Annotated in this window: 97 protein-coding genes and 1 pseudogene; 38 read left to right on the top strand and 60 right to left on the bottom strand. The window is 67.7% G+C overall.

The window, feature by feature from the left end; all coding sequences use genetic code 11:
* Positions 1-885, top strand: a pseudogene (locus tag DL991_RS18670) (hypothetical protein); the annotation flags it as partial.
* Between the two features lie 87 nt (positions 886-972).
* On the opposite strand, the gene DL991_RS18665 reads toward DL991_RS18670, so the two are convergent.
* Positions 973-1536 carry a hypothetical protein gene (locus tag DL991_RS18665; RefSeq protein WP_125785610.1) on the bottom strand — a complete coding sequence of 188 codons (564 nt, stop codon included), beginning with the start codon at positions 1534-1536 and terminating at the stop codon, positions 973-975.
* A 279-nt stretch (positions 1537-1815) separates the two neighbouring features.
* Between DL991_RS18665 and DL991_RS18660 the strand changes: the two genes are divergently transcribed.
* On the top strand, positions 1816-3963 hold the full coding sequence (locus DL991_RS18660; RefSeq protein ID WP_125785609.1) for a tetratricopeptide repeat protein: 2148 nt from the start codon (positions 1816-1818) through the stop codon (positions 3961-3963).
* Positions 3964-4040: 77 nt separating this feature from the next.
* On the opposite strand, the gene DL991_RS18655 is transcribed toward DL991_RS18660, so the two are convergent.
* Both DL991_RS18655 and DL991_RS18650 read right to left on the bottom strand, forming a co-directional pair.
* Positions 4041-5156, bottom strand: a complete 1116-nt coding sequence (locus DL991_RS18655) for a ThiF family adenylyltransferase (RefSeq protein WP_233598894.1) — start codon at positions 5154-5156, stop codon at positions 4041-4043.
* Positions 5157-5932: 776 nt separating this feature from the next.
* On the bottom strand, positions 5933-6439 hold the full coding sequence (locus DL991_RS18650; RefSeq protein ID WP_233598897.1) for a hypothetical protein: 507 nt from the start codon (positions 6437-6439) through the stop codon (positions 5933-5935).
* 389 nt (positions 6440-6828) lie between these two features.
* Between DL991_RS18650 and DL991_RS18645 the strand changes: the two genes are divergently transcribed.
* On the top strand, positions 6829-7170 hold the full coding sequence (locus DL991_RS18645; RefSeq protein ID WP_125785607.1) for a hypothetical protein: 342 nt from the start codon (positions 6829-6831) through the stop codon (positions 7168-7170).
* Between the two features lie 120 nt (positions 7171-7290).
* On the opposite strand, the gene DL991_RS18640 is transcribed toward DL991_RS18645, so the two are convergent.
* From DL991_RS18640 to DL991_RS18630, 3 genes are all read right to left on the bottom strand, one after another.
* Positions 7291-9546, bottom strand: coding sequence for a restriction endonuclease (locus DL991_RS18640; protein ID WP_125785606.1), 2256 nt, complete (start codon positions 9544-9546; stop codon positions 7291-7293).
* 117 nt (positions 9547-9663) lie between these two features.
* Positions 9664-10905, bottom strand: coding sequence for a pentapeptide repeat-containing protein (locus tag DL991_RS18635; RefSeq protein ID WP_158634432.1), 1242 nt, complete (start codon positions 10903-10905; stop codon positions 9664-9666).
* Positions 10906-11326: 421 nt separating this feature from the next.
* A complete protein-coding gene (locus DL991_RS18630; protein WP_233598893.1) occupies positions 11327-11713 on the bottom strand; it encodes a hypothetical protein in 387 nt (128 codons plus the stop codon).
* A gap of 478 nt (positions 11714-12191) precedes the next feature.
* Here DL991_RS18630 and DL991_RS18625 point away from each other — a divergent pair, with 478 nt between their 5' ends.
* Positions 12192-12650, top strand: a complete 459-nt coding sequence (locus tag DL991_RS18625) for a hypothetical protein (protein WP_125785603.1) — start codon at positions 12192-12194, stop codon at positions 12648-12650.
* A gap of 119 nt (positions 12651-12769) precedes the next feature.
* On the opposite strand, the gene DL991_RS18620 is transcribed toward DL991_RS18625, so the two are convergent.
* Positions 12770-13633: a LysR family transcriptional regulator gene (locus tag DL991_RS18620; RefSeq protein WP_125785602.1), complete on the bottom strand. Its 864-nt coding sequence runs from the start codon at positions 13631-13633 to the stop codon at positions 12770-12772.
* Between the two features lie 70 nt (positions 13634-13703).
* Here DL991_RS18620 and DL991_RS18615 point away from each other — a divergent pair, with 70 nt between their 5' ends.
* On the top strand, positions 13704-14432 hold the full coding sequence (locus DL991_RS18615) for an SDR family NAD(P)-dependent oxidoreductase (RefSeq protein WP_125785601.1): 729 nt from the start codon (positions 13704-13706) through the stop codon (positions 14430-14432).
* 99 nt (positions 14433-14531) lie between these two features.
* Here DL991_RS18615 and DL991_RS18610 read toward each other — a convergent pair whose 3' ends face one another.
* Entirely contained in the window at positions 14532-15236 is a 705-nt protein-coding gene (locus tag DL991_RS18610) for a MerR family transcriptional regulator (RefSeq protein WP_125785600.1), read from the bottom strand.
* 138 nt (positions 15237-15374) lie between these two features.
* On the opposite strand from DL991_RS18610, the gene DL991_RS18605 reads away from it, so the two are divergent.
* A complete protein-coding gene (locus tag DL991_RS18605; protein ID WP_125785599.1) occupies positions 15375-16826 on the top strand; it encodes an alpha/beta hydrolase in 1452 nt (483 codons plus the stop codon).
* Here DL991_RS18605 and DL991_RS18600 read toward each other — a convergent pair.
* From DL991_RS18600 to DL991_RS18590, 3 genes are all read right to left on the bottom strand, one after another.
* Positions 16759-17694 (bottom strand): AraC family transcriptional regulator, encoded by a 936-nt coding sequence (locus DL991_RS18600; RefSeq protein ID WP_233598892.1) that lies wholly within the window; start codon positions 17692-17694, stop codon positions 16759-16761. The two genes, DL991_RS18605 and DL991_RS18600, sit on opposite strands and share 68 nt — an antisense overlap.
* Positions 17695-17703: 9 nt before the next feature.
* Complete coding sequence (locus DL991_RS18595; RefSeq protein ID WP_233598891.1) at positions 17704-18507, bottom strand: alpha/beta fold hydrolase; 804 nt, start codon at positions 18505-18507, stop codon at positions 17704-17706.
* A 115-nt stretch (positions 18508-18622) separates the two neighbouring features.
* Entirely contained in the window at positions 18623-18766 is a 144-nt protein-coding gene (locus tag DL991_RS18590) for a helix-turn-helix domain-containing protein (RefSeq protein WP_233598890.1), read from the bottom strand.
* A 207-nt stretch (positions 18767-18973) separates the two neighbouring features.
* On the opposite strand from DL991_RS18590, the gene DL991_RS18585 reads away from it, so the two are divergent.
* Together DL991_RS18585 and DL991_RS18580 are read left to right on the top strand one after the other, a co-directional pair.
* Positions 18974-19774 (top strand): SAM-dependent methyltransferase, encoded by an 801-nt coding sequence (locus DL991_RS18585; protein ID WP_125785597.1) that lies wholly within the window; start codon positions 18974-18976, stop codon positions 19772-19774.
* Between the two features lie 142 nt (positions 19775-19916).
* Positions 19917-20459: a hypothetical protein gene (locus DL991_RS18580; protein ID WP_125785596.1), complete on the top strand. Its 543-nt coding sequence runs from the start codon at positions 19917-19919 to the stop codon at positions 20457-20459.
* Positions 20460-20501: 42 nt separating this feature from the next.
* Here the strand turns inward: DL991_RS18580 and DL991_RS18575 are convergent, their stop codons facing one another.
* Positions 20502-20717 (bottom strand): hypothetical protein, encoded by a 216-nt coding sequence (locus tag DL991_RS18575; protein ID WP_125785595.1) that lies wholly within the window; start codon positions 20715-20717, stop codon positions 20502-20504.
* Between the two features lie 278 nt (positions 20718-20995).
* Between DL991_RS18575 and DL991_RS18570 the strand changes: the two genes are divergently transcribed.
* A complete protein-coding gene (locus tag DL991_RS18570) occupies positions 20996-21379 on the top strand; it encodes an HPF/RaiA family ribosome-associated protein (protein ID WP_125785594.1) in 384 nt (127 codons plus the stop codon).
* On the opposite strand, the gene DL991_RS18565 is transcribed toward DL991_RS18570, so the two are convergent.
* The 3 genes from DL991_RS18565 to DL991_RS18555 are packed head-to-tail and all read right to left on the bottom strand — an operon-like array spanning position 21368 to position 23902.
* Positions 21368-22159, bottom strand: coding sequence for a GAF and ANTAR domain-containing protein (locus DL991_RS18565; RefSeq protein ID WP_125785593.1), 792 nt, complete (start codon positions 22157-22159; stop codon positions 21368-21370). The genes DL991_RS18570 and DL991_RS18565 overlap by 12 nt on opposite strands.
* Positions 22160-22163: 4 nt before the next feature.
* Entirely contained in the window at positions 22164-22850 is a 687-nt protein-coding gene (locus DL991_RS18560) for a GAF and ANTAR domain-containing protein (protein WP_125785592.1), read from the bottom strand.
* Positions 22847-23902, bottom strand: coding sequence for an acyl-CoA desaturase (locus DL991_RS18555; protein ID WP_125785591.1), 1056 nt, complete (start codon positions 23900-23902; stop codon positions 22847-22849). The genes DL991_RS18560 and DL991_RS18555 overlap by 4 nt, the downstream gene beginning before the upstream one ends.
* A gap of 604 nt (positions 23903-24506) precedes the next feature.
* Between DL991_RS18555 and DL991_RS18550 the strand changes: the two genes are divergently transcribed.
* The 3 genes from DL991_RS18550 to DL991_RS42515 all read left to right on the top strand — a co-directional run bounded on the left by DL991_RS18550 (position 24507) and on the right by DL991_RS42515 (position 26073).
* Complete coding sequence (locus DL991_RS18550) at positions 24507-24866, top strand: STAS domain-containing protein (RefSeq protein WP_233598896.1); 360 nt, start codon at positions 24507-24509, stop codon at positions 24864-24866.
* Positions 24867-24940: 74 nt separating this feature from the next.
* The gene (locus DL991_RS18545) at positions 24941-25207 is read left to right on the top strand and encodes a DUF1883 domain-containing protein (RefSeq protein WP_125785590.1); all 267 of its coding nucleotides are present in this window, start codon (positions 24941-24943) and stop codon (positions 25205-25207) included.
* Positions 25208-25632: 425 nt separating this feature from the next.
* Complete coding sequence (locus DL991_RS42515) at positions 25633-26073, top strand: hypothetical protein (protein WP_148106364.1); 441 nt, start codon at positions 25633-25635, stop codon at positions 26071-26073.
* A gap of 672 nt (positions 26074-26745) precedes the next feature.
* Here DL991_RS42515 and DL991_RS18540 read toward each other — a convergent pair.
* Complete coding sequence (locus tag DL991_RS18540; RefSeq protein WP_233598888.1) at positions 26746-27801, bottom strand: DUF5925 domain-containing protein; 1056 nt, start codon at positions 27799-27801, stop codon at positions 26746-26748.
* Positions 27802-27971: 170 nt separating this feature from the next.
* Between DL991_RS18540 and DL991_RS18535 the strand changes: the two genes are divergently transcribed.
* The 5 genes from DL991_RS18535 to DL991_RS18515 all read left to right on the top strand — a co-directional run bounded on the left by DL991_RS18535 (position 27972) and on the right by DL991_RS18515 (position 32638).
* Positions 27972-28415, top strand: a complete 444-nt coding sequence (locus tag DL991_RS18535) for a hypothetical protein (RefSeq protein ID WP_125785589.1) — start codon at positions 27972-27974, stop codon at positions 28413-28415.
* On the top strand, positions 28412-29584 hold the full coding sequence (locus DL991_RS18530) for a 26S protease regulatory subunit (RefSeq protein ID WP_125785588.1): 1173 nt from the start codon (positions 28412-28414) through the stop codon (positions 29582-29584). The genes DL991_RS18535 and DL991_RS18530 overlap by 4 nt, the downstream gene beginning before the upstream one ends.
* A complete protein-coding gene (locus DL991_RS18525) occupies positions 29581-30864 on the top strand; it encodes a lipopolysaccharide assembly protein LapB (RefSeq protein WP_233598887.1) in 1284 nt (427 codons plus the stop codon). Before DL991_RS18530 ends, DL991_RS18525 begins: the two co-directional genes overlap by 4 nt.
* 297 nt (positions 30865-31161) lie before the next feature.
* Positions 31162-31392: a hypothetical protein gene (locus DL991_RS18520; protein WP_125785587.1), complete on the top strand. Its 231-nt coding sequence runs from the start codon at positions 31162-31164 to the stop codon at positions 31390-31392.
* 160 nt (positions 31393-31552) lie between these two features.
* Positions 31553-32638 carry an SAVED domain-containing protein gene (locus DL991_RS18515; RefSeq protein WP_233598886.1) on the top strand — a complete coding sequence of 362 codons (1086 nt, stop codon included), beginning with the start codon at positions 31553-31555 and terminating at the stop codon, positions 32636-32638.
* 3 nt (positions 32639-32641) lie between these two features.
* Here the strand turns inward: DL991_RS18515 and DL991_RS18510 are convergent, their stop codons facing one another.
* Positions 32642-33529, bottom strand: coding sequence for a hypothetical protein (locus DL991_RS18510; RefSeq protein ID WP_125785585.1), 888 nt, complete (start codon positions 33527-33529; stop codon positions 32642-32644).
* A 249-nt stretch (positions 33530-33778) separates the two neighbouring features.
* Here DL991_RS18510 and DL991_RS18505 point away from each other — a divergent pair, with 249 nt between their 5' ends.
* Complete coding sequence (locus tag DL991_RS18505; protein ID WP_125785584.1) at positions 33779-34261, top strand: hypothetical protein; 483 nt, start codon at positions 33779-33781, stop codon at positions 34259-34261.
* 183 nt (positions 34262-34444) lie between these two features.
* Here DL991_RS18505 and DL991_RS18500 read toward each other — a convergent pair whose 3' ends face one another.
* The 3 genes from DL991_RS18500 to wecB all read right to left on the bottom strand — a co-directional run bounded on the left by DL991_RS18500 (position 34445) and on the right by wecB (position 37977).
* Complete coding sequence (locus tag DL991_RS18500) at positions 34445-34993, bottom strand: hypothetical protein (RefSeq protein ID WP_125785583.1); 549 nt, start codon at positions 34991-34993, stop codon at positions 34445-34447.
* Positions 34994-35089: 96 nt separating this feature from the next.
* Positions 35090-36811 carry a DUF2334 domain-containing protein gene (locus DL991_RS18495; RefSeq protein WP_125785582.1) on the bottom strand — a complete coding sequence of 574 codons (1722 nt, stop codon included), beginning with the start codon at positions 36809-36811 and terminating at the stop codon, positions 35090-35092.
* A complete protein-coding gene (gene wecB, locus DL991_RS18490) occupies positions 36808-37977 on the bottom strand; it encodes a non-hydrolyzing UDP-N-acetylglucosamine 2-epimerase (protein WP_233598895.1) in 1170 nt (389 codons plus the stop codon). Before wecB ends, DL991_RS18495 begins: the two co-directional genes overlap by 4 nt.
* A gap of 479 nt (positions 37978-38456) precedes the next feature.
* Here wecB and DL991_RS18485 point away from each other — a divergent pair, with 479 nt between their 5' ends.
* Together DL991_RS18485 and DL991_RS18480 are read left to right on the top strand one after the other, a co-directional pair.
* Positions 38457-39947, top strand: a complete 1491-nt coding sequence (locus tag DL991_RS18485; protein ID WP_125785580.1) for a glycosyltransferase family 2 protein — start codon at positions 38457-38459, stop codon at positions 39945-39947.
* On the top strand, positions 39947-40624 hold the full coding sequence (locus tag DL991_RS18480) for a hypothetical protein (RefSeq protein WP_125785579.1): 678 nt from the start codon (positions 39947-39949) through the stop codon (positions 40622-40624). The genes DL991_RS18485 and DL991_RS18480 overlap by 1 nt, the downstream gene beginning before the upstream one ends.
* A 9-nt stretch (positions 40625-40633) precedes the next feature.
* On the opposite strand, the gene DL991_RS18475 is transcribed toward DL991_RS18480, so the two are convergent.
* The 3 genes from DL991_RS18475 to DL991_RS18465 are packed head-to-tail and all read right to left on the bottom strand — an operon-like array spanning position 40634 to position 42626.
* Positions 40634-41722: an MAB_1171c family putative transporter gene (locus DL991_RS18475; RefSeq protein WP_125785578.1), complete on the bottom strand. Its 1089-nt coding sequence runs from the start codon at positions 41720-41722 to the stop codon at positions 40634-40636.
* Positions 41719-42201, bottom strand: coding sequence for an ImmA/IrrE family metallo-endopeptidase (locus tag DL991_RS18470; RefSeq protein ID WP_125785577.1), 483 nt, complete (start codon positions 42199-42201; stop codon positions 41719-41721). The genes DL991_RS18475 and DL991_RS18470 overlap by 4 nt, the downstream gene beginning before the upstream one ends.
* Before the next feature lie 2 nt (positions 42202-42203).
* On the bottom strand, positions 42204-42626 hold the full coding sequence (locus DL991_RS18465) for a helix-turn-helix domain-containing protein (protein WP_125785576.1): 423 nt from the start codon (positions 42624-42626) through the stop codon (positions 42204-42206).
* Positions 42627-42781: 155 nt separating this feature from the next.
* Between DL991_RS18465 and DL991_RS18460 the strand changes: the two genes are divergently transcribed.
* The 3 genes from DL991_RS18460 to DL991_RS18450 all read left to right on the top strand — a co-directional run bounded on the left by DL991_RS18460 (position 42782) and on the right by DL991_RS18450 (position 43869).
* Positions 42782-43048, top strand: a complete 267-nt coding sequence (locus DL991_RS18460) for a hypothetical protein (RefSeq protein ID WP_125785575.1) — start codon at positions 42782-42784, stop codon at positions 43046-43048.
* Positions 43049-43065: 17 nt separating this feature from the next.
* Positions 43066-43356 carry a hypothetical protein gene (locus DL991_RS18455; RefSeq protein ID WP_125785574.1) on the top strand — a complete coding sequence of 97 codons (291 nt, stop codon included), beginning with the start codon at positions 43066-43068 and terminating at the stop codon, positions 43354-43356.
* Between the two features lie 78 nt (positions 43357-43434).
* A complete protein-coding gene (locus DL991_RS18450) occupies positions 43435-43869 on the top strand; it encodes a hypothetical protein (protein WP_125785573.1) in 435 nt (144 codons plus the stop codon).
* A gap of 425 nt (positions 43870-44294) precedes the next feature.
* Here DL991_RS18450 and DL991_RS18445 read toward each other — a convergent pair whose 3' ends face one another.
* From DL991_RS18445 to DL991_RS18435, 3 genes are all read right to left on the bottom strand, one after another.
* Positions 44295-45062, bottom strand: coding sequence for a trans-aconitate 2-methyltransferase (locus DL991_RS18445; protein ID WP_125785572.1), 768 nt, complete (start codon positions 45060-45062; stop codon positions 44295-44297).
* A gap of 128 nt (positions 45063-45190) precedes the next feature.
* Positions 45191-46351 carry an epoxide hydrolase family protein gene (locus DL991_RS18440; RefSeq protein WP_125785571.1) on the bottom strand — a complete coding sequence of 387 codons (1161 nt, stop codon included), beginning with the start codon at positions 46349-46351 and terminating at the stop codon, positions 45191-45193.
* 52 nt (positions 46352-46403) lie between these two features.
* Positions 46404-47588, bottom strand: a complete 1185-nt coding sequence (locus DL991_RS18435; protein WP_199746619.1) for an acyl-CoA dehydrogenase family protein — start codon at positions 47586-47588, stop codon at positions 46404-46406.
* A 215-nt stretch (positions 47589-47803) separates the two neighbouring features.
* Between DL991_RS18435 and DL991_RS18430 the strand changes: the two genes are divergently transcribed.
* Together DL991_RS18430 and DL991_RS18425 are read left to right on the top strand one after the other, a co-directional pair.
* Positions 47804-48382: a dihydrofolate reductase family protein gene (locus tag DL991_RS18430; RefSeq protein ID WP_125785570.1), complete on the top strand. Its 579-nt coding sequence runs from the start codon at positions 47804-47806 to the stop codon at positions 48380-48382.
* Between the two features lie 185 nt (positions 48383-48567).
* A complete protein-coding gene (locus tag DL991_RS18425) occupies positions 48568-50025 on the top strand; it encodes an MFS transporter (RefSeq protein ID WP_125785569.1) in 1458 nt (485 codons plus the stop codon).
* Positions 50026-50533: 508 nt separating this feature from the next.
* Here the strand turns inward: DL991_RS18425 and DL991_RS18420 are convergent.
* From DL991_RS18420 to DL991_RS18400, 5 genes are all read right to left on the bottom strand, one after another.
* Entirely contained in the window at positions 50534-51073 is a 540-nt protein-coding gene (locus DL991_RS18420; RefSeq protein ID WP_125785568.1) for a pyridoxamine 5'-phosphate oxidase family protein, read from the bottom strand.
* A 59-nt stretch (positions 51074-51132) separates the two neighbouring features.
* A complete protein-coding gene (locus tag DL991_RS18415; RefSeq protein WP_158632656.1) occupies positions 51133-51726 on the bottom strand; it encodes a TIGR03086 family metal-binding protein in 594 nt (197 codons plus the stop codon).
* A gap of 5 nt (positions 51727-51731) precedes the next feature.
* Positions 51732-52718, bottom strand: a complete 987-nt coding sequence (locus DL991_RS18410; protein WP_125785566.1) for a sigma-70 family RNA polymerase sigma factor — start codon at positions 52716-52718, stop codon at positions 51732-51734.
* A 148-nt stretch (positions 52719-52866) separates the two neighbouring features.
* Positions 52867-54246, bottom strand: coding sequence for an NAD(P)/FAD-dependent oxidoreductase (locus tag DL991_RS18405; protein ID WP_125785565.1), 1380 nt, complete (start codon positions 54244-54246; stop codon positions 52867-52869).
* 56 nt (positions 54247-54302) lie between these two features.
* Positions 54303-55700, bottom strand: coding sequence for an NAD(P)/FAD-dependent oxidoreductase (locus DL991_RS18400; protein WP_125785564.1), 1398 nt, complete (start codon positions 55698-55700; stop codon positions 54303-54305).
* Between the two features lie 267 nt (positions 55701-55967).
* Here DL991_RS18400 and DL991_RS18395 point away from each other — a divergent pair, with 267 nt between their 5' ends.
* The gene (locus tag DL991_RS18395) at positions 55968-57146 is read left to right on the top strand and encodes an acyl-CoA dehydrogenase family protein (protein WP_199746618.1); all 1179 of its coding nucleotides are present in this window, start codon (positions 55968-55970) and stop codon (positions 57144-57146) included.
* 31 nt (positions 57147-57177) lie between these two features.
* On the top strand, positions 57178-57609 hold the full coding sequence (locus DL991_RS18390) for an SgcJ/EcaC family oxidoreductase (RefSeq protein WP_125785563.1): 432 nt from the start codon (positions 57178-57180) through the stop codon (positions 57607-57609).
* A gap of 348 nt (positions 57610-57957) precedes the next feature.
* Here DL991_RS18390 and DL991_RS18385 read toward each other — a convergent pair whose 3' ends face one another.
* The 11 genes from DL991_RS18385 to DL991_RS18335 form a co-directional block, all read right to left on the bottom strand.
* Complete coding sequence (locus tag DL991_RS18385) at positions 57958-59364, bottom strand: DHA2 family efflux MFS transporter permease subunit (RefSeq protein ID WP_125785562.1); 1407 nt, start codon at positions 59362-59364, stop codon at positions 57958-57960.
* Positions 59354-60373 carry a carboxymuconolactone decarboxylase family protein gene (locus DL991_RS18380; protein ID WP_125785561.1) on the bottom strand — a complete coding sequence of 340 codons (1020 nt, stop codon included), beginning with the start codon at positions 60371-60373 and terminating at the stop codon, positions 59354-59356. Before DL991_RS18380 ends, DL991_RS18385 begins: the two co-directional genes overlap by 11 nt.
* A complete protein-coding gene (locus DL991_RS18375; protein ID WP_125785560.1) occupies positions 60370-61170 on the bottom strand; it encodes a TIGR03084 family metal-binding protein in 801 nt (266 codons plus the stop codon). The genes DL991_RS18380 and DL991_RS18375 overlap by 4 nt, the downstream gene beginning before the upstream one ends.
* A gap of 163 nt (positions 61171-61333) precedes the next feature.
* Positions 61334-62971, bottom strand: a complete 1638-nt coding sequence (locus tag DL991_RS18370; RefSeq protein ID WP_125785559.1) for an FAD-dependent oxidoreductase — start codon at positions 62969-62971, stop codon at positions 61334-61336.
* Complete coding sequence (locus tag DL991_RS18365) at positions 62968-63522, bottom strand: DUF5987 family protein (RefSeq protein WP_199746617.1); 555 nt, start codon at positions 63520-63522, stop codon at positions 62968-62970. The genes DL991_RS18370 and DL991_RS18365 overlap by 4 nt, the downstream gene beginning before the upstream one ends.
* Positions 63523-63565: 43 nt before the next feature.
* Positions 63566-64927, bottom strand: coding sequence for a cytochrome P450 (locus DL991_RS18360; RefSeq protein WP_125785557.1), 1362 nt, complete (start codon positions 64925-64927; stop codon positions 63566-63568).
* Positions 64924-65964, bottom strand: a complete 1041-nt coding sequence (locus DL991_RS18355; RefSeq protein WP_199746616.1) for an enediyne biosynthesis protein — start codon at positions 65962-65964, stop codon at positions 64924-64926. Before DL991_RS18355 ends, DL991_RS18360 begins: the two co-directional genes overlap by 4 nt.
* A 5-nt stretch (positions 65965-65969) precedes the next feature.
* Positions 65970-67916 carry a CRTAC1 family protein gene (locus tag DL991_RS18350; RefSeq protein ID WP_199746615.1) on the bottom strand — a complete coding sequence of 649 codons (1947 nt, stop codon included), beginning with the start codon at positions 67914-67916 and terminating at the stop codon, positions 65970-65972.
* Positions 67913-68929 (bottom strand): DUF1702 family protein, encoded by a 1017-nt coding sequence (locus DL991_RS18345; RefSeq protein ID WP_125785555.1) that lies wholly within the window; start codon positions 68927-68929, stop codon positions 67913-67915. Before DL991_RS18345 ends, DL991_RS18350 begins: the two co-directional genes overlap by 4 nt.
* Before the next feature lie 595 nt (positions 68930-69524).
* Positions 69525-70511: a DUF1702 family protein gene (locus tag DL991_RS18340; RefSeq protein WP_125785554.1), complete on the bottom strand. Its 987-nt coding sequence runs from the start codon at positions 70509-70511 to the stop codon at positions 69525-69527.
* A 10-nt stretch (positions 70512-70521) separates the two neighbouring features.
* Entirely contained in the window at positions 70522-71493 is a 972-nt protein-coding gene (locus DL991_RS18335; RefSeq protein WP_125785553.1) for a hypothetical protein, read from the bottom strand.
* A gap of 75 nt (positions 71494-71568) precedes the next feature.
* Here DL991_RS18335 and DL991_RS18330 point away from each other — a divergent pair, with 75 nt between their 5' ends.
* The 6 genes from DL991_RS18330 (at position 71569) to DL991_RS18305 (ending at position 81462) form a co-directional block, all read left to right on the top strand.
* The gene (locus DL991_RS18330) at positions 71569-71847 is read left to right on the top strand and encodes a hypothetical protein (protein ID WP_125785552.1); all 279 of its coding nucleotides are present in this window, start codon (positions 71569-71571) and stop codon (positions 71845-71847) included.
* 94 nt (positions 71848-71941) lie between these two features.
* Positions 71942-77740 (top strand): type I polyketide synthase, encoded by a 5799-nt coding sequence (locus DL991_RS18325; protein ID WP_125785551.1) that lies wholly within the window; start codon positions 71942-71944, stop codon positions 77738-77740.
* The gene (locus DL991_RS18320; protein ID WP_125785550.1) at positions 77740-78210 is read left to right on the top strand and encodes a thioesterase family protein; all 471 of its coding nucleotides are present in this window, start codon (positions 77740-77742) and stop codon (positions 78208-78210) included. The genes DL991_RS18325 and DL991_RS18320 overlap by 1 nt, the downstream gene beginning before the upstream one ends.
* Positions 78211-78238: 28 nt before the next feature.
* Positions 78239-78751 (top strand): flavin reductase family protein, encoded by a 513-nt coding sequence (locus DL991_RS18315; RefSeq protein ID WP_199746639.1) that lies wholly within the window; start codon positions 78239-78241, stop codon positions 78749-78751.
* A gap of 21 nt (positions 78752-78772) precedes the next feature.
* Positions 78773-79801, top strand: coding sequence for an NAD-dependent epimerase/dehydratase family protein (locus DL991_RS18310; RefSeq protein ID WP_125785548.1), 1029 nt, complete (start codon positions 78773-78775; stop codon positions 79799-79801).
* Positions 79798-81462 (top strand): acyl-CoA carboxylase subunit beta, encoded by a 1665-nt coding sequence (locus DL991_RS18305; protein ID WP_370306718.1) that lies wholly within the window; start codon positions 79798-79800, stop codon positions 81460-81462. Before DL991_RS18310 ends, DL991_RS18305 begins: the two co-directional genes overlap by 4 nt.
* A gap of 31 nt (positions 81463-81493) precedes the next feature.
* On the opposite strand, the gene DL991_RS18300 is transcribed toward DL991_RS18305, so the two are convergent.
* Both DL991_RS18300 and DL991_RS18295 read right to left on the bottom strand, forming a co-directional pair.
* Positions 81494-82222: a TetR/AcrR family transcriptional regulator gene (locus tag DL991_RS18300; protein WP_125785547.1), complete on the bottom strand. Its 729-nt coding sequence runs from the start codon at positions 82220-82222 to the stop codon at positions 81494-81496.
* A 90-nt stretch (positions 82223-82312) separates the two neighbouring features.
* Positions 82313-83086 carry an AraC family transcriptional regulator gene (locus DL991_RS18295; protein WP_125785546.1) on the bottom strand — a complete coding sequence of 258 codons (774 nt, stop codon included), beginning with the start codon at positions 83084-83086 and terminating at the stop codon, positions 82313-82315.
* 693 nt (positions 83087-83779) lie between these two features.
* Here DL991_RS18295 and DL991_RS18290 point away from each other — a divergent pair.
* Positions 83780-84625, top strand: coding sequence for a hypothetical protein (locus tag DL991_RS18290; protein ID WP_125785545.1), 846 nt, complete (start codon positions 83780-83782; stop codon positions 84623-84625).
* Between the two features lie 399 nt (positions 84626-85024).
* Here the strand turns inward: DL991_RS18290 and DL991_RS18285 are convergent, their stop codons facing one another.
* From DL991_RS18285 to DL991_RS18275, 3 genes are all read right to left on the bottom strand, one after another.
* Positions 85025-85435 (bottom strand): hypothetical protein, encoded by a 411-nt coding sequence (locus DL991_RS18285; protein ID WP_125785544.1) that lies wholly within the window; start codon positions 85433-85435, stop codon positions 85025-85027.
* Between the two features lie 75 nt (positions 85436-85510).
* The gene (locus tag DL991_RS18280) at positions 85511-86719 is read right to left on the bottom strand and encodes a peptidoglycan-binding protein (protein WP_125785543.1); all 1209 of its coding nucleotides are present in this window, start codon (positions 86717-86719) and stop codon (positions 85511-85513) included.
* A 33-nt stretch (positions 86720-86752) separates the two neighbouring features.
* Complete coding sequence (locus tag DL991_RS18275; RefSeq protein ID WP_125785542.1) at positions 86753-87067, bottom strand: hypothetical protein; 315 nt, start codon at positions 87065-87067, stop codon at positions 86753-86755.
* Between the two features lie 348 nt (positions 87068-87415).
* On the opposite strand from DL991_RS18275, the gene DL991_RS18270 reads away from it, so the two are divergent.
* Complete coding sequence (locus DL991_RS18270) at positions 87416-88300, top strand: ADP-ribosylglycohydrolase family protein (protein WP_125785541.1); 885 nt, start codon at positions 87416-87418, stop codon at positions 88298-88300.
* Here DL991_RS18270 and DL991_RS18265 read toward each other — a convergent pair.
* Positions 88297-88974 carry a response regulator transcription factor gene (locus DL991_RS18265; RefSeq protein WP_125785540.1) on the bottom strand — a complete coding sequence of 226 codons (678 nt, stop codon included), beginning with the start codon at positions 88972-88974 and terminating at the stop codon, positions 88297-88299. The two genes, DL991_RS18270 and DL991_RS18265, sit on opposite strands and share 4 nt — an antisense overlap.
* An 88-nt stretch (positions 88975-89062) precedes the next feature.
* On the opposite strand from DL991_RS18265, the gene DL991_RS18260 reads away from it, so the two are divergent.
* Positions 89063-89959, top strand: coding sequence for an oxidoreductase (locus DL991_RS18260; protein WP_125785539.1), 897 nt, complete (start codon positions 89063-89065; stop codon positions 89957-89959).
* A gap of 362 nt (positions 89960-90321) precedes the next feature.
* Here the strand turns inward: DL991_RS18260 and DL991_RS18255 are convergent, their stop codons facing one another.
* On the bottom strand, positions 90322-90900 hold the full coding sequence (locus DL991_RS18255) for a hypothetical protein (RefSeq protein ID WP_233598885.1): 579 nt from the start codon (positions 90898-90900) through the stop codon (positions 90322-90324).
* 46 nt (positions 90901-90946) lie between these two features.
* Between DL991_RS18255 and DL991_RS18250 the strand changes: the two genes are divergently transcribed.
* Complete coding sequence (locus tag DL991_RS18250) at positions 90947-91330, top strand: helix-turn-helix domain-containing protein (protein ID WP_217444265.1); 384 nt, start codon at positions 90947-90949, stop codon at positions 91328-91330.
* Here DL991_RS18250 and DL991_RS18245 read toward each other — a convergent pair whose 3' ends face one another.
* The 11 genes from DL991_RS18245 to DL991_RS18195 all read right to left on the bottom strand — a co-directional run bounded on the left by DL991_RS18245 (position 91331) and on the right by DL991_RS18195 (position 103954).
* Entirely contained in the window at positions 91331-92407 is a 1077-nt protein-coding gene (locus DL991_RS18245; RefSeq protein WP_125785538.1) for a 3-deoxy-7-phosphoheptulonate synthase, read from the bottom strand.
* Between the two features lie 161 nt (positions 92408-92568).
* Complete coding sequence (gene dpgD, locus DL991_RS18240; RefSeq protein WP_125785537.1) at positions 92569-93366, bottom strand: enoyl-CoA-hydratase DpgD; 798 nt, start codon at positions 93364-93366, stop codon at positions 92569-92571.
* A complete protein-coding gene (dpgC, locus tag DL991_RS18235) occupies positions 93363-94577 on the bottom strand; it encodes a (3,5-dihydroxyphenyl)acetyl-CoA 1,2-dioxygenase DpgC (protein WP_125785536.1) in 1215 nt (404 codons plus the stop codon). The genes dpgD and dpgC overlap by 4 nt, the downstream gene beginning before the upstream one ends.
* Entirely contained in the window at positions 94574-95236 is a 663-nt protein-coding gene (dpgB, locus tag DL991_RS18230) for an enoyl-CoA-hydratase DpgB (protein ID WP_125785535.1), read from the bottom strand. The genes dpgC and dpgB overlap by 4 nt, the downstream gene beginning before the upstream one ends.
* On the bottom strand, positions 95230-96330 hold the full coding sequence (gene dpgA, locus DL991_RS18225) for a 3,5-dihydroxyphenylacetyl-CoA synthase DpgA (protein WP_125785534.1): 1101 nt from the start codon (positions 96328-96330) through the stop codon (positions 95230-95232). The genes dpgB and dpgA overlap by 7 nt, the downstream gene beginning before the upstream one ends.
* 171 nt (positions 96331-96501) lie before the next feature.
* Positions 96502-97851 (bottom strand): cation:proton antiporter, encoded by a 1350-nt coding sequence (locus DL991_RS18220; RefSeq protein ID WP_125785533.1) that lies wholly within the window; start codon positions 97849-97851, stop codon positions 96502-96504.
* 100 nt (positions 97852-97951) lie between these two features.
* On the bottom strand, positions 97952-99028 hold the full coding sequence (locus DL991_RS18215; protein ID WP_125785532.1) for an alpha-hydroxy acid oxidase: 1077 nt from the start codon (positions 99026-99028) through the stop codon (positions 97952-97954).
* On the bottom strand, positions 99025-100077 hold the full coding sequence (hppD, locus tag DL991_RS18210; RefSeq protein ID WP_125785531.1) for a 4-hydroxyphenylpyruvate dioxygenase: 1053 nt from the start codon (positions 100075-100077) through the stop codon (positions 99025-99027). The genes DL991_RS18215 and hppD overlap by 4 nt, the downstream gene beginning before the upstream one ends.
* A gap of 108 nt (positions 100078-100185) precedes the next feature.
* Positions 100186-101376, bottom strand: a complete 1191-nt coding sequence (locus tag DL991_RS18205; RefSeq protein WP_125785530.1) for a cytochrome P450 — start codon at positions 101374-101376, stop codon at positions 100186-100188.
* Positions 101377-101390: 14 nt separating this feature from the next.
* On the bottom strand, positions 101391-103124 hold the full coding sequence (locus tag DL991_RS18200; protein WP_125785529.1) for an amino acid adenylation domain-containing protein: 1734 nt from the start codon (positions 103122-103124) through the stop codon (positions 101391-101393).
* Positions 103121-103954: an alpha/beta fold hydrolase gene (locus tag DL991_RS18195; protein ID WP_125785528.1), complete on the bottom strand. Its 834-nt coding sequence runs from the start codon at positions 103952-103954 to the stop codon at positions 103121-103123. The genes DL991_RS18200 and DL991_RS18195 overlap by 4 nt, the downstream gene beginning before the upstream one ends.
* 163 nt (positions 103955-104117) lie before the next feature.
* Between DL991_RS18195 and DL991_RS18190 the strand changes: the two genes are divergently transcribed.
* Entirely contained in the window at positions 104118-105404 is a 1287-nt protein-coding gene (locus DL991_RS18190) for a PLP-dependent aminotransferase family protein (protein WP_125785527.1), read from the top strand.
* The last annotated feature ends 216 nt before the right edge of the window (positions 105405-105620 follow it).

Here is a 105620-nt window from a genome sequence, read left to right as displayed (position 1 = left end):
CAACCCATCCAGTCGGTGGCGTTCAGCCCGGACGGGCACACCCTGGCCACCGGAGGCCTTGATGCGTCGGTGCGGTTGTGGGATGTGTCTGACCCCGCTCGACCGGCGCCACGGGGGGAACCCCTGACCGGCCCCATCGGTGTCACCCCATCGGTGGCGTTTAGCCAGGATGGGAACACCCTGGCCATCGGCAGCAACGAGTCGGTGCGGTTGTGGGATGTGTCTGACCCAACGCGCCCCACACTTTTAACCCAGCCCGTGACCGACGCGGTCCTGTCTGTGGCGTCTAGCCCGGACGGGCGGCGACGCATCCTGGCTACCGGTGTCCTCGATGGGTCGGTGCGGTTGTGGGATGTGTCTGACCCAACGCGCCCCACACCCTTAGGCCAACCCTTGACCGGCTACATCGGCGCGATCGTGTCTGTGGCGTTTAGCCCGGACGGGCACACCCTGGCCACCGGAGGCCACGACGGATCGGTGCGGTTGTGGGATGTGTCTGACCCAACGCGCCCCACACCCTTAGGCCAACCCTTGACCGGCTACATCGGCGCGGTCATGTCTGTGGCGTTTAGCCCGGACGGGCACACCCTGGCGACCGGTAGCACCGGCCAGTCGGTGCGGTTGTGGAATGTGTCTGACCCCGCTCGCCCTGCGCCGCTGGGGAAGCCCCTGACCGGCCACACCGGGGCCGTCAGGTCGGTGGCGTTCAGTCCGGATGGACGCATCCTGGCCACTGGCAGCTACGACCAGTCGATCCGGTTGTGGATGATGAATGTGGAGCATGACATCAAGCAAATCTGTGGCGCCACCCGAAATACCCTCACTACCTCAGAATGGCGGCACTACGTCGGCAATGATGTGCCATTTAACCCCCCCTGTGGCTAGGCCGATGGCCTGCCACCGGCGCGACCTTTGGCCTTGCGGCGGGCGATCTGATCAGCGAGTTCAGGAACGGTGGCCCTTGACCCGTCGTTACCGTAACGCTGTGCGGATACCGGGGATGGGCGTGGGCGTCCCGTCTCCCCAGGCAGCAACGGCACGATCCGCATCCACGCCTTGTCCGGCAGCTCCACGACCAACCCATTGTCTGTACGTGATCATGACCAAGGTCCGCAGGGCACGCCCTAGTAACACCCCCGACAGTTGAAACACACGTGACTCACTGTCATGGCTTTTTAACTGCATCGGTGACGCGGGGATGCAAGCAATCCATTTTCCCGACGCACTTGTTAGCGTGATCAGTTGCTGGTATTCGAGGGGGGTGTCGTGGGCTTCGGGTGGAGATCCGCGACGAGCGTGCTCAGACCAGGCCTGGGTCGCCGAGCAGCGCGGCCCTTTGGGCACACTCTGGAACGGGACCTGCGGCTGCGGATCAACGCGGAGCTGGGCCTTGGCCACCACGTGCAGGTTCTGGAAGAAGTCGGCGACCGACACGGCGAAGGCCTGACTCTCGCCAGTCTGGGCGTCGTTTATAAGGAATTGAACAAGATCGAGCAGTCCAGGAAATGTTTTCGGCAGGCGCTGGTTCTGCTCCAAGCCGTCAAAGGTGACTACGCCGCAGCAGAAGCGTTGAGTGGCGTGGGCGACGTAAACGCAGCTCAGAGCAACCGGAGGCTGCGAGATAGGGGTGACGCGAGGCGTTGACCATGCTGGCCTGGTTTGCTGCTACCGATGTCTGCACAGGTTTGCAGATCGAGAGGATGTACGGGTTGCTGGCCAGTCTGGGCGATGCCTGATCGAGCATCGCTTCGGTAGTCCGCCTCGGGTGACAAGGCAGGAGCGGCTCGGTGGGAGTACTCAGACGAGATTGTAACGATGGGTGATGTGGCAGGCGTGCACAACGAGATAAGCGGCCAGATAACGGGAAATGTGGTGCAGGCGGGCACGATCCATCAGGTCGTGCTGTCCCCTCCAGCACCGACGCTGGCACGACCGGTGCCTCGCCAGTTGCCTGCGGGCACCCCGGACTTTGTCGGCCGCAACGACGAGCTGGGCGCTCTCGACGCGCGCATGGCGCAGGTCGCGGATGACACGGCCGGGAACACTGTGATCGCGGTGGTCAGCGGCACCGCCGGGGTCGGGAAGACGGCTTTGGCGCTGAAGTGGGCGCAGAGGGCAGAGCATCGGTTTCCGGACGGCACTCTCTTCTTCAACCTTCGTGGCCATGGTCCCAGCGCACCGTTGGCCCCGGCGTTGGTGCTCGCCTCGTTCTTGGACGTTCTAGGAGTCCCGGCAGAAAGAATCCCTGTGGACACCGACTCCCAGATCGGCATGTACCGATCGTTGCTCGCCAGTCGGCGAGTGTTGGTAGTCCTGGACAACGCCGTGACCGCCGATCAGGTCCGCCCGCTGGTGCCCGGTTCCTCCGGGTGCGTGGTGGTGGTCACCAGCCGATCTACGTTGACCGGGCTGACGGTCACTGATGGCGCTATCCCGGTCGTTCTCGATCTGTTCACGTCGGCCGAGGCCGAGGGTTTGGTCCGTGGCATCATCGGCGACGATCGCATCGCGGCGGAACCTGCCGCGGTGGCCGACCTGATCAAAGTGTGTGCCCGGTTGCCGCTGGCGTTGCGGGTCGCTGCCACTCGTATAGCGGCCCGGCCGCAGGTCCGTGTCGCTGACGTCGTGGACGACATCACCGCGGACCAGCACGGGCCAGGTGGGTTGGTCAGTTCCGATGACGCCGTCAGTACCGTGCAGACCGTCTTCGGCTGGTCCTATGCGCGGCTGTCGCCCGAACAGGCCGGAATGTTCTGCGGAATCGGCCTGCATCCCAGCCCCGAACTCGGCGTTCACGCGGCCGCCGCTGTGACTGGACTCGACCTGGCTGCCGCCTATAGGCATCTTGAGGTGCTCGCTGATATGCATCTGATCGAGCCTGCCGGTCACCGGCGCTACCGATGCCACGACCTGCTCCACGCCTACGCGAGGTCTAAAGCCGAATCCGACGGACACTCGCAGGCAGTGACGGCTCTGGTCATCTGGTACGCCCGGACAGCCGACGAAGCGGATCGGCTTCTCTTTCCAGGTAGCTCCAAGCTTGGGGTTGATCCTGGGTCGGTAAGTGCTCCAGTGCCAGTGGTCGATCGCGACCAAGCAGCGGCATGGCTGAACCTCGAGTACCCGACTCTGCTCGCGGCCCAGCGCGTCGCACAGCAGCACGGCCTGCACTCCGCGACGATGCTGTTGGCCGGTGCATTGCGGTTCCTGACCAATCTGCCACGAACGGTGTGGCCATCGCGGTTGGAGGCCGAAACCCACGGGCTGAACGCCGCACGTACATGCGGAGACCGTGAGTCGGAGACATTCCTGCTGATCCGGCGATCGGATACCTACCAGGAGTCGGAGCAGTGGGCAGAGGCGGCCGCGGACCTCGAGCAGGCTCTCGCCATGGCAAGTGACGTGGGTAATCCGGTTCGGCTTCGCGAAGCGTGGGGAGGGCTGGGCTACAACCACCTGGCCCAGCAACAGTACGACCAGGCGTGGGAGTGCTACCAAAACGTGCTCGGGCTGGCCCGGGTGGCCGGGAATGCCAACGCGGAGGCGATCGCGGAGCGTAATCTCGGCAAGATCTCCCTTCAGCTCGGCCGGTATCACGAGGCGCTGGACCATGCCGGCCGTGAGCTGGTGCTGCGGCGCGAAACCGGAGAGAAGACGGCAGAAGCCGCCGCGCTCCACAGCGCGGCGGTTGCCTGGCAGAAACTGGGCGAGCACACCACTGCGATCGACCTTGGACAACGCGCGGCCGACCTGTACACCGCCCGCGGGTTCTCCGAGCACTACCTCACCCGCACGCTCGAAATGATGGCCGAGTCCCTGGAACACACCGGCCAGTGGGAACGCGCGGCTCAGGCACTGAGGCACGCAATTGAGATCCTCACCGAAGCTGACGACCCCCGAGCCGAAACCTTGCTGCTGCGGCTCCGTCACATCGAAGCCGCAGCAGCCCAGAAGGTCGACTAGAAAACTGGGCATGGAAGAGGGTCCGGAGCCGGGCGGGCTCCTTGACCGGCCGCCGACGACAGCCAGTCAAGGAACGCCTACTTCTCGGTGCCGCAGGTGGGACAGTCGAGGCGCGGGGTGTCGAGGCCCACTGAGTAGTTGTCCTCTGAGGTCACCAAGTTCAGACCTGTCTCGCAGTTGGTACGCATGGCCGGGATTCCGGTGATCAGGCTGACGACGGCGAGCGCCGCATAGTTGCCCGCCATGCCGGCGGTCATGGCGTTCACCGCTTGGGGGCCCGTGTCCGCGACCTCCGGTGTCCTAATCGCCACGACCGGATGCTCGGCACGGTAGGCCAGGCGAGCAGTGCGTCCGCAGTCCCAGCACGGCCCCACACCTGGCCGGTACAGGCCGATGTTGATCTGCGGCCCATGATAGCCGCCGTGCACCCAAGCCGTTCCCGTCGCGTGGCATGCCTGGTTGGCCCACGACCGGATCGCCGCAGGCCGGTCCGCGGCGAGCACCAGCACATCGCAACACGTAGCCAGTCGGCGCAGCGGGTCAGGCCCGGTGATCAGCAGGTGCTCACCCGTGATCGTGACGTCGGAGTTGCGGGCTCTCAGCTCCCGGACCGCCGCGTCGATCTTGGGCTCGCCGACGTCCTGCTCGGTGTAGAGGATCTGGCGGTTGAGGTTGGACAGCTCGACCAGATCGGGTTCAACACAGTGCACGTGACCGACTCCGGATGCCGTCAGCGCAAGCGCGGCTGTGCCGCCGATACCGCCGACGCCGACCACGACAACCCTGGATTGGCGCAGCAGCATCTGGGCGTCCCAGCTAGGACGCCGCGGGGTGAGGTCCATCTGCCGATACAGCGCGCGGCTACGCCCATAACGCTCCCGTTCGGCGGCCGTCAGCTCAGGAGGAGGCGGATCGAAGGCGTCCTCGACATACCCCGCCTTGACGAAATCGTCGAGCGCTTCGCGTACGTCACTCTCTGGGTGTGCCGGGAATCGGCGGACCAGATCGGCGACTACCTGATCCACCATCCGCGTCCCATCGAGGGTTTCCAGCAGCGCCCACACCCACCCGTCCGGGTCCCGGACGTCTGCGGCGATACCGCGCACGATGCCACCGATTCGAATCAGGTTCTCGCCGTAGCGGAAGGGCTGGTGTCCAGATTTGATCTTAGGGCGAAGCATGGAAACCCCCACTGTCAGGAATTCTCTTTGTCGTCGGTCTTGCTGAACGTCATCTCGCGCTCCACTTTCAAGAACTCGATCATCGCGGCACACCTCCTCTCGCCAGTGCTCGGCGGAGGACCCGTGTGGCCGTGATACAGCCCGTACGCGGTCCGTCCGCCTCAGAGGGCTGTGAATGAAAGTTCAGCGGATCCATGCGGTTCCCTCCGCACTATCGGTGAGTGACAGCGCAGAGCATGACCGTTCAAACGGGGCAAAAACCGGGACAAGCGCCGGGGCAGGGAGCGGCCAGAGCGCTCCAGACGGGTGAAATGCGGCAGCGGCGCAGTTGACGGTTGATCCGTGACGCGGCGGAGCCGAACCTCCCCTTGCGTGTAGACATGTCGTCCTAGAGAGCAGAGGACCGCCGCGCTCCCGAAAGACTTGCCAAGAGCCGGCAGGGAAACCTCAAGCCCACGCTGCGGTAACGAGGCGCAACCGACCTCGACATGTCACTCACCACGTATCGAGATACACGTCAGCGAACCTGTCTACGGTCGGGGTCGCGCTCGTGCACCTTTCCTACGCGCTCGGTAGCGCGAGCGGGCACAGCCACAGCGGCAACACGGACGGTTCGGCCGCCCTCACCATCGGACCGCGCTGGCGGGCTCTGTGTCGACGACGATGCCCACCGCATGATGGTCCGGCACACCACGTTCGGATAGGCCAGCGCGATCCAGTGGCCGCAACAAAAGAACGGCTGCCGATAGGTCGCGTGATGACCTGAAAAGCAGGCAATCACCCTCCGCTCAGGATCGTGGCCGCCCATGGGTGTCCCGGGTCTGGACACCACGCTCCCGCAACCTCGTCAAGACGGTGACGTGATCGACCTTCAGGTGTTCACCAATTCGTGCCAGCGACCAGCCGAGACTGTAAAGATGGACAGCTTCATCGACCTGCGAAGGCGATAGCCCCCGTCGACGCATCTTCACACCATTGCGGCGAAGGATATTGCCAACCGTTCGCCGGTTAATGCCGAACCTGGCACCCAGCTCGTAGGTCGTGGCACCCTCCAGATAACCATCGATCAACGCTTGCATCTGGCCCGCGTCGATTTGCCGCGCCCGCCCCGGTTTCGACCGGCCGACAGACGGCGCAGCGAGGTCCGACCGGCCAGGAAGCTGCTGAAGCAACGCCTCCAGGGCTTCTACCTGGGGTTTTGTGTTGTAGTAAGCTCCCCCAAGGTCCACCGATGATTCAACTTTGTTGCTCTGACCTGCGGTTTGTTCGCAGAGTAGCCCTCTTGCTTGCAACACGAGCAAGAGGGCTTACCTGTTCAGGGCCTGTTGTTGTGTTCTAGCCCCGCACGGTGTCGACTCGGGGACCCAAGCTGCAGCTCTCTCATCGCCCACCGTGCTGGAGACCCAACCCGATGTGGGATCTCTGCAGCGCTGGGTATGCGTGCGACCTTCGTCCAATGGCGTGGCGAAAGCGCCGGACTCTGCGTGCGAAACAGATCGATGCGCGCGCTCTCCCGCCCTTCGTAGTTCGCTGACGTCAAGGTCAGCTGACGCTACTTTCAGACACGTCGGGCATCCGCAGCCCACCTGCTGTAACGCCATGGCTGCGGCGGCCGACCGTTGCAGAGGAGATCACCACACGCGCCTGCGAATGATTCTCAACCCAAGTCCGAGACGAGGCCACGATGAGCAACGAGAGTCATGAAGGAAGCAGCGGCGGGAACTACGTGCAGTTGGGGGACGCCCGCAACCCAGTCCACGTCTGGTACAACCAGAACACCGCCTCGATCCACCTGACCTGTAACGACCCACGCCTCACCGACGAACAAGGCCAGAAACCCGGATTCCGCACCGTCTTCAACGCAAATCCGAGATCGGCCGACTACAACCCCGGCAACTACAACCGGCTAGCTCGATTTCTTCGGCAGCAGGGCAAAACCGCACCCGACGAGGCTCCGCTGCACCCGCGCCACTTGGACCGTCGTGCACTGGTGATCGAGGAAGTCACCACCCGCCGCTCCGAGTAACCCCGTGCCTGCCACGCCATCGGTCCGCTGTTCGATGCCGAGTAGGGCTTCGAGGTGGTGTCGGACACCATGACCAGTCGGCGGCCAAGGTCGGGAAGCCAAAGAACGCTGTTGACGCGCTCAGCCCTCCCGCAACGTCGAGAACATCGAATCAGTCCGTTCAGGATGATCCACAAGAGCTGTAGTCAAAGTCAACTGCGCGGGCGGGACGCGTAGGGGTTCCGGGTCCTGGTCGACGTACTTCCGGGCACGGTCGTACTCCTCCACAAGACCGTGATTTTCCATCTCCAGATAGTCCAGGATCTCGTAGAGTGTCTCCTCGTCGACGTCGGCTTCGTGGTCTGGATCGGACCACTTCTCCAGTTCTTCGATAGCCAGTTCGTGCTTCCGGTCCTCGACCTCGCTCTCGGCCGTCTCCATCAGCTCAGGGCTCAATGGTAGGAGGTAGTCCAGGATCGCCAGCAGCCGCTGGAGATCCTCCCACTCGTAGATTTCGGCCATCGCCGTCGAGTAAGTTCTTTCCGCGAGCCTCCTCGCGTGGTGGCGCCATTCCGGCACGGATGACGCCGCAACATCGATCGTCAGCTGATAGAGAGTGCCGACGCTGATGTGCGAGGCGCGCCTAAGCTCCGCGAGGAACACGCCACCGAGCGACGCGAGCTCGACCGACGCACCGGCTTTACCGAGCTCGATGATGAACGCCACTTCGGCCGCCGCGTGATCGCTGCGGTACTCGCCGAGAAGTTCTCCTGGTTCAGAAATCTGGACGATCGCATCATGAAACCGACGGACCCGGTCAACGACCGCTGTGCGTAGAGCAGGCCGGTTCCCCTGAGTGGCTGCCATCCAAACGGTGAGGAGCTGGTCGAGGTACACCGCCGAATCGCACAGTGTCCCGATGAGCTCCGGGTGCCTGGCCACGTAACCGTGGAGAAAGTCGACGACCGAAGGGTTGCTGAACTCGACCCGGCCACCCTGGCCTTCGCTGAACTTCGCGATGACAGGTTCGAGACGGCGCAGTGACCGGCGGAACCGGCGGTCAGCGGCGGAAGTCACGCTCAGTCCAGCATGCGCTCGCCAGGCGTCGCGTAGTCGGTCATGATCTGCGGAGCGGTTGGCCGTGTAGAGCGTGAGCACCAGGGCCAACGCATCCGCGTCAAGTACCTCTTCGATCACCCTTTCCCACAGGTGGGCCGGGTTTTCGAAGTTCTGCAGAATGGCGGTCGCGACATTCCCCGATTCGCCTGGCGATAGCTCGACGACCTCAGCAATCGCGTGTTCCAAGAGCCGCGGGCTGTAGTTACGGTGGCGGATGATCGCCCGGTAGGTGGTCGGCTCCGCCAACTGAGCACGCTGCTTCGGTTCCAGGCCGGAGAAATAAACGTGGTTGTAGAAGATCTCCGCCCGGATGTCGGCAGTCAAGGCCGCCGCGTCGATAGTGCACTCATAGGGGTCGAGGCCGCGGGCGTCCAAGCGCTCGTGGAGTTCCCGTACTTGCTGAACGAGGTAGTTACGGCAGGTGAGGACCAGGCGCTTGGCCGCAGAGCTCTTCACCATACGCAGCAACCGCGGCAGCTCTTGATTCGCCAGCCGGGCTGCGCCTTCATCCAGCGTCGTCTGACCAACGAAGTCATCGACGAAGAAGATCTGCTTCTCCTCGTCGTCCCACATGCGGTGAACCTCGTCTAGCCGGTTCGTGGCTTCGATGATCGTAAAGCCTTCAGCTTGGTGGTCCGCGAGGAGGACGTGAGCCAACGTGGTCTTGCCGGCGCCGGGCGGGCCCACGATCAGACAGCTGTGCTGTTCATCGAGCAGCCGGCGGGCACGGTCCCGGCCAGGATGGGGAGCAAAGCGCCGCAGGCTCTCGTCGATGTCAAGCGCGAGCGCCCGGGACCGGAGCAGGATGTCCCGGTTCAGCAGCGAACCAAGAACGGCGGTGCTGGCGAGCCAGAGCCGAATGTGGCGGCGCACGATCTCCGGATGCTTCCGGAACAGGGCGACGATCTCGTGCGCACCGTAGATATCACCGGGCGATTGCACGAAACCAGAGAAGATCTCGGCGATCTCGTCCTTCGCGCCGACGGTGAGTTCCACCGTCGTGGCAACGACGTATCGACTTGGTGCGAGGCGTTCGACCTTGGGGAGCTCGACCTTTCGGAGGTGCCTGACCAGGGCGTCTCGTCCCGACTTCATCCAGTGCTTGCACTGGATGACGGTCGTGTCTCCCGAGGCCGGAGCGATGTAGCGGAGGTCGATCCCGCCATCACGACCAGGGGCGAAGACTTCGAGCGGGCGGCCAAGGACGACCTCAAAAAGATCCTTGCAGAGCTCCTCGAAGTCGAAGTCCGTCAAGCGGCCGAGGTCGTAACCATCCACCCCCGGACCTTACATGTCCACGAGCGACGGCAACCGTGCTCTTAGGTTCGCCCTCGACTTCGTTTGCGCGGATCTCGACGAAGAGCGTCTGCGCCGCACTCCAGCACTCCATCTCTGCTAGGTGTCTGGGTCTTTAAGTGTGCTGGCGACAAAACTTGGGGCAAGAATCTCGCCATCCAAGGTTGCTTGTTCGAACGAGCTTCTGTCGCAGAAGTTCGTCCCGTTGAATCTAACGGTTCCGGTGAAGGCCGCATCGTTGAAGACTGCATTGCCGGCGAATGATGCTTCGTCGAACGTGGCACCGCCAGTGAAGATCGCCTCGTTGAACATGGCACTGCGTTTGAAGACCGCTTCGTTGAACACAGCGTTTTCGGTGAAGACCGACTTGCGGAACCAGGCGTTGTCGGCGAAGGCCGTCTCGTCGAATACGGTGAAACCGCTGAAGACCGCCTCGTCGAACTGGGCACCGCCGCTGAAGATCGCCTTGTAGAATGTGGTGACGCCGCTGAAGACTGCCCCGTCGAACAGGGCGCCGCCATTGAAGATCGCCCTGTAGAACACTGCTTTGCCAGTGAAGGTGGCTTGGCGAAACGCGCCTGTTCCGATGCGGGTGTTGTTTAGGGTGAAGTCGATGAGTTGAGCGCCGGTGAGGTCAAGGTCAAGCGGCCCCCAGTAGGTAGCGCTGTGTTCGGGCTTGAGGTGGTCGCCGAGTAGGCGTTGGGCTGTGAGGCGGACTTCGCGTTCCTGGGTTCTCCCTCGGTAGATTTCGCATTGCTCCGCGCCGGCACCCTCTTCGCGATCCTGCTCGAGTGGGAGGTCGTAGGGCATGCGCAGGTAGGCGCAGAAGACGTTGACGATGGTCTGGCGTTGGGTCTCGTTGTCCTGGGCGAGGCGTTCGAGCGCATAGAGGCCACCAAGGCGGACCGGGGCCTTGTCGGAACCGAGTTGTTCGACGGCTTTGAGATACAGCTCGGTGATCCGGCGTTCGATCGCGTCGGCACGGGCATCCTCGGCGACGCGCTCTTGGTGCGCTCGGGTGGCCGCAGCATCGGACTGCTGGTGAGCGAGCGTGGCTTCGGTGGAGTATTGACGGCGCCAAGCGAGGTACAGCGCGACCACACCACCACTGCCCACACCGACACTCAGTCCGATCTTCAGCGCGTCCAGCCGAGCCTTCACCAAGTCCGCGTCATTCAGCCCTTTGGTTGCCGCCCACCACAGTGCGACCACCGCCCCCGCGGTGAGGACCGCGATCACGACGGCGGTCGTCCACATCGCGGCCAGCGTCAGCCCTCGCAGCTGTCTCCCCTGCGCGGATACTGAGGGGCTGCTGAGCGCTGGGCGCGCGTCGTCGGTCATGACTTGAACCATCGCGGAAACCGGTCAAGACGTTGCAGGCGCGACACAGTCACGTCAGTGAACCTGCCCACGGTCGTGGTCGTGGTCGCACTCGCGCGCGTTGCGGCGCGCTCGGTGGCGCGGGGTACGGATCTTGTCGTTCGGACTCGGCCGCGGCACGCCGGCTCGATGGACTGTGTGCCCGCGAACACGCGGCGAGCCGACGGAGCCGCGCGACCGAGCACAACCACTGCAGGAACACGAACGATTCGCCCACCCTCACAATCGGGCCGCGCTGGCGGCCTGTTTCGACGGTGATGCCCGCCGTATACCGGTCCGGCGCCTAAACGTTCGGATAGGCCAGCACGATCCAGTGGCCGCCAAGCAAAGACCGGGTGCCGCTAGGTCGAGTGATGACCTGAAGGCAGGCGTCCCCCTCCGCTCAGGATCTTGGCCGCCCATGGGTGTCCCGTGTCCTGACACCACGCTCCCGCAACCTGATCAAGACGGTCACGTGGTCGACGTTCAGGTGTTCACCGACTCGAGCGAGAGACCAGCCGAGCTCGTAAAGGTGGATGGCCTCATCGACCTGCTCAGGCGACAAGCCTCGTCGACGCATCTGTACGCCGTTGCGGCGGAGAATATTGCCGATCGTTCGCCGATTGACGCCGAACCGGGCACCCAGCTCGTAGGTCGTGGCCCCCTTCAGGTAGCCATCGATCAGCGCTTGGGTCTGGACGGCGTCGAGTTGCCGCGCCCGCCTCGTTTTTGGCCGGTCGACGGGCGGCGCTGCGGGCGCGGACGGGTCGGGGAGCTTCTGAAGCAGCATCTTCAGGGCTTCTACCTGGGGTTTTGTGTTGTAGTAAGCTCCCCCAAGGTCCACAGTGACGAAACACCGCCCACCTGGCAAGCTTGCCGAGGTCGGGCGGTTTTTTCGTTGGCCTCACTTTGAGAATTGACCTGGCGAACTCCAGCTACTGTTGATAGCTGGAGCACGCCGTCCCAGCCACGCCAACTGGAGTCGCATCGTCTGCTCCAGCTATGCGACCCGGCCGGGTGGTCTACCCGTGACCCCCGCAGCCGGTGTCGAACTCTGCCGATTTACGCAGGTCAGACAATGCCCGTCCAGGATCGGACGTCGCACTGCGCCAAGCCGTATCAGGCTCTGCTTCGGCAACAAAGCCCGCGAGCGGCAACCTGATTCTCGCTGATCTGTGTCAGATGACGCAGACCACCGGGGACTCGAAGCGGCACCCTGCAGAAGCCCGAAATTCCTGGGCGCAGATTTGACCACGGAGGGGATTTCCTTGTTCTCGATACTGAGTTCCACACCGCGACCCGCGCCGACGACCGCGAGCCGCACCCGACGCCGCCGCCGCCGCACGGCCGCGGCGGCCGGCGTAGCCGCTGTCGGGCTTGTTTTCGCAAGCGCCCCCGCCGCCACGGCAGCGCCGGCGTCCGTCGTCCGGGACTTCTACGTCGACTACGGGGCCAGCTACGCCTCCGGCACCGCCACCTTCACCAACCGGTCGGTGATCCTCGACGGCACCCTGCACGCGGTCGGATGTGGCCGGGTCATCTACGGCGACGCCTATGCGGGACCCAACGATTCCGACTACCTCGGCAGCGGGAGTTCGACTCCGCGCTGCGACGGAAACTGGCCGTTCCACGTCCCTGTCCCGGCGGACAAGCCGGGCGGTGCCGACCGTGTCTTGATCACACTGGCCGCCCCGGACGGCTACGACGCCGTGTGGGTTTTCCGCTGATCGGACTCAGGCGGTAGCGGGCGCGATCGCGTTGGGAGTGTCCGGCGGCGGGTGTTCCCGCGCGGTCGCGTCCGGGATCTCCGACCCGACCGTGTCGTGTCGGCGCTCGACGAACGTTCCTAGTTCGGTCCGTGCTCGGCGGCGATCCTGAGGAATCTCGCTATCGAAGATGACCGGCTCCCTGAGCGCCAGAGTGCCAGGGTCTGGTACGGCGTCGCATCACCGACCGGCAGGTAGACGACGTCCGGGCGGACGTTCACGGCGGCCAGCGAGGCGGGCACCAGTGCCACGGCTTGCCCGAGGGAGACCACCTCCAGCAGCTGGGCGGTGTCGCGCACGACCGGCCCGTCGGACCGGCGATCGGGATGGCCCAGCCAGTGGCCGCGCTCGACGATCCGCGAATCCGCCCATCGCGGAGCGGGCTCGGCGAGCAGATCGGCGACGCTGAGCACTTCGTGCCCGGCGAGCTCGTGATCGGCGGCGAGCGCGGCGACGCGCGGCTCGGTCGTCAGGAGTTCGGTTTCGAGGCCTTCGCCGTCCACACAGGCGGCGATCGCCAGATCGGCGCCTCCGTCGCGGACCAGCCCGGCCTGTTCACCGAACCCGCTCACCATTACACGGATCGCCGGCGCGGCCGGATCCTCCTGGAAGCGTTCGCGGACGCGGTGCAGCAGTCGGGTGGCCACTCCGGGTTTGGCGGTCACCACGAGCGCGTTCCCGTCCCGCCGCGTCCGGCGGACGGCTGTGTCCAGTGCGGCGAGGACCTTGGCCGACTCGGCGAACAGGGTCTCCCCGGCGGGAGTCAGCGCCAGCCGCCGCCCGGTGCGGTCGAACAGTTCCGCGCCGATCCGGCGTTCGAGCCCACGGATGGCCCGTGACAGCGGCGGTTGCGCGATGCCGAGACGACCGGCCGCGCGGGTGATGTTCAGGTCTTCGGCGACGGCGCGGAAATAGCGCAGTTCGCGGATCTCCGGATCCGGCATACCGCCAGGGTAGGGCCCGCACACCGGATCGGTGCTTCTGTTCCGGCGTGCGGTCGGCTGAGGTGGTGGCATGCACCCCCACGAAGTCGCGCTCGTCACCGGCGGCGGCAAAGGCATCGGCAAGGAGATCGTCCGGCGACTGGCCGGCCGCGGACTCACCGTCTACCTCGGCGCGCGGGATCCGGAAGGGGGCGGCGCGGCCGGACCGGGCATCCGGCCCATCCGACTCGACGTCACCGACGAAGCGTCCGTGGCAGCGGCGATCGAAGCTATCGAGGCCGAGACCGGCAGGCTGGACGTCCTGGTCAACAACGCCGGCATCACCAGCGAATGGGGCCTGCGCACCACCGACTTCACGGCCGCGCATTTGCGCGAGGTGTACGAGGTCAACGTTTTCGGTGTCGTCACGATGATCTCGGCCTGTTTGCCCCTGCTGCGCCGCTCCCCCAATCCGCGCGTGGTCAACCTGTCGAGCGGGCTCGCGTCCCTCACCCTGCTGAGCGATCCGGAGATTTCCCTGCCCACCGAAGGATTCCTCGCCTACAGCTCATCCAAGGCCGCGCTCAACGCCTTGACCCTGCTCTACGCCGAAACCCTCCGTGCCGACGGCGTCAAGGTCAACGCCGTCAGCCCCGGCATGGTGCCCACCGACCAGAACGCCGGCGCCCCTTTCCCGCGCGGGCACCGCACCGTGGCCGAGGGTGCGGCCGTTCCGGTCCAGCTTGCGACGATCCCCGCGGACGGCCCGTCCGGCGTCTTCCGCGGCCCGGATTCCCTCGAGGACGTCATCCCCTGGTGAACCGGACTCCGCCGTCAAGGACCACCCTCTCCGACGCCGCGCCGCAGGGATCGGGGTTCCAGCCGGACTTTGGGCCGGGTCGAATCTTTCGCGATGGACTCAGGGCGCGAGGTCGAGGAGGGCGCTCAGCCGCCGCAAGACGTCCAGCTGGGCCGGGTTGTAGAGCTCCACCAAACCACGAAGGACCATCGGTTCGGAAAGAGCCACCCGTGCCGTCGCTTCCGTCAAGGCCGGCTGGGTTTCGAGCTGATGGCGCGCGACCGGCGCGAGAGCCTCGGCCAGTCGCTGTCTCGTGGCCTCGTCGGCGTCGGCGTCGGCGTCGAACTCCGCTTGCGCAAGGGGACGAGGCGCCGAGTGCAACTCCCGCACCGCGTCCATCGCCTTCGTATCCAACACCCGCGAGAAGACCATCAGTATCGAACGTTCGACTTCGGACAGGTCGGCGACGTTACCGTCGAAACCCGGTGGCAGGTCGACAAGGCTGCGGCGGTCCAGGATCAACGCCAGCTCCTTCCGCATCCGCTCCTGCCGTTCGATGCTCGCCTTCAGCTCGGCGTCCAGCGCACGCAACGTCCGCTCCGCGTTCCCGTCCGACTCCTCCATCCCCTCGATGTCGGCCAGCGGCACCCCCAGATCGACGAGCCGCCGGATCCGCAGCAGCCGGATCAAGTGCGTGATGCGGTACCGCTTGTACCCGTTCGCTCCTCGTTCCGGCTCGTCGAGCAGACCGATCCGGTGGTAGTAGCGGACGGTCTTCAGGGTCGTGCCGGCCAGCTCCGCCAGCTCACGTGTACTCCAGGCCATCCCCCGCAGTGCACACCATGCCCCAGGGACACAGTCAAGGAATGTCACCGGCAGGCGGACGTCTTCGTTGACCATGCCCCGAGGACACGGTCTCTACTCGAACCGGACGACGCACGACCGACCACCCGAGGGGAAACCATGCGGAGAGCCTTGACCATCGTCATCGCGGCGGCCTTGCTGGCACCACCAGGACTCGCTCAGGCGGGTGAGCCCGCCCAGGCGTTGCGGTGGGGCGAGTGCCCGGCCGACGTCGCCGAACCCGGCCTTCAGTGCACCACCATCGACGTCGCCCTTGACCACCGGCGCCAGGACGGACAGCAGATCCAGCTCACGGTCTCCCGGCTGGCGAGCAAGAATCCCGAGAAGCGCCGGGGGGTGCTGCTGACCAACCCCGGGGGCCCCGGTGGCAGCGGCCTCGACTTCCCGGGCGGGCTCGTCGATCTCGGGCTGCCGCAAAGCATCCTGGACAGCTACGACATCATCGGCTTCGACCCGCGTGGCGTGGGCCGGAGCACCCCGGTCACCTGCGACCTGACGCCGGAACAGCAGAACAGGGGCAACATCCCGCCCTACGCACGCGACGCCGCCGACGTGCTGACGCAGGCGCAGAACGCGAAGGCCGTCGCCGAGCAGTGCGCCGAGTCCAAGACGGCGAACCTGCTCCCCTACATGTCGACCGCGGCCACCGCGCGCGACATGGACCGGATCCGCGAGGCACTGCACGAGGACAAGCTCTCCTTCCTCGGCTATTCCTACGGCACCCATCTCGGGGCGGTCTACGCCACGCTGTTCCCCGACCGGAGCGACCGGATCGTGCTCGACAGCAACCTCGTCCCGAGCGGCCTGGACCGGGTGGCCAGCCGGTTGTTCGGCCCCGGAATGGAAAAGCGGTTCCCGGACTTCGCCGAGTTCGCCGCCGCGCGTCCTGAATACGACCTCGGCACCACTCCGGAAGAGGTCACCGCGAAGTACTTCGACCTCGCCGCCCGCCTGGACAAGGCACCGGTGCAAGGTTTCGACGGCACCCTGTTCCGGCTGGCGACCTTCGCATCCCTGTACCGGGACAGCCGGATGCCCGAACTGGCCGCGATCTGGCACGCGCTCGACACGAACCAGCCGCCACCACCGGCGGCCGCGGCGAAGGCTCCGCAGAATCTGGAGAACGCGGTGGCGAGCCACCTTTACGTGCTCTGCAACGACTCCCGCTGGCCGAGGTCGGTGGGCAGCTATCTCCACGACGTCTCCGTGGACCGGAAGCGCTATCCGATGTTCGGCGCGGCCGGGGCCAACATCCGCCCTTGCGCCTTCTGGCGGTCCGAGCCCGCCGAACCACCCGTGCGGGTCGGCGACCGGGGCCCGTCGAACGTGCTGCTCGCGCAGAACACCCGCGACCCGGCGACACCACTGGCCGGCGCCGGGCACATGCGGCGCGCCTTCGGTGACCGGGCCCGGATGGTCACCGCGGACCAGGGCGGCCACGGCGTCTACCTGATCGGCGCGAACAAGTGCGCGAACGACACGGTCACCGCGTTCCTGACCACGGGCGAACGGCCGAGGGACGATCGAACCTGCGTGGCGGAACCGGCCTGACCTCCGCCGGTGCCGGGCCGGTCCGCGCCAGGACCGGTGATGATGTGGGCCACGCGACGTCGTCGATGGCGAGCCACGGCGCGGCGGCCACGACCGAGGGGGTGAGCCCCGTGAACGCCTTGACCTCGCGGTGGAGGTGGGATTGGTCGGCGTAGCCGCACTCGGCGGCGACGCCGGCGGCGGGGTGACCGGTCGCGAGGAGGTGGGCGGCGTGGTCGAACCGCACCAGTCGGATGGCGCGTTTGGGGCTGATTCCGAGCTGGGACCGGAAGCGGGACCAGAGGCGCTTGCGGTCCCAGCCGACCTCGCCTGCCAGGCTGTCGACCTGTATCCGCCCTCGGCTCGTGAGCGTCCGCCGCCACGTGTGGGCGACTCCCGGTTCGACCGGTGTGCGGGCGCGCATCCGTTGCCCCACGACCTCTGCCGCGATCCTGAACCGTTCATCCCAGGACTCGGCGGCACGCAACCGGTCTTCGATCCGTTCGGCGTCGCGGCCCCAGACGTCTGCGAGAGGTGCCATCGTCCCGCTGAGATCGGGTGCTGCGTCGAGCACCGCGGCCGCCACGTCCGGCTCGAGCCGGATCTGGAGACATTCGCCGACGCGGCCACCTGCCCGCAGATCGCCGGGCATGAGTCCGATGACGACACTGCCGCGCTCGCGCCGGCCGCGGCTGTCGCAGACGATGCCATCTCCCTCGCTCAGGTCGATGAGAAGGGTGACGGATGGGTGCGCGACCATGGCGATGTCCACGGGGGCGGGGAGACTCTGGCGGAACCCGGCCATGCTGATCCCCGGCAGCCGGTTCGACCGGCGCGGAACCGCGATGTCCACCGTTTCCCAGTCCGGTGGTCTTCCGGTCGACAGCACACGGCCAGTCTAGGGATCGAGGACCACGGGCGGGGTGTCAACGGTCCGTTCCCGCGAGGTCCAGCTCAGCACTAGTTCGCTGATCGCCTCCGGCGCCTCGAACATGGGGAGGTGCCCGACGCCGGGCAGCAGTTCGATCCGAGCGTCGGGCACCACCTCGTACTGGTGCACCGACGCCGGGTCCCAGCGAGGGTCGGCGGTACCGAAGACCGCCAGCACCGGAACGGTGAGGGCGGCGAGACGATCGGGCACGCCACGCTCGGCGATGTACTCGGTGTTGCGGCGCAATATCGTCCTGAACGTGCGGTACGAGATCTGCTTGAGATCGGCGACCGCATCGTCGGGTACGTCCACCGGGCGAGCGGCCGTTGCCCCGATCCCCTTGCGAATCATCGCGTCCGAACGCCTCGGCCAGATCAGCGGGCCGAACGGCGGGCCCAGCAGGATCCGAAGGATCAACGGCTGGGAAAGCAGCGCGCCGGGATGCGGGCCGCAGCTGATCAGCGCGACCGAGCGCACCAGATCGGGGCGCTGTTCGGCGAGGGCGGTGGCGACGTAGCCGCCGCTGGAGTGCCCGACAACGGTGACCGGACCGCGGCCGAGGTCGTCGAGCACCGCCGCCACTCCGCTCGCCTGCGCGGGCACGTCGTAAGACCGTGCCTGCGGGGACTGGCCACAGCCCGGGAGGTCGACCCGGATGACGTGGTGGTGGCAGGCAAGGGCCGGGACCACCGGGCTCCACGAGGCACCCGAAGCCCCCGATCCGTGGACGAGCAACAGCGGCGGCGCCTGCCGCGGACCGTCGTGCCTCACGTGTATCCCCTGCGAATGCTCAACACCGTTCTCGCTCATGCGTGGATGGTGCACGGTCGCCGGCCACCGGTCTTGGACGAATGTCGTCGCGCGATCGACGCCGTGGGAACGGTGCTTAATACCGCTGCGCGTACCACGTCGGTGGCTCACCGAACATGCTCTCGAAGTCACGGATGAAGTGGCCCTGGTCTGCGTAGCCGAGGTCCGCCGCCAGCGCTGCCCAGTCGATCACCCCGCCGGCGGCCATCCGTGCGGTCACCTCGTGCAGGCTCCTCTTCGCTGTGGCACACCCCGCCATGCTTCGCCGCCCGTGGTCCGGCGTCTGGGACAGCGCCGGACCACAGGCGGCACTGTCCTGGTGTACGAGGACTTTCGCCGAACTCGAACTGATCACCGAGCCGGCATCGAAGCCGGTACCGTACCGGTGACAACGATGGCCCACGATCAAGGCGTTGCGAGGTGCGGGATGTCCGTGTCGGACGAACGGGTTCCAGAGGGTGTCGACGTCCAAGTGCCCAGTGCGGCACGGGTCTACGACTGGCTGCTCGGCGGCAACCACAACTTCGACGCCGACCGCGCCGTCGGGGAAAAGGTCATGGCGGTCCTCCCCTCCGGCCGTCAGGTCGCCGCGTCCAACCGTGCGTTCCTTCGCCGCGCCGTTCGGTACATGGTCGGGCAGGGCATCACCCAGTTCCTCGATCTGGGCTCGGGAATACCGACCGTCGGCAATGTGCACGAAATCGCGCAAGACGCGGACCCCGACTGCCAGGTGGTCTACGTCGACTACGACAAGGTCGCCGTCGCGCACAGCCGCCTCATCCTCGACGGCAACCCGAACGCCACCGTCGTCGACGCAGACCTCTGCCGCCCCCAGACGGTCCTGGACTCCGCGGCGGTACGGGCTTCGCTGGACTTCGACCGGCCGATCGGGCTGCTCATGGTGGCCGTGTTCCACTTCATCCCGGACAGCCTGCATCCCGCCGAGATCGTCACCCACTACCGCGACGCCCTGCCGGACGGCAGCCTGGTCGCGCTGTCGCATCTGACCGCCGACCACGCGCCCCGCGAAATGGCAGCGGTCACCGACGCGATGAAGAACAGCCGGGACCCCATGTACTTCCGCCCCTACGACGAAGTCGTCGCCCTCTTCGACGGACTGGACCTGATCGATCCCGGTGTGGTGAGCGCACCACTGTGGCGACCAGAACCGGGCCTTCGCGACATCGAGCCGGACGACGTCTACGCCGGCGTGGGACGCAAAATCTGACGCCACGAAGACCTCGGTCTCCGGCTTCGAGGTTCACGTCCGGGAACGAACCCGATCTGGTCAAGCCGCGCGACCGTGCCGCTCGCGGTCGCGTTGCAGACCGGTCGGCGCCCTTACAGTTCCGAGCGAGCGCGGGCGCTGCGTGTGCTGGCGTTCGCTCTCGACGTGGCGATGCAGACGTTCCGTCAAGGCGCTCGCGGTCCGTGCCGGTATCGGCGCGATCTCCCCTGACGAAGCCGAACGCGCGATCGGCAAACTCGCCACGGCGGGCCCGGGCGCGGCCGCGTTGCTCGTTCTCGCCGACCGCGTCGGCTGGGCGCTCGGCGCGATCGTCACCGGGGTCATGGTCGTGGTGTCGGTGGCCAACGACCTCGACGTCCTCGGTGAGGCGGGCCGGGTCCAGCTCGCGGCGTTACCTCTCGCCTTGGTGCCGTTGACGGCGCTGGTCGGTTCGCTGGGCAACGCGATCCTGATGGGGACGCCCGTCCGGTGGTGGCCGCTCGCCTGCGACGACGGTGCTCGGTGCCCTGGCAGGCTGGGCCGCGCGGAGGGTGAAGTACCGACCGCCGTCGTCACCATCCCCGGGCCGACCGGCGCCGTACTACCCGGACCCGCGATGTACCTGAGCCTGTCACAGATATTCGCGCTACACCGCACCGCGAGCCGTACTCCCGAGCTGAACTGAACGAAGCCGCTTCTCGGTGGCGCCTCACGCGGCAAGACAGCGTCAACCCGTCGCCATCACCCGCCGCGACACGCTGTCCGCGTGCACCGGGGCGACGAACACGCTGCGAGGCGGCGCCGGTCTCTCGTCGTCCGGCAGGTCAAGGGTGGCCAAGCCGTCCTGCCACCGCACCCAGTCCTGGACACACAAACCCAGCCAGAACTCGACATCGTCGCAGTTCCGGCGGCGACAAAGGTTTCTGCTGCTGTCGATCGTCATAGACCCATGGAACCCTCCTCCCCCCATTCACCTCCACACTACTGCGACGCGCCGGCGACACGCTCGCGACATACCCTGGGACGTCGGGAGGCCCTGCCAGATCAGCTCACGGACCGTGACCGCCCAGCCGACGGCGGGAACGCCACCCGCCTCACCCGTTCCGGATTCCAGCACCGAAATCGGCGTACAGTGGGCCCTGTCCCCGCCGGCTGCACGACAATGAACGAGACATCGTCCATTCCGGACAGTCGATCTGGGGCCGACGGGAAGAAGGCGCCATGACCGCCGATCGGAAAGACCTCAGCCTGATCGCCGAACGACTCCGTCTCGGCGCCGGTTTCTCCGCCTCCGAACGCGATTGGGTCGCCGAACGACTGGCCGCGCTCGGTTCCAGGCTGCGTTCCTTCGACGAAGGCCAGGTCGATCTCGAAATCAGTGTCAAGGACCGGCACGGCGCGGGGCAGCAGCTCACTCTCGAATGCCGGCTCCATCGCTTTCCCGGCCTGCACCTGGTGGCCGGTTCTTCGGCGCCGGATCTGCCGGTCGCGCTCAACGAGGTCCGCGGCGACATGATCCGCCAGGTGGACCACGCGAAGACCCGCACCGAACCGCGGCACAACCGCGCGCTGCGACACACTCCGACCACCGCGTCAGGAGCGTGACCGCGAGGCGTGGGCGAGGATCGCGTCGATGTCGGCAGCGCCGTCGGCGACCTCACGGGACAGGTCCGCCAAGCGCAGGTTGTGGCTGCGGGCGTAGCCGCGCAGGGCGGTGAAGGCGTGTTCCATATCCGGATCATGGCTGCGTGCGGACAAGACGCCCTTCGCCTGTTCGATGATCACCCGGCTGTTCAGCGCGGACTGAAGTTGCTCGGTGAGGACCCCACCACGGACGATGGCGCGTTGTTGGAGTAGTCCGATCGTGGCGACGTCGGCGAGCGCCTGGCTGAGCGCGGTGCGATCCGCGTCTTCCCGCACGGGTTCGGTGTGGAGCAGGGTGAGGCTGCCGACGACCATCCCGCGCAGCCGCATCGGGACTGCTTCCGCGGCGCGGAATCCGGCCGCGGCCGCCGCAGTCGCGAACTGGGGCCACCGGGCGGCGTCCTCCCGGAGATCGGTGCTGCGCATCGGGCGGCCGTCGCGGAGGCAGTCGATACACGGCCCGTCTTCGGTCTGTACCGCCAAGGTTTCCAGCAGTCCGGCCCGTTCGGAGGAGGCGGCGGCCATCCGGAGCCTGCCCTGGGCATCGGCCAGTACGACACCGGCGGCGGAGACCTCCATCAGCCGCACGCACTGTTCGACGAGCGTGCGCAAGAAGTCCGCGACGTCGAAGTCGTCCACGAGGGTGTCCGCCAGCTCGACGAAAGTGCGCGCGAGCAGACGTTCCCGTCGCATGGCAGCCGAGGTTTCGCCGACCGCGATTTCTTGCGGTTTTTCTGTCATGTTTTCATTCTCCCGTCTCGAGGACCAGTTCGCGCCGCACGATCCGCCTGCCCACCTCGTCCAGCGACAGGTGATGGACATAGGCGTAGGCGCGAATCCGGATGAGGGCTTCTTGGAGACTCACGTCGAGTTGAACGGCTACGACGCCGGTGGCCTGATGTACCGCGCTGTGCAAGTCGCCTTGTCCCAGCAGTATCGCGCCCCGCGCCGTCTCGGCGTCGTCCAGCAGGGCCACTGTGCCCGCCTCTGCCAGGGCCAGGGCGCCGGAGAGGTGTGGCGCGCTGAGCGGTCCCGGTGTGGTGCGGTACAGGTCCAGCACGCCCATGCGCGCGGCGCCGACTTGGAGCGGGAACGAGAACACCGCCGCCACACCGAGATCCACCGCTCCGGGCGCGTAAGCGGGCCATCGGTCGTGCTCGGCGCCGAGATCCGGTACCAGTACGGCCCCGCCCGAAACGAACGCGTCCACGCTCGGCCCCTCACCCACCGTCAGCTGCAGGTCTTCCAGTCGCTTCCCCGCCTCGCCGGTGGAGTGCGCCAGGATCTGGGTGCCGTCGGCCAAGGAGCTGGCCATCACGCTCATCCCGGCCCCGGAGACGGCCAGTTCGGTGACGCACAGTTCGCAAATGCGCCGGACCACGTCGAGGTCACCGTCGGCGTCACCGAGAAGTGCGAGAAGCCGTTCGGTCATGGCAGAGCGAGACGGAGGATCTTGCGGACGACCGAGCCGAGTTGTTTCGACAGGGAACCGGTGTTGTAGGGCAGGCCGTGCTTCTCGCAGATCTCCCGCACTTCGGCCGCGATCCGCGGATAGCGGCGGGACGGGATGTCCGGGAACAGGTGGTGCTCGATCTGGTGGCTGAGGTTCCCGGACAGCAGGTGGAACAGCGGGCTTCCGGTGATGTTCGCGGACCCGAGCATCTGGCGCAGGTACCACTGTCCCTTGCTCTCGTTCTCGCTCTCCTCTTCGGTGAACACCTCGGCGCCGTCGGGGAAGTGGCCGCAGAAGATGATCGAGAAGGCCCAAAGGTTGCGGACCAGGTTCGCGCTGAGGTTCGCCGCCAGCGTCACGGGGAACAGCGGGCCGGTCAGCGCGGGGAACACCAGGTAGTCCTTGCCCGCTTGCCTGCCCACCTTGCGCAGCATCGGGCCGAGCAACGGGCGGACGTCCGCCCACGAACGGCGGCCTTGCACGATCCGGTCCGCTTCGAGGTCGTGCAGCATGATCCCGTACTCGAAGAACACCGCCTGCGCCGCCGCGTAGAGCGGATTGCCGAGGTAGTACGGATTCCATTTCTGATCTTCGGTGATCCGGATGATGCCGTAGCCGACGTCGCGATCCTTGTCGACGATGTTGGTATAGGTGTGGTGCATGAAATTGTGCGAGCGGCGCCACTGGTCACTCGGGCAGACCATGTCCCATTCGAAGGTCCGCGAATTCAGCGTCGGGTCCTTCATCCAGTCGTACTGACCGTGCAGGACGTTATGCCCGATCTCCATGTTGTCCAAGATCTTCGACAACGACAGCGCGCCGACCCCGGCGATCCACGCCGGCGGGAACCAGCCCGCGAACAGGAGCAGACGGCCCGACAGCTCACTGAGCCGTTGCACCGCGACGACCCGGCGGATGTAGTCGGCGTCGTCCGCGCCGAGATCCGCCACCACCCGCTGCCGCAGCGCATCCAGCTCCTTGCCGATGAGCTCCACCTGGGCCTGGTCGAGTTTTCGGGTGGTCGTGGCCATGGAGCGTCTCCTTGCCGTAGTCGGGTATTCGGTCGAGGCCGGGTGTCGATCAGCACGCCGTTCGCGGGATCGCCGACGGCACCGTCGCAACAGTCCACAAGGACTCCCAGCACGGCGCAGGACACCGAAACCCGTCGCTGCCGGGAGGCCGGCACGATCCAGGCGAGTACGCCCACGGCGGCTCCTGGGCAGAGCATGCAACGCCAGGGTCTGGGGCGAAACCCGATACACCGCGATCCGTTCCGCCGGTTCCAGCCGCTCGATCGGGTGACACCTACCAGCGTAGACCTTGATCTCGGTGCCCGCCCACCGAGGCGAGACCGATACCTCCGGCCGAGAAGCCGATCCGGAAACGCCTCTCTACCTCTCTCCACGAGGTAGGCTGCCAAGACAGCGCCGGAGTGCCCAGACACCGCCCTCACGACGATCACCCGTCAACCGGTCGCATCTGTCCCTTGGCCGTGCGCAAGTCCTCGCGTGCGGCGAGCTTCAGCGGTGGCCGGCCAGTCTGGAGCCCCGGATCGTGAACCTCGTAACGCTCGATCCTCGCCGTTCCCCTCGTCCCCGAACGGACGGCACGGCGCACCGTTCTCCCCCGTTGGCCGTGACCATGGAGCGGCTCGGCCGCACAACGGTGCTCGTCGTGGACGGTGACCTGGACCTGAACACCGCACCCACGGCACGCCAAGCGATCGAGTCGGCGTTGAACCATCGGCCACGACGGTTGATCGTGGACCTGAGTCTCGTCCGGTTCCTGAACTCCACCGGGCTGGAAGTCCTGCTGGCCGCCCACCGGCAAGCCACCCCGCACACCGACCTCCGGCTGGTCGCCTCCACGCGCGCCGTCTGGCGGCCACTGCAGATCACCCGGCTCCACGAACACCTGGTCATCCACGACTCACGTTCGGCGGCCATCGCCGCACCTGCCAGAGCCGGCGACGATGGCGAATCAATTACCCATTGAATATTTCACCAGGCGGGGCCGTGTCAGGAAAAGGCGCAGCGCTCGCGATCTGTTCTCAGGCCACAAGGAGAAGAATGCGGTGGCGATCTTACAACCTAGGAACTGTACGGTACAACGCGGTGGTCACCGTAGCGCTCAAGGCCAAGACGAACGTGCGCTTGATGACCAAGGATCATTTCGCCGCCTACCAGCGACAACAATTCTATCGAATGCTTGGCGGAGTAGCTGTCACGCCACTCTTCAAGGTGACCATTCCACAAAACGGAGATTGGTACGTCGTGCTGGACGTTGACGGCCTGAATTCGCCATTGCTCCCGGCCGCGGTATCGGTCGCGCGTTGACCCTGTCGAGCGGCTCGGCCACCAACCGTGCCGTGGACGCCTGACGCGCCCGCCGGCTACGGGCCTCGGGCAGTTCAGCATCCGACTGTCCCGCGGCAGCGTGACCTGGGGGCAAGACGGTCTCCTGCCGACCGGGCACTCGTCGCTCACACTGGCCACGACGTCGGCCGGTTCGCGTCGGTCACGACCAACTCGAACCAGCTCCCGACCGACTCCGCCCTTTACGAGGGGACAGTTCAGCGATCTGTGATCTCAGCCGCCGTACCGCTGGATATGCCCCGGCGCGCTCGCTGAAACGGGCCGTGGGCACGTTACTTTTCAACTCCTGATTTGTGGTTCGAATGACCCATGCACTCGAAACGAGGCCCGCGTTACCGTCGTGCAGGCAGCAGGTCAAGGAAATACCCGAATCAGAAGGGAACACAATGCCTCGTTTTTCGCACCTTCCCGCGCTGGTCGCGGCGACAACGCTGGTTCTTTTGTCGCAGATGTTCGCCACGGGCGCTGTCGCCGCGGCGTCCGACTACAGGAGCATCGATGTCGGCCCCGTCAGCATGGCCACATCGATGGACTGCTGGGGAGAGCGAAAGTCCGTGGGTGACGCGTGGGTCACTCTCGATGGGGACTACGTCACGGTGCGAGACCACTGCGACGACGGAAATCCGGTCATGGCACGGGTGCAGATGACGGTCGACGGGACCGAACGGCATTGGATGTGCTACAACCATTCAGGCGCTGGAACCACACAGGTATGTGGCCACGATTGGCCTGAAGGATATGTCGGATTCAAGACACTGATCTTCTTCGCGTGGGACGGTATACGCGAATACAAGATGGGGACTCTGCGGCACTGGCGGGATGGATAAGCGTTCAGCGCACAGAGAACCGGCGGCCAGGCGCCCATTTGGTACCCATACGTGTCTCGTGGGGTCGTGAGTGGCAAGGGCGGTTCTAGTGAAGGTAGGGCAAGCCACTCGCGACACCCTCGCGCCAGACCAGGGCCGAGGGCCGGCCTCACCCACGAACACGACACGTTCGACCGTCTTCTCGATAACCCGCTTTATCACTCACGAGATCCCCCTCGGGACCGTACAAAGCGCTCGAACGGGACACTTTGGCGAGTCCGCTCCCGCCGTCAGCTCCGCTGTTCAGAGCACAGAAATCCAGCAGGTGAACCCTCAGCGTCTCCGAGTGTAAGTGTGACGAGGGGCCGTCGTACGCTTCGCGGTCGTACGCTTCGTAGTCGTCGTGGTGCGATGAGTCGTGGTCCGGGTCGTCTCCGGCGTCGTCTGCGTCGGATGCGTCGTGGTGGTCACCGGGGTCTTCGGCAGGAGCGCTGTCGGGGTCGTCACCGTCGTCGAGGGCGCCACCCTGCCGCTCCCCGACCCGCCCCCCGCGCACGCGCCGAGCAGCGCAACCGCGCCCACGACCAGGCCACACCACCACATTCGCATGGCCCGGACCCTAACAGCCCGCCACCCGCGGATCCGGCGAACGACGAATCCGGGCCGGCTCGGTCCGCTACGGCGAGACCGTGATCAGACCGCGGCTCGCAGGCGATACAGCTCGGCCAGTGTGGCGCCCTCCGCGCCGATCTCCGCACCTGTGCCCAACCAGGTGGCCGCCTCGTCGTGCGGCAGCCTGCCGATCTCGATCTCCGCGAGACAGCGACCCGGCCGGACCACCGCGGGGTGCAACCGTGCGACGTTCTCATTCGTGGTCAGGCAAACCAGGACGTCCAGGCCCTGACCGAGCAATCCGTCGGTCAGGTTGAGCAGCCGGGACAGGGCCTGCCCGGAGTCGCGCTTCGCGTCCGCCCCGACCAGTTCATCGCAATCCTCGAGGACGAGCAGCCGCCATTTCCGCCTGTCCGCTCGCTCCTCGCCGAGCACCACCGAGGTCAGATAGCCCGGATCGGCGAACAGGACCTCGGGGTCCAGGACGTTGTCGACCTGGCACCAGTCCCGCCATTCCTGCGCGAGCGCGCGCACGGCGGTCGTCTTGCCGGTACCCGCGGGGCCATGGAGAAGGACCAGCCTGCCCGTGACGTCCCGCGGGCGCACCGCCATGAGCGAGTCGAGCGCGGTCACCGCCGACCGCGGGTAGTTACCGCGGATCGCCCGCCACGGCGGCAAGTCCATGGACCTGGGCGCACGCACGCCCGCGCCACCGCACCCCTGGACGTGCCAGAATCCGACAGGCACGGCCGATTCCCCCGGCGTACCCGTCCGCGCCGTCCGGACGGCGGCCGCGAGCACCTCGTCCGCCAGGTCGCCGGAGGTGGCACATACGCACACCGTCGCGGCACCGGCAAGCCTGCGCATCGCCACGAGTGTCCATCCGGGACCGTGGGCGAGGTGTGAACGCCGCCCGTCCAGCTCATACGTCAGATCCGCGCTGACTCCCGGGGGCAGCAACGTCGCGTCCGGTGAGACCTCGGTGATCTCGGCGGCCCGGGAATGGGGCTTCGCCCCGGTGATGAAATGCTCCATGGCCAGCGAGTTCAGCACACCTTCCATCGGCGCGTTGCCACCGAAGAACATCGCTCGTTCAAGGGTTTCGGCCGGTACGGGCTGGGATGTTTCCGTTGTCATTGCTGTCACGAAGCCACGATCCATCCGGTGAGACCGCCGCACATCAGGGACCGTCCCCCAATCACCCCTGACAGGGATCAAGGACGGCCGCCTGTCCGCCACGATCGACGGGATGGTTTTCTCTGGTTCTGGAAACGGACACAACCGCAGCCCGGACGAGAGAGAACCGAATGACCAGAGACAACAGCCCCGAGATGGTCGCGGAGCTGGATCGCCTCGACCAGGCGGTCAAAGCAGCTCCCGCCGGGGACACGACGGCGCAGATCGCACTGTGGCGCCAGGCGACTTCGCTGGAGCACTGGTTCTTCATCGCGCGCGGCCCGGCCGACCGGCCCCGTCCGTACGCCGTGGCCGCCGGGCAGGGGTCGATGATCTGCCTCTACAGCAGCGCCGCGCGCGCGAACGAAGCCGCCCTCGGCCTCGGCCTCGCCGATCCGGACGGGGGCGCGGTGCCCTTGTTCGGCGTGCCGATGCCTGCCGCGATCGACTACGTCGCCTCGTTCGGCGAGGCCGGCGTCTTCGGTGTGACGCTGGACCATCCGCGGATCGGCCACTACATCCCACTGGCGAATCTGGGGCTGCTCAAAGGCTGGATCGAAGGGACCGCACCGTGAATAGTGACACTCCGGACAACGGCTTCGTCGAGGTGATCGCGCGTGAGGTGGCGGCCGACCCCGGCAATCTGGCGCTGCGCGAGGACTTCGTCACGCTGCTGTTGGAACAGGACCCGGACCGCGCCGCCACCGAGCTGGCCGCGTTCGAGGCACGCGGCGGCGATCCGGCGCGGGCCCGGCTGCTGCGGGCCCGGCTGATGGCGGCGCGGTTGCGAACTTCGACCCCGGCCCCGGCCCCGGCCGACGAGGACCGTCAGGACAGCGGCGCCGCTGTCCCGGCGTCGCTGTGGGACGCCGAGCGCCCGGCGGTGACGCTGGCCGACGTCGCGGGTCTCGCCGAGGTCAAGCAGCACCTGGACACCGCGTTTCTCGCTCCGCTGCGCAACCCTGAATTGGCGGCGGCGTTCGGGCAGAAGCCGGGCGGGTCGCTGCTGATGTACGGCCCACCCGGTTGCGGCAAGACGTTCATCGCCAGGGCGATCGCCGGCGATCTCGGCGCGTCCTTCATCCACGTGACCCTCGCGGACCTGCTCAGCAAGTGGATCGGGGAGAGCGAGAAGGCGATCCAGAGCGTGTTCCGCCATGCCCGCGCGGCGACACCGTGCGTGATCTTCTTCGACGAGTTCGACGCGCTCGGCGGACGACGTACCTCCGGTGGAGGCGGATCGCACGCGATGCGGATGCTCGTCACTCAGCTTCTGGAGGAGCTCGACGGCATGGCCGGAGCGAACGACGGGGTGTACTTCCTCGCCGCGACGAACCGGCCGTGGGACATCGACTCCGCGCTGCGCCGACCTGGCCGGATCGACAAGACCGTGCTGGTGCTGCCACCCGACGCGGTCGCCAGGGCGGCGATCGTCCAGGGCGCCCTTGACGGCAAACCCGCCGACGATGTCGACGTCGTCGCCGTCGCGGCGGCGACCGAGGGGTTCTCCGGTGCCGACCTCGGCCACCTGACGACAACCGTGCTGCAGCAGGCGATGGTCGAGTCGCTGGGCAAGGGTGAGCTGGTGCCGGTCACCACCGACGCGCTGCTGGCCGCGGTCGGCGGCATCACCCCGTCCACGACGTCCTGGTTCGACCAGGTGGCGCCGGTTCTGGAATACGGCGTCGACGACGGAACCTTCGACCAGCTCCGGGCATACCGGGTCAAGCGAGGCATGCGATGAGCGCCGACGTGGAGCGCGACCTCGACCTCGCCTGGGAACTCATCGGAGCACAGCCGACGCATCCCAAGATCGCCGAGCTGGCGCTGCGGGTGCTCGCGAGCCAGCCGCAGCGGAGCAGCGCGTTGATGGTGCTCGGTGATCACCGTGAAGCGTGCGGCGAAGCCGACGAGGCGCGGCGGCTGTTCCTCCAGGTCGCCGCTCTCCGCAACAGCTGGTTCACGATGGCGGCTCGTGCGCTTCGGCATCTGGAATCAGCGGAGAACAACCATGACGAGGCGCTGCGATGGGCGCACACCGTGCTGGGCGAGAACCAGGAGGACTGGGACGACTGGATGCAACTGGGCCACGCCCAGGCACGCTCCGGGGAGTACGAGGCCGGGTGGCGGCAACTCGACGAGGCGGTGGCCCTGTGCGCGAGGACGGCGGCGGACGACCTCCCCAAAGCGCTGCGGAAACGCGCACAGTACCTGCTGGAGAGCCTCGCACCACCCGAACGGTTCGCTCCCGCAGCCGAGGAGGCCATCCGGACCAACGCGGCGGACTCCTGGGTCGCGATGCTGCTCGGCTACGCCTACCTGGCGCAGTACCGGTTCGACGACGCCGAACAACTCGGTCTGCGACTGCTGCGCGAGGATCCGACCGACGACCTGTTGCGGAGCCTGGTGGGGACCGCTCGGGCCATGCTGCAAATCGTCGAGAAAGCGCGCGGCGACGACATCACCCTGACGGACATCCAAGGCACTGGCGCGCTCGAGATGGCGTGGCAGCAGATGCGCGACCATCGGCTCGGCATCGACCTGCCTTCCGCGCTGGCGGCGCTGGACGCGGTGCTGCCCGCAGACCTGCGCGCCACCCTGCGGCCAGGCGCCGAGGATCTGGCCGATAAAAAGGTCGGCTCGATGGTCGCGAAGCGGCTGGTGACCTGGCACGACGGCCAGCAGCCCGGCTCCGGTGCCGCCTGGGGTTCAGCCGAGCCCTTCCGCCTGATGTCGGCGGACGAGATCATCGCCATGGACGCCGAGATCGAGGCCGACCCGGCGGCGCACCCCGACTGGCCCGAGAGCGGACTCTGGGAACAGGTGATGACCGACGACGCCGGGACCTACCTGGTCGTCGTCGCGTTCGGGGCCCTGGTCCGGCGCCGGCCGGGACAGCCCGACGAGCCCGTCGCCGACTCGATGGCCGACTGGATCTGGGACCGGGTGGCCGACTTCGGCGGCCGGGACCCGCGACCGGCACCCCTGAAGACCGAGGAACCGTCGGCCCCGGGACGTCGCTGACCGGCGAGATCACGGTCGACTCCGGCTGCCCTTTCACCTGAGCACAAAGGTGTTGTAGCGGCCGGGATCGCGGTCGCCGCGCTGCCACTCGGCGTGGCGCCGGAGCCTGCCCAGCAGGTCGGGGGCGCCGGGATGAAGTTCTACGACAAGTGAGCCCGGTCTGACGTGCCGCGCCGGTGCCGAGGGGCCCGGCGCGGCACTTTTCGATGTTCACTGTGCCCGTTCCGCGGACAGGCGAGCCCGTTTCATGATTATTTGTGCGCGCACGTGTCACAAGACAGAACTGGGGCTACACAAGTGAAGAAGAAGATCGCGGCAGCCGCTGCCGTCATGGGCGCGCTGGCGTCGATGATCGCGTTCGCGCAACCTGCCAGCGCGGGCGTCGACCCGAGGTACTACTACGAGTCCAGCTGGCCGGAAGAGGGCGACTGCCGGCTCAATGGCTACTTCGGCCAGCAGAACGGCCGATGGTCGGCCTACTTCTGCTCCGCGTCGGCCTGGTCGTGGGACCTCTACATCAAGCCGTAGACGCCCGGTCCGGTCCTCCCCGTGATCGCGTGGGAGGACCGGGTCGCCCGTTCTGCCGCTGACACCCGCCCTCGACCGCGACAGCGAGTTCGCGGGGCCTGCCGAATAGAGTGGTCCGATCCGCTGGTTCGAGCACACCACGAACGCAGGCCCCGAACGGATGGTTGTGGTGACAGATTCAGGACGGCCGGTATCGCCCCGGCTGACGGTCGTCGGCTCCGGTGACACTTCCGGCGGCTCCGCGGGACGGTGGGCGGCCGTCACCGATGGCACGGCCCCGCTCACGGTCGGCGGGATGGCGGCCGGCGGGTTCGGGGTCGAGGCCGCGAAGTCGTTCCTGGCAGGTGAGCCGGCCGGACGGTGGTGGTTCGTGCTGGCCTTCGCCGCCGGGCTCGCCCTGGTCGCGCTCGGCCTGTGGGCGAGGAGCCGTCTCCGCCGTCGAGTGCGGGTCGGCATCGTGGTCACCGCGTCGGACGGCAGGCGCGGGCGGGCCCGCGCCCGGCAACTGGAGCAGCAGGCGGAGAAGTTCAGCCAAGGCACCTGCACGATCACGCTGAAGACCGGCATCGAGTTGCCCGGCGACGGCGCCTGGGACCGCGAGCTGGTCGACGCCCTCGCCGACGGAACGTTGTCCGCCACCGCGATGGCCGAACGCCTGACCCCCGATGCCGTCCGGATCAACCTGATCCCCACCATGCCGCTGCATGTCGCGTTCTGGTTCGGCGCCCGGCTGGGCTACACCCACGCCCGCGAGGTGGTGGTGCACGCCATCCGGCAGGCTGACGGCGCACCGGCGTACTTCCCCGCGACCTCCTTGCGCGCGATCGACTCCGACGTCGAACCGCTGGACGTCGACCGGCTGGAGGCCGTCGACGACGGAGACCCGGACAAGGTCGCCCTCGCGGTGGATCTGCAGGGCCGCGGCGACCAGTTCTTCGACCAGGTGCTGGCATCCTGCCGTCGCCATGGTTTCGGCTACCTCCTGCGGATCCGGACCGGGTCACCGGTGTTGACCGAGGACACCGCCACGTTCACCGGGGCGGTGGAGCAGATCTGCCGCGCCTGGCGCGAAGCGCCGCTGACCGCCGGCGCCCGGACCGGCGGGCACGCGATCTTCCTCAGCGGGCCGGTCGCGATCGCGGTCGCGCTCGGTGCCCGGCTGGCCTCGCCGGAACACGGGCGGTGGACGGCGTTCACCTTCGACGCGACCAGCGGCTCCTACGAGCCGTTTCCCCGTTCGGCCTGACCGTCAGGCCCACATTTTCTCGTTCGAGAGCAGCATCCTGAATCCTCCGTGCATGAACTCGATCCACTGCGGATAGGTCGTGTCGTTGACGAGATCCCACGGCACGAAGGATTCACGCGAGCGTTCGGTCTCGGCGACAGCGCGAAGGTAGGTTCTCACCTTCTTCCGCGTCGCGTTCAGGCTTCGGGCGGAGTAGTGATCGTTCGGGACCCCGTACGCCAGCATTTCCAGCGTCGCCGAGGACACGCCCAGCGACGAGTCCATGGGGACCTTCTGCCCCGGAACGGACGAACGCCTGCTCCCGGCGCCCTGATGCTTCATGCCGACGTGGTTCGCTTTGAGGTGCCGGACGAAGTGCGTGAACATGCCGTCGGTACGCATGTCCTTTTCCTTGACTTTCGCGATGTACTTCCGCGGATGGCTGACCTGGAGTTCACCGTGGCCGTCCCAGAAAATGACCCCCTGGTCCGCCGTGTTCATGGAAATGGGCGGCGCCTCCAGGAACCGTTGGCAGACCAGCAGATCGGCGTTGACGTGGCCAGGGAAGACCGGCGCCACCTTGAGCACCCGCTGGACCTTGCCCCATGCCACCATCGACGCCAGGCCCGGCGACATCGTCTCGAAGTCGTAACTCAGCGCTCGTGCCACGGTTTCCTTGAACCACAGGAATTCCGGAGTGGGCGCCCGGCCTTTCACCCGTTTGCCGAACCGCGTACCGGGGGCCGGTGCGAAGCCGCCTCGCCACTCGGGCACGACCGGGTGACAAAGTTCGACGACGATGTCGACGTCGCCGTACGGATCGACTTGAGTGCCCTTCACGAAGGATCCGTGCGGGTAGACGTCGAAACCGCAGCCAGTGGGCGCCAGCAGCCCGGCGATCCGATCTCGCAAGAAGACAAAAGTGGCCATTCTGACATCGCCGACCGTCATACCGACGATGCTGGCACATCACCGGGCACCCGGCAATGGCACCCGAAGCTCTTCAAAATCCTGTACACGCGCGGGTTTCTCGAGGTTTTCTAGACACTCCAAATAGGACAGTCGAGGCAGGCTGAGTAGTACTACTCGTGCGCAGCGACGGGAACCTGGGCAAGATCGATGAGGTCCGCTCACTGGGGGCGGCGTACACCGAGGAGAATCATGAAACTCCGTCATGCCTTCACCACGTTCGCCGTCACCGCAGGTCTGATCGGCCCGTTCGCCCCCGCCGCGGCGGCCGACGAGCCGATCGCGAGCGTCGAATTCGCCGCCGAGCAGGGTGCTTTCCCCGTCGACGGGAAGAGCGGCCACTGGGTCGACTCTCCCGAGCACGAGGTGATGATCCGCGAGGTCGGCGACGTCCTGCGCGTGGACGCCGACGCCGACAACGGTTTCTACCACTTCAGGCTCGACTTCAGCGCCCCGTCCGGCGCACTCCAGGTCGGCTCGTACGACCACGCGGCGGGAGCTCACATCCTCGCCATCTCCGCCGGTTTGGGCTGCTCGGACGACTACTCGACGTTCACGGTCAGCCGCATCGAACGCGGTGCCGCAGGACTCACCGCCCTCGACGCCACGTTCGAACAGCGCTGTGCCGACCCCACCGCACCGGCGCTGCGTGGCGAGGTCCACTACCGACGTTGAGATCGGGCCGCGTCGGGAACGGGCCCGGTTCCGATGGGAACCACGTCGCCAGAGAGTGATCGCCTTGCCTGGCCGCGAGGTCAGCACTGGCCGCGAATACCGGACAGTGCTGACCGCACAGGCCGATCAAGCGCATGATCGAGCCCGGTCACCGTCGCCGGCCTCAAGCCCCCGAGCGCGGCTTCACATCGATGGGTTCCCGTCGCCGGCACAGCCGGGCACCGGACCCAATTCAGGAACCTTCCACACGCCGTACATCGATTTGACGAGTTCGACGGTCGCAGGCAGTGCTTTCGCGAGATCGCGGAGCCAAGACGTGAACGACAGCCGGCTGTCCGCTATCGGCCGGAACCCGGAGAAGGTGGAGAATGCCGGATCGGTTTCGACAAGGTCGCCTGCTTTGAAGTAGTGGAACTCATATCCCTGGTGAGTCTGGAAAACGAAGGCATCCTCGAATGGTGTGAAGTCCGCCTCGTAGTCGTCGACGACGATCTCCCGGGCGATCTCTTTCGCTTCGAGGAGCCACCCGAAATCCCATTCGCCGTCCTGGCTCAGCCAGTAGGGGTTCTTTCCGCCGAACTTCAAGAACTCGACGTAGCGTGCGGGCAGGGTGTCCACACCTTGGGCCGACATCAACGCCTCGACCTCTTGATCGGAACAGCCGCGCACCGTGTTCACGTCCACGTACCCCTGCGCGATCAGCGGCTCGACGATACCTGTCAAATCGAACATGAGCACCGGGTTCCAGTCAGGGGCAGGACATTCGATCGTCGGCTTCCGGACGACTTCGCGAGTCTACGGCTCACCTGTCACCTGAGTCGCGGGTGCTCAGCCGCGGGCGACCTCGCTGGCGGTGCTGAACTCGTATCCTTGCGCCCGCAAGCCGAGGACGACCGTGTTCAGGTGTTCCAAGGGCAGGAACGGGTGGAAGAAGAAGCTGGCCACGTTGTCGCGGACCACCTTGGACTTCGCGCCGTCGGCGAGCAGGTCCGCGGGCAGCCGGGCCGGATGCTGGTTGAACGGTTCCGGCGCGACGTGGTCGAGGTTCTCGGGTATCACCACCGCGCCGTAGACATCCCGCACCGGGTAAGGAAAGTACTGACCGTATTTGGTCTGGTAGGACACCGTCGAGGTGGAGCCGCAGGCACCGCGCGGGCAGTATCCCGCGAAATAGCTGCCCTGGTCGTAGCGCGCCGCGAAGTGGGAGCTGACTTCCTTGTAGTCCACCGCCGAACCGCCGTAATGCGGGAATTCGAACACTTCCGGTTCGGGTAGCCCGACCCGGCGGAACTCGCCGAGCCCGGTGGCGATCCGCCCGCGGAACCATTCCGCGGAGTCGCCGGGGACCGGGCCGGTCTCGACGACGTGGTTGTTCTTGTCCACGATCGCCGTGTAGAACTCGTAATCCGCGGAGCTCGCCCCACCGTAAGGGTTCGCCATCTCCTCGAACTGGTGGCTGTAGCCGTGCATGATCAACGTCGCGCCACGCCGGATCGCGTGGTGCAGCGCGTCCACCAGGGCAGGGCTGTCGACGAGCCGGGCGAAGGTCGGCCTGCCGCCGTTGGCCACACCGTGCGGGTCCGCGTAGTACGGATAGACCGCGAGCGAGAACGGAATCCCTTGCCCACCCAGCAGATCGGCGATCCGGCGGATCTGGCCCGCGTCGGTGCGCGGGCCGATGTCCTCGATCCGCACCAGCGCCCGGTGCCGCTCCACGGTTTTCGGAGCGAGCGTGCCGAGCAGGATGTCGGCGGCGGCGAGGTACCGGTCTCCCTCGTTGACGTAGGAGAACGGCGCCTCCGCGAGGTAGGTGAAAGTCCCCGAGCGCACCGCCCACGGCGTGTGCTCGCCGGCCGTCACGCTGTCCGCGAGCACTTCGTTGACCGCCGGGTTATCCCGCCGCACCAACGGAACCGAGCCGATCTCGGGATTGCGCTCGAGTGACACGCTCTTGTAGCGGACCTCGGTCGGCGAGGTCGGTGTGCGGCCCACCGGCGTCCAGCCCCAGCGCGCGGTGATGCCCGGGTCGTGTTCGGCCAGGCGATGGATGTTCTCGCCCATCCAGACGACCGGCACCTTCGCGGCGGCCACGTCCGCGAGCAACACGGCCGGTAGCGCGGCTTCGCTGATCGAACCGACGTAGACCAGCGCCTGATATCCGCCGAGTTCGCCCGCGCGGTAGTCGGCCGCGGCGCGCATCGTCCAGGCGCCCGCCCGCGAGACCAGGTTCGCGGTCTGCATCGCGTGCGCCTCGGCCATTCCGGCCTCGTCCGCGCCGGCGGGCGGGTTCGGCGCGTCCCGCTCACCCGCGTCGTAGACCACCAGCGTCCGGTGTGCGCGGTTCCCGCCGGGACCGGGGCTGCCGACCTCGCTGGTCATCTCCAGCCGGTCGCCGAGGGAGACCGGGGCGGCCGCCGGCGAGGCGAGTATCGCGCTCGCCGGACGGGTGTAGACGACCAGCATCACCAATCCGGTCGCGACGACGACGGCCAGCGCCGCGAAGCGCAGCCCGGCGGGTGTGCGCCGGCGCGGGTTTTCCTTGCGGGTCATACCAGCACACCCCCCGCCACCACACGCGAATCCGCGTCGAACTCCTCGACCGGTTCGGCGCTCATGCCGAGCAGCCTGGCCAGCGCGCGCTCGGTCCGCGACGCGGCCCTTCCGTCACCGAACGGGTTGCCGTTGATCATCATGGCCGCCCGGGCCCGCCGGTCGGTCAGCAGTTCCGACGCCGTCCGCACGATCAGCTCGCGATCGGTGCCGACCAACCGGGCACAGCCCGCGTGCACCGCTTCCATCCGTTCGGTGACCTCGCGCAACACCAGCACCGGCACGCCGAAGGTGGGCGCCTCCTCCTGGATCCCGCCGGAGTCGGACAAGACCAGCGTGGCGGCCGCGAGCACACCGGCCAATTCCTCGTAGCGCAGCGGCTCGGTGACCACCACGCGAGGCAGGCCGCCCAGTTCGTCGTCGACCAGCTCGCGGACGGCCGGGTTCGGATGCGCGGGCAGGACGACGTGCATATCCGTGTGCCGGGCGACCAGTTCGGTGACCGCGCGCAGCACCTGACGCAGCGGTTCGCCCCAGGACTCGCGGCGGTGCGCGGTGACCAGTACCAGCCGCTCACCGCGGGTGGCCGCCTCCACGGCCGCGGCGACCCGCTCGTCCTGATAGACCACCGCCCCGCGATCGGCGATCGCGCGGATCGCGTCCACCGACGTGTTGCCGGTGACCACGATCCGCTCGGCGGGAACCTGCTCGCGAAGCAGGTTCCCGGCCGCCGCCGAGGTCGGCGGCAGATGCAGAGAAGCGGCTTGGGTGACCAGCCGCCGGTTCAGCTCTTCCGGGAAGGGCGAGGCCAGATCGAACGAGCGCAGGCCCGCCTCCAGATGCACCACCGGCACCCGCCGCCAGAACGCGGCGAGCGTGCTCGCCAGTGTGGTCGTGGTGTCCCCCTGGACCACTACCACCGCGGGCGGTTCACGATCGGCCAGCGCGTCGAGACCAGTGAGCATCTGGCCGAGCAGTTCGGGCTGGCCGCCGTCGCGGCGGTGCAGCGGCAACGTGGCGTCCGCGCGGACGCCGAACGTCTCCAGTGCCTGGCCGACCATCGTCGGATGCTGTCCGGTGGCGACCAGGTAGGGCTCCATCCGGCCCGCCGCGGCGATCGCCCCGGCGACCGGCGCTAGTTTGATCGCCTCCGGCCGGGTCCCCATCACGAGCCACACCCGAGGCCGGGTCGCTTCGCTTTCCTGTTGATTCCAAACCATTACTCCCCCAAGGTTCGAACATTCTTTTCAGCGATTCGCGCACTTCGCATGATCATTTGTGCGGGGCGCTGTGACCGATGCGACGCAGAGTGGTTCTGTCCGGTTCCCGCCGAATTTCCTCACCCGATCGAGGGAACCAGGGCCCGACTCCTCACGTCGTAGTCCACGGATGCGGGATCGGCCGGGGGGCCCGACGCATCACGCACAATCCTTCACACACAAGGAATTGAGCACGCTGAATCTTGGGGGAGAAATGTCTGTTGTCCGGATCGGGCCGTCCGTCGGCGCGACGGCGACCATGGGGATCGCCGCGGGGGCCGGCGCCTGGCTGCCACTGTCACTCGCCGCATTCGTTCTGTTGCTTTTCGCCACCCGGTCGATTCTCATCCGAATCGCGCCGGAACCGGAAAGGGGGCAGTAGCGAAATGGAAACCAGTCTGTCCGTCGTCGCCACCGTCATGGTCGGCGTGCTGATCTGGTGGCCGCTGCAGAACCTCGTACTGGCGGTGTTCGCCTGGCGGTCCCCGCAACGACCACGCAGTGTGCGCCGGACACCGGAGCCGGTGCCGTTCTGGATCGTCATCCCGGCGCTGAACGAAGAACGCGTCATCGCGAACACGGTGCGCAACGCGCTGGCCACCGGAACCCGGTACACGCCGGTCCGTGTCGTCGTCGTGGACGATGCCTCCGACGACGCGACGCCGCACATCCTCGCCGGCATCAGGGATCCTCGGCTGCACGTCCTGCGCCGTGAGCTGCCCATGGCCCGCCAGGGCAAGGGCGAGGGCCTGAACACCGCGTACCGCTACATCCTCGACATCGCCGGCCGGGAAGGCACGATCGAGCAGACGATCGTCGGGATCGTGGACGGCGACGGCCGCTGCAGCGAAGGGATGCTCGACGAGATCGCCGAACTGATGGCGGAGAAGTCGGTCGGTGCCGTGCAGTGCCGGGTGCGCATCCACAACCGGCACAAAACGCTGGCGCTGCTCCAGGATCTGGAATTCGGCGCCATCGCGGACTCCGCGCAGTCCCTGCGCGACCTGGTCGGCAGCGTCGGTTTGGGCGGCAACGGCCAGTTCACCCGGCTGTCCGTCCTCGCGCGGTTCCACCCTGGCCCGTGGTCGGCCTGCCTTGTCGAGGACCTGGAACTCGGTCTGCGCCTGCACCTGGACGGGATCCGCGTGCGCTACACGAAATCCGCGTGGGTCACCCAGCAGGGACTGACCGACGTGAAACGCTTGCTGCGCCAGCGAACCCGGTGGGCTCAAGGCAACCTGCAGTGCTTCCGGCACCTTCGCAGGCTGACCACGTCGAGGTTCGTCAGCGGCGTCGGCCTCACCGACTTCCTGATCTACCTGCTCTCGCCCTGGCTGACCGTGCCCATGTCGCTGCTGCTGGTCGGACTGGTCGCGGCGTCCGCCGTGGCGCTGGCGACCGGAAGCACGCTGGGCGGGCTGGTGGCCACAGTGGACACTCTGCCGACGTCCGTCGCGATGCTCGTCGGGCTGGCCATGGCACCGAGTCTGCTCTGGGGATTGGTCTACTGGGCCCGGCTCCGCGACGAGAACATCCTGCGCTGCCTGTTCGCCGGGCTGCTCTACCCGTGGTTCCTGGCGCTGGGCATCATCGCGACGTGGCGTGCGCTGTTCCGGCTGCTGTCCGGGCGCAACGGCTGGGCCAAGACCGAACGGCTGTCCGAAGACGGCCAGCCCGCACCGCCGATGCCGATGCCGGTCCCGATGCCCGCATCCGCGCCGCTCCCGCTACCGCGCCCGGCCGCCCCACCGGTGACGATCGATCCCAGTGTCACCCAGCCGATCCCCGCGGCGGTCCTCGCCGCGGCCGAGCGGACCCGGCCGGTCCCGCACCCGCTGGCCGAAACCGAACCGACGCAACGACTGGAGCGGGTGTGATGGCAGGCCAGCACCGGCGCCGCGCGAAACGGAACAAGCTCGTTCTCGTCCTGGCGGCCGCCGGGCTGGCCCTCGCCGCCGCTTCCACCATCGACCGCGATGACTCCGGGAAGGAGGCGTCCACCGGCTGGTACGTGACTGTGTACTACACCGCCGTCGAGTCGCACCACGACGAAGACCCGGTGCCGGTCACCGGCTGCCTGGTGATCGACTGCGAACGCGGCGACGACCCTCTCGGCAGCTACCCGGAAGACTTCGTGAAGGCCGTCGAGGACGAAGGCACCGGCCGGATCGTCAGCGGCCGTCACGCCGGCCGCTACCTGAACTGGTCCCACGACATCGGTTTCTGGCTGGACAACGCACCCCGCGACAGCCACGGCCGCCCGCTGGAACCGTTCGTCTCCGCCGCCGCTGATCCGGCCGTCCTCGGCGACGGCCGCCAACTGCGGATCACCGGCTGCGGCACCGCGGAGGACGGCACGGCGATCGACGCGGGAGTCTGCGAAAGGCTGCGTTCCGCCTCCTGGCGGATCATGGACGAGTTCACTCCCGGACTCGGCGGAGACCGGCACATCGACGTCTACCTCGGCGAGGAGACCGGGCCGGACTTCACTTCCGACCCGCTGTACTCGTCGCTGCACAACGCCACGCTGGAGCTCGGCAAGACCACTCCGTGACGACGCCCGTCAGGAGAGGCGCCCGGCCTCCGCCATCGCGCGTCGCCGAACCTCCCGCACGACACAGGAATCCGTGAACGCCGACGACACGGCGCTCAGCCAGGCGCTTTCGTCCCGCATGCTGGGGTGCGCTTCATCCTGCCCGGACGGCGGATGCGGCCAGCTTCGACCGGCCTCGCGCATCACCAGCGCCGCCGCGAGTTCGGCGGCGGCGCGCGTGGGTTCGTCGACCGGGGCACGCAGCCAGTCCCCGAGATGCGGCGGAACGTGGGCCCGCAACGCCAATAGACCGTCACGGATCTCGATCACCCTGCGGTACAGCTTGAATTCGAGGTCGTGGCGTACGGGCAGGGCGATCTGCGGGTGCGCGGCGACGAGTTCCTTCCACAGCGGGGTCACCGCCCGGATCCGTTGCCACGAGCGCACCAGCCGGAGCGCGCCGTCCCAGGTGGTGAACAGCCCGCCGAGGACCCACAGCACCATCGCGAGAAGTCCGGCAATGCGGGCGCGTGGCATGAAATCGAGGTCCGCGAGGTCGGTGATCTCCAGCCACAGCGAGGGAAGCCCGGAGAACAGCGCCCACGCGATGGTCGCGACGGCGGCGCAGACGAGGATCCGCAGACCGGTCCGGAAAGTCCCTTGTGGACGGTCCGCGGCGCTGCGGACCAGCGTCCGGGTGAACATCACCAGGCAGGTGACCCCGTACGTCGTGAGGACCACCTGGTAGGCGACGACGCTCAGACGCCATTGGAACGCGGGCGTGCCCAACTCGTGCCGGTGCGGGAGGATGTCCAGACAACACAGGATCATCACCGCCCAGCACAGCACGATGGGCCAGAACGGCGTCGGCTTCTCCGGGGTCCGGGTGCCGCGGACCAACTGGACCAGCGCGCGCATCGCGAGCAGTTGCAGCGCGTTGGTGACCAGTCGCGGGAGCAGGACGTCGCCGAGCAACCGGACCGTGGCGTCGGCGGAGACGGCGAGGCCTGCCGCCATGCTGAGGAAGAACGTGGCCAGATGCTTCGGCCCGGCGCGGACCGTCATCAGCCGGGCGAAGCCGAGCAACGCCAGCAGCCCGGCGGACAGATAGCTGATCACGAACCGAGGGCGTGACGCAGCCGATCGGATCCCGGCCCGGTGCCCACGGCGCGGCGCATGAGCAACGACGCGACGAGTTCGGCCTCCTTCTCCTGCTCGTGCGCGTACGTCGTGCGGCCGAGGACCCGGCGGACCAGGTCCACCGAAAGCGAGGGCGCGACCATCGCGGCGATCGTCTCCGGCCGCACCTCGCCTTCGACGTGCCCGCACAGCAGATGACCGAGTTCGTGCAGCAGGATGTGCCGCTGGTGCAACGGAGACGTGTCCCGCGTGTAGAAGACGTAGTCGGCCCGATCGGTGGCCGCGAGCACCCCGCACGGCGCCCCCGGCCGCGCCTCGAGCGGCACCAGTTCGATGGGCCGCCCCCGCATCGCCGCGACCTCGGCGAACAACGTGGTGACCTCGAACGGATCCGGTAGTCGCACGGCGGACGCGATGCGCTCACATCTGCGCCAAAGCGCACTCTTCCTGCCCAGCATGGCTACTCCCCCTGGTCACGCTTGGACTCGCGCCGCTTGATCGCCTCGACGATGTCGGTCACGGTTCCGAGCCCCTCCTCGGACAGCGTCACCGCACGCAACGCCAGATTGCGCACCGCGCTGTTGCGCAACGCTCCCAGCAACTCGACCTCTTCGGCAAGCGCCCTCCCCTGTTCGTCGTCGAAGAAGTACGCGGGCGGAACCTGGAAGAACGCCGCGAGCGCCTCCAGATGCCGTTTGGTCGGGTTGTCCCGGCGGCCCGTCCGCAGTTGCCAGAGGTAGGCGGCGGAAAACGACTCGCCGGTGTTCTCCCGGCAGGCTCGCGCCACCTCCTCGTGGCTGTACTGCTCGCCGTTGGGCCGCCGGACCACCTGGAAGAGGCGGTCGATCCGGTCGGTGAGCGTGGTCGCCCGTGGCTCGGTCATCGTCACCTCCGTAAGCTGAAATGAATGAACCTGGGTCGAGCATTCATCGTAGTTGACAACCTCGAAGGTTCTCGCTTACGGTTTCCACGTTAGCTGAGATGAATGACTGAGGGGAGTCGGTCGATTCTGGCTGACGAACCGGAGGGGGAGTTCCCATGAAGAAGTTGCTGACCGCGGCGGCCCTGGCGGTGGCCGCGGTGACCCTGTCGGCACCGCCGGCGCTGGCCGTGGAGACCGGAGAGTTCCACGCCAGCGGCATCGGCCCCGGCCCGGGGGCCGCCATCACGTCGGCGGAGAAGGTCGCCCGCACCTTCGCCCGCAACACGGGCTGGCTGGACTCGCAGTGCTACGTCCGCGCTTCCGACGTCCGGTCACACACGAGCTACTACAGCGCGACCGTCTGGCTCTACTGCCAGCGCTGACACCAGGAGGGGAAACCATGAACAAAACGATCGCCCGCGCCACGGGGGCCGCGGTCCTCGCGGGACTGATGACACTCGCGCCGACGGTGGCGAGTGCCGCGACGACCGCGCAGGAGACCCGCGCGTTCCTCGGGACGACCGTCGAAAAGACCTCGGCGTCGGCGAAGCGGACGGCGTTGCAGCAGGCCTACGACCAAGCCGCCTTTTACGGGTACACGCCCGACCAGTGCGTGACCATCCACCTGTACTCGGTGAAGATCAGCTTCGTGATGTACCGGGGTGAAGCCGGGATCCACTGCACGAAGTAGGCGGTCCGTGAAGGCCCCCTTGAGGGACCCTGGGTCCCCGAAGGGGGCCTTCACGGAATTCCAAGCTAGTTTGACCGGATGAGTCTTCTCGACGACGTGGCCGAACGCGACGGCTGGCGATGCTGGGTCTGCGACGAACCGGTCGATCCGGAGATGTCGGTGAACGACCCGCGGGGTCCCAGTGTCGACAGCCGGACCGCCGACCGGAAGGCCAAGCTCACCGAGCGGCTCGCGCACCGCGGCTGCAACACCCGCAAGGGCGCGGTCAAGGTGGTCATCGCCTGGCCGGATCGCCTGCACGTGGTCGAACCCGCGCCGCTGATCACCGTCGCCGGACGGCTGGAACGCAAGGGCGGCCGTGAACTGGTGGCCCGCAGCCCGACCGAACAGGACGCCCGGGAGGCGGCGGATTGGCTGGTCGACCGGTTTTCCCGGCTGCTACCGGGAGTGCCGGTGACCGCGGGTGTCGAGCCCGGCGGCGGCCAGTTCCTCGTCATCCTGAAGCGCGGCTAGGCCGTCTAACGGCCTAGAGGTCCGCCTTCAGCAGGGTCCCGGAAAGTCGCATATCCACTGGTCGGTGTCGGTTCGGTCGCGGAGATTCGCTCGCGGCCGTGAGGCGACCGTGTCGCGAAAGCCACTTTCGGGACATCAGGCGTCGCGAAAGTGGCTTTCGCAACGCATCTCGACCCTGAGTTCAGCGACAGCACCGGCGTAGCGAAGGCCCCTCTCCGCCACCATCCTGCCCCCGACGTTGCGAAAGCCACTTTCGCAACGTTGAAGGTTACGAAAGTGGCTTTCGCAACCCGCCACTTTTGACGTACCCCTAAAGTGTCCTCTATGGACAGTCGGGGTACGTGCCCGGCCACGGTAAGGAGCCCCGTCCCCTCAACCTCACTTGACCAGCAGTTATGCGACGTTGCCGTCATCCTGAAGCGCGGCTAGAGGTCCGCCTTCAGTTTCGCGTTGGCGTCCTTGACCAGCACCATCACATCCTGGTGGAGATCCCACGCCGCCTCGTCGTACCCGGCGAGGCGCAGGTCCGGCGTCTCCAGCGCGCGCTGCACCGCCCAGCCGGGCGAGCTGAGCGAAATGCCGTACCCGTCGTTGCCCGCGTAGTCGTTGTAGCCGAAACCGCAGGCCTTGTACGCGGCGAGCATGCGGTCGGTGGCACGCGCGTCCAGCCCGTAGTCCTTACCCGCCTCGGCCCGCATCGCCATCCGGCGGCCATGCGTGGTGACCACCGCGACCCCGCCGGGAGCCAGCGCGCGTGAGAAGTAACGCAGCAGCGGGCCCCAGTTCGGGGCATCGAGATGGGTCAGCACCGAACCGCACCACAGCAGATCCACATCGGTGACCTGCTCGATGTCGTCCACATCCGGCGCACCGAGCACCGCCCGCGCACCGAACGCCTCGGCGCAACCGGCCAGCGCCGCCGGGTCCATGTCGCACGCGATCAGCTCGGCCGCCGGGAAAGCGGCACGCAAGGACCGCATCACCCGGCCGTAACCGCACCCGAAATCCAAGAGCCGCTTGGGTTCCGGCCGTCCGGTGATCTGAAGGGCGGCGAGCACCGCACGCAACGCGTCCCTGGACACGCTCAGATAGTGCTCGATGTTGTTGCTCGCGAACATGCTGTCGCCGTCGGCGATCGTCGTGCTCACGCCCGTCATGATCCGCGCGACGGTCTCGTCCAGCGTTTCGCTCATCCGGCAACCGTATCGACCGTCCGGCGATCCCTGCCGGTCCGGTTCCCGATGTCGCATCGGAGACGCTCAGTGTCTCCAATGCGACATCGGGAACACGGCCGGCAATCGAACCGTCGCTCAAACCGGGTTCACTGGGCGTCGAGAGCCCGCCGGAACGCCCTCAGATCGCCGACGAACAGGTCGGGCTCTTCCAAGGCGGCGAAGTTCCCGCCGCGGTCGTACTCCGCCCAGTGCACCACGTTGGGGAAGTCGCGATCCACGAACTTCCGGATGGACATGAACGGCGCCTTCGGGAACACCGCGACGCCGAGCGGCGCCGAAATCGGCGGGTACGTACCGGTGGTCGCGGCGATGGGCAGCTGGTCGACGATTTCGTAGTACAGCTGCGCGGAAGAACCGCCGGTGCCGGTCAGCCAGTAGAACATCACGTTGGTCAGGATGCGGTCGAGACTCGCGGCGTCCTCCGGCTTGGTCTCCGCGTCCGCCCAGTCCTTGAACTTCTCGATGATCCAGGCCAGCTGGCCGACCGGGGAATCGACCAGCGGGTACGCGATCGTGTTCGGCCGGGTCGCCTGGAGCTTCATGGAACCGGAGAGGACGTCCACGAAACGGGCGGTCCGATCCAGCCGAGCCTGCTCGGACGCGCTCAGGCCGACGAGATCGTCCGGGTTCCCACTGGGTTTCGTGACCAGGGTGTTCAGGTGGAGACCCGCCACGTGGTCCGGATCCTTCAACGCCACGAAAAGGGAGACCCCGGACCCGAAGTCCCCGCCTTGCGGCACATAGTGATCGTAGCCGAGGCGCTCCATCAGCACCGCCCACGCCGAAGCGATCCGTTCGATCGTCCAGCCGGGTTCCGAGGGAGGGCCGGAGAAACCGAATCCCGGCATGGCGGGAATCACCAGATCGAACGCGTCGCGCGAATCGCCGCCGTGCGCACGCGGATTCGTCAGCGGACCCACCACGTCGAGGAACTCGACCACCGACCCTGGCCATCCGTGCGTTATCAGCAGCGGAAGCGCGTCGGGTTCGGGCGAACGAACGTGGATGAAGTGGATGTTCGCGCCGTCGATCTCGGTGACGTACTGCGGCAACGTGTTCAGTTCCGCCTCGGCCGAACGCCAGTCGTAGGAGTTCCGCCAGTAGTCGACGACCTCCTTGAGATAGGCGGTCGGCACGCCGCGATCCCAGCCGACGTCGGGAAGATCTCGCGGCCAGCGCGTCTGGTCGAGGCGACGATCGAGATCGTCCAGCTGCGATTGCGGTATTTCGATGCGAAAGGGTTTCAATGGACTTCCTCGCGTGTAGTGCCGACGTGGTGACCAGTCGGGACGGACGGCCTCAGAGATACGTCGTGTTCGGCTCTAGCCCGCACAGATGCCTGCCGAGCAGTTCGATGTTCGTGTTCGGGCTCGTCAAGGCGTGCAACGCGATCGTTTCGATATCCCGATGTATCCGCTGGATCGGCACATCGTTGTAGATCGAGCTACCGCCGCTCGCGGTCGAGACGATCCGGATGGACTCCTGTGCCAATTGTGCCACCCGCCCCATTTCGACCCGGGAGCGAATTCGTTCGGCTTGCGTCCACGGCTCGTTGCGCGCCGCCTTCGCGTCCACCAGGTCGGCGAACGTCTGCGCCCGAAGCCGCGCTTCCTCGGCGAGCAGAGTGGCCTCGCCGACCTGGAGATGCGTGAGCGGCGCGGTCAGCTGCGATTCGTAATCCGTGTACGTGATCTTCCGCCCGGGAAGCCGGTCCAGGAAATGCTCGATGGCGGCCTCTGCCGCGCCGACACATTGACCAGCCGTGGCGATGGTGGAGGTGACCAGCATGGGCACCTGATAGATCGCCTGGGTGGAGTTCGTCTCCGATTTGCATTGCTCGTCGAAGAATTCCATCACCGGGCGAACTCGCGCTCGGGGGACGAACACGTCGTGCGCGCGAACGCTCACACTGCCCGAACCGCGCAGGCCGTGAGTGTGCCAGTCGTCGATGACCTCGAAGCTCGACGCCGGCAGGATCGCCATGATCGGACCTTCACCGGCGCCCGCTTCATCGGGTTCGGCGACCACCAGTTTCCAGTGACTGTGGAGTACCCCGCTGTTGAACCTCCATTCGCCACTGATGACATAGCCGCCGTTCGTCCGCGACGCTTTCCCGCTCGCCGCCAACGTTCCGCAGACCCGCGAGTTCGGAGTCGCGAACACCTCGTCCTGCACCTCGTCCGGATACAACCCGGCGATCCAGTTGATGAGCGACCAGACCGAAACGCAGAAAGCGGCGGAACTGTCACCGCGAGCGATTTCCGCGTGGACGTCGATGAGCGTTCTCGCGTCGCTCTGATACCCACCGTATCGCGTGGGAACGCGCATTTTGAGCAGGCCGGAACGTTCGATCCCCTCGATCACGTCCGCGGGGAGCCGCCGGTTCTCGTCGATCCATTGAGCACGTCCCCTGATGAGAGGGACCAGCTCGGATGCGCGCGCGACCAACTCCTCTCGTGAAGGGGATTGGATATCCAGCACCATCTTGACCTCCGGCGATTCGTTCGCTTGGAGCGCGGTATGACTGGATCCTGTCCGCCGCGAACCCGGGCTGCATCTCCGAGTGTGCCGTCCGGCGCCGCCACAAGATCATCTCGGCCTGCCGCACTACGATCCGTGATCACGGGAAGAATCTCCGCGCCGGGCGATGAGTTTTCCGGCGCCGGCGAGTCTGTATTGACGAGACGAAGGGAGACATCGTGCGGAAAGTGATCGTGCAACAGTTCGTGTCCTTGGACGGCGTGGTCCAGGGGCCGGGAACGCCGGACGAAGACCGCGAAGGCGGTTTCGAAGGTGGCGGCTGGACCGCGAAACACGCGGGCAGCCTGCTCAGCGACACCTTTTTCACGTGGACGGCCGACGAGGACGCGCTGTTGCTCGGCCGGAAGACCTACGACATCTTCTACGCGTACTGGCCGACGACCGGCGATCACCCGATCAACAAACGCCTCGAGGCGATGGACAAATACGTCGCGTCACGCAGTGTCAAGTCCGCTGACTGGGTGAACACCACCATGATCGATGGCGACGTGGCCTCCGCCGTGAAAGAGCTCAAGGACGGAACGGGCGGACCGATCTGGGTGTCGGGCTCCGGCAACCTGACCCATACGCTCATGCGGAACGGCCTGGTCGACGAGTACCGGCTGCTCTTCTTCCCGGTGGTCGTGGGATCCGGGAAGCGTCTCTTCGTGGACGGCGCGATCCCCGCCGACTTCGATCTGGCCTCGTCACGCACGGTCGGCGACGTCATCGTCGCCACCTACGAACGCCGCGACTGACGCCGCCCGTCCGGCGATCGCGACCGGTCACCGCCTGATTCCCGGCACAGCGATCAGTTTGGGCACTCCCGCCTGGTCTGTACTTCTGTCGCCTGCACGCGACTACCGACCATCACGAGCATCGAACAGGAGTGTCTGGCAATGACGAGAACTACAGCTTCGATGGGCGCAAAGGGGATGCGGCCTTGAATACCTCAACCGTCACCCCGTCCCGTCTCCGGCCGGGATGGGCGCTCGTCGCAGTGGGCATCGGCGTCTTCCTGACGTCACTCGACGTCGTCGTGGTCGCGACCGCGTTGCCGAGTTTGCAGGCCGAACTGGGCGCCAGTCTCTCCGAGCTGGAATGGACCATCAACGGCTACAACCTGGTCTTCGCCTGCCTCGTCCTCACCGGGGCCGCGCTCGGGGATCGCTTCGGGCGCAGGCGGATGTACGTACTCGGGCTCGGCTTGTTCGCGCTCGCGTCCGTGCTGGCCGCGATGTCGACCTCCATCGACACCCTGATCCTGGCGCGGTTCGCGCAGGGTGCGGCCGCCGCGGTGGCGATGCCGCTGAGCATGAGCCTCCTGGCGGACAACTTCCCGCCGGAGAAGCGCGGCGCCGCCATGGGCATCTGGGGAGCCATCGCCGGTGTCGGCATCGCCGGCGGCCCGGTCGTCGGCGGCTTCATCACCGAGGGGCTGTCCTGGGAATGGATCTTCTGGCTGAACGTTCCCTTCGCGATCATCGCGATGGCTCTCGCCTACGGCGTCCTTCGTGAATCGTACGGCGGGCGACCGAAGCTCGATTTGGGTGGTCTGGCACTGGCAGGTGTCGGCCTCTTCGCGCTGACTTGGGCCGGTGTGCAGGCGCCCACCGTGGGCTGGGGCAGCTGGGAGGTCATCGGCGCGCTGATCCTCGGCGCCGTGCTCATGGCCGCGTTCGTCAAATGGGAGACCCGGACCAGTCACCCGATGATCCCGTTGGCGTACTTCCGGAATCGTGGTTTCGCCACCGCGAACGTAGTCGGTTTCTGTCAGCAGATCTCGGTGATCGGCACGCTGTTCATCCTCGCGCAGCTCATGCAGACCGGACTCGGCCTCGACCCGCTCCAGACAGGTCTGCGTCTCCTCGTGTGGACCGGTATGCCGTTCCTCGTCGCACCCATCGCGGGCAGCCTGGCCGACAAGTTCGGCACCCGGCCGTTCATGGTCGCCGGCATGCTGCTCCAGACCGCCGGGCTGGCGTGGATGGGAGCCGTCACGGCGCCCGGCATCGGCTACGGGCAACTGATCGGCCCGCTCATCGTGTCCGGCGTCGGTATCTCCATGTGCTTCCCGACGATGACGACGCTCGCGTTGAGTTCGGTTCCCCCTGGCGACACGGGGACCGCGGCCGGGGCCAACAACGCCGTCAAGGAACTGGGCAGCGTCTTCGGTGTCGCCATCCTCGGCGCCGTCTTCGCGATGTACGGCAGTTACGCCAGCCCGGCTTCGGCGATCGACGGCTTCCAAGCGGCACTCTACGTCGGTGCGATCGGCTCGGTCTTCGGTGCCATCGTCGCGGCGTTCTCCCCCGGGAAGAGGGCCGCCGGTCTGTCCGCGCCCGCCGGCGACACCGGAACCCCAGATCCGGCTCCCGCCGAAGGCGCGACAGGACGGTAGGTACCCCTCGAAGCCAGGGCCGTGCCGGGAGACCGGCACGGCCCTGGTTTCTGTCGTGAGCGGGGTGGGTCGTGAGTGTTTTGGGCCGTTTTGGCGAGCCTCCTCTTAGGTACCTACTGCGTGACCTGCGGCGCTTCTTGCGTGATGCCTGGTTTGAAGTACATGAAGGTCCCCTTCCTGTACTTAGGCGCAAGGATGGGGTCCTTCACGCACTGTCGCTGTGGCGCCGAGGCTCACGGGGGCGTTCCTGCCCGGCCCCGGTGTGTCGTGAAGGGCCCCTTTGAGACCTTCAACGTCTCAAAGGGGCCCTTCACGACATCCCCACGGACCGGTGACCACTCACGTGGTACCTAAGACACCTTGGCTCCAACGACCCAAAACACTCACGACCCCCTCGCGCCTGGCCAGGGCCGAAGGCTCCCTGAGTTGCTCAGGTTCCGGCTTTGATCAAGTCGGTCGAGAGGGCCGGAACCGGAGCAGGTAGGAAAAGCCGGTCCGTGCCCAACGCTCAAGGGCCGAGTTCCGCCGTCGGCGGGAACCGGGAAACGAAGTCGCAGACCGAGATATGGGTCGGGGTGAGTGAGATGATCGCCCAGTCGTTGTCCCGTTCGACGTGCCCGTCGGCCCAGTCTTTCAGTTTCCTGTCGTCGCCGATCATCCGGCGGGCCATCTCCAGATGTATTTGCGGGATCCCCGAACAGATCTCGATCGAAGTGGTCCCGCGTCCGGTCACGGCGATCGGCGCGTAGTCGACGACCGGCAGGCCGAGCGACGACGAGATCTTCACCCGCGCCTCGGCCGCGGTCGGGCCGGGACCGACGTCGAGGGAGAACGCGGCCTCCGGGCGCGCCGCGATGGACTTCACTTTGTACGCCGAGGCCGGCGACGCGAAGATGAAGGCCGCGCCGTCCCAGAGATAGACGACCGGGATGACGCGGGGGCTGCCGTCCAGGCCCGTGTATCCGAGCCGTAGCGCGATGGGCATCTCCAGCAGCGTCCGCACGACCGGATCGGTCTCCACGAGTCGCACGATGTCGGAGTATTTCATCTAGTACTTCCTCACGGAGTCACGACGCCGGAACGAGGCGCCGATCTCGTCGTTCGGTCTCACCCTGGCATTCGCCCGAGGAACGCGACGAACTTGTCCGTCTCACTCGCCGAAGGCCCCACTTTGACCGGGGGCGCGAAGAAGGGCGACCGATGCGACTCTGGAATGACAGAGTGGCTCAATTCGAGCAGGTCACGAGCCAACTGTTTCGGAACGTCGAGATTGTGGCCGCAGGCATGCGAAATGTCCCACGCGTGCGCGGCGACCTCGATCGCCCCCACGCTCGCGGCGACGCCACCGTCCAGCGGACGGTCGCCGATGGACAGTGACGGCGAGGATTCCCGCATGCTCACGACGCTCAGCAGACGGCTGGCCAGCACCTGTGCCGTGATCGTCGGTCCCGGCTTCGGCATCGGCGCCGAAGCCATCGCCCCCTGCCCTACTTTGAAGAGTTCGACTCCCCCGGTCACGATCCCCTCGTGCAGGTCCGCCATCGACTCGTTGACGTGCCAGAGAAGTTCGCGCAGGGTCCATTCGCTGCACGGCGTGGCCCGCTCGAGATCGACCTCCGCGATATCGGTGAAGACCACGAGCGCATAGACGATCGAGCCCTCCAGCAGCCTCGACCCGTCCGCGAACCCCACTCCAGGCACGGGTTTCACGTCCCGCTCGGTCCAGACCGACGGCCGAAGACCTCCGGCAGGTCGAAGAGCTCGAACAGGCCGGGCGACTGGTACGACACGATGTGGTCGATTCCTTCGTTGGTGACCGACACGACGTTGAGTTGATGTGCGCGGTGCACTCCGTCGCTTCCCCGCAGGTACGCCGCGAACGCGGGCTGCCCGTTCGCCGAGGTCCGGACGAGCCGGTTGTCCCCGGCCGCCGAAGGACAGAAGCGATCGATGAAGGACTCCATCGCGTCGCGGCCGGCGATCCACATCGGCAACGGCGGCATCTCCCAGACCGCGTTTTCCGTCATGATCCCGGCCAGCGCGCTGCTGTCCGCGTTTTCGACGGCGGCCACGTATTTGTCCAGCACCGCGCGGCGGGCGGGCACGTCGACGACCTCGTCCTCCGCGGGAGCGGCCTTCTTGACCGTCGCACGAGCTCTCTGCAGCGCGCTGTTCACCGCGGCATGGCTGATTCCCAGCAGGTCCGCGACCTCGGGTGTCTGCCATTTGAGCACGTCACGGAACAACAAGACCGCGCACTGCTTCGGTGGCAGCAGCTGCAAAGCGGCCACGAGGGCGAGCCGCATGCTGTTGCGCGACGCCGCGACGGTGGCCGGATCCTCCGTCCCCGCCCCGAACACCTTGTCCGGGCTCGGTTCGACCCACCGCACGTGCGGCAGTGGCGCCAGCGCGCTCGGCGCGACGTCCAGCGGAGGATGGCCGAGGCCCGAAGGCAACGGCCGCCGTCCGCTGCGCTCCAGTTCGGTGAGGCACACGTTGGTCGCGATCCGGTACAACCACTGACGCAACGACGAGTGTTGTTCGAGCCCGCCGAAGCCACGCCAAGCCCGCAAGTACGTCTCCTGGACGAGCTCCTCGGCGTCATGGACCGAGCCGAGCATCCGGTAGCAATGCGCCAGCAGCTCACGGCGGAAAGGCGCGGTCACCCGCTCGAAATCCTCCTCGACCAGCACCTGCTGCCTCCCCTCACCTCACCGGCACCCATGCCTCGTCCCCGCCGGCGATTCGACGTCACAACGATACAGACCAGCGGGCCTGCCGAAACTCATCGCTCGCGCCGAAAATCACCCTGTGTGAACGCCGAACCCGCGGAAACAGGCCCTATCGAGTGGCGCTCGAAAGGCCCACGTCCGCTCCGCGGGCAGGTCGTCCCTTCACCACTCGACGTGCCGTGCGCAGGGCGTCGAGCATGAAAGCAGGCCGCATGAGCGTCTGCGGCGGGTCGACGAGACCCGCCACCCGGAAGAACGCCGCCGTGAACCTGCCGCCCACCTGCGCGGCGGTATGCAGGCGCGCCATGAAGAGGTTCCCCATGCGAACCTGCAGATCCCGCTTTCCGACCACTTGCGGGAAGGCGAGGTCACCGCCCGCGGAAATGCTCCAGGGCACGTCGATGATCGGTTTCAGCTCGCGGAAGAATTCAACCGGCCGCGGCTGTCCCTTCGCGAGATGCTCGGCGAGTGCGACAGCCTCCATGGCGGCCACGGTCATTCCCTGGCCGTAGACCGGGTTGAAGGCGCACACGCCGTCACCGATGACCAGGAAAGCGGCCGGGAACCGGGTCAGCTTGTCGTACCGCCGTCGAATGCTCGCCGGGACCCGGAACGACGTCGCCTCGCCCACCGGTTTCGCCGTGTGCACCGCGCCGTGGATCTCGGGCGCGGACAGCGATCGCGTGTAGTCGAGGAACCCGTCGAGTTCACCGGGCGGCCGGTCGCCGATGATCCCGGTCAAGGAGACCAGTGCCTCCCCGTTTCCGAGATTGACGAAGAAGGCGCCCCGGGGATTCGCCGGACAGGCGACCGGGTTGATCGCCAGGTCGTTCCCGAAGGGATCTTCGGTCAAGGTGAAATTGCGCGAGGTGTAGGTCAGGTCGATCTTGATGCTGTCCTCGCTCGGCCGTTCGTAGCCGAACTCCTCCAGCCAGGCGGGCGTCCTGCTGCCCCGGCCCGTCGCGTCGACGACCAGGTCCGCGGTGAGGACGTCGTCGGCCTCGGCGGTCGTGCCCGCGACTCGGACGCCCTTCACCCTCGTCTTGTCGCCGGAGACGATCAGACCGCGGATCACCGTGCTCTGGAGGACTTCGACGTTCGGCAGAGCGAAGACCCGGTCACGGATGTAGGCCTCCAGCTGTGGCCGGGTCGCCGACACACTCAGCAGGCCGCAATCCTTCTGCGCCAGCCGGGCGCCGTTGAAATACCACCGCAGGCGGCCCGCCATGTCGCCGATGGGGACGCCGTCGTCCTGCATCTGTGCGAGCAGCCCCGGGAACAGGTCCTCCAGGATCTGCTGGCCCTTGGCGAGCAACGCGTGCGCGTGCGAGCCCTGCGGTATCCCGCGACGGGTACCGGTCACACCGATGATCTCGTCTCGTTCGACGAGGAGAACCGTGCGATATCGCTTGGACAGCACCCGAGCTGTCAGCAGACCGGCGATACCCGCGCCGAGAACGACCGCTCGTTCGCCTAGATGATCGACCACGTGAAGCCTCCGTTTCAGGGACCGCTGCTAGGGATGAGCGACGGCCCATGGGATCTTCATGACAGCTCCTCCCGATCGTGGAGCGGAGCAAGCGGCTTGGGCGCCGCGGACCGGGACGGGCCCGGGGCCGGCCTGCCGAGGCCGTGCTTCAGCACACGCCTCACCATCGACGGCCGCATCAGGGTCTCCGGCGGGTCGATCAGGCCCGCCACCCGCATGAACGCGCCGGCGACCCCGGCGTCCTTGGTAGCGGCGTACTGGAGACGGGACATGTACGCGTTGCCCATCCGCACCTTGAGCGTGCGGCGGCCCTGCACACGCGGGAAGTTCAGGTCGCCGCCCGCCGAGATGTCCCACGGCGCGTCGATCACCTTCGCCAGGTCCGTCAGGAACGATCCGGGCCGCACACCGCCCTTCCGCAGATGCTCGCGCAGGGTCAGTGCCTCGATGGACGCGACGCTCATACCCTGGCCGTAGACCGGGTTGAAGCTGCACAATGCGTCGCCGATGAGCAGCAGGCCGTCCGGGAAGCGGGAAAGGCTCTCGTAACGGCGCCGGACACTGGCCGGGAAGCCGAAGCTCACCGGCGCGTCCAGGCCTTCGGCGTCATGGACCGCGTCGTAGATGTCCGGCACCGGCAGCGAGCGGACGAATTCGAGGAACGCGCCGGGCTCCGTCGGGGGATGGTCGCCAAGGATGCCGGTCAGCGAAAGGATGCACGTGTCCTTCCCGATCTGCCCGAAGAACGCGCCCCTCGGATGCGCGGGCGAGGCGACCGGGTTGATCGATTGCACGCCGCCGAACCATTCCGGCCGCGTCCGGTAGAGCCGGGTCGTGTAGGCGAGGCCGACTTTGACCTTGTCCTCACGCGGGCGGGCGTAACCGAATTCCTCCAGCCAGGCGGGTGTGCGCGAGCCACGCCCGGTCGCGTCCACGACGAGATCGGCCTCCAGCGCCTCCTCCTGGGCGCCCTCGGCGCGTGACCGGACCCGTGCCCCGATCACGCGGTCCCGGCTCGGTGTGGCCAGCAGGCCGAGAATGTCGTGCTTTTCCAGAATCCTGACATTCGGCAATTCGGCGACGCGAGCGCGCAGATACCCTTCCAGGAAGGGACGTGGCGCCGTCACCGAGATCAATCCGGTGCGCGACGGCCGCAACTCCCGCGCGTCGAAGAACCAGCGCATTTCCCCGAGATCACCGGTCGGCACGCCGTTGGCGCGCAATTCTTCGGTGAAACCGGGGAACAATTCCTCGATGATCAAATGGCCACGAGCGTGCAGGCCGTGTGCGTGCCGGGTGTGCGGAGTCCCTTTGCGTGCCTCGTAAACCCCGACGATCTCGTCGCGATCGACGATCAGCACCTCGGAAAAGAATTCGGCGAGCACCCGCGCGGCCAATGTTCCGCCGATGCTGCCGCCCAGTACGATCGCCCGTCTCCCGGTCACGTTACTCACGGCGCCAGTCCCCTTTCTCGTGATCAGCTCGGGTAATGCTTTCAGCCGACGGAACGGCGGCGCATCTTTGAGGGTGCGGCGGCAATGGACCGACCATGGCAGTGTCGTACCCGGTCACGCATCTCTGGTTGTGCGCGGGTGAGCCCGGTTCAACGCGGCACGATCGAAGATGCCCCGGCCCACCCACGATGAAAGCGTCTTGCTCACCGGGGCGGACAGACGGCGGTGAACGCGTTCCGTCCACGCCTTCACGAGGAGGTTTCAGTCTTGTCCACCGAAATTCCCACGCGCGAGCAACTGGTGCGGCGTATCTCCGAGCTGCGGCCAAGTCTCCGAGACAAGGCCGGTTGGGCCGAGGAAAACCGTCGGCTCCACGACGACACGATCGACGTGCTGGCGGACGCCGGCGTGTTCAAATTGCGCACACCGAAGCGGTACGGCGGATTCGAGGCGGACACCGCGACACTTCTCGACGTCGCGGCCGAAATGGGCAGGGCGGACGGGTCCACCGCGTGGACCGCGGCGGTGTATTGGATTCCCACCTGGATGGCGTCGCAATTCCCGGACGAGGTACAGGACGAGGTGTTCTCGACACCCGATGTCCGCGTATGCGGCACGCTCAGTCCGACCGCGATGGCCACCCCTGCCGACGGCGGCGTGGTGATCAACGGTAAATGGGGCTTCATCAGCGGTGCCCATCACGCGCACTGGCAGGAGGTCATCGCCGTGCTGGTCGGCGGTGAGGGCGAGCCCTATCCGATCATGGCCCTGGTGCCGATGTCGGATCTGCTGATCGTCGACGACTGGCACACCTCGGGCCTCAAGGGCACCGGCAGTGTCAGCACGGTGGCGAAAGAGGTGTTCGTCCCGCAGGCACGCATCATGCCGCTCCCCGCCATGTTGCAGGGGCAGTACGCGAGCGTGCGGAACGCCGACGCGCCGATCTACCGGGCCCCGCTGCTGCCGGTCGCGTCCGCCTCGTCGGTCGGCAGCGTGCTCGGGATGGGCAACGCCGCCAAGGAGTTCTTCCTCAAACGCCTGCCGAACCGGAAGATCACCTATACCGCATACGAAAGTCAGCGGGAGGCACCGCTGACCCACCTTCAGGTCGCGAGCGCGTCGTTGAAACTGGACGCCGCGGAGTTCCACGGGAAGCGCCTGACGTCACTGGTGGACACCAAGAGCGTCGACGGCACCTCGTGGAAGCTGGAGGAACGTGCGCAGGCACGCGCGGACATGGGCGCGGTCTGCGCGCTCGTCAAGGAGGCGGTGGACATCTTCAGCACCGCGAGCGGCGGATCGTCGATCTACACGGACGTGCTCATGCAGCGCATCCAGCGGGACGTCCAGGCCGTCAACCTGCACGCGCTCATGCACCCCGACACCAACACGGAACTGTACGGCCGCGTGCTCTGCGGTCTCGAACCCAACACGCTGTACTTCTGATCGCCGAAATCCGGAACAGGGAAGGGAACCCATGGACTCCAGCACCAAGGCGGAGCAGGCCGCGGTCGCCGCGCTCACGCAGAAGGTGATTTCGGCCTGGGCGTACAACGACGCCGATACCTTCGCCGACGTCTTCACCGAGGACGGCACGATGATCCTGCCGGGCCTGTACAAGAAGGGCCGTGAGGAGATCCGCGCCTACCTCAAGGACGCTTTCGCCGACCAGTACAAGGGCACCCAGGTGACCGGCAAGCCGGTCGACATCCGGTTCTTCTCGAGCGAGGTCGGCCTGCTGCTGACCCAGGGCGGGGTACTCGCGCCCGGCGAGTCCGAGGTCTCGGACTCGCAGGCGATCCGCGCGGCGTGGTTCGTGGTGAAGCAGGACGGCGAGTGGAAGCTCGCCGCCTATCAGAACAGCCCCGCCACCCAGCGCCTTCCCGTCCCGGGCACGTCGGCGAACTGACACCACGCCGGTCTTGCGCCCGAACGTCCAGTCAGAGGACGGCGTTCGGGCGCATCGGCGTGAGCGGGTGCCGGGGGTCTCCGTGGCAGCCGTGGCACCGGGCCCCGTCGGAAGTCCGTGAAGGCCTCCTTGAGGGACTCTGGGTCCCTCAAGGAGGCCTTCACGGACTTTCGGCAGCGGGCCCCTGTCGCCACTCACGACCACCTCGGTCACGCCACCCCCGAATTACGGGTCAATAAGGTGGACACGCGTGATTGAAGGCGGAACTCGCGTGATTGGGCGGCGAACTCGCGTGATTGAAGGCGCAACTCGCGTGATTGGAGGCGGAACACGCGGGCGTTCGTGCCCTCAACGTGGCTTCGGCTTCATGAGCGTGGCCAGGGCGGCACCGGCCACGAGTACACCGGCCAGGACGGCGAGGGCCGTGCGGGCGGCGGAGAGGAACGCGTGCTGCCCGAGTTCCCCGGCGACGCGGTTCTGCAGGATCGCGCCGGCCACGGCCGCCCCGAGCGCGCCGCCGACCTGCCGGGCGGTGTTCAGGATCCCGGACGCGGCACCGGAGTTCCCTGGGGTGATGTCGCGCATGGCCTCGGTCGTCGCGGGCGCCAGGGTCAGGCCCTGTCCGACGCCGACCGCGATCAGCGGGAGGACGAACACCGCGGCGGTCGACGAGGAGTCCGGCAGGAGCCCGACGCCGAGCACGCCGAGCGCGAACAGCGCGAGCCCGGAAACGAGCAGCGGTTTGCCGCCGATCCGGTCGGTCAGCCTGCCGGCGACCGGAGCGACCGCGCTGAGCGCCAGCGTCCAGGGCAGCGCGCTCAGCCCGGACTCGACGGGGCTCATGCCGAGCAGCGTCTGCGTCTCGATCACGAACACCAGCAGCAGGCCGTACAACGCGAACGAAGTGATCAGCGTGATCGTGGTCGCGATGCCGAAGTTCCGGTCACGGAACAGCGTGAGCGGCACCAGCGGTTCCGCACGGCGCCGTTCCCACAGCACGAACGTCACGAGCAACACCACCGACGCGGCGAAGATCGCCGGAATGGAGACCGGGCCGGCCACCTTGCCCCAGTCGTGCCGCTCCCCCTCGATCAGCCCGAACACCAACGCGGTCAGGCCGGTGGTGGCGAGCAGCACGCCGACCGGGTCGAACCGGTGCGAGCGTGCGGTGCGCGGGGCGGGCACGAGCCGGAGGGTCGCGACGATCGCGATCAGGCCGATCGGCAGGTTGAGGTAGAAGACCGACTGCCAGCCGAATTCGGTGACGAGCAGGCCGCCGAGCGTCGGCCCGCTCACCGACGCCAAACCCGCGACCGCGGTGAAGATTCCGAACGCGGCGCCACGACGTCGTGCCGGGAAGATCGCCGAGATCAACACGAGTGCCTGGGGTACCAGTGCCGCCGCGCCGACCCCCTGCAGGATCCGGAAGACGATCAGCATCCCGGGAGTGGTCGACAGTCCACACAGGACAGATGCGACGGTGAACCCGGCCAGCCCGGCGATGAAGACCGCGCGCGGGCCGACGAGGTCGCCCAGGCGGCCGAAGACGATCAGCAGCGCCGCGAAGGTCAGCAGATAGCCGTTGAAGATCCACAGGATCTCGTCGATCCCGGCCTCGAGCACGCGCATCATCACCGGCGCCGCGGTGTTCACGATCGTGGTGTCGAGCAGGATCAGGAAGTTGGCGAGGCACAGCACGCCGAGCGCGGGCCAGGGACCGGACCGCACTCCGGTCCGCGTCAGGTCACCGCGCATCCTGGCCGGTTTTCAGTACACCGATCCTTCGCGCGGCCGCCATACTCGCCCATGACGTCACTTCGACCAGGGCCCTGTCCTCCCGATGGACGCGCCGGAACTCCGCCACGACCGTCTCGTCGACCTGGTAGGAGGCCATCGCGGTGACCAGGGCGAGCCGGCCGGCCGCGCGTTCGGACGCGGGCAACACCGTGATCGCCTCTTCGGCCCAGGCCCGGCTCGGTCCGGTCGGCCGCCCGTCCCATGTGGACAGTCGCGCGCAGACCAGCGCGGCGACACCCTCACTGACGCTGTCCCGGGTGGCGGAGTCGATCGCCGCGGCGGCACTGGCGAACGCGGCCGCGATGACGGGGTTGCCCGCCGCCCACCGCAGATCCGACGGCAGCGGTTCCCGCGGCAGCAACTCGAGCGACGTGCCGGGCTCACCCGGCTTGGCCGCCACCGCACCCATGAACCTGCTGAAGAAGGCCTCCGCCGCGCCGCGGGCCGCCGCCGGGAGCTCGTCCGGCAGCGGCGAATCTTCGAGGAACACGTTCACCATGCGGTTCAGGTAGTGGAAGCACACCGCGACCCCGACGAGTTCCGCGGTGTGTTCGGCCGGGAACGGGCGGGTTTCCGCCACCCCGGGCAGCCGCGCCCAGGCCGCGATGTCCATGTCCGCGGGCAGGTCCGCCGAGGCGCCGATGCCCCGCACCGTCGCGCCGTGCACCGTCACGCAGTACGGGCACTCGTTCGACCGCGACACCGCGGTAGCGACACGTTCCTTCGTCCGGCGATCGACGAGTCCGGGCGCGACCAGCGTCTCCCGCAACACCATCCAGCTCCCGGCGAGCACCGCCGGGGCGGCGGCGTGCAGCGCCACCGGCGGGGCGAGCATGCCGAAGTCGCGTTCGACCTGGCGGTACACGTCCGCCACCAGCCCCGTCGCCCGCCGCGGCGCGACCGGGGTCACATAGCGGATCTGCCTGAGCGAACGGCGCAACGCGGTTCGCAGCAGCCTGGAGGTCATGATCCTTGACTGAACTGTCCCGCTTCGCGCCCTTCGCCCGCGGGCCCGCGGTAGGCCTGTGCGATCTCCAGCCAGTGTGCCGCGTGCTCGCCGGTGGCCACGAGGGCGAGGTCGGAGTGGTGACGGCGCCGGGTCACCAGCAGGCAGAAGTCCTCCGCCGGCCCCTCGACGCGCTGGGTGGCGTCCTCCGGCCCGAAACCCCACTGGGTGCCGGCGGGTGACACCAGGTCGAACCGGAACTGCTCGGCCGGCGCGGTGAGCCCCCTGGCCAGATAGCCGAAGTCCCACGTCCGCACCGCGAACGCGACCAGATGGCCGAGGCGTTCCGTCCGGGTCCGGCGCACGCCGAGCGCGTCCGCGATGTCCTGGCCGTGGGCGAACATCTCCATCATCCCGGCACTCGCGAGAATGGACGGCGGCAGCGGATTCACCAGCCACGGAACGAAACCGGCGGGATCGGCGGCGGCCAGCGCCTTCGACGCCGCGCCGCGCTCGGCCTTCCACCGGTCGAACAGCACGGCGGGAGGATCGGGCAGGAACTGCGACAGCGCGGCGTGGACGTTCGCGTCGAAATCCGGCCCGAGGCTGCCGGCGAGGTTCTTGAACCCCTCCGGATCGGCCGCGGCCAGCCCCGCCATCCGGAAGGTCGCGGCGAGATGCGCCACCTGATGCGCGATCGTCCACCCCGGCGCCGGGGTCGGCGTGGCCCACTGTTCCGGCGTGAGCGACGCGAGCAGCGCGTCGAGCTCATCGCCGTCGGCGTCCAGATCCTGAATGACTTCCCGCAAACCGGCCACGCCGTTCACCTTTCACACGAATCGACAAGGATTTCCTCGGACTTAGCTTGGCGGTGCCGCCGGTGCGCTGTCATGTCCCATCGTGCGCCGGACCGGCAGCCGGCGTGTCCACAGTGGACAGGCGAAGGTGACGTGTCGTGGCGGGTGGCAGGTCCGTGAGCTCTCAACTGGCGGAGGCCGTTGCGGGCGCCGTCGTCGTCACCCTGGACGGCAGCGGAGCACCGTACTCGACCCGCACCCCGCGCTCCCGCGCCGCTTCGACGATGGCGGGAATGGCGCGTTCGGCCAGCGCGGCGATCGTCAAGGCCGGGTTCACGGTGAGCGCGCCGGGGACCGCGGAGCCGTCGGTGACGAAGATCCCGGGGTGGTCGCGCAGTTCGTGCCGGTCGTCGAGGGCCGAGGTCGCCGGGTCGTCGCCGATGCGGCAGGACGCGAGCGGGTGCACCGTGTAGGCGCCGACCACGTCATTGGTCCACGGCATGACCTTGGCCAGCCCGTCGCGCTCCAGGATCGACTTGACCTCGGCGTCGGCCATCGCCCAGCCGCTCAGGGTGTTCGGCGTCGGGTCGTACCGCAGCGAACCGCGGCCCAGCATCTGCTGGGAGATCCGATACGCGTTGCCGGTCGGCGGCGGCGGGCCGAAGACGCCCTCGTTGTCGTCCTCTGTCATCAGGAAGATGGTCAGCCATGACCGCCACTTACTGAGCATTTCCTTCTTGGCGAGGCCGAACCAGGCCGGGCCGGTGGCATCGGGTGCCTGGGCGAGGATCGTGCCGAGCCCCGGCGGGAAGTACAGCTGTTCCAGGGAGAACCGGGTGTACTCCGGCCGCGAGCCGTCGAGCTTGTCCCAGTTCGCCACCACCGGGCCCTTGCCGATCTGGTTCGCGGCGTAGGCCGGTCCGTCCTCGCGGGACAGGCCGAGCACCTCGCCGACGCGGTCCTCGTCGATGATCGCGGTGTTGAGCCGCTCGCCGTTCCCGGAGAAGTACCGGCCGACCGCGTGCGGCATCGGCCCGAGCTCGGGCTCGGAGCGTTGCAGGATGACGGGAGTGGCCGCGGCGCCCGCCGCGAGGACGACGATCTTGGCGTCGATGGCGCCGCCGGGCTCCTGGAGCCGGTAGTCCACCTCGTCGACGCGGGTGTAGTGGATCCGGTAGTCACCGTCGTCGTTCCTGGTGATCCGCTGGACCTCGTGGAGCGGGCGGATGTCGGCGCCGTGGCCGACCGCGCCGGGAATGTAGTTGAACAGCAGCGACTGCTTGGCGTCGAACCGGCAGCCCGCCATCATCCAGTTGCAGTTGGTGCATTTCGCGGCGTCGATCCCGACCGGGACGGGGTTGGCGGTCCGCCCGGAGTGGTTGCACGCGGCGGCCCACAGCCCGCCGGCGTAGGTGACCTCGCTCCAGCTCTGCTTGCGGACCGGCACCACCTGCGAGACGCGGTCGTACCACGGATCCAGCGTGTCGCGGCTGATGGCCTCGGGCCACATGCGGCGCCCGATACTGCCGTGACGGTCGAAGACGAACCGCGGCGCCCGCGGCAGCGCGGCGAAGTACACCACGCTGCCGCCACCGACACAGTTCCCGCCGAGCACGCTCATCCCGTCGCCCGCCACGAAATCGAAGACCCGGGTGTACGACTTGCCGAGCAGGTAGTCGTGGTCGAAATCCTCACCGGACAGCCAGGGCCCGCGTTCGAGGACGACGACGTTCGCCCCGCCCGCGGCCAGATGGTAGGCGGCGATGGCGCCACCGAATCCGCTGCCGATGACGACGACATCGGTCTTCTCGGTCGCGTTCATGACAGGCTCCCTGATTCGGTGGTGTCCGGATGCGACTTCGCCAGCACCCTGCCGTACGAATACTTCGGGAACCGCCACAGGCCGTCGGATTCCGGTTTGGCGAAACCCATCGCGAGCAGGCCTGGATGTCCTTGTTCGATCGCGTCGGTCGTGCTCATGTGCGCGGCGCTGTCGTAGGCCATGTTGCTGAACAGGGCGAGAAGGACCCACCCGTCCTTCTCCGGATGGCCCGGCGTGGTGAGCCGCTCCACCAGCGCGGTCCGGTCGGCGAACGCCAAGGCCACGAACGGCGGGACGGACTCGTCCAGCGTGAGGCCGAGCTCCTGCGCATAGGCCGTCGCGTGCCCGTTGAGCGCGGCCGACAACGGTCCGAGACCTTCGGAGACACCCGTGGCGTCCCACTCGAGCAGTTCGATGGCACCGGCGGCGACCGCGCCGCCCCCGTCCGAAACCCCCGCGATAGCCCGGTCGTCCGGTGCTCGTTTCTCGCCGGGGATGATGGTGTCCGCGAACGCTTCGAGCGTCATCGTCTGAAGCTGGTAATCATCCATATTCCGATACCCTCGTCATCTGACCGGAGTGCTACGGGGGAATTCACTGTGCCGAGTGGACGGTCATGGGCAGGCCACCGCGAACACGCAGTGACAACATCGGTTCCGCGACGGCGTCGTATCCCGGCCGCTTCTTCAGCCGCAGCTCGCGGCTGATCATCGCGATCACGAACACCGCTTCCATCATGCCGAGGTTGCTGCCGACACAGAACCGGGGACCGGCCCCGAAGGGAATGTAGGCATACCGCGGACGGCTGCCGGTGTTCTCCGCGGAGAACCGTTCCGGCGAGAACCGCCCGGGGTCGTCCCAGAACTCCGGATGCCGGTGCAGCGTGTAGGGGCAGACCACGACGTCGGCGCCGGCCGGGACCGGGTAGCCGCCGATGTCGTCGGCCCGCTGGGCCTGCCTGGTGAGGATCCACACCGGCGGATAGAGCCGCATGACCTCTTCGACCACCATGGTCGTGTAGGTCAGCCGGTGCAGATCCTCGTAGGACGGCGGCCGATCGCCGAGCACCTCCACCGCCTCGGCGTGGAGCCGCTCGAACACCTCCGGATGCCGGTCCACCAGATGGAAGGTCCAGCCCAGCGTGCTCGCGGTCGTCTCGTGGCCGGCGAGCAGCAGCGTGACCAGCTCGTCCCGCATCCGCCGTTTGGCGACCTCCGGCCGCGGCTCCTCCTTGGTCGAAGCGATCAGCCGCGTCAGTACGTCGTCGCCGTCGACGCGCGGATCGGCTTTGCGCTCGACCACCAGTGCCTCGACGATCCGGTCGAGATCCTTGCGCGCCTTGCGGAACCGCAACTGCTTGGGCAGCGGGATCCACGTCGGCACCATGCTCAGCGAGACCATCTCGAACATCGCCTGGTCCTGCACCGCCTCGAACGAATGCCCGATCGAGTCGAACGCGCCCAGATCGGCGTCGAGCAGGGAGCGCCCGAGCACGCCGAGGGTGAGCCCCGTCATCTCTTCGACGATGTCGACGGGGTCACCGCCCACGTGCGTTTTGAGCCTGCCGACGAGTTTCGTGGCCTCCTCGGCGACGACCCCCGCCTGCGCGGCGATGCGTTTGTGCTGGAACACCGGTTGGATCGTTTTCCGCTGTTTGCGCCACAGCTCGCCCTCGCTGGTCAGCAAACCGTCGCCGAGGGCGCGTTTCGCCTGGACCAGGCCGATTCCCTTGTGGTAGTTGCCACTGTTGTCGGCCAGCACGTGCTTCGCATATTCCGGATGGTTGAAGAAATAGAGCGTCTTCGGCCCGATGGCGATCCGGGATGCGTCCCCATAGGTGTCGGCCGCCGAGGTCATCAGTGCGAGCCGGTCACCGATGAGTTTCCTGAGCAGACCGAACGTCTGGGTACGCGGCGGGCCGGACAGCGACCGGGCCCGCTGCGGCGCGACGGTCATGTCCGCACGACCTTCTTGTCCTCGCCCGTGCCGTCCAGGGTCGCCGGCGGCGCGGGGGTCAGCGAGACCGTCACCTTGCCGTCACCGTTGGTCTCCGGTGCGGCGGCCTCGGCCCGTTGCTTCGCCTCGAACTCCTCGCGGGCCTTGTTGGAGAAGTGCAGGCCCCACAGGAACAAACCGCGGACGAGGCAGACGATCGCCGTCGCGAGGAAGATGCCGTACGCGATGTGCGCGACCATCAGGAAGCCGTAGATGATCGCCACGCCGGCACCGAACGCGATCTGCGAAGCCGGTTTCGACGGGCTGGTCCCGGGGTCGGTCACCATGTAGTTGGTGAAGAGGATGAAGGCGACCCCGGTCATCATGCCCAGCGCGGCGGGAATGGACGTGTCGAAGAAGATGCCACGGACGATCGCCTGCAACGCGAAGGTGATCACCCACGCGCCGATCAGCCACATCCGGCCGGTGAGCTTCCCGTTGAGCATGGTGCCGCCGAGGATGATGATCCCGGGCACCAGCCAGTCCACGAAACCGGAGACATGCTCGGTGAAGTGGTACGGCGGCGCGATGTTCACCCACGGGAAGATCAGCAGCAGCACGGCGATGCCGAAGTTCGACGGGTTCATGTAGTGCCGCAGCCTGCCCCGCACCGGGGCGCGCAGGACCCACTTCGTGCCGACCGCGACCACCACGCCGAAGATCAGCACCCAGACCTGGTCGTTGACGTAGATCAGCATGTTCATGGCGAGACTGGTGATGTGCGCCGGGTAGAGGAATTCCACCATCCCGCGAACGCCCCGGCCCGCGTAGCGCGGCGCCCGGTGGTCGACCCGGGCGGCGAGCGCCTCCAGGCCGATCTCCACGGTGTAACCGGTGGCCAGCGCGATGAACGGCCAGATCCACGGCTGCTCGAAACCCAGCAGCGCGTAGCCGATGATGTTGAACACCGAGATCGACATCGCGAAGTTGCGCAGCGCGATGGTGACCTTGGGATCGTGCCGCGGAGGTGCCGCGGTGCTCGTCGTGTTCTCAGCCATACCGATCACTTCTCCTTGGCCTGGGCGCCCAGCTGCAGGGTGTGCCAGCCAGGGGTCAACTTCAGGTCCTGCTCGTGGATCTGCCCGCTTCGGTCACGCCACTTCAGGTGGACCTGGACCGGGCCGTCGAGGTCGCCAAGGCCGATGTGCACCTCGTTGCTGCGCTTGCCGGAGTGGCCACCGCCGCCGTCGACGCGGCCGACGAGTTTGCGTCCGTCCGGGGTCGTCACCGTCACCTGGGCACCGACCGCCGGCGAACCGGGAGCCTGTCCGGTCGCGGCCTCGTGGAACAGGCGCAGCCCGAGGTGGGCACCGGAGTCCTTGGCGACGTTCTGGTAGAACACCGGCTGGTCCCACTGCCGGGCCACGGCGAAGTCGAGCTTGCCGTCACCGTCGGAGTCACCGGTCGCGATACCGCGGGTAGGCACCGGGACGTCGAGCTTCAACGCTCCGGAGATGTCGCCGTAGGTCCCGTCGGCGCTGCGGGCGTAGAACGCGAGACGCTGGCTGCCCGCGATGTCGTCGCCGTGGTTCACGTTCGGCCACGCGCCGGGGTTGGACAGGATCCCGTCGTTGGCCGTGGCCAGCTCCTGCAGCTGCGGCCACCGGTTCACCTGGCCCTTGACGAAGCCGGTCGCCTGCGCGATCTCCACGGCGCCGTCGTTGTCGAAGTCGCCCGTCTTGACGTCCCAGCCCCATCCGGACCACGCGGTGCGCGAAGGACCGCTGGTGTCGGCGAACGGCGGGGTGCCCTCGGCGAGCTTGGCCCGCACGTCGGCCTGGTCCTTGGCCGTGTTCATGAACTGGAAGTTGCTCTCCTCGATGCCCCACGAGGAGGTGATGTTGCTGACGAACATGTCGTACAGCCCGTCACCGTCGAGATCGCCGAAGTCGACACCCATGCCCTTGAACGAGTCGATGCCGACCTGCTTGGACTTGGGGATGACCGGTGAACGCACGTCCTTGACCAAGGAGAACTTCAGCTTGCCGGGGGTGGACTGGTTGTACAGGAGGTTGTCCGGCCCGAAGTCGTTGGCGAGGTAGAGCTCCGGAAGGCCGTCGCCGTCGAGGTCGTTGGCCGCCGCGCCCAGCTCCCAGCCTTTCGACACGTCGACCGGCAGCGCGTCGTCGATGCGCTGATAGCTCACCGACGGGCTCGCTCCCGTCGTCGCGCCGGTCCAGCGGAAGAAGTAGTCCTCGCCGCCGTTGTAGGCCGCCGACATGGAGTCGTTCATCTCGACACCACCGGACACCCGGTCGTCGAGTACCGGCCCGTGCGGGAAGTAGTTCGTGATGAGGATGTCGCCGTGCCCGTCGCCGTCGAAGTCGTCGAAGGCGACCGCGTTGGTGTTCCACTGCGGACCGTTGTACTCGGCGCCACCGTTGCCGGGGACCAGTTCGGTCGGCGTGAACGCGGCGGGGCCGAGCTTGGTCGCGTCCGGCTCGGCCAGGAACACGATCGGGGTGCGTCCCCAGTAGTAGACCAGCAGATCGGTCCGGCCGTCTTCGTTGAAGTCGCCCGGCAGGCAGCCCATCGGCGCGATGCGGTCGTTCATCGGCAGCGGGCTCGGCGACAGCGCGAACGGCGCGTACCGGTCCGCCTTCGCGTCCGGCGTCGGGGTGACGACGACCTGGTCGATCCGCGGGTCGGTGACGCAGAGATCGTTGGCGAGGCGGTCACCGTCGACGTCGTTCATCGCGATGGCCGCGCCGACCGAGGAGATCCACGCGTCGATATGCTGATAATCCTTGTTGACCTTGCGGATCTCCTTTTGCGGGAAACCGCTCGGCATCGCGATCGAAACCGGGGTGAAGCCGAATTTCCCGGCGAGATTCGCCGTCTCGGCGGCGGAGGTCGCAGGCTTTTCGGCGACCACGAACATGGCCGCCATCAAGACCAGCGCGACCACGCCTGGTAGTTGCTTGCGCAACCAGCCGGCTACAGACTTCACTGACTGACACCTCCAAGAGAGACGAATTCTCCGGCGATACGATCGCGCCACGCTTCGAAAGCGGGCGATTCGCCGTCGACGACTTTGTCAGGGCGGAGATCCTGGGTGATCTGCGCCGCTTTCTCGGCGGAGAAACCACACAGGATCCGAGTGGCCGTTTCGGTGTGCGGCACGAGCAATCCGGCTCGGATTCGCGCTTCCGCGCCGAACGCGCTGCCCTGTGCGACCTGGGGACGGAATCGGCCCGCCCGGTCCGCGAACACGCGCAGCTCCTGCTCGTCGGCCCCGCCGGCATAGGTCGCGGCGAGCCCGGCCCCGCTGTACAGATCCGCCCTGCGCGACTCGGGGAACTTGCCGATCATCGCCGTGACACGTGCGGCATCGGTACCGCCGACGAACCACATCGCGCGGCCGATCCCCTGGTCGATGGCGTTGGCGGCATAGCCGGAGCGGCCGTCGGGCCACGGGAAATCCCGCTCCTGGTACTGCTCGTGGACGTAGCGCGCGGTGTGGAAGTAGGCCTGATGGAACCCGTACCCGTCCAGCACGAGCCAGCGCAGCAGCGGATCGGTGGTCGCGCTCTTCGGCCAGCGGAACCTCGGCAGCCGCGCCATCGCCCAGCCGATTCCGACGTAGATCATGTAGATATGCGGCGCACCCGGACCGGCCAGGAATTTCTCGGTGAGCCCGCTCGGCCCCAAGGGCAGTCTGTCCCGGACGGTGAATCCCATGGCCGCACCCTCATAAGCGAATCCGCGGAATCGGGCCGGTACGGTTTCCAGGTTCTCCGCTGCCTCTTCGACGGTGCGCGCCTCGGCGGCGTACCCGTATCCCGTGAGGAACGTTTTACCGACGGTCTCCAGCATTTCCTGAGCGGCCGGGTTCTTTTTGTGAAAACCGCGAACATCCAGCGATGTCGCCGAAACATTCGGTGTCAAGACCCGGCGTCGTAGTGCGCGCCAACCTGTCCCCAATGTGATCCGCCTCCGTATGTCCCTCGTTCGGCGATTCATCCCGAAGAGAGCTTCACAGGTGAGCGGTGGTGCGGGCCACTCCGAATGTGCTCTGGTGCAGCGTCCAGCGTGTCCACAATGGACATCGATGCGTTGCTCGCCGGTCCGCGAGGGTCTCCTTGCCTACCCTAACGATAGGCAGGGCAAGGATGACGTGGTCGAGTCGGCGGCAGGAGCGGGGTCACCGAGACGCCTGGCGCACTCTTGACCATCCACAAAGGACAGAAGTCAGACGCCAAGCCCTCATTTCGGGCCTTTTTTCGCGAGGGGGGGGTCGCGGGTGGCGTGTCGCAACGAAGGTCCGTGAAGGCCTCCTTGAGGGACTCTGGGTCCCTCAAGGAGGCCTTCACGGACTTCTCTGATGTCACGTCTGCCCCACTGACACCAGGGGTCACATCGCCGGGTAGCGAGGGGCTCCTTCGCTACCCTCAGGGTAGCGAAGGAGGCCTTCACGGACCGGGGAGTGCCGCAGCCCTCACGCCACGGTTGACTTACCGCTCGATAGCGTCGTTACCACTCACGACCTTCCTGCAAAACCGTACACATGGGCACCAAACAGGCATTTCACCGCCGGGGTCGGCCTTCACGCGCGACCTCAGCCGGCGTCGAGCGAAGCGAAATGCGCGCGGATCTTCTGCCGCCACAGCTCGTAAGGCGGTTCGGCGGGGCTTCCGCCGTCGTGGACGGCCGTCCCGTCGGCCAGCCTCACGGCCGCGTCGAGGGTCAGGTCGCCGAACGCGCGGACGGCCTGCTCACTGTGTTCCGGCACGAAACCGGCGTGGACCCTGGCCTTGGCCGCGAACACCATGCCCAGCGCGAGATCGGGCCGGTAGCGCCCGGCCGCGCGGCGGAGGTCCACCAACCCGTCCGGCGGGCAACCACCGGCGAAAGTCGCCGCGAGACCGACGCCGCTCCACAGGTCCGGTCCGCGTTCATCGCCAAAGCGTCCGACAGCCTCGGCGACGGCCTCGGGAACGGCGCCGTTGATGAACCACAGCGCCCGCCCGATCCCCTGGTCGATCGCTCGCGGGAAGTACTCCGGGCAACCCTGCCACGGGTACGGCTTCGGGATCCGCTGCTCGTCGACCCACTTCCGGGTGTCGAAGTAGGCGCGGTCGAAGCCGTAGCCGTCGACGGCGAGCCAGCTCATCGTCGGGTGGTACGGCGACGTGCTCAGTGCCGGGACCACCTTGCCCCACAACGCCCTCGGCAGCCGGGCCATGGCGAAGCCGATCCCGATGTAGGCAAGGAAGATATGCGGCGCGCCCGGCCCTTCGAGCAGCTCGCGTGTCCGCGTGCCCCGGCCGCCGCGCATGGCGTCCAGCACGGTGCAGGCCATGGTCGCGCCCTCGTACGCGAAGCCGAGCTGCTCGGGAAGGACCAGTTCGAGCCTGCGCTCCAGCTCCCATTGATCCCTGGCGTCGATCCCCCACTCGAACCCGCAGAGCACCGCCTGCGGGATCGCCTCGAGGGTGCCCGCCGCGGGCGCGGCCGCCGCCGGGAACCCGCGTCTGGCGAAGGTCACGTCGCGCAGCTGCGGGGTCAGGACGTATCTGCGAACGGATCCGAGTGCGGTGGGCATGGTCTGCTCCTCAACCCCACGGGGCGACGGGGTACCAGGGGATGATGTCGCGCCGTGCGAGCAGGCGGACATCCCAGTACAGAACGGTGAACACGCCGGCCACGATCAGCGAAACCGCGATCAGCACGGTCAATCTGCTCGGTCTGGCGGCGATCCACCGCCGGAGCCGTCCACCGGCGAAGGTGGCGAGGATCAGGAACAGGATCGCCATGATCACGATGTTCCCGACCGACTGCAGGACGAACGCGGCCGCGCCGTAGAGCGGGTTGTGACTCTCCGCCGCGTCACGGAACATCTGCCGGAACAGGGCGAACGGCCTGCCGATCAGGAAGCCGCCGATCAGCACTCCCATGAACACCATCGGCGCCTGGGGAAAACGCCGCGAGACACGCGCGAACGGGTCGGGCACCACCTTGAGCGCGGCCAATCCCAGGTAGAACATGATCAGGCCGATCAGCCCGAACACCACCAGCGACTGGACACTGCGCGCGGACAAGGCGCCCGGCGCGTTCGAGGACGTCGCGAACTGGGGCATCGTCGTGCCGACGAAGCCGACCAGCGCACCGTAGACGGCCGAGATCGCGATCATCCCGACCGACAGCCAGCCCAACGGTTTCAAGGCCTGCGCGAATCTCGTCCACCTGCTTCCGGTGGAGCCCAGCATGGGCGCCATCGCACCGAATACCGCGATATTGCACGCGGTGAACGTGCCGGCGATCCCGGAGACCAAGGCGAACATGATCCCCGCGGCGACCCCGGCGATCGGGGTTTCCTTCACGTCGTGCCCGAGCAGCGTGTTGGCCACGTTGTCGCCGATGACCCGGTCGACGAACTCCGCCGACCAGACGACCGTCAGCAGGAATCCGCCGAGACAGCTCAGTAAGATGATCAACCATCGCCTGCCGGGAACGTATCCCGGCACGAACGCCGATGACGCGGGCGAGTCGCCCACCCTCACGGATTTCACGCTTTGCTGCACCATCTGCGTCCCCTCGACCGAGAGCTGTGCCTCGGACAACATAAACGACAATCGCCCCGCGAGGTGCAGCCGAAGGGGATGACCGCACATTCCGACAAGATGTTCGGGATCGTGCTCAATATCCGAGGTGCGCCCGCCGTCGTCGGCGCGGGCCTGCTTCGTGATCACCTGGCCACCCCGTCGGACACCAGCGTAACCGCCTGGTCAGCCTACCGGGAGTCGCCGATTCATAACGCTTCCATGGAATTGCGCGCCGTCCCGAAGAATCACGCCGTTATGCCGTTTCGGCTGCTCACAGGCCGACTGACCGCACATTCGAAGATGCCCCGGGAGACGTCAACAGGCAGCCTCGAGTAGCAGGTTGGCGAGTTTATCCTTTCACCGAATAAGTGCCGCATTCGGCGAGTGCATTTCTGTTTATCGACGTCATCGGCGGAGGACCCGGAGAATGATGAGCAACACGCGAATAGCAATCGTCGGCATCGGCCTACGCTATCCGGACGCGAGTTCCACCGACGAATTGTGGGACAACGTCCTCGCAGGTCGCCGGGCGTTTCGCCGTCTCCCCGACGAGCGGATGAACCACACCGACTACTTCTCGGCCGACCCGGCCGCGCCGGATCGCTTCTATTCCAGCAAGGCCGCCGTGCTGCGTGATTTCGAGTTCGACCGGGTGCAGTACAAGGTCGCGGGCAGCACGTTCCGATCGACCGACATGACCCACTGGCTCGCCCTCGACGTCGCGGCACAGGCGCTTGCCGACGCCGATTTCCCTGGCGGTGAAGGACTTCCGAAGCAGTCCACCGGCGTCGTCATCGGCAACAGCCTCACCGGTGAATTCGCCCGTGCCAACCTGATGCGGTTGCGCTGGCCTTACGTACGCCGGACGGTCGCCGCCGCGCTGGCCGAAAAGGGCTGGGACGACGGCACGGTCGCCGAGTTCCTCCAGACCCTGGAGCCGAAGTACAAGGCGCCGTTCCCGCCGATCGACGAGGACACCCTCGCGGGCGGGCTCGCCAACACCATCGCCGGGCGGATCTGCAACTACTTCGACCTCGCCGGCGGCGGGTACACCGTCGACGGCGCCTGCTCCTCGTCCCTGCTTTCCGTTGTCACAGCGGCGAAATCGCTTATCGAAGGCGACCTGGACGTCGCTCTCGCGGGCGGTGTGGACCTCTCGATCGACCCGTTCGAGGTGATCGGTTTCGCCAAGACCGGCGCACTGGCCACCGGCGACATGAAGGTGTACGACCGGGATTCCAACGGCTTCTGGCCCGGCGAGGGCTCCGGCGTCGTGGTGCTGATGCGCGAGCAGGACGCGCTCGCCCGCGGCAAGAAGATCTACGCGTCGATCACCGGCTGGGGCGTGTCGTCGGACGGCAAGGGCGGCATCACCCGCCCGGAGGCCGGCGGGCACCGGCTGGCCATTTCCCGCGCGTACCACCGGGCGGGTTACGACGTCGGGTCGGTTTCCTACTTCGAGGGCCACGGCACCGGGACCGCGCTGGGCGACGCCACCGAGATCACCGCGCTGTCCTCCGCCCGCCGTGACGCCGCCCCGGAAGCCCCCAAGGCCGCGCTCAGCTCGGTCAAGGGCAACTTCGGGCACACCAAGGCCGCGGCCGGGGTCGCCGGGCTGATCAAGGCCGCGCTCTCGGTGCACAACCAGGTCATCCCGCCGGGCACCGGCCAGCAGGATCCGCATCCGTTGCTGCTCGAGGACGACGCGACGATGTTCGTCCCCGCCGAAGCCGGGCTGTGGCCTCAGGACCAGGAAATCCGCGCCGGTGTCTCGGCCATGGGCTTCGGCGGGATCAACACGCATATCGCGATCGAGCAGGCGCCGGGGGTGCGGCGCCGCACCGAGTTGCCCAACCGCGCCACGAACCTGGTCGGCGGCCGTCAGGACGCCGAGGTGCTGCTGCTGGACGCGGCCGACGCGGACGCGCTGCGCGACAAGATCGCGAGTCTCGAAGAGCTGGTCGCGAAGCTGTCCTACGCCGAACTTTCCGACTTGGCCTTCACCCTCGCCGGATCGCTGTCCGGCCGGCCCATGCGTGCGGCGCTCGTCGCCACCGGGCCCGAGGAAGCCGTCCGCAAACTGGTCAAGCTCCGCACCCTGCTCGGCTCGGGAACGACCAAGATCTTCAACGCGTCCGAAGGCATCTTCGCGGGCCTGGGCGGCAAAGCACCGAAGATCACTTTCCTGTTCCCCGGTCAGGGTTCCGGCCGCGGCGCGGTCGGCGCGATCCGGCGCCGGTTCCCGATCGCCGAAAGCATCTTCCGTGAGGCCGGCGTGTCCGCCCAAGGCGACCAGGTGGCCACCGAGGTCGCACAGCCGCGGATCGTGGCCGGTTCGGTGGCCGCGTTGCGGGTGCTGGACAACCTCGGCATCGAGGCGAACGCGGCCGTGGGGCACAGCCTCGGCGAGCTCACCGCCTTGTCCTGGGGCGGGGCGATGGACGGGACGAAGGTACTCGAGCTCGCGGCGATCCGCGGCAAGGTGATGGCCAGTGCCAGCCGTGGTGGCGGCACGATGGCGAGCCTCGGGACCGACCCGGAGAAGGCGCTGCACCTCGCGAACGGGCTCGGGGTGGTCATCGCCGGCTACAACGGGCCCGACCAGACGGTCGTCTCCGGCGCCGTGGAGGCGGTCGAACTGGTCTGCAAGAAGGCCGTCGCCGCGGGCGTCAACGCGACCAGGATCAACGTCTCCCACGCGTTCCACTCCCCCTTCGTCACCCCGGCGGCGGGCGCGATGGCCGAACGGCTCGCCGGGATCGGCTTCCGCCCGCTGACCGGGAACGTCGTGTCCACCGTGACCGGCGACGTCCTCGCCCCGGACACCGACCTGCGTGAGCTGCTGCGCGAGCAGGTGCTCGAGCCGGTGCGTTTCCACGCCGCCGCCGCCAAAGCCGTCGAGGGCGCGGACCTCGCGCTCGAAGTCGGGCCCGGCCGGGTCCTCGCCGGACTGCTGACCGGGATCTCCCCGGACACACCGGTGCTGTCGATGGACACCGACAACACTTCGCTGGCTCCGCTGCTGTCCGTGGTCGGTGCCGCGTACGCGGCGGGCGCCTCGATCGACACCACCGTCCTGTACGCCGGACGCGCGGTGAAACCGCTGCCGATGGAGACCGAATTCAGTTTCCTTGCCAGTCCTTGCGAAACGGCCCCGGAGATCAGCGCGGATCTGCTCGTCGCCGCCGACGCCGCCGACGTGCGGAACCCGGCCGGCACCGTGGCCGAGGAAGCGGACACGAAGACCTCCACGCTGGAACTGCTGCGCAGGCTGGCGGCCGAGCGCGTCGAGCTGCCGCTGGAAGCCGTCGGCCCGGACACCCACCCGCTCGACGACCTGCACCTGAGTTCGATCACCGTCGGCCAGATCGTCAACGAGGTCACCCGCGAGCTCGGCAGGCCGCCGCTCACCGCGACGCCGAACTTCGCCACCGCACGGTTCGGTGAACTGGCCGAGATCATCGACCAGCTCGCGGACACCGCGCACGATGCCGGGCAGCCGTCGGGGGAGGCTCCGGGGGTGGCCTCCTGGGTGCGTCCGTTCGCGGTCACCTGGACTGAGCAGCCGCGCGCCGTCGCCGCACCGCACGCCGGTACGGAGACGAGTGACTGGGCGGTGTTCGCCCCCGACGGACACCCGCTCGCGGAGCCGCTGCGGGCGGCGCTGGCCACCGCCGGCCTCGGCGAGGGTGTGCTGCTGTGCCTGCCTCCGGACTGCGACGAGCACCAGGTCGGGCTGTTCCTCGACGCCGGCCGCGCCGCGGTGTCCCGGCCGAACGGCACCCGGTTCGTCGTCGTCCAGCAGGGGCTCGGCGCCTCGGGCCTGGCCAAGACACTGCATCTGGAAGACCCCTCGGCGCCCACCACGATCGTCGAGCTCCCCGATGTCCTGGCGGTCGATCCGGACGCGATCCGGCTGGCGGTGACGCGGGTCGTGTCCGAGACCGCGGGCACCGCCGGTTTCGCGGAGGTGCGGTACGCCGCGAACGGCACGCGCTCGGTCCCGGTGCTGCGGCCGATGCCCCGGGTCGCCGCCGAGCCGTCGAACCTTGGCGAGACCGACGTCCTGCTCGTGACCGGTGGCGGCAAGGGAATCACCGCGGAAAGCGCCTTGGCCATCGCCAAGGATTCCGGCGCGAGGCTCGCCCTGCTCGGCCGTGCCGACCCGGCGGAAGACACGGAACTCGCGGCCAACCTGGAGCGGTTCGAAGCCTCCGGGGTGCGGTACTCCTATCACCGCGCCGACGTCACTTCGGCAGGCCAGGTCGCCGCCGCGGTGACGGCCGCCGAGGCGGAACTCGGCCCGGTGACCGCGATCCTGCACGGCGCGGGCCGCAACGAGCCGGACTCGCTGTACAGCCTCACCGAGGAGAAGTTCCGCGCGACACTGTCGCCCAAGATCGACGGGCTGCGCGCGGTACTGGCCGCCGTCGATCAGGACCGGATCAAACTGCTCATCACGTTCGGCAGCATCATCGGCCGGGCGGGCCTGCGCGGAGAGGCGCACTACGCCACCGCCAACGACTGGATGAGCGAGCTGGCCGTGCGTTTCCAGGCCGAACACCCGCGGGCGCGGGCGATCGCACTGGAGTGGTCGGTCTGGTCCGGCGCGGGCATGGGCGAGCGGCTGGGTGTCGTCGAGGCGCTCGAGCGGGACGGCATCACCCCGATCTCCACGGAAAACGGCCTCGCGGTCCTGCGCCAGGTGCTCGGCGACCCGGAACTGGGCCCGGTGCTGGTGGTGAGCGGGCGTACCGGCGGGCTGCCGACGCTGGCCCTGCGACGTCCGGCGCTTCCGCTGCGACGCTTCCTGGACCGCACTCTCGTGCACTATCCGGGTGTCGAGCTGATCACCGAGGCAGGCCTGTCCGAGAGCAGCGACCCTTACCTGTCGGATCACCTGCTCGACGGTGACCTGCTGTTCCCGGCGGTGATCGGGATGGAGGCGATGACGCAGGCCGCCATCGCGCTCTCCGGGAACGAGGGGCCCCCGATGCTGGAGAACCTCGAGTTCCTCCGGCCGATCGTGGTGCGACCGGACAGCTCGACCACGATCCGCCTCGCCGCGCTCGCCGTCGACGGGGACACCGTCGACGTGGTGATCCGCAGTGAGGAGACCGGCTTCGGCGCCGACCACTTCCGCGCGACACTGCGCTGGCCGCGACCGGACCTGTCCGGGGAACCGGCGGCCGTCGCGACCGGGCTGCCCCCGGTGCCGGTGGACCCCGCCGCCGAGCTCTACGGCGGGATCATGTTCCAGGGCAAGCGTTTCCAGCGGCTGCTCGCCTACCGGCTGGCCGGTGCCCGGCACGCGGTGGCCGAGGTCGACGCCCGTCACCAGACCGGCTGGTTCGACACGTTCCTGCCGCAGGAGATGGTGCTCGCCGACCCGGGGACGCGGGACACCGCGATGCACGCGCTGCAATGCTGCGTCCCGGACGCCACCCTGCTGCCCGAGCGGATCGAGCGGATCCACCTCATGCCGCCGGACGACGTGCCCGACTTTGTCGTGCTCGACGCGAAGGAGCGTGCGCAGGACGGCGACAGCTACACCTACGACATCGACCTGTTCACGCCGGACGGCTCGCTGCTGGAGCGCTGGGAAGGCCTGACGCTGCGGGCGGTCCGCAAGAACGACGGCGCCGGCCCGTGGGTCGCGCCCATGCTGAGCGGATACCTGGAGCGCTCGCTGGAGCGGGTGCTCGGTGGCAGCAGGGCGGTCGTGGTCGAGCCCGACCCCAAGACGGTGGCCGTCCCCGAACGGCGTGCGCAGACCGCGCTCGCACTGGGCAGGGCACTGAACAAGCCGGTATCGGTGCGCTACCGGCCCGACGGCAAGCCGGAGATCGACGGCGCCGACGTCTCCGCGGCCCACGGCGCGGGCCTCACGCTGGCACTGGCGGGCACCGGGCGGATCGGCTGCGACGTCGAGGTGGCGATCACCCGCTCCGAACGGGACTGGGCCGAACTGCTCGGCGACCGGCAACTGTCCGTCCTGAGCCTGCTCGGCGACGAGATGTCCGTGGCGGGAACCCGGATCTGGGCCGCGTTGGAGTGCCTGCGCAAAGCGGGCGCGACGACACAGGCGCTCACCGTCGACAAGATCCACGCCGACCGGTGGGTGACCCTGTCCGCCGGGGACGCGGTGATCGCCACCTGGGTGACCCGGATCGAGGACGTCCCCGATCCGGTCGTGTTCGCGGTACTGACCGGCAAGGAGGGGCGCTGATGCCCGGCTATTTCGAGATCCGGCACACCGTCGGGTTCGAGGAGACGAACATCGTCGGCAATGTCTACTACGTCAACTACCTGCGCTGGCAGGGACGGTGCCGGGAGATGTTCCTGCGGGATCGCGCGCCGGGCGTGCTGGCCGAACTCCAGGACGACCTGAAGCTGTTCACGCTCAAGGTCGAATGCGAGTTCTACGCCGAGATCACCGCCTTCGACGACCTGTCGGTGCGCATGCGGCTCGAAGAACTGACGCAGACCCAGATCCAGTTCAGCTTCGACTACGTGCACCTCAAGGAAGGCCTCGAACTCGTGGTGGCCAAGGGACGGCAGCGGGTCGCGTGCATGCGCGGCCCCAACGCCGACACCGTCCCGGCCAGGGTGCCCGAAGAGCTGCGGGCGGCACTCGCCCCGTACGCCGAATCGCCGTCCGCCGCTCGCGCGGCGCTCATGACCGCCGCGGGAGGATGACATGACCAGCAACGGGCAGTCCGTGCCGATGTCCACCGCCGGTTTCCGGCAGGCGGCCGATCCGACGCCGGTCTCGCTACGCGAGGCGATGGCCCAGTTCGCCACCGGGATCACCGTCGTGACCGCGCCCGGCGAGCGCTGTCACGGGATGACCGCCAACGCGTTCAGCTCGGTGTCGCTCGAGCCGCCGCTGGTGCTGTGCTGCATCAGCCGTACGGCCAGGATGCACGCCGCGATCGTGTCGTCACGCACGTTCGCGGTGTCCATGCTCGGCGCCGATCAGGAACATCTGGCGCGGTACTTCGCCGACCGGAGCCGTCCGAACGGGGTGGCCCAGTTCGACGCGGTCGACTGGGTGCCGGGCCCGCGCACGGGTGCCCCGCTGCTGTCCGGTTCGCTCGCCTGGCTGGAATGCGAGCTGACCGAGTCCTATGACGGCGGCGACCATTCCATCTTCCTCGGCCGGGTGCTCGATTCGCGCCGGATCCCCGACCAGAAGGCGCTGGTGTTCTACGCCGGCGCCTTCCATCGGGTGGCCTGACCCGTGAAACGGAGACGTTCGATGCTGGTAAGCGTCACCGGCGCGACCGGATTCCTCGGCTCCCACTCGGTGGCCGCGATCGCCAGGGCGGGCCATTCGCTGCGCCTGCTCGTCCGCGACGAGTCCGCTGTGGACAGATCGCTGGCACCGCTCGGCGTCGACACGAGCGCGATCGAGGTGATCACCGGGGACGTGACCGACGAACGCCGGGTCGCCGCGCTGGTGCGCGGCGCCGACGCCGTGCTCCACGCGGCCGCCGTGTACTCCTTCGACAGCAGGCAAAGACGCGTCATGTGGCGCACCAACGAAATCGGCACCGCCGTGGTGCTCGATGCCGCACGGCGCGCGGGGGCCGGGCGGATCGTGCACGTGTCCACGGTCGGGGCGATGCTGCCCGCGGCGGCGGGCACGCTGCGGGCGGACACGCCGGTCGGTACCGCACGCGAGCCCTATCTCGCGAGCAAGGCCGCCGCCGAGGAGATCGCGCGGCGTCACCAGAGGGAAGGAGCGCCCGTCGTGATCACCTATCCGTCCGCGCTCATCGGGCCACACGACCCGTATCTCGGCGACCAGAACGCCAGGCTGCGCAACGCTTTACGCGGTCTCATGCCGATCTGGCCCGCCGGCGGTTTCCCGGTGGGGGACGTCCGTGACACGGCGAGTCTGCACGCGCGCTTGATCGACGCCGACATCCTGTCGGGTAACCGTTTCTTCGGCCCCGGCACCTATCTGTCCACCCGGGACTACGTCCGGACCCTGCGCGAGGTGACCGCCAGGGCGCTGCCCGCGGTCTTCCTCCCAGCCAGGGCGATGACACCGGTCGGCCGCCTGACGGGGGCGCTGCAGCGCGTGTGGCCATGGCACATCCCGGCCGAGTACGGCGCGATCTACCTGTGCGGCTGCGCGACCGGGGTGGCGCACGGGGAACCCACCGGAGGCGTGACCGCGCGGCCGGTCGCCGATTCCATGCGCGACACGGTGCGCTGGCTGCACGAACGGGGACTGCTCGCCGACCGGCAGTCCGGCCGGATCGCGAAGGCGGTGGCATGAGTACCGCGGAGTTCGACTTCATCCCCGTGCCCCACCACCGGCCCGATCCGCCGCGCCCGGTCAACGGGCACCGTCGTGACCGGCCCGCGCCCGCCCCCGCGCCGCCTCCCGAACGGACGATGAGCCTGCTGCGCGAGCAGCGCGACGCGCTCCACGAGCGGGCGACGGCGGGCAACGCCAAGGGAGTGGACCGGCAGCACGCCCTCGGCAAACGCACCGCACGCGAGCGGCTCGACCTGCTGCTGGACCCCGGCTCCTTCACCGAGATCGAGCTCTACCGGCGTAACCACGCGAGCGGGTTCAGGATCGGCGAGAACCGGCCGCACACCGACGGCGTGATCGCGGGTTCGGGCACCATCGACGGCCGCCGGGTGTTCGTGTACGCCCAGGACTTCACGATCTTCGGCGGTTCGCTCGGCGCCGCGCACGCCGCGAAGATCCACAAGGTGATGGACCTCGCGCTGTCGACCGGCTCGCCGATCATCGGGATCAACGACAGCGGCGGCGCACGCATCCAGGAAGGGGTGCTGGCGCTCGACGGCTACGGCGGGATCTTCCGCAGGCATGTGGCCGCCTCGGGGATCGTCCCGCAGATCAACGTGGTGCTCGGGCCGTGTGCCGGCGGGGCGGCCTACTCCCCCGCGCTGGCCGACTTCACGTTCATGGTCCGCGACACCGCGAAGCTCTACCTCACCGGCCCGGACGTGGTCGAAGCGGTGACCGGTGAGCGGGTCAGCCATGACGAGCTCGGCGGCGCCGACGTGCACGGAAAGCGATCCGGCGTGGCCACCTTCGTCCACGACGACGAGGAGAGCTGCCTGGACGACGTGCGGTATCTGGTGTCGATGCTGCCCGCCAACAATCTCGACCTGCCGCCCCGCGCCAGGCCGCGGGACGCGCGGCACGACAGCCGCCCGCGACTGGCCGAAATCGTGCCCGCCGAACCCAACAAGCCCTACGACATACGGTCGGTGATCACCGAACTGGTCGACGACGGCGAGTTCCTGGAACTGCACGAGAGCTGGGCGGCCAACATCGTCTGCGTGTTCGCCCGCATCGACGGCGAGGTCGTCGGGCTGGTCGGCAACCAGCCGTTGGTGCTGGCCGGGGTGCTGGACATCGAGGCCGCGCAAAAGGCCGCCCGGTTCGTGCGCTTCTGCGACGCGTTCGGGATCCCGCTCGTCACGCTCGTCGACGTCCCGGGCTTCCTGCCGGGCACCGAGCAGGAGTACGGCGGGGTGATCCGGCACGGCGCGAAGCTGCTCTACGCCTACTGCGAGGCCACCGTGCCGCGGATCCAGGTCATCCTGCGCAAGGCCTACGGCGGCGCGTACATCGTGATGGACTCGCGGTCCATCGGCACCGACCTGTCACTGGCGTGGCCCACCAACGAGATCGCGGTGATGGGCGCGGAGGGCGCCGTGAACGTCCTGTTCCGCAAGGAACTCGCCGACTCCGCCGACCCGGCGGCACTGCGCACGACGTTGATGGACGAGTACCTCGACGAGCTGGTCCACCCGTATTACGCGGCCGAACGCGGCCTGGTGGACGACGTCATCGATCCGGCACGGACCAGGGCCGCCGTGGCCTCGGGGCTGGCGATGCTGAAGGACAAGCAGCGCCAGCCCGCCCGGCGCAAACACGGGAACGTGCCGCTGTAACGAGGGCGCCGGTGTTCAGGAGACGCGGTGTTCAAGAGCCACAGAGACAACCGGTGGGCGAAGGCGCGGCGGCGGCGTGCGACCCGTTCGGCACCGAGCCCGCCGCCGCCGGGAACTCGGTGCGCATACGTTCGCGCGATCCGGCGACGGAGCGTGTCGCCTCATCCTTTCCGTCGCCGGCGCCCACCATCAAACCCACCAGCTGCACCTCGAAACAATGATCGGCGTCCCACGGACTGAGTAGATAATCGCCGAGTTCGAGGGCCACCAGGCCATGGGTGGCGATCCACATCTGATGCGCCACCAGCCCGGCGTCGGCCGGGGAGAAACGGCCGGCGGAAAGGCATCTGCCCACGCACTCGACCACGTTCGACAACGTGTACCGGCCGTGCTGCCTATCTTTTTCGGACAACGAGAAACCGGCGAGCGAGGCACCGCCGAACATCACCGCGTACAGATGCGGATTCGCCAAGGCCGTATACCGGTAGGCGCGACCGAGCAGCGCCATGTCGGCCACCGGATCAGCTGTCTTGCACACACTCGTCATATGTTGCTGAAGCCGGGAGAAACCCTCGTGGACGATCTCACGGACAAGACCGCGCATGCCGCCGAAATGGGTGTAGACCCCCATTGTCGAACTTCCCGCCGCGGCGGCCACACGGCGCGTCGACAACGCTCCCGGCCCCTCCTCGGCCAGGAGCCTTGCCCCGATTTCCAGCAACGCCCGCTTCGCCTTCGGGTCCGACTTGCGCGGGCTCATGAAACAGACCTGCCGAATATCGACATCTAGTACCCTTCGATGATCGCGGTGAACTGTTCGCAAGATCGTCGAGCGAGCGGCGGGACGAACTCAACTGGCGCGTTCTTGGAGCGCGGCCGTACGCACGTCGAGCAGGGCGAGCAGCACCGGCGGATCCATCGCCCTGGCGGGCCGCAGGTCCAGGTCCACGTCGATCACCGGAACGTCCTGATGCACGACGAGCGGGCCACGCGAACCGACGAACGGCGCGCCGTCCGGGCCGATCGAACCGGTCACGGTCTCCTCGGCACCCGGCGCGACGGACTGGGCGAGCAGGTACCAGGTTCCTTCCGGCACGCTCTCGAGCACGAAATCGCCCGGTTCGGACAGCACGCTGCAGCTGACCGGATTGCCCTGCGGAATGGGGTCCCGGAACAGGCCGACGAAGGTCAGGCCCCGTTCCCCCTCGCCGCATACCTGCATATCGCCACGGAGAGTCGACGACCGGCACTCCAATTCCGAACCACGCCGCTGAGCCGGAACCGGCGCATAACCGCGCAATTGCCGGTACGCGATGGGCGAAACCCCGACGCTCTCCTTGAATCGCGAACTGAAGGTGCCAGGACTGTTGTAGCCGACCTGGTAACTGATATCCGCGACGGTGAACGCGGTGGAAACGAGCAGTTTCTTCGCTTCCTGGATCCGCATGGCGGACAGGAAACGCGCCGGCGAAACTCCGGTCACCCGTTGAAAGACTCTGGTAAAGTGGAATTTGCTGAACATGGCACTCCGCGCCATATCGTCCACTGTCAGGCGCTCGCCAAGATTCTCCTGCATCGAAACGATCACACGCTCGACCACGACTTGCTCTGAGAATTTGTCCATAGCCCCCAGCCCCTGACCCCCTACGTCATGGCAGTCAACATATCAGGCGATAAAGGGGGCGGCAATGCTCGCAGCGGGCATATCACACTAAGTACTTAGTCAATAACACACTAACAAACTCCCGACCTCGGCGGGTCGGCCATTCGGCGGCAAGGCCGCCGCTGTTCGGCGGAGAGATTGCGCCGATCGAGTGACATTTTCGCGGTCAGTTACCGACAATGAATTCTGCCGCCGAGTTGAGCATAACCGAAGTAGCCCGCTTTAGCGCTCGCCACTAGGATAACGTACACCCCTTTGATCAACTCGGTAATATTCCGTTCACAAGCCCGTATTCGATGCCCGTTTGGGCATTCAGCGGAACGGACGGGTCGGCGTCGAGGAGCGCGGCGGCACCCGCGCCGCGCACGAAGCGGCCGCTTCCGACAGGACAGGGGTGCCCCCAATGTGGCATTGGGGACGCCCAGTGCCCCCAATGCCACATTGGGGGCACCACGACACCGCGTAGAGCGGAGCCGTCACGAATCCGGATTGCGGTCGCGAAGGTTGCGAAGCCGCCCATGACCCTGCCCGCGCGGACAGGATGAAGCGAACCTTCGGGCAACCCTCCGCCGCAAGGGCTCCATGAAGCAACCCTGTTCCGATTCTCACGTCTTCCGGACAAAGCTTCGAACAATGACGCGAGAGGGGCGCCGAATGGAATTCACGGCGAAGAAGACGATCAAAATGGCCATCGCGGGCGGAGCGATCGCCGCCACCGCGTTTCTTTCCGCGTGCGGCGGGAACGATGTCTCGGGAAATGGTTCCCCGGTGCGGAACGCGGCCGTCGAACAGGTGCCGGACGGCGGCGGGCAGGGAGCGGCCGCCGGCGGCTCCGGCGCCGTCGAGTCTTCCGACGGTGACGTCAACTGCAGCAAACACGGCGGCCAGGTCGGCGCGCCCGGACGGCGGAAGATGGACCTGATCGCGGTGGCCGCCACCGACGGCACCATCCCTGGCTGCACCGAGGCGTTCACCGTGATCGCCGAGTACTACCGGAAGCTGCCGCAGGCCGAAGGCCCCGGCGAGCGGGTGCTCGACGTCCGGGGGAAGTGGACCTGCGCCCGCCAGGCGGACTCGGCCGGCGAGCAGGGCGCGGTGGTCTGCGGCGTACCCAACAGCTCCCCGCAGTTGGAAACCAGGCCCGTGGGCGGCACCGGGAAGGCACCCGTCGAGCAGCCCCGTGAATTCCCGAACTCCACCCAGCAGGTGCAGTTCACCGGGTACGACGCCGCCGTCCAGATGGTCCGCTTCCAGTTGCTCACCCCGCGGGATGACGGCAAGACCTACCGGCTTCCGCTGCACGAGGGCGCCGAGGTGCCCAGCGCGGCCACGCTGTGCCCGGCCGACTCGGCCACCATCGACGACGAGGGCTACGGAAACAAGCCGTGCGGCCAGGACGAGCTGGTCCAGCAGCTCCGGGAAGGCAACCCGGTGACGGCGAGGATCAGCGTGGACGGCGAAGACCGGATCACCACGGTCAAGGAGATCTACCACCCCTGACCAGGGGATCGAGGGCAGGCGGCCGGGGGTCCACCGGCCGCCTGTTTCCGCACTCGGACCTCCGCTAGACCGAACTCAGATGTTCTTATCATCTGAGTTCGGTCTAGCGGACGGACCCGGTCCGCATGCGCGTACTTCGCCAGCCTTGCGTCGGTCGGCCAGCCGGTGTCCGCTGATCCGCTCGCCATCGCCGCGGCCGAGCGTCGTGAAAGGTCCTGAAGGACATCAAGGCCCCCTTCCTGTACCTAGGCGCAAGGAAGGAGGCCTTCATGTACTGGGAAACGTGAGAAGGTCGCGTTTCCTCCGCGGCGAGTCGTCCGTCTGGACACGTGCGTCGTCCGCCGGATCACGCGAACCCGCCATCCGCGCACAGGCAGTGGCTATTCAAGACACGGCGCCTCAGAACCCGAAGAGCTCCTGCGGTACTTCGTGCTCGTCCGGCCAGGTCAGCCAGGCGACGTCGGTCGGGCCGATGGCGCAGTTGGCCACCCGCCAAGACCGCGCGTCGTCGTCGACGTTCGTTTCGCTCTTCTTCTTGAGCAGGGCGACGTAGACGTCGGACATGACGCCGTCGTCCCGCTTGTTCTCGTAGACGGTGCCGGCGTAGTACGGACGACCGGCTTCGGTGCCGCGCATCGTCCCCTGCAGGAACACCCAGGGGCCGAGCCGGTCGAGCTGTTCCACGGCCACCCGGACCCGATCGCCGAACTCCTGGTCGAGCCGGGCGGTGGCGGCCTCGAGTACCGCTTCCCGGACCGGGTCGCCGGGATTCAGCGACACCGGAAAGGGTCGTGCGGACGGGGTGTACATCAAGCTACCTCCCACTGGCGGGACAGCGACGCGGCCGCATCAGCTTGCCCGGTGAAGCTCTGGCGTTGGTTCGGATCAGGTCGGCGGGGGGAGGATCTTCACGAGGCCGCCACCGCCGCCCATGCTGATCTTCTGCGAACCGTCGGGGTTGACGTTGTTCGAGCCGATGAACTGGCCATCGCCCGCGTACAACACGACGTGCCCGCCGTTGTTCGAGATCACCACGTCGCCCGGTTTCGCTTCGGAGAGCGGCACCGACTTCCAGCCGTCCGCCTCGAGGTTGGCCGACAGCCCCGCGACCGAGGCACTGGCCTGCCCCTTGTCGATCAGGCCCGCCGCTTCGAGGCAGCCGGAAACGAAGTTCGCGCAGTTGACGTTGTTGGGCACCCACGACTGCATGGCGGGCAGTTCACCACTGCCCTTGAGGTCACCGGCGTTGCGGCCGAGGAACTGCTCGGCGATCTTCGCCGGGTTGTCCCCCTGTGCGTCGATCGGCTTGGCGGGGCTGCCCTCGCCCTGCACCCCGGCGACACCGCCACCGCCGCCTCCGCCACCACCACCGCCGCCGTCCCCACCGCCGTAGCTGGGCGCACTGCCCACGTTGGAGTTGACCGGCTTCGCGTTGACGCTCGACGCCGTGGTCTGGCCGTCGTCGGCGGGGATGAGCTCGATGAAACCGCCTTCGATCTCGAGGCCGAGCGGCTTGAGGAGATCGTCGATCTGCTTCTCGGCGTCGTCCAGCGCTTTCTCGATCTCGTCCTTCTTGCCGTTCGAGTCTTTTTCGTTGAGCTTCCGGAGGCGCTCGATGTCCGTCGCGGCGGCGGCGATTTCGTTCTCGTCCTCGGAACTGTTCTTCCGGCGCCGGGCCGAGTCGATCAGCTTGCGATTGTCCGAGTCCTTGTCATTGGCTTCCTGGGCGAGCTGTGCGACCTTCTTCTTGACCTCGTCGAGGATCTCGGACACCCGCTGGAGGATGTTCTTGGCGGCCTCGGCCTTGTCGCTCACCTTGTAGCTGGCCTTGCCGAGCTTTTCGAGGTGTTCGGCGACGGCGTCGGCGTCCTTGCCCTCCCAGTTGCGCAGGACGTCGTCGCGGAAGACCTTGAGGTCTTCTCCGAGGTCGTTCGCCCTCGTGGCCGCCCCGCCGACCTTCCTCGCCTGGTCGTTGACCGCGCCCGAATTCAGCTTCTGCGCCTGCTGGGCGTGCTTGTCGATGGCGTCCAACGACTTCGGGCGGTCATGCGACGGGTCGTCGAGCGTGCTCGGATTCCGCTCCGCGGTGGTCATCGGTAAATCCCCCTGCTTCCCGTCTCAGTCCGATCAATCCCGCTCGCGGGCGCCGCCACGGAGGGTGTCGACACCCGCGGCTTCGTCGTTCCGCATCCGCTGGGCGGCGTTGGCCAACGCGTTCGACGCCGCGTCGACCAGCTTCACGGCGGCCGCCAGTTCGGCGTTCACGCCGCGGTGGAACCCCTTCATCGTGGTCCCCGTGCTGGCCGCGTTCTTCAGGTCGCCGAACGCGCCTCCGGGATCACCGTCGCCAAGGTCCTTGCCCGTGCCGCTGAAGCCGTCCTTGAGCCCGCCGACCTTCTTGGCCAGCGCGGCGATCTGCTCTGGATCGAATCGGCGAGTCATGGATGATCCCTCCAGTCCGGCGCCTGCGCGCGTGCTTGCCTGACCCACACTGCTCTACCGCGCACCTTATGAGTTCACACCCACCCGTGCGCGTCGTTTCCCGAAACGCGATGACGCCGTTCGTGTACATCGACGCATCCGCCCGCGCGGTGGTTCCCGGAAGATTTCCGCACCCGGTCCACCGCGTGCCGACGACGTCCTCGGCGGGAAGATCTTACCCTCTCGACCCCCGCGGATCACGGGACGGCGAGCCGGGTCCGGCTACGTTCCGCGATCGGGTTCCACCCGGCCGGGTCACCGGAACAACTCGTTTCCCGGATACGGGGACCTTTGCGAGGATGGGCCGCGATGACCACTGATCGGCGCACTCGCGCCCTGAATTCCCTGTACGGACTTGCCCTCGGCGACGCGCTGGGTTCCCAGTTCTTCGTCCCCGACAACCGCGACGCCTGGCAACGGCGGCAACTGCCGCCAGGCCACTGGCAATGGACCGACGACGCCGAAATGGCGTGTTCCGTTTTCGTCGTACTGACGCAGGCGGGCCACGTCGACCAAGACCGCTTGGCCGCGAGCTTCGCGACACACCACGATTTCGACCGCGGCTACGGGCCGTCCATGAACCGCTTGCTCCGTCTCGTCCGTGAAGGCGGCTCGTGGCGTGAGCTGGCCACCGACCTGTTCGACGGACAGGGTTCGTGGGGCAACGGAGCGGCCATGCGGGTCGCGCCGCTCGGTGCCTGGTTCGCCGGCGATCCCGACGAGGCCGGGCGTCAGGCGGCGCTTTCGGCCGAGGTGACCCACACCCATCCGGACGGGGTGGCCGGCGCGATCGCGGTCGCGGTCGCCGCCTCGCTGGCCGCCGCACCCACCCCGCCGTCACCGGCGGATCTCCTCGACCAGGTCCTGCGACGGGTACCGCCCGGCCGGGTGCGCGACGGTGTCCTGGCCGCCAGGGAGCTGGCGCACGTGCCCTCGCCCGCGACCGCCGCCCACGAGCTGGGCAACGGCAGCCACACCGGCGCCCACGACACGGTGCCGTTCACGCTGTGGGCCGCGGCCCGCCACCTCGACGATTACGAGCAGGCCTTCTGGGCCACGGCAAGCGCCGGTGGCGACGTCGACACCACCTGCGCCATCGTCGGGGGCATCGTCGCCGCGCGCGTCGGCGTCGACGGCCTGCCGTCGTCCTGGCGAGCCGCTTGCGAACCGCTCCCGGAATGGGCGGGCGCCTAGACCAGGCCGAGCTCGCGTGCCCGGACGCCCGCCTGGAAGCGGGATTCGGCGCCCAGCGCGGACATCAGCTCCGCCACCCGGCGCCGGTAGGTCCGCACGCCGAGGCCGAGGGTCCGGGCGGCGGCTTCGTCCTTGACGCCGCTGCCGAGCAGGTCCAGCACCGCGGGCGCGAGCCGCCGGATCTCGGCGACCCGCGCGTCGTAGACGGCGAGATCCGTCGCCGATCGCCAGGCCGTTTCGAACAGCGACATCACGCCCTGCACGGTTTCGGGCTGGGTGATGACGCTGTAGCCGCGTTGCCCGGCGGTGAGGTCGCCTGCCAGGATCACGACCCGGCCATCCAGGATGATCGTCTCGTTGACGTCCTCGGCGGAGATGCGGATCCGCGCGCCGAACCGCTCGCTGACCCGCGCCAGCTCCCGTGCGGACGCCGAGTCGAGCAGCAGACCGGCCCGGTAGATCTTGCGGATCCGCACCTCGCCGGAGCGGCGCTCGGCGGCCGCGGTGAGCTCGTCCGACCGGCGATCGGCCACCCAGGTCGCGAGGTCGTTGGCGGCGCACGCCAGGTCGGTCACGGTCGAGAACAGGTGCCCGACCCGGCGGAACAGCTCTTCTTCGCCGCGCACGACCGTGACCGAATCGCCCGCCCTCGTGAGGCCGTCACCTGTCCGCATGGCATCGATACTGCCCCAACCGCGCGACCAGCTGGCAGGTTGTTGCCATTTCCTGACTGCCGGCGGGCCCGTCGCAACGCTGATGGGTATGACGAACCTTCACGAAGACGCGGGCACCTGGCGGCTCGGCGACCTCACCGTGAACCGCGTCGGCCTCGGCGCGATGCGGTTGACCGGGATGCCGTGGGACGAGAAGCCCAAGCGCCGCGAGGACGCGATCGCGGTCCTGCGCCGCGCGATCGAACTCGGTGTCGACCACATCGACACCGCTTCGTTCTACTTCACTGCCCAGCGGTCGGCGAACGAGTTGATCAGCACCGCGCTCCAGCCGTATCCCGAAGACCTCGTGATCACCACGAAGGTCGGCGCGGGCCGCTCGAGCGACGGCGAGTTCTCGTTCGCGCGGCCGGATCAGCTCCGCGGCCAGGTCGAGGAGAACATCCGGCAACTCGGTCTCGACCACCTCGACGTCGTCAACCTGCGCTGGGGCTCCGGGATGGGCAAGGAGCCCGGATCGGTGGCCGAGCACTTCGGCGCGCTGGCCGACCTGCGCGAGGCGGGGCTGATCCGGCACCTCGGCATCTCCAACATCGTGGCGGACCAGCTGACCGAAGCGAGGACGATCGCACCGGTCGTCTGCGTGCAGAACCGCTACGGCCTGGCCGACCGCGAGGACGACGCCCTGGTCGACCTGTGCGCGGAGCACGGCATCGCGTTCGTGCCGTTCTTCGCCGTCACGACGTCGGTTCCCGGCGCTCCCACGCCCGGCGCCGTTCCGGGCGAGGCCGAGATCGCGAAGGTCGCGGCGGCACACGACGCGACCCCGGCGCAGATCCGGCTCGCCTGGACCCTGCACCGCGGCGAGCACGTCCTCGCCATCCCTGGCACCGGCGATCCCCGGCATCTGGAGGAGAACGTCGCGGCGGGCGGCATCCGGCTGGGCGACGACGAACTGGCGCTGCTCGACACGGTCGGCCGGGGCTGAGCGGTCGGTACCGCGGTCCGTGAAGGACTCCTTGAGGGACTCTGGGTCCCTCAAGGAGTCCTTCACGGACTTCAAGCGACCAAGGCGCCGGAAAGCGGTGGTCGTGAGTGGCGATTCGGGTCAGAGCCAAGGGTGGCTTAGGTACCTACGTGGTTCAGGCTGCGGTTGATGCCAGGCCCCGGTCCGTGAAGGACCCCAGTCAGGCGTTCACGTGAGTGGTCGCCGGTCCGCGAAGGGCTCCTTCCCTGGTACATGAAGGACCCCATCCTTGCGCCTAGGTACAGGAAGGGGTCCTTCACGTACTTCGAGCCGGGCATCACACAAACCCGAATCGCCACTCACGACCCGCTGTACTTCAGGTATCACCGGCGGATGCGGTGGTCCACGGCGACCCAGTTCGTTTCCCAGGTCGTCCCGCCGTCGGCCGAGAACGCCTGCTCGAACCGAGCCACGTCCGGACCTTGCCGGACCACGAGGAAGCGCACCTTGATCGGCCGGTCGCCGAGCCGGTCGTCGCCGTGGAACTCGCCGACACCGTCGCGGAAGCCGCCGTGGACCGCCGGGGTGAGCAGGCCGTCGCGCATGTTGACGAATGTCAGGCTCCACCGTTGCGCCTGAGGTTCGTACAGCCGCAGGTTGAGCGCGTCGATGCGACCGTTCGGCCCCGAGACCGCGAACTCGAGGACGTTCGCCCGCCGGTCCATGAGCGGGCGCACGGTGCTGGTGCCGTCGAACTGGAGCCACTGGTCCGCGGAGCCGGAAAGCGGTTCGGCGAGCACCCGCACCGTGGACCGCCAGGTCCCGATTTCCCAGTCGAACGCTCGCTGCGCATCGGGAACCGAGGCGACCGAAGCGACCGAGGCCGCGGGAGAGACCGCCGTCGCGATCAGAAGGAGAGCCGAAAGGCCCACTGTCAGGATTCGTTTGTATGGCACCGTCATGGTCCGACTATCCGAGCGGAGGACGGCCATGAACAAGAAGGCACCTGTGGGTAACCTTTCGCGTCCCAATCCGCTGCCCGGCTGCCCGATGGCCGCGGCGTTCGCCGCGATCGGCGGGAAATGGAAGCTCACCCTGCTGTACTGGCTCGCCAACGGCGAGTCCCATTTCGCCGGTCTTCGCCGCCGGGGCGCCCCGATCACGCCCAAGGTGCTGGCCGAACAGCTGCGTGAACTCGAGGCCGACGGACTCGTCGAACGCGTGGTCACCGGGCCGGTCCCGGCGCGGGTCATCTACCGCCTCACGCCCTACGGCGCCACGGTCCTGCCCGTGGTCGAGGAGGTCCGGGTCTGGGGTGAGGCGCATCTCCGGCGCACCCGCGGCGACGCCGCGCCGAACCCGGCGATGGGGTGCGCCGAGGCGATCAGGTAGTCACTTCGCACCGGCCCGGCGGGCGGCGGTCGCGGTGGCGAGGGTCTGGAAGACCTCCTGGGTGGCGGCGAGGTCGATGCAGGCGTCCGTGATGGACTGGCCGTAGGTGAGCGGCCGGTCGGGGTGGAGGTCCTGGCGGCCGGCCTGGAGGTTGGATTCGAGCATGACCCCGACGATGCCGCGCTGGCCGTTCTTGATCTGTTCGGCGATCTGGTCGGCGACGACGGCCTGCCGGAGATGGTCCTTGCGGCTGTTGTCGTGGCTGGCGTCGATCACCACACGGCGGGGCAGGCCCGCGTTCTGCAGGGCGGTGAGCGTCGCGCGGACGGACGCGGGGTGGTGGTTCGGCTCGCTGTTGCCGCCGCGCAGGACGACGTGACAGTCCGGGTTGCCGGCGGTGTGCAGGATGGCGGGCAGCCCGCTGGGGTCGACACCGGGGACGACGTGGCGCGCCTCGGCGGCACGGATGGCGTCGACCGCGACGGTGACATCGCCGTCGCGGCGGTTCTTGAAGCCGACCGGCATGGACAGGCCGCTGGCCAGCATCCGGTGGTTCTGGCTTTCCACCGTGCGGGCGCCGATCGCGCCCCACGAAACGGTGTCGGCGAGATAGGCCGGGATGGTGGTGTCCAGCCACTCGCACGCGGCGGGCAGGCCGCCCTCGGCGAGTTCGAGGAGCAGATCCCTCGCGATGCGCAGGCCGCGGTTGACGTCGCCGGTGCCGTCGAGGTGCGGGTCGTTGATGAGCCCTTTCCAGCCGCCGACCGTGCGGGGTTTTTCGAAGTACACGCGCATGACGATGAGAAGGTCGTTGACGAAGCGGCCGGCGAGGGCGGCGAGGCGGTCGGCGTATTCGAGGGCGGCGGCGGGATCGTGGATGGAACAGGGCCCGGCGATCACGAGCAGCCGGTCGTCCGTGCCGTCGAGGACACGGAGGACGTTTTCCCTGCCTTGCCGCACCGTGTCGGCCGCGGTGGGGCTGAGCGGCAGTTCGTGGTGCAGCAAGGCAGGGGTGACCAAGGGGACCATGCGGTCGATGCGCTGGTTGTCGAGTTCGACCGCGGCGATGGTTGTCATCACAGATGTCCAGGATTTCTGCCGTCACCGGGCTGGCGGGAAAGCCGGGATTTCCCGGCCCGGTCGGCGGTCTCGGGTGAATGAAAAGGCAAACCCGGCATTACCCGGAATCTTCCACCATCCGCCACTCGAAACAATGGTCCAACCCGATTCCCGCCGATTCAGCGACCGGTCCAGATCGGCTCCCGTTTTTCGGCGAAGGCACGGGCTCCTTCGCTCGCGTCGGCGCTGCGCCGTCGGCGTTCTTCCCACGGATAAGAGGTCTTGAACGCCTCTTCGAGCGGGAGGTCGAGCGAGCGCAGCGCGGCCTCCTTGATCGCGCGGACCGAAAGCGGAGCGGCGCGCACGAGGCTGTCCGTCCATTCCGCGACGCACCGGTCCAGTTCGGCGAACGGTACGACTTCGTTCACCAGCCCGTGGCGAAGCGCCGTCGCCGCGTCCATTCTGCGGCCGGTCAGCAGATAGCCCATCGCCACCTTCTGCGGAAGCTGTCGCGGCAACCGGAACACGCCGCCCGCACCGGCGATCAGGCCGAGGCGGACCTCCGGCAACGCGAAGACCGCGTCCTCGGAGGCGACGACGATGTCGCAGGCGAGCACCAGTTCGAAACCGCCGCCCAGCGCGTAGCCGTGCACCCTGGCGACCACCGGTTTGGACAGCGTGAACCGGTCGGTCAGCCGGGGATGTCCCGGCTGACCGCCACTGCCGAACGTCGAGGCCTCGACGCCTTCCTCGGTCAGCCGCGCGCGTTCCTTGAGGTCCTGGCCGACGGAGAAGGCGCGGTCTCCCGCACCGGTCAGGACCACCGCCCTGATCTCGTCGTCGGCTTCGACGTCGTCCCAGATCCCGGCGAGTTCCGTGTGCATCCGCCGGTCCATCGCGTTCAGCACCTCGGGCCGGTCCATCGTCACGTACGCGACGTGGTTCTTCTTTTCGTACCGAACCTGGCTTTCACTCATCGCGAGCCCACCGCGAAACCGTCCACCTTGCCGATCACGTCCGCGCCGTAGATGCGCAAAGCCTGCTGCAGCGCGAATTCGGCCAGGTACCGGCGGAATTCCTCCGGCGGTTCCTCGGCGAGGTTCAGCATGCGCCGGTTGGCCACCACGGCTTCCCCGTCGAGCCGTGCCAGCGCGTGGTCGATCGCCGCGTCCATCTCCTCGGGCGGGACGACCTCGTCGACAATGGACTCGGCGTCGGGTTCGCCGGCCTGGAGCCGCCGTCCGCCGAGGATCACTTGCCGGGCCACCCGGGGCCCGGCGATGCGGGAAAGCCGGAAGTTCGACGCGCCGGGGATGATCCCCTCCTTCGCCGCGGGCAGGCTGAGGTACGCGTCGGACGCCGCCAGCACGTGGTCGAAGACCAGGAGGAGCTGCGTCCCGCCGCCGATGGCGAAGGAATCCACGGCCGCCATCCAGGGCTTGTCGGTCAACCGGGACCGCCACGAGCCGTCCGTGAGCAACCCGCGGAAGATCTTCTGGAGGTAGCCCATTTCCCGCCGCAAAAGGAAATCCACGAGCGGGATGTCGCCGGAACTGAGCTTCTTGAGGTTGATCCCCGCGCAGAACACCCGGCGCCCCACGTACCGCGGATGACTCATCACCCCGCCCCGCAACAGTCCCACCCGGACGGAGGGATCGAGCAGCACCAGATCGACGGCGGTCTCCATGTCGTCGACCTGCTGGGCGTCCTCGGCGTTCAGGCAGTCGTCCCGGCACAGGGTCAGATACGCGACGCCGTCACGGCGTTCCAGCCGGACGGCCTCCAGCCGAAGGACACCGGTCTCGACGAACTCGGGCAGCAGCCGCAGCGCCCTGGCGGTGGGCCGCAGCATGGCGTCGAGCAGATGCGGACCGGCCTTCGGCGCGCGCAGGATCCCGCGCAGGAAGATGCCCTGGTCGATCTCGCGCCCCAGCTTCTCCGCCTGCGGACGCGACCGCTCGGCCGCCATCTGCTCTTCCGACGGCACCAGACCGGGAAAGGCGAGGGCCGCGGCCCGGATGAGTTCATCGATGCGCAGGTACCGTGTCCGGCCGCCGGTGAGCTCGTCGTAGATCTCTTCGGCGTGCGCCTCGACGAAGGCCGTGCGCAGGGCGCGGACGTCGTCGTCGACCCGGTGGGCCTCCCCCGCCAGGGCCCGGAGATCGCGCCCTGGCGAATCCGTTGTCACGACTTGGCTTCCCGCCGCAAGGCCCGGTCGGCCGCCGCCAGGTGGGAACCGAGCGCCTCCTCGAAGGTGGTCGAGCCCGCTTCGAAGATCAGCTGACGGCGGATCGCCGTCTCGGGTCCGTCCGTGACCCTGGCCAGTTCGGCCAGCGTCTTCGCCGGGTCGTCGGACACCTCGTCGATCAGGTCGAGGGCGAGCGCGCGATCCGCCTCGATCGGGGTGCCGACCAGCACGGCCCGCCGGATGGCGGCCGCACCGGCCTGCTGGGTGAGCCGGTAGACGCTCATCCCCGGCCAGGCACCGCCACCCGCCCAGGCGAGCCGCAACCGGGTCCCCGGGTCGGCGATCCGGATGTCGGCGGCGAGCAGCAGATCCAGTGCCATTCCGGCACATTCGCCCGACGCCACCGCGACCGTGAGCCTGCCGAGCCGCTCGAACCGGCGCACGGCCCGCTCCCATTTGGAGACAAGACCGACCGCCAGCCCCTTCGCCCAGTCGGCGGGCGGGGTGCCCGTGACGTGGATGGCGACCGGTCCCGGTTCGCGCCGGTCCTCGGCACGGTCGCAAAGGCCGCCGATCTCCTCGACCGCCGCGGCGGACAGCGGACGGGAACCGTCGAAGCGCAGCACCAGTTCGCCCTTGCTTTCGTTACGCGTCACCATTGAATAAGCGCCATTTCGATTGTGGACCCGGGCCCCATGGTCATGAGCACGCCGTAATCCCCCGGGCGGGCGACGTCTTCGTCGGCGAGCCGCTCGAAGGAGAAGAGGAAGGAGCCGCTGGAAAGGTTCCCGTAGTCACGGAGCACACCGGTGGTGTGGCGGACGTCGTGCCGGCTCAGGCCGAGGTTGACGACGACGGCGTCGATCACCTTCTTCCCGCCCGAGTGCACCAGCCAGTGGCCGATGTCGCTGCGGCGCAGGCCCGTCCCGGACAGCAGCCGGTCGATGACGATTTCGGCGTGCGCGCCGACCACGTAGGGAATCTGCGGGTCGAGGAAGAAACTGAACCGGTCCTGGTCACGGTCCCAGTCGTAGCGCATCGCGTCGACGGCGTCGGTGATGATGTAGCTGGCGAACTTCAGGACGCGCGGACCCGGCACGCGTCCGTCGCCGGAAATGAGCGCGAGGGCAGCGGATCCGTCGCCGAAAAGGCTGTTGACCACGGCGGTCCGCATGGTGCCGTCGAGGGCGTAGGCGGCGGAACACGCCTCACTGCACAGGACGACGCCGAGTTCGCCCGGATGGGCCGCGGACCAGCCCGAAACGACGTTGAGCGCGTTCAGTCCGGCGTTGCAGCCCATGCCCACGATGTCCGAACGGCCGCAATGCGGGTCGATGCCCAGCTCTCGGATGATCAGCGCGCTCAGCCCGGGGGTCAGGAAACCGGTCGAGGTGACACAACACAGGTGACGCAGGTCCGAAAGCGTCGCTCCGGCCGATTTCAGGCAGGCTTCCAGCGCCCGGCATCCCATGTCGACGGCGATCTTCTTGTGCTTGTCGAGAAGGTCACCCTGCGGTTCCGCCGCGCGGGCACCGCCGGGACCCTCCTGCGGCAGGGTGAGGAAACGCCGGTCGATGGCGCTGTTGAGGAAGATCGAGCGGATCTTCGGATCCTCGATGCCGAGGATTTCGAGAAGTTCGGATTGCGAGTAGGACGACGAGGAAACCGCCGTTCCCACACCGGCGAACCGGGTGATCTCGGTGAGTCCGGTGAGGACGGAGAGGTCCTCGGCCGGTTCGATGATGGCAGTCATCGGTACATCCACCCCCATGTTCTGAGCTTGCTACGAAGCAGTTGCTTGAACCGCGCAGCGGGCATTGGTCTCACCTTTCGCGAATCTCAGTGGACATTTCCGAAATTAGGCTTCCGTGATCTCGGCGGTCAACGCGTCCAAGGCCGAATGGATGACCGGGGATCGGCGTCATCAAAGAATCTGCTCCTGCGGGCTTCTCGCCGGTTGCGTGCTCCAGGCCCGTTGTTCGGTCTCACGGACTTGCTCCTCGGCGGTGTGCTCCAGTCTTTTCATGGCGAACCGCAGGATCGGCGGTGCCATCAGCGGTGTGACGATGGCGATGAGGATGACGATCGTGTAGATCTCCACGCCGAGAATGCCCAGCCGCAGGCCGACCGTGGCCACCATGATCCCGATGACTCCGCGCGCGTTCAATCCGGCGCCGAGCGCCAGTCCTTCCCATTTGTTCAGACGGCTGAGCCGCGCACCGGCGTACACGCCGGCGAACTTGCCGATGATGGCCAGTGCGAGCACCACGAGCCCGGTGAGCAGGACGTCCGGGCGGATCAGCGCGGTGAGGTCCATCCGCAAACCGGCCGTGGCGAAGAAGAGCGGCGCGAACACCGACAGGACGACGGTGCGCAGGGGAGCGAGCCGGGCCGGGTCCACCTTGCCGGCCGTACCGATCAGGATCCCGCAGACGAAAGCCCCGAAAAGGGCCTCCAGGCCGAGGGCGTGCGTTCCGGCCGAGGCGAGGAGAAGCAGTGCGACGACGGCGCCGACCGTGGTCCAGGCACCGTCGGACCTGCCGGCGAGGTGCAGTACACCCCGCACCAACGGCCTGCCGAGGGTGAGTGCGAACACGACGATGGCGACCAGGTAGGCGAGGGAGAGCAGCACGGTGCCCGCGGTCACGGCCTGGATCGCCATCGCGCTGACGACGGACAGCATCAGCCAGCCGACCACGTCGTCGATCATTCCCGCCGCGAGCGTGAGCTGTCCGACGTTGCGGTGCAACAGGTTCATGTCGATGAGGGTCTTGGCGATGACGGGGATGGCGCTGACGCACAGCGCCACGCCGAGGAACAGCGCGAAGACGGTGAGGTCGGTCCCCTCGGGAATCAGTTCCTTCGGCAGGACGAATCCCGCGCCGATGCCCAGGCCGAGAGGAATGATCAAGCCGCCGAAGCCGACTCCGGCGGCGGCACCGAAGCGCCGCCGGACCATGCCCATATCCATCTGCATGCCGGTGAGACCGACCAGCAGCAGGACACCGATCTGGCCGACGGCGTCGAGAAGGTGGTACTGCTCGGCGACGGCCGGGAACAGCCGGCCGTGCAGTCCCGGTGCGGCCCACGCCAGCAGCGAAGGACCGAGGATCACCCCGACGAACAGCTCACCGACGACAGCCGGCATCCCGAACCGGGCGGCCAGCCGCCCGAAAACGAGGGCCAGCAGGAGAAGTAGGCCGACCTGGAGCAAGAAGATCAGGAGACTGTGCGCGGCGATCGGCGCGATCGGCGCGGGAAGCGAGAGAAGCACCTTCCTCCTTCAGGAAAGATTCACCGCGGAGACGCACTGCGGAGGGTCGACACGAACACCGGCGACGTGGCCTTCGCCGACGGGAAAGCCGGCCGGATCTTCAGCCGCTTCCAGCGACCTTCGTGCGCAACCGCCGGGCCGCGCTCACCGAGTCGCAGCCCGCCAGGCCCAACGCGTTCCGGAGTTCGACGGCGAGCAGGTCGAGCACCTGCCGCGCGCCGTCCTGGCCGTCCGCGGCCAGCCCCCATATGAAGGGCCGTCCGACCAGCACGCCCGATGCGCCCAGCGCCGCCGCCTTGAGGATGTCGCCACCGGTCCGGATTCCGCCGTCCAGCAACACTTCGCAGCCGCCGGCGACCGCGTCCGCGATCTCCTCCAGCATCTCGATTCCCGGTACGGCGCCGTCCAACTGCCTGCCTCCGTGGTTGGACACCACGATTCCGGCGGCACCCGCGTCGACGGCGCGCGTGGCGTCCTCGACCGCGAGGATCCCCTTGAGCACCAACGGAAGGTCGGTATGCCTGCGCACCGCCTCGACGGATTTCCAAGTGGCCGGGGCGAATTCGCGTGCGGTGTGGTCGGCGACGGCCGAAAGTCCTTCGGTACGCCGGTGCGCGGCCGCCCCGGCGTCGAAGTTGGCCGCCGTCACCGTTTCCGGCAGCGCGAAGCCGTTCCGCATGTCCCGCAGCCGCCGCCCCATCCACGGCACGTCGACGGTGAACACGATCGACTCGCAGCCGGCGTCCTCCGCGCGGCGTACGAGCTCCAGTGATCGTTTCTCGTCACGCAGCCAGTACAGCTGGAACCACGGCCGTCCGCCGACGGCCGCGATCTCCTCCAGCGGGACACTGCTCAAAGTACAGATGGTGTACGGCACACCGGCGTCCCGCGCCGCACGTGCCGCCGCGAGCTCACCTTCGGGATGGAACAATCGCTGGTACGCGACCGGCGCGACCGCCACGGGAAGCGCGGCGCGCCTGCCGAGTACCTCGGACTCGGTGGTGCCGCCGGTCAGCTCGCGCAGCATCCGGGGGATCACGAAGATCCGCTCGAACGCGGTGCGATTGGCCGCCAGCGATACCTCGGCGCCGCTGCCCCCGGCGAGAAAATCCCAGATCTCGCCGGGGAGAACCGCCTTCGCGGCACGCTCGAGGTCGTCCAGGCAGAGGTGGGTCATCGCCGGGCGGGGCCGAGCTTGCTCTGCCCGGTGCGTTCCAGCTCGACGGCTTCGTACAGGGCCTTGATGTTGGAGCTGCCGAAGGTGCCGGCGCCCTGGCGCTCGATGATCTCGAAGAAGATCGTCTTACGCGGATGCGTGGAAGCGGTGAAGATCTGGAACAGCTGGCCGCCGTGGTCCTCGTCGGCGAGCAGCTTCGTCTCGCGCAGGTCGTCCAGCGAGTGCGTCTCCAGTTCGATCCGCTCGCCGAGCATGTCGTAGTAGGTGTCCGGCGTCTTCAGGAACTCGACGCCGCGCGCGGAAAGCTCCTTGACCGCGGTGACCGCGTCCGGGCTGGTGAAGGCGATGTGCTGGACGCCCGAACCGTGGTGTTCCTTGATGAAGTCGTCGATCTGGCCGGGGTCGGCGGTCTTGTCGGGCTCGATCAGCGTGAGGGTGACCGCCCCCGACAGGCTCTGCACGACGGTGGAGTTCATCGCCTGGGCACCGACCACGATGTGCTCTTCGAAGATCTGCTTGAACCCGAGGGCACGCTCGTAGAACGCCACCGTGGGGCCGAGATCGCCCGCGTCCAGGCAGACCGCGAAGTGGTCGATCTCCCCCAGCTCCACGCCACCCTCGCCGCGGACGGCTTCCTCGGTGGCGTCGCTCTGGATCAGAGTGTGCACGACGTCGCCGAAACCGCTGACGGTGGCGGTGACGACCGAGTCGCCGCGCTTCTCCGGCTCGCGAATGGGTTCGGCGCCGCCCTTCACCGCGGCCGCGAAGGCGGCGGCCACGTCGGGAGTGCGCAGCGCGATGTCGGCCACCCCTTCGCCGTGGGTCTGCAGGTACGTGGCCCCCGGGTGACGATCCGACAGCGGCTCGGTGAGGACGAGCGTGATCGCGGCGTGCCTCAACGTCACGCTACGGTGGTCCTCCGACCGGTCGGTGGTGACGACGGAGAAGTCGTACCGGTCCCTCCAGCCGGTCGCGGCCGCCTCGAGGTCGGCCACGTACATTTCCACCTGGTCGATCTCGAAATTCTGTGTGCTTTCCTGAGCAGACAAGACATTCCTCCGTGGAATAGATGTGATCCTCGAGCACAGGATGGCGTGAAGCCATTTCCGCATCAACGTTGTCCGCTTGACACTTCCGTCCACATCGGACGGACGGGGTCAGCGGCCGGTGAACCGCACCGGGAGTTCCCGGTACCCCTGCACGACGACCGCGCGCAGCCAGGCCGGCTCCTTCACCGGCTCCACCCGCGAAACCCGCTCGGCCACTTCCCGCAGCACGACCGCCAGCTCGATCCGCGCGAGCGCGGAGCCGAGACAGTGGTGCATGCCATGCCCGAAGGCGATGTGCCGGTTGGGTTTCCGCCCCGGCCGGAACGTGTCGGGATCGTCGAACACGGCGGGATCCCGGTTCGCGGCGGGCAACCACGCGCCCCCCGGCGTGCCCGCCTCCAGGTCGTGGCCGTTGATCGTGACCTCGCCGGTCGTCACCCGCAGCACGTGCATCGCGGGCGAGGTCCAGCGCAGCACTTCGTCCACGACGGTGTCGACGTCCGCGCTCCCGTCACGCACCTGGTCCAGTAGCCCGGGCACCGTGGCGAAAGCGTGCACCGCGCCGGTGATCGCATGGCGCGTGGTCTCGTTTCCGCCGATCAACACGTTGTCGCAGTTGAGCAACACGTCGTCGATCGAAAGTTCGTCGTCGGAAAGGAGGGTGCTGACGAGGTCTTCGCCGGGACTCGCGCGGCGCGCGGTGATCAGCTCATCGAAGTAGACGAGGATCTCGGTGTGCGCCTGCCTCGGCGTCATCCCGTCGAACAGCTCGTCCTCGCCGCCGAACGCGTGATTGGTCAGGTCGATGAGCATGCCCTGGTCCTCGGCGGGCACACCGAGGATTTCGCAGACGACGGCGGCGGGGATCCGCGGGCCGATCGCGGCGGCGACGTCACACACCTCGCCCTCGAGCGCTTGGTCGAGTACGCCGCGCACTTCGGCGCGCACCCGCTCCGAGAGCTTCCGTGCGGACGCCCTCGAAAGCAGCGGCCCGACCAGTTTGCGCAGTTTCCGGTGCTGATCCTGTTCGGACACCACCATCATCTGGCCACCCGAGTTGTCGGGATGGTCGCGGTCGAAGCCGATCATCATCCCGTATTCGGAGGTGAACGGGGCGGAAGGGCCGAGCACCGCGGCGCACGCCTGATGCGAGAACACCGACCAGAAGCCACTGGGTGAGCTGCCCGGCTCACTCCACACCATCGCGTCTTCCGCCGCGTACGCACGCCATCGGTCGTGCCGGTCCAAAGTCGTGTACAGGTCGGGATCGCCGAGGTCGACGGCTGCCGTCGTCTGCATGAATGGTCTCCAGGTCAGGGGTGGGCGCCGTCGAGCACCTTGGCGAGCCGTGCCACGGTCGGCGCGTCGAAGAACGCCTGCACCCTCAGCCGGATCTTCAGACGTTCCCGGATCCGGCTCACGAGCCGGGTCGCGAGCAGCGAATGACCGCCGATTTCGAAGAAGCTGTCTTCCACCCCGACACTGCTGACGCCGAGCACTTCGGCGAACAGTTCGGCCAGGATGATTTCCGTTGGCGTCAGGGGTTCCCGGCCCGCCGCGCGTCCCGCGTGCTCCTCTTCGGGAGTGGGCAGGGCGACCCGGTCGATCTTGCCGTTCGGCGAGACCGGCAGGCTCGGCAGACCGACGACCACGTCGGGCACCAGATATCCGGGCAGTTGCTCGCGAAGCGGCGGCAAGAGCCGATCGGCGGGCACGCGCGTGCCGCCGGTGCCGACGACATAGGCGACGAGCCTGTTCTCGTGTTCGGTCACCACCGCCTGGGCCACGCCGTCCACCGCCAGCAGGGCGGCTTCGACCTCGCCCGGCTCGATCCGGTGGCCGCGCACCTTCAGCTGGTCGTCGACCCGGCCGACGAAGACGTACTGGCCGTCCGAACGCGCCCGCACCCGGTCTCCGGTGCGGTACATGCGCCCACCCGGGCCGCCGAAAGGATCCGGCAGGAAGCGCTCCGCGGTCGCGGCCGCTCGTCGGAGGTAACCGCGGGCGAGACCGGGGCCGACCGTGTACAGCTCGCCGACGTCCCCGTCCTCGACGGGCTTCAGCCTGTCGTCCAGGACGTAGGTACGGACACCGGTGATCGGCCTGCCGATCGGCGGCGTCTCCTCACCGGTCAGGGGTTCGCTCGCGGTCACCGCGACGGTGGTCTCCGTCGGGCCGTACGCGTTGATCATCACGCGGTCCACGGCCCAGCGTTTCGCGACCGGGGCGGGGCAAGCCTCGCCGGCGACCAGGAGGGTCAGCCCGGCGGGCAGGCCACCCGCCTCCTCCAGCGGCGCCAGCGCGGACGGCGGCAGCGTCACATGGGTGATGCGCTGATCCCGCACCAGCCTGCCGAGCGGCTCGCCGGGCACCAGATCCGGTGCGGAAGCCAGCACGAGACAGCCACCGGCCTGCCAGATCGGCCAGAACTCGGCGACCGCGGCGTCGAAACTGGGGGACGCGAAGGCCAGCAACCTGCTCTCCGGCCCCAGTTCTTGACGGCGCACGTAGTCGTCGGCGAGGTTCGGGATGCCGCGATGCGTGACCAGCACGCCCTTCGGCCGTCCCGTCGAGCCCGAGGTGTAGATGACGTACGCGGGGTGATCCGGGCGCAACGGGCCGTTCCGGTCCTCGTCGGCCAGGTTCGGCTCGGCGCGGCCCGGCTCCCGTTCCACGCTCAGCACGACGGGGGCACCGGTCACGTCCTGACCCGGCAGGGACAGCAGGCAGTGCGCCGACGTGTCGTCCAGCATCTGCCGCTTGCGCTCTTCCGGATAGTCCGGGTCGACCGGCACATACGCGGCGCCTGCCTTGTGCACGGCCAAAACCGCGATGACGAACTCGATCGACCTCGGCATCGCCAGCGCGACGAGCCGCTCCGGGCCGATGCCGTGCGCCACGAGCCGTCGGGCGAGCCGGTTGGCCTCACCGTTCAACTCCGCGTAGGTGAGCGTGGTGGTGTCCATGGCCACCGCCGGACGATCCGGCAGCACGGCTGCGGTCGCCTCGAACAGGGCCGGTGTCGTGGCCGCCGAAAGGACGGTCATGCGGTCTCTCCCAGTGTCTCGCGCGATTCGGTGCGGAGGAACCGGATCAGCTCGCGGTTCACCGCTTCCGGGTTCTCGAGGTAGCCGAAATGCCCGCACTCGGGAATCGTGCGGTAGGTCGAGCCGGGGATCGCCGAGGCCAGTTCGAGCCCGGCGGCCGGTGGCGCCACGAGGTCGTGCTCGAAGGAGACGACGTGGCAGGGCACCTTGATCGCGCGATAGGCGTCGAGGCGATCCGGCAACGCGCTCAGCAACAACTGCGCCCGGACACCCGGACCACCCCACGACCCCGACGCCGCGAACAGGTCGAGCCAGTCTCCGGCGAGATCGTCGTCGGCGAGCGTCGCGGGCCCCAGGTTGTGCATCGCGCGGACGGCGGCGAGGAATCCCGGCGGCAACTCGATGCCCTGTTCGATCAGTTTCGCCTCACCCTCGGCGAGCTCCCGCTGGACGAGGCTGCTCTTGCCACAGGCCGCCATCAGCACGACCGAATGCAGCAGTTCCGGATGGGCGAGCGCGACCTCTTGCGCGATGTACGAACCCATCGAAGTCCCGATCACGCGGCACGGCACCGCGTCGAGAAAGTCGATGAGGGCGGCCACATCCGAGACGAGATCTTCGATGGTGAAGCCGTCCGTGCCGTCGTCGCTCGGCTTGATCCCACGATTGTCCATCGTGATCACGCGGAAACCGGCGGCACGTAACGCGGGTACCTGATGCAGGTCCCACACCGAACTCGGCGCCCCGGTGCCGGTCAGCAGAAGAACGGGCGGGCCGTCACCACAGTCGTTGTAGGACAACCGGATCCCGTTCTCGGTTGTCATCAGCATGATGCTCCTCCGGAAAAATGCCTTGTCGCGGATCCGACCGTACCTTCGGAGATCGAGTGTCGGCGAGGATTCGGCGATGGACAGCCTGAACGTTCCCGGGAACATTCCCGGCGTCCACGGACTTTTCTTGACACCTCAACGGCGTATGGAAATCCTAGTATTCATGGATTCAAACGGTCTGTCCACTCACTTGAACGTGGAAACGCTGCACGGATCGCTCACCGATCCGGCCATCTCGTCGATGAATCTGCTGAACGAACTGATCGACGAATACCCTGTGGCCATTTCCATGGCGGCAGGCAGGCCGTACGAAGAGTTCTTCGACCTGCGGCTCATTCACGAGTACCTCGACGCCTATTGTGATCATCTCCGGCGCGACCGGAAAATGGCGGAGTCCGTGGTCACCCGCACGCTCTTCCAATACGGCACCACCAAGGGCGTCATCGCCGATCTCATCGCCCGGAATCTCGCCGAGGACGAGAACATCGACGCCGCCCCCGAATCCGTCGTCGTCACGGTCGGCGCACAGGAAGCCATGTTCCTGGTTCTCCGCACGCTGCGGGCGGGCGGACGGGACGTGCTGCTCGCCCCGGCCCCCACCTACGTCGGCCTGACCGGCGCGGCGCTGCTCACCGACACGCCCGTGTGGCCGGTGCGGTCGACCGAGAACGGCATCGATCCGGAGGACCTCGTCCTCCAGCTCAAACGTGCCGACGAACAGGGCAAGCGGGCCCGGGCCTGTTACGTGACCCCCAACTTCGCCAACCCCACCGGCACCAGCATGGATCTCCCTTCGCGCCACCGGCTCCTCGACGTCGCCGAATCGCACGGGATCCTGCTCCTGGAGGACAACGCGTACGGGTTGTTCGGCGCCGAGCGGCTGCCCTCGCTGAAATCCCTCGACCGGTCGGGATCCGTGGTCTACCTCGGCTCCTTCGCCAAGACCGGCATGCCCGGCGCCCGGGTCGGCTTCGCGGTGGCGGACCAGCGGATGGCCGACGGCGGCCTGTACGCCGACCAGCTTTCGAAGCTCAAGGGCATGCTCACGGTGAACACCTCGCCCATCGCGCAGGCCGTGATCGCCGGCAAACTCCTGCTCAACGATTTCAGCCTCACCAAGGCGAACGCGCGGGAAATCGCCATCTACCAGCGCAATCTCCAGCTCACCCTGAGCGCACTCGACCGCGAACTCGGCTCGTGCGCCGACGTCAGCTGGAATAGCCCGACGGGCGGGTTCTTCGTCACCGTCACAGTGCCGTTCGTCGTCGATGACGAATTGCTGGAAATCGCCGCCCGTGACCACGGCGTGCTGTTCACCCCGATGCATCATTTCTACGGCGGAAAGGGCGGATTCCATCAGCTCCGGCTGTCGATCAGCCTGCTCACGCCCGAATTGATCAAAGAGGGCGTTGTGCGGCTCGCGGCGCTCATCAAGCCGCGGCTCCCCTGAGTGGAATCGTGTCGCGCGCCCAATGCGGCATTGGGCCACTGATCGTCCCCAATGCCGCATTGGCGCATCCTGATCGCGAAATAAACGTTCCGGCTGCGGCCAGGCCGGTCCGTGAAGGACTCCGGCCAGAGGCACTCACGTGAGCTTTCGCGGTCGTGGGGATGTCGTGAAGGGCCCCTTTGAAACGTCGAAGGTCTCAAAGGGGCCCTTCACGAC

The sequence above is a fragment of the Amycolatopsis sp. WAC 01375 genome, assembly GCF_003947325.1.
In the GTDB taxonomy this organism is placed as follows: domain Bacteria; phylum Actinomycetota; class Actinomycetes; order Mycobacteriales; family Pseudonocardiaceae; genus Amycolatopsis.
This window is presented reverse-complemented; position numbering and strand designations above follow the sequence as displayed.

What these genes read in the sequence shown, in the direction of transcription:
- DL991_RS18660 (WP_125785609.1), top strand. Translation starts at nt 1,816, where the DNA reads ATGGGTGATGTGGCAGGCGTGCACAACGAGATAAGCGGCCAGATAACG.
- DL991_RS18645 (WP_125785607.1), top strand. Translation starts at nt 6,829, where the DNA reads ATGAGCAACGAGAGTCATGAAGGAAGCAGCGGCGGGAACTACGTGCAG.
- DL991_RS18635 (WP_158634432.1), bottom strand. Translation starts at nt 10,905, where the DNA reads ATGACCGACGACGCGCGCCCAGCGCTCAGCAGCCCCTCAGTATCCGCG.
- DL991_RS18630 (WP_233598893.1), bottom strand. Translation starts at nt 11,713, where the DNA reads ATGCTGCTTCAGAAGCTCCCCGACCCGTCCGCGCCCGCAGCGCCGCCC.
- DL991_RS18620 (WP_125785602.1), bottom strand. Translation starts at nt 13,633, where the DNA reads ATGCCGGATCCGGAGATCCGCGAACTGCGCTATTTCCGCGCCGTCGCC.
- DL991_RS18615 (WP_125785601.1), top strand. Translation starts at nt 13,704, where the DNA reads ATGCACCCCCACGAAGTCGCGCTCGTCACCGGCGGCGGCAAAGGCATC.
- DL991_RS18610 (WP_125785600.1), bottom strand. Translation starts at nt 15,236, where the DNA reads ATGGCCTGGAGTACACGTGAGCTGGCGGAGCTGGCCGGCACGACCCTG.
- DL991_RS18605 (WP_125785599.1), top strand. Translation starts at nt 15,375, where the DNA reads ATGCGGAGAGCCTTGACCATCGTCATCGCGGCGGCCTTGCTGGCACCA.
- DL991_RS18585 (WP_125785597.1), top strand. Translation starts at nt 18,974, where the DNA reads ATGTCCGTGTCGGACGAACGGGTTCCAGAGGGTGTCGACGTCCAAGTG.
- DL991_RS18575 (WP_125785595.1), bottom strand. Translation starts at nt 20,717, where the DNA reads ATGACGATCGACAGCAGCAGAAACCTTTGTCGCCGCCGGAACTGCGAC.
- DL991_RS18570 (WP_125785594.1), top strand. Translation starts at nt 20,996, where the DNA reads ATGACCGCCGATCGGAAAGACCTCAGCCTGATCGCCGAACGACTCCGT.
- DL991_RS18565 (WP_125785593.1), bottom strand. Translation starts at nt 22,159, where the DNA reads ATGACAGAAAAACCGCAAGAAATCGCGGTCGGCGAAACCTCGGCTGCC.
- DL991_RS18560 (WP_125785592.1), bottom strand. Translation starts at nt 22,850, where the DNA reads ATGACCGAACGGCTTCTCGCACTTCTCGGTGACGCCGACGGTGACCTC.
- DL991_RS18555 (WP_125785591.1), bottom strand. Translation starts at nt 23,902, where the DNA reads ATGGCCACGACCACCCGAAAACTCGACCAGGCCCAGGTGGAGCTCATC.
- DL991_RS18545 (WP_125785590.1), top strand. Translation starts at nt 24,941, where the DNA reads ATGCGGTGGCGATCTTACAACCTAGGAACTGTACGGTACAACGCGGTG.
- DL991_RS42515 (WP_148106364.1), top strand. Translation starts at nt 25,633, where the DNA reads ATGCCTCGTTTTTCGCACCTTCCCGCGCTGGTCGCGGCGACAACGCTG.
- DL991_RS18540 (WP_233598888.1), bottom strand. Translation starts at nt 27,801, where the DNA reads ATGACAACGGAAACATCCCAGCCCGTACCGGCCGAAACCCTTGAACGA.
- DL991_RS18535 (WP_125785589.1), top strand. Translation starts at nt 27,972, where the DNA reads ATGACCAGAGACAACAGCCCCGAGATGGTCGCGGAGCTGGATCGCCTC.
- DL991_RS18525 (WP_233598887.1), top strand. Translation starts at nt 29,581, where the DNA reads ATGAGCGCCGACGTGGAGCGCGACCTCGACCTCGCCTGGGAACTCATC.
- DL991_RS18515 (WP_233598886.1), top strand. Translation starts at nt 31,553, where the DNA reads ATGGTTGTGGTGACAGATTCAGGACGGCCGGTATCGCCCCGGCTGACG.
- DL991_RS18505 (WP_125785584.1), top strand. Translation starts at nt 33,779, where the DNA reads ATGAAACTCCGTCATGCCTTCACCACGTTCGCCGTCACCGCAGGTCTG.
- DL991_RS18500 (WP_125785583.1), bottom strand. Translation starts at nt 34,993, where the DNA reads ATGTTCGATTTGACAGGTATCGTCGAGCCGCTGATCGCGCAGGGGTAC.
- DL991_RS18495 (WP_125785582.1), bottom strand. Translation starts at nt 36,811, where the DNA reads ATGACCCGCAAGGAAAACCCGCGCCGGCGCACACCCGCCGGGCTGCGC.
- wecB (WP_233598895.1), bottom strand. Translation starts at nt 37,977, where the DNA reads ATGGGGACCCGGCCGGAGGCGATCAAACTAGCGCCGGTCGCCGGGGCG.
- DL991_RS18485 (WP_125785580.1), top strand. Translation starts at nt 38,457, where the DNA reads ATGGAAACCAGTCTGTCCGTCGTCGCCACCGTCATGGTCGGCGTGCTG.
- DL991_RS18480 (WP_125785579.1), top strand. Translation starts at nt 39,947, where the DNA reads ATGGCAGGCCAGCACCGGCGCCGCGCGAAACGGAACAAGCTCGTTCTC.
- DL991_RS18470 (WP_125785577.1), bottom strand. Translation starts at nt 42,201, where the DNA reads ATGCTGGGCAGGAAGAGTGCGCTTTGGCGCAGATGTGAGCGCATCGCG.
- DL991_RS18465 (WP_125785576.1), bottom strand. Translation starts at nt 42,626, where the DNA reads ATGACCGAGCCACGGGCGACCACGCTCACCGACCGGATCGACCGCCTC.
- DL991_RS18460 (WP_125785575.1), top strand. Translation starts at nt 42,782, where the DNA reads ATGAAGAAGTTGCTGACCGCGGCGGCCCTGGCGGTGGCCGCGGTGACC.
- DL991_RS18455 (WP_125785574.1), top strand. Translation starts at nt 43,066, where the DNA reads ATGAACAAAACGATCGCCCGCGCCACGGGGGCCGCGGTCCTCGCGGGA.
- DL991_RS18450 (WP_125785573.1), top strand. Translation starts at nt 43,435, where the DNA reads ATGAGTCTTCTCGACGACGTGGCCGAACGCGACGGCTGGCGATGCTGG.
- DL991_RS18445 (WP_125785572.1), bottom strand. Translation starts at nt 45,062, where the DNA reads ATGAGCGAAACGCTGGACGAGACCGTCGCGCGGATCATGACGGGCGTG.
- DL991_RS18435 (WP_199746619.1), bottom strand. Translation starts at nt 47,588, where the DNA reads ATGGTGCTGGATATCCAATCCCCTTCACGAGAGGAGTTGGTCGCGCGC.
- DL991_RS18420 (WP_125785568.1), bottom strand. Translation starts at nt 51,073, where the DNA reads ATGAAATACTCCGACATCGTGCGACTCGTGGAGACCGATCCGGTCGTG.
- DL991_RS18390 (WP_125785563.1), top strand. Translation starts at nt 57,178, where the DNA reads ATGGACTCCAGCACCAAGGCGGAGCAGGCCGCGGTCGCCGCGCTCACG.
- DL991_RS18385 (WP_125785562.1), bottom strand. Translation starts at nt 59,364, where the DNA reads ATGCGCGGTGACCTGACGCGGACCGGAGTGCGGTCCGGTCCCTGGCCC.
- DL991_RS18380 (WP_125785561.1), bottom strand. Translation starts at nt 60,373, where the DNA reads ATGACCTCCAGGCTGCTGCGAACCGCGTTGCGCCGTTCGCTCAGGCAG.
- DL991_RS18370 (WP_125785559.1), bottom strand. Translation starts at nt 62,971, where the DNA reads ATGAACGCGACCGAGAAGACCGATGTCGTCGTCATCGGCAGCGGATTC.
- DL991_RS18365 (WP_199746617.1), bottom strand. Translation starts at nt 63,522, where the DNA reads ATGGATGATTACCAGCTTCAGACGATGACGCTCGAAGCGTTCGCGGAC.
- DL991_RS18360 (WP_125785557.1), bottom strand. Translation starts at nt 64,927, where the DNA reads ATGACCGTCGCGCCGCAGCGGGCCCGGTCGCTGTCCGGCCCGCCGCGT.
- DL991_RS18355 (WP_199746616.1), bottom strand. Translation starts at nt 65,964, where the DNA reads ATGGCTGAGAACACGACGAGCACCGCGGCACCTCCGCGGCACGATCCC.
- DL991_RS18345 (WP_125785555.1), bottom strand. Translation starts at nt 68,929, where the DNA reads ATGAATCGCCGAACGAGGGACATACGGAGGCGGATCACATTGGGGACA.
- DL991_RS18340 (WP_125785554.1), bottom strand. Translation starts at nt 70,511, where the DNA reads ATGCCCACCGCACTCGGATCCGTTCGCAGATACGTCCTGACCCCGCAG.
- DL991_RS18335 (WP_125785553.1), bottom strand. Translation starts at nt 71,493, where the DNA reads ATGGTGCAGCAAAGCGTGAAATCCGTGAGGGTGGGCGACTCGCCCGCG.
- DL991_RS18330 (WP_125785552.1), top strand. Translation starts at nt 71,569, where the DNA reads ATGACCGCACATTCCGACAAGATGTTCGGGATCGTGCTCAATATCCGA.
- DL991_RS18325 (WP_125785551.1), top strand. Translation starts at nt 71,942, where the DNA reads ATGAGCAACACGCGAATAGCAATCGTCGGCATCGGCCTACGCTATCCG.
- DL991_RS18320 (WP_125785550.1), top strand. Translation starts at nt 77,740, where the DNA reads ATGCCCGGCTATTTCGAGATCCGGCACACCGTCGGGTTCGAGGAGACG.
- DL991_RS18315 (WP_199746639.1), top strand. Translation starts at nt 78,239, where the DNA reads ATGTCCACCGCCGGTTTCCGGCAGGCGGCCGATCCGACGCCGGTCTCG.
- DL991_RS18310 (WP_125785548.1), top strand. Translation starts at nt 78,773, where the DNA reads ATGCTGGTAAGCGTCACCGGCGCGACCGGATTCCTCGGCTCCCACTCG.
- DL991_RS18305 (WP_370306718.1), top strand. Translation starts at nt 79,798, where the DNA reads ATGAGTACCGCGGAGTTCGACTTCATCCCCGTGCCCCACCACCGGCCC.
- DL991_RS18300 (WP_125785547.1), bottom strand. Translation starts at nt 82,222, where the DNA reads ATGAGCCCGCGCAAGTCGGACCCGAAGGCGAAGCGGGCGTTGCTGGAA.
- DL991_RS18295 (WP_125785546.1), bottom strand. Translation starts at nt 83,086, where the DNA reads ATGGACAAATTCTCAGAGCAAGTCGTGGTCGAGCGTGTGATCGTTTCG.
- DL991_RS18290 (WP_125785545.1), top strand. Translation starts at nt 83,780, where the DNA reads ATGGAATTCACGGCGAAGAAGACGATCAAAATGGCCATCGCGGGCGGA.
- DL991_RS18285 (WP_125785544.1), bottom strand. Translation starts at nt 85,435, where the DNA reads ATGTACACCCCGTCCGCACGACCCTTTCCGGTGTCGCTGAATCCCGGC.
- DL991_RS18280 (WP_125785543.1), bottom strand. Translation starts at nt 86,719, where the DNA reads ATGACCACCGCGGAGCGGAATCCGAGCACGCTCGACGACCCGTCGCAT.
- DL991_RS18275 (WP_125785542.1), bottom strand. Translation starts at nt 87,067, where the DNA reads ATGACTCGCCGATTCGATCCAGAGCAGATCGCCGCGCTGGCCAAGAAG.
- DL991_RS18270 (WP_125785541.1), top strand. Translation starts at nt 87,416, where the DNA reads ATGACCACTGATCGGCGCACTCGCGCCCTGAATTCCCTGTACGGACTT.
- DL991_RS18265 (WP_125785540.1), bottom strand. Translation starts at nt 88,974, where the DNA reads ATGCGGACAGGTGACGGCCTCACGAGGGCGGGCGATTCGGTCACGGTC.
- DL991_RS18260 (WP_125785539.1), top strand. Translation starts at nt 89,063, where the DNA reads ATGACGAACCTTCACGAAGACGCGGGCACCTGGCGGCTCGGCGACCTC.
- DL991_RS18255 (WP_233598885.1), bottom strand. Translation starts at nt 90,900, where the DNA reads ATGACGGTGCCATACAAACGAATCCTGACAGTGGGCCTTTCGGCTCTC.
- DL991_RS18245 (WP_125785538.1), bottom strand. Translation starts at nt 92,407, where the DNA reads ATGACAACCATCGCCGCGGTCGAACTCGACAACCAGCGCATCGACCGC.
- dpgD (WP_125785537.1), bottom strand. Translation starts at nt 93,366, where the DNA reads ATGAGTGAAAGCCAGGTTCGGTACGAAAAGAAGAACCACGTCGCGTAC.
- dpgB (WP_125785535.1), bottom strand. Translation starts at nt 95,236, where the DNA reads ATGGTGACGCGTAACGAAAGCAAGGGCGAACTGGTGCTGCGCTTCGAC.
- dpgA (WP_125785534.1), bottom strand. Translation starts at nt 96,330, where the DNA reads ATGACTGCCATCATCGAACCGGCCGAGGACCTCTCCGTCCTCACCGGA.
- DL991_RS18215 (WP_125785532.1), bottom strand. Translation starts at nt 99,028, where the DNA reads ATGACCCACCTCTGCCTGGACGACCTCGAGCGTGCCGCGAAGGCGGTT.
- DL991_RS18205 (WP_125785530.1), bottom strand. Translation starts at nt 101,376, where the DNA reads ATGCAGACGACGGCAGCCGTCGACCTCGGCGATCCCGACCTGTACACG.
- DL991_RS18200 (WP_125785529.1), bottom strand. Translation starts at nt 103,124, where the DNA reads ATGACCGTCCTTTCGGCGGCCACGACACCGGCCCTGTTCGAGGCGACC.
- DL991_RS18195 (WP_125785528.1), bottom strand. Translation starts at nt 103,954, where the DNA reads ATGCTGATGACAACCGAGAACGGGATCCGGTTGTCCTACAACGACTGT.
- DL991_RS18190 (WP_125785527.1), top strand. Translation starts at nt 104,118, where the DNA reads ATGGATTCAAACGGTCTGTCCACTCACTTGAACGTGGAAACGCTGCAC.